Source organism: Novosphingobium sp. AAP1, from assembly GCF_001295765.1.
Lineage (GTDB): Bacteria > Pseudomonadota > Alphaproteobacteria > Sphingomonadales > Sphingomonadaceae > Novosphingobium > Novosphingobium capsulatum.
On the sequence record NZ_LJHO01000003.1, the window covers coordinates 57,672 to 173,014 of the forward strand.

A 115,343-nucleotide genomic window follows, 5' to 3' on the forward strand; every position below is an offset into this window, starting at 1 on the left:
AAGGGAAAAGGCGGTCAGTGCGCCGGCCATTCGGCGCGGGCAGCCGCAACCATCGGGGCAAGGCGGGGATCGGAAAGCAGGGCCTGCGCGGCGGCGGTCGCCATGCCGTGGGCGGCCTCCACGTCGGTGGCAAAGTGCACGCCGCAGATCTCGCGGCTCAGCGTATAATCCTGCGCCTTGGCCATCAGCGCGGCAGCGCGGTCGGGTGCGAGCTGCGCCAGCGTCCAGGCGACCGACCAGGCAAAGGCGGAATGCCCGCTGGGATAGGCCTTGAGCGCCTGCTCGCCCTTGCCGCAATGCGGCAGGGCGGGATCGACCATGAACGGTCGGGCGCGGCGGAAGTGATGCTTGGCAGCAGCGACCACGCGCTCCACTTCGTCCTGCACCAGATTGGCCAGCGCCAGGGTATGGGGCAATGTGGCAATGTCCTTGCCCAGCGCCTTGTCAAAGATCGCCGGCTCCTTGTGCTCGCCATCCCAATCGGCCTGGGTGATCCGCGCGGGCGAAGACGCCGCGATCAGCGCGCGCAGGCGATCGAGATCGAGCTTTTCCTCCAGCGAGCCGGGCGCGGGCGGCGGGGCAAAGGCATGGTCGGGCGCAAACGTCGTTGCCGAAAGCCAGCGCGGCGCCGGATCGGCATGATCGGCCGCGTGGGCCGCAGGCACAACCATGCAGGCAGCCGCCAGCGCGGCCGCAGACCGGAAGAATCGCATCGTGTGAAACCCCATGGGCGCCGGGCCATTCCCGTTGCGCCTGCCGACCCGCTAGGCACCGTCCATGACATTTGTGCGACAAGTTCCGCACCTGGCATGATTTGCCCGCAACATTGCAAATTGAGAATGTTTTGGGGGTGGGTGTCAGGGTTCCCACCACCCCCAACCCCCTCCTCTAAAGAGGATGGGGCTTTAGCGCTGTTCTCCCCATCCTCTTCAGATGAGGGGGTCGGGGGGTGGTGGAAACCTAACGCAAACGCGGCCAATCACGCCGGAAACATCATCCGCACTTCCAGCCCCGGGGCATTGTCGGCCAGGGCCAGCGTGCCGCCATGAAAGCGCACGATGGCTTGGGCGATGGACAGGCCTAGCCCGCTGCCGCGCCGGCCGGCGGTTTCTGGGCCGCGTTCGAACGGGCGCACCACGCGGCTGCGATCCGCAGGGGCTAGGCCGGGGCCATCGTCGGCCAGGATTACCATCGCGCCCTCGTCGCGCTGCTCCACCCGCAGCGTGGCCGTGGTGCCGGGCGGGGTGTGCGTCGCCACGTTTTCAAGCAGGTTGACCAGCAACTGGTTGACCAGCCCGGCATCGGCCCGCACCACCGATGAGTCCACCCGGCCCAGGCGCAGCGCGCCGCCGTGGTCGGCCAGCACCGGCTCCATCGTCTCGGCCACATCGGCCACCAAGGCACCCAGGTCGAGCGGGGCGACGGCAGTGGGATGGCGACCCGATTCCAGCTCGGCCAGGCGCAGCAGCGCATCGAAAATGGCGATGACCGAGGCGCACTCGCGCTCTGCCCGCTCGACCAGCGCATCGGTATCGGCGGTGGCATTGGCCGCAGCCAGCAGGCCGCGCAGCCGGGTCAGCGGGGTGCGCAGGTCATGCGCCAGGGCGCTGGAAAACTGTCGCTGCGCGTTGACCAGTTCTTCCATGCGATCGAGCATGCGGTTAAGACTGGCCGCCTGCTGGGCAAACATGCCATCAAGCCGATCGGTGGCGATGCGGCACGACAAGTCACCGCGCGCGATGGCATCGGCTGCGGCCTGGGTTTCCGCCAGGCGCAGCGCCGTCTGCCGCGCAAACAGCATGGTTGCGGCCAGCCCCGCCAATAGGGCGCTGGCAAAGATCGCCACGATCACGCCAGGCAGGATCGCCTGTAGGCTTTCGGCCGCCTCGCTGTGCTGCACCACCACGAACAGCGCACCATCGGGCAGGCGTGTGGCCAGCGCCCGCCCCTTGTGCACCACATGCGCGCGGCTGACATAGCGCACCGGTGAAAAGCCCGGCGGCGGCGGCGGAATGCGCAGCCGCCCGGCCAGCAGGCGGCCATCTGCGGCAAACAGGATATAGGTGCGCTCGCTCAGCGCCTTCTGCTGCTGCCACGCCTCGATCCGCGCGGCGACGATCGCGGCGTTCACCGACTGGCCGTTCTCCGGCGCCAGATACTTGCTGCTATGGTATTCCAGCGCGTCATCGATCCGCCGGGCAATGCGTTGCTGCGCCACGGCAAAGACCACCAGCCCCATCGCCAGCATGGCCAGCGCAAACAGCGCGCCGAACTGGATCGCCAGGCGGCCCATGCCCAGCGGGAACGCCGCCTCGCGCCCGCCGCGCGCGGAAGCGATGCTGCCGGCGATCACGCGCACAGCCCGCTGCGCAGCACATAGCCATGCCCGCGCTGGGTTTCGATCGGATCGATGCCCAGGTCGAGCAGGCGGGTACGCAGCCGGCTCATGTTGCTTTCGACGATGTTGGTAGTGGGCGCAAAGGCATAGCCCCAGACATGTTCGAGCAGCATGTCGCGCGTCACCACCTTGTCGGCATGGCGCATCATGTGGGCCAGCAGCGAATAGAGCTTGCGGTTGAGCAGCGCCTGTTGCCCGGCAAAGGCCGCGCTATGGCGCGAGGGATCGAGCACCAGCCGCCCGACTGCGAGGCGCGCCGCCTCGGCCGGGCCGAGCCGCCGCCGCGTGATCGCGTTGAGGCGCGCGAGCAGTTCTTCCATGGCAAAGGGCTTGGCCAGGTAATCGTCCCCGCCCGCTTCAAGCCCCTCGATCCGGTCGGCCAGCGAGCCCAGCGCGCTCAGCACCAGCACCGGCGGCCGCGCATCGCCCGCCGCGCGCATCGCGCTCAACACCTCCAGCCCGCCCAGATCGGGCAGCATGCGATCGAGCACCACGGCGTCATAGCGGCCGCGTGACAAGCGCTCGAGCGCAGCCCGCCCGGTGGCGGCGTGATCGGCCGATCGCCCGGCGGCGCGCAAGCCGTCGAGCACGTGCGCGGCGATCACCGGATCGTCTTCCACCACCAGGCAATGCATCGCCACCCCCCCATGGAAAAGGCGGCGATTAGGCGGCAAATGTTGCCGTGGTATGACGGCCATCGCACGATTGCGCGCGCTGTCGGCGGGGCAGCGCGATCGCCCGGCACCGAACATGTTTTGCAGCGTTATCTGGCGCATGACCTCCCCCACCCCGTCTTTTCGCCCCGCCTCCGTCGCCATCGTGACCGGAGGGGAATCCGGTATTGGCCGGGCCACCGCGCTCAAGCTGGGCAAGACCGGCGTGCCGGTGGTGCTGACCTATTTCAAGGATGCCGATGCCGCCGATGCGGTGGTGGGCGCCATTGCCGAGGGCGGCGGGCAGGCGGCCGCGATCGCTGCCGACGTTGGGCAGGAAGACGCGGTGGAACGCCTGTTCGATCTGGCCGAGCGCCGCTTTGGCCCGGTCAACCTGCTGGTCAATTCCGCCGGCCTCAACATGACCGGGGTGATGATCGAGGATATGGCGCTGGCCCAGTTCGATCGCTTGATCCGCGCCGATCTCTATGGCCCGTTCCTGACCTGCCGGCGCCTGGTGCGCGGCCTGGCATCGGCAGCCACGCTACATGGCGGCCGCATCGTCAACATCTCGTCGATCCATGAAAACGCGCCGCGTCCCGGCGGGGTGGATTATGACGCGGCCAAAGGCGGGTTGGCGCAACTGACCAGAACTCTCGCGCTCGAACTCGCGCCCAAGGCCATCGCGGTCAACGGCGTGGCGCCGGGCATGATACTCACGCCGATGAACCAGTCCGCGTTGGATCACCCGGATGAATTGCGGCGCAAGCAGGCGGCCATTCCCTGGGGCCGCGCCGGCACGCCAGAGGAAGTGGCCGATCTTGTGCTGTTCCTGCTCTCGCCGCAGGCCGATTACATCACCGGCACCACCGTCACCATCGACGGCGCGCTGTCGCTCACCGTTGCGCAAGGAGCCTGAGCCATGGTTGCCTATGTGGTGGAAGAACTTCAGGAGGTGACGCTCGATATCGCCGGGCCGGAAGGCCGCCTCGCGCATGACGACCTGATGAGCCCATTCGTCTGGACCGAGGGCGACAGTTACCTTCTTCTGGTAAGAGTGCTACCCAACCCCTTGCTTGCAAACGATCCAACGGGTGTGATCTGGGCGGGCGATTCATCCGATGGCCGTTGTTTCACCATGCGCCATGCCCCGGCCATCACGCCCGGCCCGCATCCCGATGATGCCGGCGGCTGCGAAGATCCCACCGTCGTCCATGGCGAAGACGGCCACTATACCATCTTCTACACCGGCGTGGACGCCAAGCGCGCGCAAGGATCACTGCTGGTGGCGCAAGGGCCCTCGTTGACCGACCTGCGCGAGCATCGCGTGCTGCTCAAGGCGCCCGAGGGCGAAGGCAATATCAAGGAAGCCACCGTGGCGCGGGCGCCCGACGGCACGTTTCGCTTGTTTTACGAATATGCCAGGGACAACGCCTCGCGCATCGGCCTGGCTGCCGGGCCATCGCTGGAAGGGCCGTGGACAGTGATCGACGATCCATTCACCGTGCGGGAAGATAGCTGGGACAATTGGCACCTTTCGACCGGGCCGATCGTTCAGCGCGATGGCCAGGATCCGGTGATGTTCTACAACGGCGCCACCGCCGATGCGCGCTGGCGGATTGGCTGGATCAGCTTCTCGCCCGATTTTTCGCGCGTTACCGGGCGCGGCATCGAGCCGATCCTGTTGCCGCCACCCGCACGCAGCCGAGACGCCACCGACATTGCCTTTGCGGCATCGTGCCTTGTCATGCCCGATGCGATCTGGCTCTATTATTCATTGGAAGACAAGATTTTGCGCCGCGCCCGCATCGCCTGCTACGGCTGATCGCGGTCAGTCTATGGCGATGCCCTGCGCGGCAAAGAACGCCGCCACCTCGCCCAGCGCATCCTCGTGCCGTTTCCACCGCGCCAGGGCATCGCGATAGATCGGGCGGCGCACTTGCGCGGCGCTGGGCGTGGAAACCGGGGCCTGGTTGCGGTGAAAATCAAGGCAGGCCGCTTCCCAGGGCAAGCCGGCATGATCGAGCATGCGGCGCGTCACGCCTTCCTGGTCTGCCACCAGATCCTCGTAGGATACCTCCAGGATGCGGCCCGGCATGGCCTCTTGCCAGAAGCGCATCAGCCGGTGGAAGCGCACGTAATAGCGGGCGATGTCCATCAGGTCATAGCTGTAGTCGTAATAGCGCGAGGTGATCGCAAACAGGTTGCGGAAGTTGCTCAGCACCGTGTCCATCGGATGGCGGCGCAGGCATATGATGCGCGCGTTGGGCAACGCGCGGGCCACTATTCCGGCATAATGAAAATTTCCGGGAAATTTGTCGACAAAGCGCCGCGTCGTGTCGCGTCGGTGATGGCGCGCGCGGACAAGATAATCATGGCCGATGGCGCCCAGATCGGCCCCGCGCAGCGCGGCGATGGTTTCGGGATCGAGCACGGTGCGCGTGCGCGTGCCGGCGGCGTGCTTCACCGCCAGCGGCATGGCCTGCAGTTCGCCGGCGCTTTCCACCGCAGGATGCGAAGACAGGATGCGGTCGACCAGCGTGGTGCCGGTGCGCGGCATGCCGATGACAAAGATCGGCGCCTCTGTCGGCGCATCAGCCACCGGGGTGCGGGACAATGCCGGCCAGGCCGCCTCGATCGCGTCGAAATTGGCGGCATCGCTGGCAAAACGATAGGGCAGCCGGGCACGATGCTCCGCATTGGCAGCAGCCAGCGCGGTGAACGCGGCGTCGTGCTCGCCAAGATCGTCAAGCTCCTTGGCCAGGGCATAGCCCAGCAGCAGGCGATCGCGCGGATCGTGCGCCGCGTCCAGTTGCGCGCGCAGGCGTGGCACATGGTGGCTGTCTGCCGTGTGCCGCTTGAGGCTGGCGAGCAGATGGTGCGCGCGGCCATGGCCCGGCGCGCGCGCGATCAGCGCTTCGAGCGCGGCCTCCGCCTCGCTCACCTGCCCGACGAAATTGAGCGCCGCAGCGCGGTTGTAGCGGTATTCGAGAATGTCTGGCGCCTGTGCCACGGCATGGGCAAAATGGGGCAGCGAGGCGGCATGGTCGCCCAGGCGGGCATAGACGCAGCCAATGGTATCGCGGCTCAGCGCATCATCGGGCAGTGCGTGTTCGGCCTCGGCCAGGGCCTGCGCGGCGGCGCTGTCCTGCCGGGTCATGATCAACAGGCGGGCAAGCTGCGCGCGGTATTCGCCCTGGGGATCGCGCGCCACGGCCTGGCGCAGCAGGGCGGTCGCGGCGCTGATCCGTCCCTGCCCGGCTTCGGCCAGGCCCAGCAGGAACAGCGCCTCCGCCCGCTGCGGGGCCGCATCGCCAACCATCTGCGCCGCGCGCACGACGGCCGGCCAATCACCCCGCACTAAGGCGGCACGCGCGGCGGCAATCTGCGGATCGGTCTTGGTCATCCCGCCCTGTGCCATGCGCGCGGCGGGGCTGGCAAGCGGCGCCACCCGATCGGCCAATGCGTTCAGCGCTGCACCGCTTCCTCATTGCCCGCGCGGCGCGCCTTGACCGCATCGATCACCGGCACGAACGGGAACATGAACTGTTCGCGGATGGTCAGGCGGCGTCGCTCGTCCTGGCCGACCAGGATGCCTTCGCCCTCGCGATAGGTGCCCAGCACGCGATCGATCAGGATCATCGAGTTGGCATAGTTGCAGCGGGTTTCTTCATAGCCGACCGAATGGTGCAGGCTGTGATGGCGGATCGTGGTGAAGAAGAACGAATAGAACCACGGCGGGTCAGACTTGACGTTGGCATGGGCAAAGCCGGCCACCACGTTGCCCACGCTCGCCGCACACAGGATCGCCACCGGGCTGAAATCGAGCAGCGCGATCACGCCCAGACTGATCAGGAAAAGCTCCAGCGGATTGCCGACATAGCCTTTCAGCGCGTTCAACTGGGTAATGTGGTGATGCGGCGCATGGGTCAGCCACAGCGGCGTCCAGTTGTGCATCGCGCGATGCATCCAGTATTGGCCGAATTCAAAAAGGAAGAAGATCAGCCCGACCTGTGCCAGGAACGGCAGGTGTTCCAACCAGGGCGTGGCCAGCCCGGCGCTGGCCTTGGCCGCCTTCATCGGCGCATCGGCAAAGAAATCGGTGGCACGGGAAATCACAGTGGAACTGAGCACGACATAGAAGGTGTCGGTAAAGAACTCGCGCCAGTTCATCCGCCAATCGGCGTGGCGTTCGAACAGCCATTCCAGCAGCAGCAGCCAGGCCGAAATGGCCGTGGCCATGATAGTGAGCGTCCAGGGATAATCGATCACGCTCTTGGGCGCATAGGCCCAGAACAGGATCACTGCCAAAAGCGTGGCGGGCGGAATCAGCCCGATCAGCCGCTGTTTCATGTCTGTCCCATCCATGGCGAAGCTCTGTTGCGAAATTCTGGGAAATAGCGGGACCCCGGACTTGATCCGGGGTCCCGCTTCCTGTCGTCACGATCCATTCACGCAGCAACAGGAAGCGGGCTTTTCACGTCACTTGTAGTGGAAGGTCATTTCCAGCCCCACGCGGCGCGGCGTCAGGACACCATAGGCATAGAACCGTTCCACCACGCCGCTGCGGGCGCGGTTATAGGAACTGGTGTCGTTCTCCACCGCCGTCACGGCATACTTGTCAAAGATGTTGTCGGCGTAGACGCCCACATCGAACATCGGGCTGTGATAGGTGACCGAGGCGCGGTGCGTGGTATAGGCCGGGATCACTTCGCCATTGCCGCGCAGGCCGACGCGGGAATAGATGTCGCCGGTATAGGTCATCGCCCAGGTCGCTTCGATATCGCGGCCCTCGGTCAGCGGGTAGGTATAGGTGGCGCCCACGCTGCCCGAATGCTTGGTCGAACCCGGCAGACGATCGCCGGCAAAGGCATCATAGTTGACCCCACTGCTCACCACGATGCCCGGGGCATCGGCGGTAAGGTGCGCGTCGTTGTAGGAATAGGTGCCATCGATCGTCAGTTGCGGCGTGATCTTGAGGTGGCCCGAGAAATCGATGCCCTTCGACACGGCGGTGCTGCCGTTGACAGTGATGCCCACTGCGCCGTTGACCGTCTGGCTCGGCACCTGCACGCCCGCCCAGGTGACGATAAAGCCGCTCAGCGTAAACTGGAACTTGCGGTCGAACAGCGAGCCACGCAGGCCCAGTTCACGGTTGCGCGTCTTGTCCGGGCCATAGGCCAGCTCGTTGGGCAGCGCGCAGACGTTCTGCACCTTGGGATCAAGCGGCAGGACGCATGGCGCCACGCGGTTCACGTTGCCGGTGCGATAACCCGTGCTGTAGGTGAAATAGGCCATGAGATCGGGGCTGAACTTGTACGACGTGTTGGCCTTCCAGACAAAGCCGTCCTTGCCCGTGCTGCCCGACTTGATGCGCTGCGGGGCAAACACCACCAGCGGATAGGGCGTGTACTTGCTGAACAGCGGCGTATCCGTGCCGCCCTCGGCAAAGGCGTCATACTTGAAGTAGCGCAAGCCGCCGGTAACCTGCCAGTCCTTGGTGATGTGGAACGTGCCTTCGCCATAGGCCGCCTTTTCCTTGGTGCGGGTGTTGACGAACGACATGTATTCCAGGTTGTCAGGCCGATAGATGCCGGCCCAGTCGGGATAACCGGGCACATATTCGCGATACTGCGAACCATAGCGCATATTGTTGTAGAACCCGCCAAGCACCCAGCTGAACGGGCCGCCATGGGTCGAAACCAGGCGCACTTCCTCGTTGAACTGGTGATACTTCGAGGTTGCCTGATTGTAGGAGGAAAACTCTGGAAAGGCTTCATAGCCATAGTCCAGGTCCAGCAGCAGGTCGGTGTTGTCGCGCTGGGTATAGATCTTCTGGTTGGTAAAGGCGGTGGTCGCCACCAGCTGGGCCACGTCGAACACGTTGACGTTGAACTCGGCCGAATAGAGGTCCGACGTGCGGTTGGTCGGTTCCAGATAGCGCCACGGCGCTTCATACTTGCCAGTGCCCAGCACGCCAGCGCCGTTGGCCTGGCGGCCCTGCGTCTTGGTGATCTGGTGGGCGTAGGTCAGATAGACCTTGAAGTCCGGGCTGGCTTCCAGCAGCAGCTGGTTGCGCGTGGTGAAGGTGTGTTCATAGTTCACATCCTTCTTGGAATAGAAGTTCGCCGCCTGCTGGGCCGGTGTGCCAAACGAGCCATCGGCCGCCGTCGTGCCGCGCACCGGCTGCGGGTTGGACACCCCAGGTTGGCGCAGCAGGTAGTTGTAATCCATGAAGCCGGGGTTGTCGTAATACCCCACCGTGCTGCGCAGCGCGATGTGGTCTTTCACGATCGGAATGTTGATCGTGCCATCGGCATTCACGCCGGCTTCGCTGCTGTGGCTTTCGCCGAACCAGCGGCCGTGCAGATCGACGCTGTAGTGGTCGGTATCGGGCCGGTTGGGCATGTAGCGCACCGCGCCGGCCAGCGTGCCTAGGCCATAGAGCGTGCCTTGCGGGCCCTGCAGCACTTCAACGTGGTCGATATCGAGCAGCTTGAAGTCCAGATAAAGCGGTACTTCGCCCAGGTAGACACCCACTGCGCTGTTGGCGCTGGCGCCTTCCACGCTGGAATCGCCCGAATTGATGCCGCGCAGCACGATCTTGCCGGTGGAGCCTGGCCCGGTATCGGCCACGGTCATGCCCGGTGTGAACGCGGCGAGCGACTTGACGTCGTCGATACGCTGGCGGGCAAGTTCCTGCGGGCTGACCGCGCTGATGTTGATCGGCGCATCCTGCAAGGTGGTGGCGCGCCGCGTGGCCGTCACCACGATGTAGTTGGCGTCGCCGCCAGACGTGGCCGCGGCATCGGCCGCCGGCTCGCCTTGCGGTTGCGGGGCTGCCTGCGCATAGGCCGAATTCGGCGCCAAGGCCGGGATGAGCAGCATCGTGGCGCCCAGCAGGTTCGTTCGGAAAGATCGCTTGGTCACTTCAGCCCCTCGCTTTGTTCTCAAAAAGCCTGTGCTGTGACATCCCCTCCCAGGGATCAGCCCGCTTGCCGGGCAAGTGCCGACCGCTAACCGGCCTGGCACCAAGATTTGCGTGGCAAGCGAACCCATCCGGCTCGCTTGCGCCTGCCTTGCCAAAAGTGGTCGGGATCAAAACGCGGCGCCAGGCCCTGGCAGGGTGGGAGCGCTTGCTGTCGCTCCGGCAGTCAACAACCGGCCTGAAATCCGCACTATTACCCATCGCCCGCACCGCAACGCGGCGTGGCTCTGGTGACCCGCTCTTGGTATATTTATTGTGTCGCCCTGAACTATCGACACCTGCCACGGTACCGATATTACATAATCGGTCAAGCGTAATAATTTTCGTGGCATTCAGTATGATTCACTCACAGGAAATACGAGGAAACCTGCCATTTTTCCTCGCACTTGCGGCATGGCGGGGTGCCGCCCCCACACACGCGCGGCCCACAGCGATGCCGTTGCTGACGCAAATTGCCGCTTGATTCGCGACTCAACCTGGCGTCAAAGTGTGATCGCTGCACAGCATGCAGTTCACGCGATATCGCGATGAACGCTGGACAGGCAGCGTATGCGTTGCTTCCAGCATGGCGATGCCAGAACGCGTGGCTGCATTTCTCACCCATAGCGCGCGTTATTACAAAAATGACGATGGGTAATATTTTTGCCATGGACAAGGGTGGGCTTTGCAACCATGGTGCAGTGCGAAAGGGGCGCGAATCATGATGAAGATGATCGGCACGGCGGGTAAGATCGCACTTCTGGCCAGCACACTGATGATGGCGTCATGCTCCTCGGCACCCGATGCCGGAGCCGAGAAGAAAACCGAATTCAATATCGGCTGGTCGATCTATGCTGGCTGGATGCCATGGCCCTATGCGCAGCAGGCAGGTATCGTCAAGAAATGGGCCGATAAGTACGGCATCAAGATCAATATTGTTCAGGTGAACGACTATGTCGAATCCGTGAATCAATATAACGCCGGCAAGTTTGACGGTGTTACCGTCACCAACATGGATGCGCTGACCATCCCTGCCGCCGGGGGCAAGGATACCAGCGCGATCATCGTCGGTGACTATTCCAACGGCAACGATGGCGTCCTGCTCAAAGGTGCCAATTCGGTTTCCGCCCTCAAGGGCAAGCAGATCTACCTGGTCGAGCTCTCGGTGTCGCACTACCTGCTCGCCCGTGCCCTGGGATCGGCCGGCCTGTCGCTCAGCGATATAAAGACAGTCAATACGTCAGACGCTGATATCGTGGGCGCCTTTTCCAGCCCCGATGCCCAGGCCGCAGTGGCCTGGAACCCGCAGCTGTCGGTCATGCGCGGGCAGCCTAGCGCCAACGAGGTGTTTTCCTCGGCACAGATTCCGGGCGAAATCCTCGATCTGATGGCGGTGGATACCGCCACGCTCAAGGCCAATCCCGCGCTGGGCAAGGCACTGGCCGGCATCTGGTATGAAACCATGGCGCTGATGAAACGCCAGGACGCCCAGGGCAAGGAAGCGCGCGCCGCCATGGCCAAGTTGGCCGGGACCACGCCCGATGTGTTCGACAAGCAGCTGACCACCACGTTCCTCTATGACCAGCCCGCCGCGGCAGTGGCTGCGGCAGACAGCCCGGCGCTGGTCACCACGATGACGCGGGTGCGCGATTTCAGCTTTTCCAAGGGCCTGTTCAAGGGCGCCAGCTCGGCCGACGCGGTCGGCATGGCCTTTCCCGGCGGCAAGACGCTGGGCGATCCGGCCCATGTCACGCTGCGTTTCGATGACAGCTTCATGAAGCTGGCCGCCGCCGGCAAGCTCTGATCCGGCAACCTCGGCGCGCTGCCGGGGCCTGCCGTCCGTTCTCCAAGGGGTTCACGCCATGCGCTGGGTCAACCGCAAGATGCGCCGCAATGACAGGATGATCGCCGGCGCGGTCCCGATCCTGGCCCTGCTGGTGCTCTATCTCGTCATGGCGGCGCAGCGCCACGCGCTCAATCCCAGTGACAAGATCCTGCCGCTGCCCGATGCCATGGCGCGCGGCCTGTCGGCCCTGCTGTTCCAGGCCGATCCGCTTTCGGGCCACTTCCTGTTCTGGACCGACACGTTCGCCAGCCTTGAGCGGCTGGGCCTCGGCCTGGGCATTGCCACGCTGGGTGCGCTGGTCGCCGGGCTGGTGCTGGGCGTGTTGCCGCCGGTGCGCGCCACGCTGGGGCCACTGGTCACCGCGATTGCGGTGATCCCGCCGATCGCGCTGCTGCCGGTCTTGTTCATCGCGCTGGGCCTGGGGGAAACGGCCAAGGTGGCGCTGATCGTGGTGGGCATTGCCCCGCCGATGATCCGCGACATCACCGATCATATCGCCAGCCTGCCGCGCGAGCAGATCATCAAGGCGCAGACCCTGGGGGCCAGCAGCTGGCAGATCATGATCCGCGTCGCCCTGCCCCAGGCCATGCCGCGCCTGATCCAGGCGGTGCGCCTGGCGCTCGGGCCGGCCTGGGTGTTCCTCATCTCGGCCGAGGCGATCGCCGCTGACACCGGGCTGGGCTATCGCATCTTCCTGGTGCGGCGCTACCTCGCGATGGACGTGATCATCCCCTACGTGGCGTGGATCGCGCTTCTGGCGATTACCCTGGACTTTGCCCTGTCCCTGGCCAGCCGCCGCCTGTTTCCCTGGGCTCATGGAGCAAGCCATTGACCGCGCTCCTTTCCCTTCGCGATATCTGGGTTGAATTCGGGGACAAGATCGTCCTGGAAAAGATCAATCTCGATGTGGCGGCCGGCAGTTTCGTCTCGATCGTCGGGCCATCGGGCGCGGGCAAGAGCAGCCTGCTGCGCCTGGTCTTGGGGCAAGAGGCGCCAAGCCGGGGCACGATCAGCCTGGATGGCGCGGTGCTGCCCCCCGAATGCGGCCCCGATCGCGGCGTGGTGTTCCAACGCTATTCGGTCTTTCCCCATCTCACCGCGCTGCAGAACACGATGTTCGGCCTGGAATGCGCGCAGGCGCCCTTGCTGGCCCGACTGTTTGGTAGCGCCCGCCGCGCCGCGCGGGACGAGGCTGTCGCCATGCTCGAAGCCGTGGGCCTGGGCGATGCACTGCAGCTCTATCCGGCGCAGATGTCGGGCGGGATGCAGCAGCGCCTGGCGATTGCCCAGGCCTTGCTCAAGCGGCCGCGCATCCTCTTGCTGGACGAGCCGTTCGGCGCGCTCGATCCGGGTATCCGGGCCGACATGCACGTGCTGATCCGCCGCCTGTGGCGCGAACACGCGCTGACGGTGATCATGGTGACGCACGACATCCGCGAGGCGTTCTCGCTCGGCACGCGTGTGCTGGCGCTCGACAAGCGCCGCCACGATCCCCACGCCCCGCACCGCTATGGCGCCACCGTGGTCTATGACCTGCCGCTGCGCCCGCGCGAAGACGAAGCGCCGGCCGAAACCGCCGAGCCGGAAGACAAGACGCCACCGCAAAAGGTGGCCGTATGACAAGAGAGGAACTCGCATGAGCAGCGAACCCGCCAGCCTGGCGCGGCTCAGCATGAGCTTGCCGGCCGATCTGTTCCGCAAGCTCGACATGATGGTGGAAGAGCGCCAGTTGCCCTCGCGCTCGCAACTGATTGCCGAGCTGATCCGCCACGCCCTGGCCGACCACGAAGCCCTGACCCGCCCGGACGAGATGCTCGCCGGCACGATCACCATGGTCTATCGCGGTGACCGTGGCCGCGTGCGCCACCAGCTGGCGCAGACCCAGGCCGATTACCTCAAAGAGGTGATTTCCGCCCAGCACGTGTTCCTGGAAGACGACCAGAGCCTGGAAGTCCTGCTGGTGCAGGGCCCGGCCGTGCGGCTGAAAGAACTTTCCGACGCGCTGCGCCGCGTGCGCGGCGTGCAACAGCTCGAACTTGTCACCACCACTGCCCTGCTGCCGCCGATCTATGTTCAGGACGACGGCAAGAGCACCAGCAATGGAGCGGCCGCATGACCGATACGCTCACCCCTTCCCCGGCCCCAACCCCGGCAGCCGCCGGAGGCAACCTCGCCAACCCGCTCGCCGCGCGCGATCATGCACGCAGCATGGGCGGCACGGTGGTGGAAACCATGCCGGTGCTGCCGCCCAAGGCTGATGATCTGCCCGAGGGGGTCGATCCGGCAGACCTGGTGTGGGAAGAAACCATTGCCGCCGGCGGCTATGCCACGCGGGTTCTGGCACGCGGCACGCGGCTGCGCCTGATCGATACGCGCGGCGATGCCTGCGCCGGGCTGCAGGTGTTCAACGCCGCCATGCCGACCGAGCGGCTCAATGTGGCCGATACAGTCAAGGTGCAATGGAACGCCTATCTCGGCGCGGGCAAGCTCCTGCTGTCGGACATGGGCCGCGTGCTGCTCAGCATCGTGGAGGATGATGCCGGCACGCACGATTGCTTTGCCGGCACATCGAACGCGGCCAGCAATGCGGCAAAATACGGCGAAGGCCGCAACAGCGGCGCCTGCCCCAACGGGCGCGACCGGTTCCTGCTCGGCGCGGCCAAGCATGGCCTGACGCGGCGCGACGTGCATCCCTGCATCAATCTGTTCAAGGGCACGCGGATCGAGGAAGACGGCACAATCACGCCGCTGGTCGGCCCGTTCGCGCCCGGCCGGCAGGTGCTGCTGCGCGCCGAAATGGACGTGATCGTGGTCATTGCCAATGTGCCCCACGTGCTTGATCCGCGCGCGGAATACAGCGTCACCCCGCTGCGCGCCACGGCCTGGCGCGGGCCGGCAACGCTGGGCAACGATCCCATCCGCAACGCGACACCCGAAGGCCTGCGCGCCTTCCTCAATGTCGAAGACTATTTCCGCCGCTAAACGCGAAGGACGGATTGCGATGTCAACCGATACCCATCTTGCCGGCCTGTCCGGCACTATCGTTCACGACGAGATCGTGCCCGCCCGCGCCCCCTGGCTCTATCACGTCGCCAAGGGGCAGACGCTGCGCATCGTCGATCTGGAGGGCAACCAGGCGGTCGATTTCCTGCTCTACAGCGCGAGCGACGATGCCGAACGCTATTCCGCGCAGGATACCGTGGCGGCGCAGGGCAACCTGTTCCTGCGCGCCGGCACCACGCTGTTGTCCAACGAAGGGCGCCCGATGATGACCATCGCGGCCAGCGCGGTGGACTATCACGATACGATTGGCGGGGCCTGTTCGTGCGAATCCAATACCTTGCGCTATGGTCATCACACCAAGTGGCAACATGCCTGCGTCGAAAACTTTCTGGAGGCCAACCTGTGGGAAGGGCGCGGCAAGCGGGACATCGTCTCGAACATCAACTTCTTCATGAACGTGCCGGTGGAGGCCGATGGCGCGCTGGGCATCGTCGACGGGATTTCCGCGCCGGGCCTGACGGTGGACCTCAAGGCCGAGATGGACGTGGTGGTCGTCGTGTCCAATTGCCCGCAGATCAACAACCCGTGCAACGCGTTCAATCCCACCCCCGTGCGCATGATCGTGGCGGCATGATGTTCGATACCGTCCTCATCGCCAATCGTGGCGCGATCGCCACCCGGATCATCCGCACCCTACGCCAGATGGGCCTGCGCTCTGTCGCTGTCTATTCCGAGGCGGACGAGGGATCGGCCCATGTCGCCCTGGCGGACGAGGCCGTGTGCATCGGCCCGGCACGCGCCAGCGAAAGCTATCTCAACATTCCCGCGATCATCGCTGCGGCCAAGCAGACCGGCGCCGGCGCGATCCACCCCGGCTATGGCTTCCTGGCCGAAAACGTCGAATTTGCCGATGCCTGCGCGGCAGAAGGCATTGTCTTCATCGGCCCCACGCCTGACAATATCCGCACCTTCGGCCTCAAGCACAGCGCGCGCGAACTGGCCAAGGCCCATGGCGTACCGCTGGCGCCGGGCAGCGACCTGCTGACCAGCGAGGACGAAGCGGTGGAGGCGGCGGCGGCCATCGGCTATCCCATCATGCTCAAGGCCACGGCCGGCGGTGGCGGCATCGGCATGCGCGTGTGCGAGAGCGAGGCCGACGTGCGCGAGGGCTTTGCCACCGTGGCGCGCCTGGGGCAGAGCAATTTTGGTGACGCCGGCGTGTTCCTGGAACGCTATGTGCGCCGCGCCCGCCATGTCGAAGTGCAGATCTTTGGCGATGGCGCGGGGCGCATCGTCGCCCTGGGTGAGCGCGATTGCTCGCTGCAACGCCGCAACCAGAAGGTGGTGGAAGAAGCCCCTGCCCCGCTGCTGCCCGAAAGCGTGCGCGCCGATCTCTATGCCGCCGCCATCCGCCTGGGCGAGGCGGCGCGCTACCGCTCGGCCGGGACGGTAGAATTTCTCTACGATGCCGATCGTAAGGAGTTCTTTTTCCTGGAAATGAACACCCGGCTTCAGGTCGAACACGGCGTGACCGAAGAGGTTATGGGCATCGACCTGGTCGCATGGATGGTGCGCGGCGGCGCGGGTGACTTCACGTTTCTGGACAGCGCACCCACCACGCCGTCGGGCCATTCGGTGCAAGTGCGCCTCTATGCCGAGGATCCCGCGCTGGACTACCGACCAACCTCCGGCACGCTGACGGCGGTGGAATTTCCCGCCGATATCCGCACCGAAACCTGGGTGGTCGCGGGCACCGAAGTGAGCGCATGGTACGATCCCATGCTGGCCAAGCTGATCGTGCATGCCCCCACGCGCGAAGCGGCCGTGGCGGCGATGCAGCAGGCACTGGCCGCCACGCGCATCGACGGCATCGAAACCAACCTGCGCTGGCTGCGCCAGGTGGTGGCGAGCCCCGCGTTTACCAGCGGCGAGGTTTCCACTCGCGTGCTCGACACGATCAGCTTCGTGCCCGCCAGCCTGCGCGTGATCGCCGGTGGCACGGCCACCACGGTGCAGGACTGGCCCGGCCGCCAGCATCTGTGGGCTGTGGGCGTGCCGCCCTCGGGGCCGATGGACGATCAATCGTTCCGCCTGGGCAACCGCTTGCTCGGCAATCCCGAAGGCATGGCTGGCCTCGAAATGACGCACACCGGGCCAACCCTGGCGTTCACCGCGCCCGCGCGCATCTGCCTGACCGGGGCTGATTTCGGCGCGACGCTGGATGGTGTGGCGGTGCCGCTGGGCCAGGTCATTGCCGTGGCGGCGGGGCAGACGCTGGCCACGGGCCGCACGCGCGGCGGCGGCATGCGCGGCTATCTGCTGATCGGCGGTGGCCTCGATATCGCGCCTTACCTGGGCAGCCGCGCCACGTTCGAACTGGGCCAGTTCGGCGGCCATGCCGCGCGGCGCCTGGTGGCGGGCGATGTGCTGCACCTGGGCGGCGAGGAAACCGCTGCGCCGCTGCCGGCGGTGGAACTGCCCGCCATGGGCAGCGAATGGACGCTGCGCGTGCTCTATGGCCCGCACGGCGCGCCCGATTTCTTCACCGATGAAGACATCGCCATGGTGGTGGGCGCCGATTGGCAGGTGCACTACAACTCCAACCGCACCGGTGTGCGGCTGATCGGCCCCAAGCCGCAATGGGCGCGCGCCGATGGTGGAGAAGCCGGGCTGCATCCCTCGAACATTCACGACAATCCCTATGCCATTGGCGCGGTGGATTTCACCGGCGACATGCCGATCATTCTTGGCCCTGATGGCCCGTCGCTGGGCGGCTTCGTCTGCCCCTTCGTGGTGATCGCGGCCGATCGCTGGAAGATCGGGCAACTGGTGCCGGGCGATCGCCTGCGCTTCGTGCCCGTGTCCATCGCCGATGCGCAAGCGGCCGATGCGGCGCAGCGCGCGCTGGTGGCGGACGGCACGCCGCCGGCGCCGCGCCCCGCGCGCGAGATCGAGACGCTCTCGCCCATCCTGGCGGAGATCGCCGGCCACGGCACGCGCCCGCGCACGGTCTATCGCCAGCAGGGTGATCGCAATATCCTGGTCGAATACGGCCCGATCACGCTCGATATCGAGTTGCGCATCCGCGTGCACGCCTTGATGACCGAGCTGGAACGCATGGCGCTGCCCGGCGTGATCGACGTTGTGCCGGGCATCCGCTCGCTGCAGGTCCATTTCGACGGGCAAAGCCTCGATCAGCAAGCCGTGCTCGCCGCGCTGATGGAGGCGGAGGAGCGCCTGGGCGATCTGGAAGATTTCACCATCCCCTCGCGCATCGTCCACTTGCCGTTGAGCTGGCGCGATCCGGCCACGCTCGAAACCATCCAGAAGTACATGGGCGCGGTGCGCGACGATGCGCCGTGGTGCCCCGACAACATCGAGTTCATCCGCCGCGTCAACGGCCTGCCCGATGCCGCCAGGGTGGAGAACCTGATCTTCGAGGCCAACTACCTCGTCATGGGCCTGGGTGACGTGTACCTGGGCGCGCCGGTTGCCACCCCGGTCGATCCGCGCCACCGCCTGGTTACCACGAAGTACAACCCGGCCCGCACCTGGACCCCGCCCAACGTGGTTGGCATCGGCGGGGCCTATATGTGCATCTATGGCATGGAGGGGCCGGGCGGATACCAGCTGTTTGGCCGCACCATCCAGGTGTGGAACACCCACCGCCAGACCGACGCCTTTATCGAGGGCAAGCCCTGGCTGCTGCGCTTCTTCGACCAGATCCGCTTCTATCCAGTAAGCGCCGAGGAACTGGTGGAATGGCGCCGCGACTTTCCCACCGGGCGCCGGTCGATCAAAATCGAGCCATCGGAGTTTCGCCTGGCCGATTATCGCCAGTTCCTGGCCGACAACGCCGCTGAAATCGCCGCGTTCGAAGCCCAGCGCGTGGCCGCTTTCGACGCGGAACGCGCCGAGTGGCAACGCCGTGGCGAGTTCGACCGCGTGACGGACCTGGCCGATGCCGATGCCCCCGTGGCCGGCACGGTGGATGTGCCCGATGGCGCCGACCTGGTGGAAGCGCCCTTTGGCGGCAGCGTGTGGAAGCTGCTCGTCGCCGAAGGAGACGAGGTCAAGGCTGGCGATACCATCGCCGTGCTGGAGGCGATGAAGATGGAATGCGCGGTGGAAAGCCCCGGCAGCGGCGTGGTCGCCGCGCTCTACATGCAGGAAAAGCAGGCCCTGCAACCCGGCGCGCCGATGCTCGCCCTACGCCGGCACGCGGCATGAGCGGGCCGGCACCGCGCCTATCGGCAGCCGCCCTCGCCCAGGCGGTTGGCGGCGGGCAAACCACAGCGCTCGCTGCGATGGAGCTGGCACTGGCGCGCATCGCGGCCTATGATGCCGTGCAGCCACAGATCTGGATCAGCCGCCCGGCCGATGCAGCCCTGCTGGACGCTGCCCGCGCCGTCGATGCGCGCGTGGTGGCGGGCGAACACCTGCCGCTGGCCGGCGTGCCCTTTGCGGTGAAAGACAATATCGACGTGGCGGGGCTCGATACCACCGCCGCCTGCGCCGCCTTTGTCTATAGCCCATCAGGATCGGCGACAGTCGTGGCCCGGCTTGAGGCGGCCGGCGCGATTTGCGTGGGCAAGACCAACCTCGATCAGTTTGCCACCGGCCTGGTCGGCACGCGCAGCCCCTATGGCATTCCGCGCAATGCCAGCAACCTCGCCTATGTCTCGGGCGGGTCCAGTTCTGGCTCGTCGATCGCGGTGGCCGCTGGACTGGTGCCGTTCGCGCTCGGTACCGATACCGCCGGATCGGGCCGCGTGCCCGCCGCGTTCAACCATTTGATCGGCATGAAGCCCAGCAAGGGGCGCTGGTCCACCTCTGGCCTGGTGCCAGCCTGCCGCTCGCTCGATTGCATCTCGGTGTTCACCGGCGATACCGCCGATGCGCGGCTGATCGATCATGTCGTCGCCGGCTATGACGCCGCCGATCCATGGTCTAAATCGCTGGCCGACAAGCCGATCGCCGGCCGCGTGATCGGCGTGCCCAGGCGCGCTCAGCGCCAGTGGTTTGGTGACGCGGAATCCGAATATTTCTATGACCGCGCGCTGGCCCAGCTCGCCGAAATCGGCACCTTGATGGAAATCGACTATGCCCCGCTGCAAGAAGCAGCGCTGCTGCTCTATGGCGGGCCGTGGGTGGCAGAGCGCACCGCCGCGCTGGCGCCGCTGCTCGCCAGCAACCCCGGCGCGATCGATCCCACCGTGCGCTCCGTGGTCGAACCCGGCCTGGAAAAAAGCGCGGTCGAGCTGTTCAACGGCATCTATCGTCTGGCCGAATTGAAGCGCCATGCCGACCAGCTGTGGGACGAGATCGACGCACTGGCGTTCCCCACCACCGGCACGGCCTATCGCGTCGCCGAATTGCAGGCCGCGCCCATCGCGCTCAACAGCAACCTTGGCGCCTATACCAACTTCGTCAATCTGCTCGACATGGCGGCGCTCGCCGTGCCGGCCGGGGTGCGCCACAACGCCACCGGCTTTGGCATCACGCTGATCGGCCCGGCCGACAGCGACCGCGCCTTGCTCGATTTGGCCGATGCCTATCTTTCGGTGGCGCAGCTGCCACCCCCACCCCCGCTCGATCTGGAGGGCAAGATGCAGACCGTGAAACTCGCCGTGGTTGGCGCCCATTTGAAGGACATGCCGCTGCACTGGCAGCTGACCAGCCGCAACGCCACTTTCGTGGAAGCGACCACCACCGCGCCCAGCTATCGCCTCTATGCCATGGCCGACAGCGTGCCGCCCAAGCCGGCGCTGATCCATGCCGGAGACGAAGGCGCGGCGATTGCGGTGGAAGTCTACGAACTGGGCGTGGCCGAGTTCGGCAGCTTCACCGTCGAAGTGCCCGCGCCGCTGGCGATCGGCACGGTCACCCTGGCCGATGGCAGCAGCGTCAAAGGCTTCGTTGCCGAACCACGCGCGATTGTGGGCGCGCAGGACATTACCGACCTGGGTGGTTGGCGCGCGTTCATCGCGCAGAAGGCCTGACCACCATCATATTTCGTCACCCCGGACTTGATCCGGGGTCCCGCTTCCTTTGAGCGGCGGGAAAGGAAGCAAGCTGGACCCCGGATCAAGTCCGGGGTGACGAAGAGGAGGAAAGCCGATGAAGCGCTTTGTTGCCGCCACGCTCTTGGCGCTCGCCCCATTTGCGGCCCCAATTGCCGCCCACGCCGCTCCCAAGCCCAAGGTTATCGCCGTGCCCGGCTTTGCCGATTTTCTTGCGGTTGACGGCGACACCGTCTGGGCCACCAATCGCGGCCGGGTGGAGCAATGGTCACTCACCGGCATGAAAGCGACAGTGCCGCTGGCCCATCCGTGCGGCGGGATGGCTGTTGCCGATGGCGCACTGTGGGTGGCCAATTGCGCCGATCGCACCGTCAACCGCATCGACACCGCCACCGGCAAGCTTGTCGCCACGATTGCCAGCGGCATCGCCAACGACAAGGAAGGCGAACTCAATGTCGTGGCGGGCGCGGGCTCGATCTGGGTGGCGAGCGATGCCAAGGGCGTGGTCTCGCGCATCGATCCGGCGACCAACACGGTGGTTGCAACCGTCACGGTCGATCCCGGCAGCTGGTACATGGCCGCTGGCGAAGGCGCGATCTGGGTGGTCAGCGCCGCACAGCAAAGCCTGCAGCGCATCGATCCGGCCACCAACACCGTCACCGCGCGCACCCCGCTGGGCAAGGCGCCGGGTTTCCTGGCGGCCGGCGAAGGCAGCGTCTGGGTGCAGGAACAGGGCGATGGCACCCTGGCGCGTATCGACCCGAAGACCGGCGCGCTGCTCGGCCGGGTAAAGGTGGGCGAAAATCTCAAGTGGGGGGATATCGATACCGGCGCCGGCAAGGTGTGGCTGCGCACCACCGATGATCAGGTCTTTGCCGTGATCGACGCGCAAACCATGGCGATCGACGCCCGCGTGGGCAAGCCTGCCGGCAGCGGTGGCCTGCGGTTCAGCCCAGCCGGCATCTGGACCTCGGCGCATGATGCCCACACGCTAACATGGTGGCCAGAGCCGGGTAGTTATGGGAAGTAGGCGCTAGGGTTCCACCACCCCCCGCCCCCCTCCTCTGAAGAGGAGGGGGAGTTAACATCCTGTTTTTAAGCCCCATCCTCTTTAGAGGAGGGGGTAGGGGGGTGGTGGAAGCCACACACCAACATCACCCATCACTCCGTCACCCACCCCCCAGCCGTCGCCACATAAAGCCGCGCGACATTGAGGAACTGCTGCGCGCGCGCCTGCACCAGCGCGGTGCTGGCGCGCTGCCAGGTGCGCTGGCTGTCGATCACCTGCAACACGCCGCTGTTGCCCACGTCAAAGCTCTTGCGCGACAGCGTGCGCGCACGGTCTGCCACGTTCAGCGCGTCCTGCTGCATCGCCACGCCTTGCGCATCGTTGTCGAGCGCGTGGAGCAGTTCGGCCACTTGGGCAAAGGCGGTGAGGACGGTCTGGCGATAGGTGTGGTCGGCCGCCCGCGCCCGCGCCACGGCCGCCTCGCGCTGCGCCTTGAGCGTGCCGCCGTGAAAGATCGGCGCAGTCAGCCCGGCAAAGAGATCATAGCCGCGAAAAGCATTGGCAGTAAGATCGCCCAGCCCCGGCGCCCCTTGTTCCAGCGTCGCGCCCAGGGTGATGTTGGGATAGAGCCGCGCCGTGGCCACCCCAATCTCGGCCGTCGCGGCATGCAACTGCGCCTCGGCCGCGAGGATATCGGGCCGCTTGTGCACCAGCGCCGATGGCAGCGAGACCGGCACTTGCGCGGGCAGGGCAAACTGCTCCAGCGTGAAATCGGTGGCGCCCAGCGCATCGGGTGTGATGCCCAGCAAAGTTGCCAGCATTGCCCGCGCTTGGGCCAGTTGCTGCTGCAAGGCAGGCAAGGCAGGCCGGTCTGCGGCAAGCTGCGCCTGCGCGCTCAGGACTTCTACCGCCGTGCCCTCGCCGCCCTGCTGCCGCTTTTGCATCAGGTCGAGATTGCGCGCGTCATCGCTGAGCAGCGCCTGCTGCGCGGCCATCTGGCTGCGGATCGCGGCAATCGTCAGCACCTGGTTCACCACCTGGCCGGCCAGCGCCAGATGCGCGGCCTCGGTCTGGCGCTGCTGCGCCAGGGCCAGCGAGCCGCTTTGTTCGGCCTGGCGCTTGAGGCCGCCGAACAGATCGAGATCATAGCTGATCCCGCCGCCCACCGAATAGAGATGGAAATCGGGATTGCCATCCAGCCCCAGCGCGGGCGACGCGCCAAAACCGAAGGCCGCCAGGTTCACCTGCTGCTGTTCCGCGCGGGCATTGGCATCGATTTGCGGCGCGCGGCGGCCCAGCACGGCGCGCCATTGCGCCTGCGCCGCCGCCAATGTGGCATCGCTGGCGGCAAGGCTCTCGTTATGGGCCAGCGCCTGATCGACCAGTTGGTCGAGCGCATCCGAACCAAACGCGCGCCACCATTGCGCCTGCGGCCCTTCGCCCAGGCTGGCCTGCGGCGCGGCGCCCGCAGCAGGCGCGACATCGTCGGCCGCGCGGTAGGTCGGGGCCACAGGGGCGGCCGGGCGATGGAAATCGGGGCCGACCGTGCATCCGGCAACCAGTGCAGCCGGGAAGAAAGCCAACGGAACAAGGCATCGTCTGGCGCGCATCGGTCAATCCATGTGCAGATGAAGATCGTCACCATCCCGGCTGCGGCGTGGCCCACGCAGGAACAGCAGCAGCGGAATGGCCAGCAGCGTGACCAGGAACAGTGCCCAGAACGCATCGATATAGCCGACCATGGCCGCCTGGTTGGTGATTGCCGCGTTGATCCGCGCCACCTGGTCTGCGGCATGGAAATCCAGCCCCGGCGCTGTCCAGGCCAGCACGGGATTGTCGGGCCGCACGCCTTCGATCAGGCGGGCATGCACCGTGGCGGTGTTGCGCACGGTCATCGCCTGCAGCACCGAAATGCCGATGGCCGAGCCGATGTTGCGGATCAGCGTGAACATCGCCGCGCCTTCGTTGCGGAACCGGGGATCGAGCGTGGCAAACGTGATGGTGGACAGCGGCACAAAGATCATGCCGGTCCCCAGACCCTGGATGAAGCCCGACCAGATCATCAGGCTTTCATCCATGCCCAGCGAAAACGCGCTCATCCGATACATCGACCAGGCGCTCAGGATAAACCCGATCAGGATCAGCAGCCGCGCATCGACACGCTTGATCAGCCGGCCGGCCAGCATCATCGCGATCAGCGAACCCACCCCGCGCGGCGCGGTGACGAGGCCGGTCAGCACCACCGGATAGTGCATCAGCCCTTCCAGCATGGGCGGCAGCAGGGCGAGCACCGAAAAGATCAGCACGCCCAGGAAAAAACCGAAGATCGAACCCAGCGTGAAATTGCGGTTGGCAAACAAGGCCAGATCGATGAACGGGCGCCGCGCTGTCAGGATGTGCACCACGAACAGATAGGCAAAGAGCAGCGCGAGCATGGCCTCGACCACGATCTCGGTGGCGCTGAACCAGTCCTTGGTCTGTCCGCGATCGAGCATCAGTTGCAGCGAACCTACCGCCAAGCCCAGCATGGCAAAGCCGAACAGGTCGAGCCGGGTCTGCGTACGTTGCGGGCTTTCCTTGAGGAACAGCGACAAGCCGGCAAAGGCCAGCGCGCCGATCGGCAGGTTGATGAAAAACACCCATCGCCACGTCAGGTTATCGGTCAGCCAGCCACCCAGCGCCGGGCCCACGATCGGCCCCAGCACCGCGCCCATCGACCACACCGACATAGCCGGGCCATGGCGCTCGGGCGGGTTGATATCGAGCAGGATGGCCTGGCTCATCGGCACCAGCGCCGCGCCGAACACGCCCTGCAACAGGCGGAATCCCACGATTTCGGTAAGATTGGTGGCCATGCCACACAGGCCCGAGGCGATGGTGAACCCCACGATCGACCACAGCATCAGCCGCCGTCGGCCAAACCGTCCGGCCAGCCACCCGGTCAGCGGCGTGCAGATCGCGGCGGCGACGATGTACGAGGTCAGGACCCAGGTGATCTCGTCGGCCGAGGCCGAAACGCTGCCCTGGATATGCGGCAGGGCGACGTTGGCGATCGTGCTGTCGAGCGAGTTCATCACCGTGGCGGCCATGACCGAGGCGGTGACCATGCGCCGCACCCCGGCCGGCGGATAGCCCGCGGTCATCGCCGTGGTCATGGGCGCGCGGCCTGCCCGCTGGCGGCACCCCTGGTATCGACCGTCACTTCCGCGCTCAAACCGGCATGGAGCGGCACCCCGGCAGGCGGGTTCTCGATCTCGAACTCCACCGGCAGGCGCTGCACCACTTTTACCCAGTTGCCCGTGGCGTTTTCGGCCGGCAGCAGGGCAAAACTGTTGCCCGTGCCGGGGCTGAAACTGGCCAGGCGGGCGCGCAGGTGGAGCGAGGGAAAAGCATCGAGCCGCACCGTGGCGGGTTGTCCGATGCGCATCTGATCAAGCTGGTTTTCCTTGAAATTCGCCTCGATCCACAGATGCGTGCCGGCCAGGGTAAACACCGGCTTGGCCGTCGTGACATAGCTGCCCACCTGCAATTGCGGCACCTTGGTCACCACGCCATCCTGCGCGGCGCGCACCACCGTATAAGACAGGTTGAGCCGCGCTTGATCGAGGGCCGCCTGCGCGCGGCGGACGGCAGGTTGGTCGGCGATCGGCGCATCGACCTTGCCCGAAAGCGCGGCCGCCAGGCTGGCATTGTGCTGTTGCGCGGCGGCCACGGCGGCGCGCGCGGTGCGCTCGGCCAGCACGGCCTGATCGGCCTGGTTCTGCGAGGAAATGCTCTGCGCCAGCAAGGCCTTCTGCCGCGCCGCCTCGCGCATGGCATAGTCCAGCTGGGCGCGCGCCGTCGTCAGTTCCGATTGGCCTTGGGCATAAGTGGCGCGCTGCGCCTCTACCTGGGTGCGGGCATTGGCCAGGTCTGCCTCGGCCGCCGCCACGGCCACCTGGAACGGCGCGGGATCGATGCGGAACAGCACGTCGCCTTTCTTGACGCGGCTGTTTTCGTGCACCTCCACCGCGATCACCGGCCCGCTGACATTGGCGCTGACGGCGACAAGGCCGGCCTGGATATAGGCGTTGTCGGTGGTTTCGTGCCCCTGGCTGCCCAGATAGAGCCAGGTTCCCACCGCCGCTGCGATTACCACCCCGCCGATCAACAGGGGCAGGCGCCACCGCTGCCGCCGTGCCGGCGGTGCCGGATCTGCCACCACGTTGGCGTTCGGGCCACTGCCCGCCACATCATCTCGTGCCATTCTTTTGCCCACATCGCGCCCCGGCGCGCAAAGACGCCGTTTCGGGGCTCTCGTATCGCTGCATGCCCATAAGTCGAATGATTATTTGGCGATTTAGATATAAACAGTGTGCATGATGGCTCTGGATCTCAACCTGCTGCGCGTGTTCGATGCGCTGATGGAAACCCGCAGCGTCACCCGCGCGGCGCGCCAACTCGGGCTGACCCAGCCCGCGGTCAGCCATGCCCTGGCGCGCCTGCGCCGCGTGATGGACGATCCGCTGTTCCTGCGTCAGCAAAGCGGCTTGCAACCCACTGCGCGCGCAGAGGAAATCGCCGGCGGCGTGCGGCGCGGCCTGGCGCAGTTCCAGGCCGCCCTGGCCCCCACTGCGTTCGAACCGGCGCGCGCCGACCGCACGTTCACCTTGGCGGCCAGCCCCTATTTCTGCCACCTGATGGTGCCGGCCCTGGTGGCGCATGTGCGGCAGGTAGCGCCCGGCGTCAGCCTGCGGGTCGTCCCTTCCGGAGAGGCGGTGGTCACCCTGCTGGACCATGGCACGGCCGATCTGGCCCTGGGCGCGGCGATGAGCCTGCCCGAACGGATCGTGGTCGAACCGTTTTACGAAGAACAGATGGTGTGGATCGCCGCGCCGGATAATCCCGTGGTGGCCCAGCGCCTGCCGCTGGCCGCAATCGATCCGGCGGCGCGGATCACCATTACGCCCGGCGGCCCGGCGCCGCTGCCGGGCTTTCCCGCCGGGATCGGCGCCACGGCGCAGGCGGATCTGGGCGATTGGCGCACCACCCCCACCGTACCCAGCCGCATCACCGTCTATGAATCGCAGACCGCCGTGGCCCTGGTGGCACGCACCGATCTGGTCGCCCGCGTTTCCGCGCGCATCGCCGCGCCGGCGGTGGCGCGCGGCGATGTCGTCGTGCTCGATGGGGTGGATGAGGAAGTGCGCATTCCCATCGCGCTGATCTGGCACGCCCGCCAGCGCGCAGACCAGGGCCTCGCCTGGCTGCGCGCGACGATCCGCGCCTTATAGCTTAGACCAGGCGCTCCACGATGGTGACGTTTGCCACCCCGCCCCCTTCGCACATGGTCTGAAGGCCATAGCGGCCACCCGTGGCCGACAGGGCGTGCAGCAGCGTGGTCATCAGCTTGGTGCCCGACGCCCCCAGCGGATGGCCCAGGGCAATCGCGCCGCCGCGCACGTTGAGGCGCGCCGGATCGGCCCCGAGCGCGGCCAGCCAGGCCATCGGGATGGAGGCAAACGCCTCGTTCACCTCGAACAGGTCGATATCGCCCAGCGCCATGCCGGCGCGTTGCAGGGCGCGGCGCGTGGCCGGGATCGGTTCTTCCAGCATGATCACCGGATCGCCGGCGGTCACCGTCAGGTTGACGATCCGCGCGATAGGCGAAAGGTTGTAGCGCTTGAGCGCCGCCTCGCTTGCCACCAGCACGCCCGATGCGCCATCGGTCATCTGGCTGGCATTGCCCGCCGTGAGCGAGCCGCCTTCGGTCAAGGGCTTGAGGCCGGCCAGCGCATCCAGCGAGGCATCGGCGCGGACGCCTTCATCGCGTGCAAACGGACCCTCTGCCGTCATCACCGGCACGATTTCAGCGTCGAAATGCCCTGCCGCGATCGCTGCAGCGGCCTTCTCGTGGCTGGCCAGGGCATAGGCGTCCATCGCCTCGCGGCTGAAGCCATACTTGTCGGCAATCGCCTGGGCGCCATGGAACTGGTTGAAGGCCGGCACGCCAAAGCGGGTCTGCACCGATTCCGGCCAGGGGCCCTGGCCCAGCCCCGCCGCTGTGTGCAGCGCCACGTTCGACCCCATCGGCACGCGCGTCATGCTTTCCACGCCGGCGGCGATGACCACGTCCTGGGTTCCGCTCATCACCGCCTGCGCGGCAAAGTGCAGTGCCTGTTGCGACGATCCGCACTGGCGATCGATCGTCACGCCCGGCACCGATTGCGGCAGGTTGGATGCCAGCACCACGTTGCGGCCCAGGGCCGAACCCTGCTCGCCCGCCTGGGTAACGCAGCCCAGGATCACGTCATCCACGCCGGCCGGGTCCATCCCCGCGCGCGCGATCAGGGCATTGAGCACCACGGCGCCAAGATCAGCCGGATGCACGCCAGACAGCGCGCCCTTGCGCCGGCCGCCGGCAGTGCGCGCGGCGGCCACGATATAGGCTTCAGGCATAAGTCATCTGTCCTTGTTGCTCGGGAAAAGGCACGCCGCCACTCAGCGCGGCGCCATGCGGATGCCGCCATCGAGGCGCACATCCTCACCATTGAAATAGCTGTTTTCGATCAGCCCGATCGCCGCCGCGGCGTATTCGGCCGGCATGCCAAAGCGCTTGGGAAACGGCACCGATGCCGCCAGCGTTTCCTTCACCGCGTCGGGCGCGGCATTCATCAGCGGGGTATCGAAAATGCCCGGCAGGATAGTGTTGATCCGCACGCCATCGCCCATAAGATCGCGTGCAATGGGTAGGGTCATGCCGACGATGCCACCCTTGGAAGCCGAATAGGCGGCCTGGCCCACCTGGCCATCCTCGGCCGCGACCGAGGCGGTCATCACGATTGCGCCGCGCTCGCCATCCTCGCCAGGTTCCAGCGTAAGCATGCCGGCTGCCGCCTTGGCAACGCAGCGGAACGTGCCGACCAGGTTTACCTGAATAACCGAATTGAACGCATCGAGCGGGAAATGCCCGATCGTGCAATCCTTGCGCGATCGTGCGGCGGTCTTGGCGGGAAAGCCGATGCCGGCGCAGCACACCAGCACGTTTTCCTGGCCATGGGCGGCGCGTGCGGCGGCAAACCCGGCATCGACCGATGCTTCGTTGGTCACGTCAACCTGCGCGAAATGGCCGTCGATTTCCGCCGCCAGGCTGCTGCCCAGGGTTGCATTGAGATCGAACAGCGTCACCTTGGCGCCGCGTGCTGCCAAGGCGCGCGCAGTCGCGGCGCCCAGGCCCGATGCGCCGCCGGTGACCACGGCAACAGTGGATGGTCCAATTTTCATCTGATCGGCTTCCTCTCGATTAGGCGTAAGCGGTAATGCGCTCGATGATGATCGCCGGGGCCATGCCGCCGGCCGCGCACATCGTGGCGAGGCCCAGGCGCTGGCCGGTGCGCTCCAGCTCGTCCAGCAACGTGCCCACCAGGATAGCGCCGGTCGCGCCGATTGGGTGGCCCAGCGCGATCGCCCCGCCGTTGACGTTGACCTTGTCGCGATCGAGCCCCAGGTCGCGGATGACCTTTTCCGGCACCACGGCAAACGCCTCGTTGATTTCCCACAGATCGATGTCTGCAATGGTGAGCCCGGCACGGGCCAGGGCCTTGCGGGCGGCGGGCACCGGCGCGTTGAGCATCAGCGTGGGATCATCGCCCGCGTTCACCGCCGCCGCCACCCGGGCGCGGGGCACCAGGCCATGGCGCTCGCCAAATGCGCGGGAGCCGACCAGTACGGCTGCGGCGCCATCGACCACGCCCGAACTGCTACCGGCGTGATGCACCGGCACGATCTCAAGATCGGGATAGCGCCGCGCGATCTGCCGGCGAAAGGTATCGCCGGCCGCATTGTAGGGCATGTCCATCAAGTCGGCGAAGGCAGGCTTGAGCTGTGCCAGGCTTTCGGCCGTGGTCTGCGGGCGGGGAAACTCCTCGTGGTCGAGCACCACCGCCCCGGCGTCGTCGAGCACAGGCACGACCGAGCGGGCAAAGCGCTTTTCGGCGATGGCAATCGCCGCGCGACGCTGGCTTTCAGCGGCAAAGGCATCGAGCGCCTCGCGCGTGATCCCCTCCATGCTGGCGACCGCATCGGCACACACGCCCTGGTGTGATTGCGGATGCCGCTGGTCGAGCCGGTCATTACCCGCCCCCATCATCGTCGGGCCAAGCCCGGCCGCCACTTCGGCCCTTTCGCGATCGGCGGTGAAGCTCATCATTTCGGTGCCGCCGGCGATCACCGCGTCTTCCAGACCGGCCATCACCTGCCCGGCGGCGAGCGCTATGGCGGTGATCCCCCCACCGCAGAACCGATCGAGCGTCATGCCCGAGGTCTGCACGTCCATCCCGGCGTCGAGCAGGGCCATGCGGGCAAGGTCGCCGCCCTGCTTGCCGCGCTGCGAGGAGGTGGACCAGATCACATCGTCGATCACGGCGCCCGCGAGACCGTTGCGGGCGACGAGAGCCTCAAGCACTGTTGCCGCGAGGTGCTGTGGGTGAAGATGGGCGAGTGCGCCCTTGCCCGACTTGCCGATGCCGCGCGGCGTCCGCACCGCGTCAAAGATATACGCATTGCCCATGGCGAGTCGGCCTCCTCTGGCTGCATCGATCTTTATTAATCGATTGATTGGTTTTGTAGAGCGCCTTTTACGCAAACCGCGTCGCTTGTAAACCGCCTTGACGCGCGCATTCGCTCCCGACGCGCGCAGTCGAGGAAAAAAGATCAATTTCTCAGCGGTTCAGTCCTTGCCCGGGCGCAATCCGCGCAGGAACAGGTCGCGCAGCAGCGTGGCGTAGGCCTGCTTGATTCCCACGTCGACCTTGGCCACACCCAGCGTGGTGGGCACCGAATAGGCGGCGAAGAAGATATGATCGGCCGCGCCGACCAGCGCGTAATAGAGCAAGGCCGGATCGACATCGACCATTGTGCCTTCGCGCACGCCCTGGGCCACGATCTGGCGATAGGCGGCCATCATCGGCGTGATGAACATGTCCGACACGCGCGCGCTGGCTTCCGGTCCGCCGGCTTCGACCATGTAATGCACCAGCCGGTTGAGATAGGGCGAACGGTAATAGGCGTTAACGATCCCCTCGACGTGGATCGTCATCTTGCGCTCGGCCGAGACATCCATCGCCACCAGCGCGTCGAGGCCGCTCATTTCCCGTTCGGCCTCGCGCTCCAGCAAGGCCATCAGCAGTCCCTGCTTGTCACCGAAATAATACTTGATCATCGCGGAGTTGACGCCGGATCGCCGCGAGATTTCGCTCAGCGATGCTTCGATCTGGGTGGCTTCGGACAGGATTTCTGCCGTGGCATTGAGCAGCGCGGTGCGTGCCGTCTCGCGCCGGGCGGCACGCAGGGTTCCTTCGCGGGCGATTTCGGATGCCGTCGTCATCCCAGCAGTCATAAACCGATCAATTAACATCGCAAGGGGGGATGCAGACGGGCGCGGCGGAGAATTCTCCGAAGCAGGCGTATTGACACCGCCGCGCGACCGCCGATAGAAGTTAGCCAATCGATCGATTAACTTTGACGAATGGGCGCGCCGGACTTCCTGCCGATCAGACGCCCGCCATACCGAGAGAGGATACCCCATGAGGCTTCAGGTGGTTACCGCGCGACTCGCATTCCTGCTAGGATGTGCATGGTCCCCCGCTTTGGTTCACGCGCAAGCTATGCCTGAGGCGTCGGCCGAAGCCACGCCCGCAGCCGCGCCCGACGACATTATCGTCACCGCGCAGCGGCGCTCGCAGTCGATCCAGACCGTGCCGATCGCGATCACCGCGCTCAGCGGCGACCAGTTGGGCAACAAGGGCGTGACCAATGCCAATCAGCTTGGCCAGATCGTGCCCAACCTGCAGATCAACAGCGCCATGGGCGATACCCAGCCCAACTTTGCGCTGCGCGGGGTCAGCGTGGCCAACGAATATAACCCGAACCAGGTCTCGCCGATTGGCGTCTACATCGACGACGTCAACATGGTGAACCGCGTGGGCCAGGGCGGCGGGCTCTATGATCTTCAGCGCGTGGAAGTGCTGCGCGGGCCACAGGGCACCCTGTTTGGCCGCAATACCACAGGTGGTGCGATCAACTTCATCACCAACACCCCGACGCTGTCGGGCAATCGCGGCTATGCCGAAGCCGGATATGGCAATTTCAACACGTTCAAGGCGCAAGGCGCGCTCGAAACCACGATGGTGGAAGACGAACTCGGCTTCCGCGTGGCCGCCACTTATGAAAAAGGCGACGGCAAGTTCCGCAATATCTATCCCGGCCAGCTCGACGCCGGCTCGGTCGATAGCCTCCAGGTGCGCGGCACGCTGCATATCCGCCCTGGCGCAGGCCCGCTGGATATCGTGATCAAGGCCTATGCCAGCCGCGCCAACGGCACGCAGCAGCCGATCAAGGGTCTTGCCGCCACCGCCGCGCCCGGTTTCTTTGAAATCAACGAAAATCGCATCGGTCAAAACCGCACGCGGCAATACGGGACCTCGGCCAAGATTTCCTACGAACTGTCGCCGCGCCTCTCGTTCACGTCGATCACCGCCATCGGCAATGGCCTGCTCGACGCCGCATTCGATGCCGACGGTTCGCCACTCGATATCCTCGATCTTCAACAGAAGGCCAAGTTCGACCAGTTCAGCGAGGAAGCCCGCTTCAATTACGAAGGCAAGGCGGTCAAGGCCGTGGCCGGCGTGTTCTATGGCTGGGACAAGACCGTCTCTGACAACGGCTTCGATATCGGCAGCGCCATCGCGCCCGGCGTGGACGGTGGGTTCTTCCAGCATTTCCGCCAGGTGCGGCGTACTTATGCGGTGTTCGGGCAGACCGACGTGAACCTGACGCCCAAGCTCGTGGCCACGGTCGGCCTGCGCTACAGCGCCGATCGCTCGGCCTATGACGATGGCTATGCCTATCTCTTCATGGGCGCTTTCGGCGGCACGCGCACGCCGCTGTTCACCACGGTGCCCTGCACCACGGGTGTCGGCACCTGCCCTTATGACGCCAACGCGCGCTATGCCATCAAGGGGCGCAACAATGCGCTCACCGGCCGCGCCGCGCTGACCTATACGTTCGACAGCGGTACGCTGCTCTATGCCAGCTATAACCGCGGCTATCGTTCCGGCGCGTTCAACGGCGGTGGCTACACCAATTCGGCCGGGATTACCTATATCAAGCCGGAATACGTCAACGCCTATGAAATCGGCGCCAAGGGGCGTTTCCTCGATCGCCGGCTGTCCCTCGCCCTCGCCGCCTTCTATTACGATTACCAGAACCAGCAGTTGCAGGATACGCGGCCCGGTCCGGTCTCGTTCCTGCTCAACGCGCCCAAGTCGGAAAGCTATGGCTTCGAAGGCGAGGCGACCTATCGCGCCTCTTCGCGCTTCTCGGTCAATGCGTCGGTCGGCTATCTCCACGCCACCTACAAGGAACTCACGCTTTCCGGCACGAACCTTGCCGGCAACGACCTGCCTTTCGCGCCGCGCTGGACGGCGCAGGGCGGGTTTGACTGGGCACCGCTCGACATTGCCGGCGGGCCGCTGACCTTCTCTCCCAACCTCAACTACGTCAGCCGCCAGTTCTTCTCGCCGTTCAACGCCGTCAACGCCGCTGGCGGTGCCCAGGTCAATTCCGAATTGCAGCAGGGTGCCTACGTCAAGGTCAACGGCGCGATCACCTGGACGCGCGGCAATGTCACGCTGCGGGCCTGGGTGCAGAACCTGTTGCAGGAAAAAACCCTGGCTTACGGCCTCGATCTGCGCGGCGCCGGCTTCCCGTTCAACTATCTCGTCCCGGCCCAGCCCCGTACCTATGGCGGGTCGGTTCGTTTCACGTTCTGATCCCGGCACCAGGAGCCTTCATGATCCCTATCGAGACCCGGCCCGCCGCCAGCGACGAACTCGCGCTGTTCCGTGATGCCGTGCGCAAGTTCTTCGTCGCCCACTTGCTCCCCAACCTTGACCGTTGGGAGGAGCAGGGCATTGTCGACCGCGCCTTCTGGCACGCCGCCGGGGAAGCGAGCCTGCTCTGCCCCACCGCGCCCGAGGTCCATGGCGGGCTGGGTCTCGATTACCGCTACAACGCCGTCATCGGCGAGGAACTGGCCTATACGGGCAGTTCGGCGGGCCTGGTCCTGCAATCAGACATCGTGCTGGACTACATCGTCCACTATGCGTCCGAGGAGCTCAAGGCACGCTGGCTGCCGCGCATGATCACCGGAGAAGCGATCGTCGCCATCGCCATGACCGAGCCGGGCACGGGCAGCGATCTTCAGGGCATCCGCACCACGGCGGTGCGGGATGGCGACGCCTATGTGATCAACGGCAACAAGACCTACATCACCAACGGTCAGCTCGCCGATCTGGTGATCGTGGTGGCCAAGACCGATCCGGCGGCCGGGGGCAAAGGCATTTCCCTGATCCTGGTGGAAGCCGATCGGCCCGGTTTTGCCCGTGGTCGCAATCTCGACAAGATCGGCCAGCACTCGGCCGATACCTCGGAACTGTTCTTCAGCGATGTGCGTGTGCCGGTCGACAACCGGCTGGGCGAGGAAGGCGCCGGCTTTGCCTATCTCATGGCACAATTGCCGCAGGAACGCCTGTCGATCGCCATCAGCGCGCAGGCCCTGGCGCAGCGCGCGTTTGACGAGGCCGTGGCGTTCACCAAGGATCGCAAGGCTTTCGGCAAGACGGTGTTCGATTTCCAGAACACCCGGTTTCAGTTGGCCGCGCTCCAGGCAGAACTGCAAGTGGGCTGGAGCCATATCGACTGGGCGCTGGAACGCCACGTGGCGGGGAAGCTGACCACTGCCGAGGCTTCTGCGGCCAAGCTCTATCACACCGAGTTGCTCGGACGCGTGGCGGACGCGGCGCTGCAATTGCATGGCGGCGCGGGCTACATGAACGAGTATCCGATCGCCCGGATCTGGCGCGATGCGCGCGTGATGCGGATCTATGGCGGCACGTCGGAAATCATGAAGGAAGTGATTGCCCGCAGTCTCTGACGGCTGTTCGGCAATCCGGGAAAAAGGCGCCGCCCGATCGTTGGATCGGGCGACGCCTTCTTGCGTTCAGAGGAAAGTTTCGCCTGCCGCTGCCTTGGTGCGCAGCAGGTTGGACACCGTGATCGGCGCACCTTGGGCAATCTGCTCGTCCAGCGCGGCCACGATCCGCACCAGGCCGCAGTGGTCGCCCCAGAGCATCGGCCCACCGGTATAGACCGGCCAGGCATAGCCCGCCACAAGCGCCATATCGATGTCTGACGCACGCAGCGCGATGCCTTCTTCCAGCAGCTTGGCCCCTTCGTTGACCACCGGGAAGAGCAGGTGCTCGATGATATCCTGCGCCGACAGCGTGGGGGCAGGCTGGCCCGAGCGTGCGGCAAAATCGCGGATCGTGGCTTCGGCGAAAGCCGAGGGCGTGCCGCGCCGCTGCGCGTCATAGTCGTAATAGCCGCTGCCCGATTTCTGGCCCAGGCGCCCGGCTTCGCACAGCACTTCCTGCACCGTGCGCCCGGCGGTGTTTTCCTTATCCCAGCCAATCACATCCAGGCCAACAAGGTCCATCATCTGGAACGGCCCCATCGGAAAGCCATAGCCGACCATGGCCGCGTCCACGTCCCACGGCATCACGCCCTGCTCCAGCAGGCGATCGGCCGCTTCGCTGCGCCGCGCCATCGCCCGGTTGGCAATGAAGCCATCACACACGCCCGACAGCACCGCCACCTTGCCCAGCTTGCGGCCCAGGGTCATGGCGGTCTGGATCACGCGGTCGCTGGTCCTGGCCCCGCGCACCACCTCGAGCAGGCGCATGATGTTGGCCGGGGCAAAGAAGTGCAGCCCGACCACGTCCGCCGGGCGGGCGGTGACGGCGGCAATCGCGTCAAGATCGAGGAACGAGGTGTTGGACGCCAGCACCGCGCCCGGCTTGGCCAGCGCATCGATCTGGCGGAACACCTGCTGCTTCAAGTCAAGCCGTTCGAACACGGCTTCCACCACCAGATCGGCATGCGACACGGCATCGAGCGCCGCGGCCGAGGCAAAGGCGGCCAGGCGCGCGTCGCGCACGCCTGGCGTGATCCGGCCCTTGCTGGCCAGCGCCTCCAGCGTGGCGCGCACATGCGCGGCGCCACGCTCCAGCGCTGCCGGGTTCACGTCGATCATCGTCACCGGAAAGCCGGCGTTGAGGAAGGCCAGGGTGATGCCGCTGCCCATCGTGCCCGCGCCCACCACCGCGACCGAGGCAATCGCCACTTCGCCGCAATCGCGCGCCACCGGCACTTTGGCGGCGGCGCGTTCGGCGAAGAAGATGTGGCGCTGTGCGGCCGATTCCGGGCTAGCCATCAGTTCCTCGAACAGTTCCCATTCGCGGGTCAGCCCGGCCTCGAACGGGCGGTCGGTGGCCGCCTCGATCGCGCGCACGATGTTGCCCGGCGCCTTGAAGCCGACGAAGCTTTTCGCATGTCGGGCGCGATAGTCGGCGATCGTGGCGACGGCTTCCTGCGGGGTAAGGTCGGCCGGCAAGTCGCGCGTGCGGCGCAGTGGGGCGCCGCTTGCCACCAGTTCGCGGGCATAGGCCACAGCCTCGGCGCGCATGTCCTGGCCTTCCAGCACGCGATCGATCAGGCCGATGCGCAGGGCCTGCGCCGCACCGACCGGTTTGCCGCCGACGATCAGGTCCAGCGCCTGGGCCACGCCGATCAGGCGCGGGGCGCGCTGCGTGCCGCCGGCGCCAGGCAACAGGCCCAGCGCCACTTCGGGCAGCCCGAGCTTGGCGGTGGGCACGGCGACGCGATAATGGCAGGCCAGCGCCAGTTCCAGCCCGCCACCCAGCGCCGTGCCATGGATCGCGGCAACGATCGGCTTGCTCGCGCCGTCAAACCGATCGAACATGTCATGCAGGCCAGGCGCGGCAAAGGGCTTGCCGAACTCGGTGATATCGGCCCCGGCAAAGAACGTGCGCCCCGCACACAGGATCACCACGGCGGTCACTGCCGGATCGGCCAGAGCCTTGCCCATGGTTTCGTGGATCGCCTGGCGCACCGCCTGGCCCAGCGCATTGACCGGGGGCGAATCGATGGCGAGCACGGCCACGCCGTCCTCGTGCGTCAGGGTGCAAAGCGGATTGGTCATCGATCGGAAAGCCTCTCACCATGGCGCCCGGAAACAGCCCCGGACTGCCTTGATGGCTGGCTTAAAAACTCCACATGACGAAGTCAATTGATCGATCAGTTAAGTTCAGTATTGCGCCCCTGGCCCGGTCATGGCTATGCTGCTGGCCAGACGATCGCCGGCCACGGCGCGCGTCCGCAACGGCGCTCCTGCAAGAAACCGCGCCGCCCGAAACGAGAGGTTGTCGATGCACCCCAGCGAGTTTGCCCGCGCCACGCCGGACAAGGCAGCCATCATCATGGCCGGCTCGGGCCAGACCATCACCTTCGCGCAGCTGGAAGCCCGTTCCAACCAGGGCGCGCATCTGTTGCGTGGCGCCGGGCTGCAACCGGGCGCGGTGGTGGCGATCATGCTGGAAAACGACGCGCGCTATCTCCAGATCACCTGTGCGGCCCATCGCGCCGGGCTTTATTTCGTGTGCCTGTCCACCCGCCTCGCCCCTGCCGAGATTGCCTATATCCTGCAGGACAGCGGTGCCCAGATGCTGATCGCCTCAGGCACGCTGGCACCGCTGCTGCAAACGCTGGGTGATGCCGCGCCGGCCTTGCGCTATACGCTTGGGCCGGCTGTTCCGGGCTGGCAGACTTGGGAAGACGCTACCGCCTCGCTGCCGATCACGCCGATTGCAGACGAGCGCGCCGGGATCGACATGCTCTATTCCTCGGGCACCACCGGCCGTCCCAAGGGCATCAAGCCGCCCCTGCCGAGCGATCCCGCGATCACCACGCCCTCTCCGCTGGGCACCATCTGCGCGCGGCTGGGGTTCGGGGTCGAGACGGTCTATCTCAATCCCGCGCCGCTCTATCATGCCGCGCCGCTGCGCTGGTGCCGCGAAGTACTGGCGCTGGGCGGCACGGTGGTAATCATGGAAAAGTTCGATCCCGAAGCGGCCCTGGCGCTGATCGCGCGCTATCGCGTCACGCACAGCCAGTGGGTGCCCACCCATTTTGTGCGCATGCTCAAGCTGCCGGACGAAGCACGCGCGCGCCACGATTGCTCGTCGCTGCGCCTCGCGATCCATGCCGCTGCGCCCTGCCCGGTGCCGGTCAAGCAGGCCATGATCGACTGGTGGGGCCCGATCCTGTTGGAATACTATTCCGGCACCGAAGCGATCGGCATGACACTGATCACCGCGCCCGAATGGCTGGCCCATCCCGGTTCGGTGGGACGCGCGATGATCGGCACGCTGCACATCTGCGATGAGGACGACAACCCCCTGCCCCCGCGCCAGGAAGGGCTGGTGTGCTTTGCCGATGGCCCGGCCTTTTCCTATCACAACGACCCCGAAAAGACCGCCGCAGCCCACAATCGCCATGGCTGGGCCACGTTTGGCGACGTGGGCTGGCTTGACGAGCACGGCTATCTCTATCTCACCGATCGCAAGAGCTTCATGATCATCTCTGGCGGGGTCAACATCTATCCGCAGGAAATCGAGAACGCCCTGGTGGTCCACCCGCGCATCGCCGATGCTGCCGTGGTTGGCGCGCCCGATGCGGAAATGGGCGAATGCGTGGTCGCGGTGATCCAGCCCATGGACATGGCCGATGCCACCCCGGCTTTTGCCCGCGCGCTGATCGACTGGCTGCGGCCACAGCTTTCCGGGGTCAAGATCCCGCGCCGCGTGGAATTCATGGCCGAACTGCCGCGCCATCCCACCGGCAAGCTCTACAAGCGCCTGCTACACGATCGCTATCGCCAGCCTGACGCCGCACTGCCGGCGCTGCTGGCATAGCGCCTGCCAATTTGACCAGACACAAGACCGGAGAGTGCCAAGATGAGCGGGTTTGTCGTCAACCAGATCGCCGATCCCACGCTGTATGGAGACCCACAGCGGCTTCACCAGTTCTATGACTGGCTGCGCCGCGAACATCCGGTCGCCTGGGCCGATCCTGAGGGCTTCCGCCCGTTCTGGGTGGTCTCGCGCCACGCCGATATCCGCGAACTGGAACGCCAGCCCGAAATCTTCAACGCCGGCCCGCGCATGACTCTGCTGCCGATCCCGGTGGAGCAGGCCAACGTGGCGATCTTCGGCGTCGAGTCCGGGGTTTTCCCACTCACCGCGATGGACGGCGCCCACCACCAGGCGATGCGCGCGCTGACCCAGGATTTCTTCCTGCCCAAGAACATCCGCAAGCTGGAAAGCGCCATCGCGCAGCATGCTGCCGCGTTTGTGGCGCGCATGGCGCAGGATGAAGGGCAATGCGACCTCGCCACCGATATCGCCTTCTGGTATCCGCTGCGCGTCGCCATGGCGATCCTGGGCATCGACGAACAAGACGAAGCGCGCATGCTGCGCCTCACCCACGAGTTGTTCGGCGCGTCCGATCCGGCAGTGCGCCGTCCCGGCCTTACCGAGGCCGAACATATCGTGGCGGTCAAGCAGGACTACATCGCCTTCTTCGACGCGATCACGCGCGATCGCCAGGCCAACCCGCGCGATGACGTGGCCACGCTGATCGCCACCGGCATGCCCGGCGGCGCCGAGATGAGCGCGGAAGAGCGCCTGGGCTATTACGTGATCGTTGCCACGGCCGGGCACGATACCACCGCTGCCTCGATCGTGGGCGGCATGCAGGCGCTGCTCGACAATCCCGAGCAGATGTCGCTGCTCAAGGCCCATCCCGAACTGATGAAGACTTTCGTCAACGAGGCGATCCGCTGGACCGCGCCGGTCAAGCATTTCATGCGCAATGTGACGCAGGACTATACGCTGCACGGCCAGACCTTGCGCGCGGGCGATCATGTCTTGCTCTCGTTCGGCGCGGCGACGCGCGATCCCGAGGCCTTTGGCGATGCCGACCAGTTCCGCATCGATCGCGCACTCAACAACCACCTCGCTTTCGGACACGGCCCGCACACCTGCCTTGGCCAATATCTCGCCAAGCTGGAGATCGAGGCGTTCTTCACGGCCTTCTTCGCGCAGATCGCCACGATCGAGCCGGCCGGCCCGCCGATCTATACCGAAGGCTCTTTCGTCAGCGGCATCCGCGCCATGCCGGTGCGCTATTCCCGCCTGCCGCAGCCAGTGGAACCGGCATGACCGCCGCCGCATTCGAACAGATCACGCTCGAGGTTGACCAGGGCGTCGCCACGCTCACGCTGCACCGGCCGGACAAGCTCAACGCCTTCACCACGCAGATGATGCGCGAAATGGTGGCGGCGTTCGACGCGATCGATGCCGATGACGCGATCCGCGCGGTGATCATTACCGGCAGCGGCCGGGCGTTCTGCGCCGGGGCAGACATTTCCGGCGGTGCCGCCAACTTCCGGGTCGACGCCAGCGCGACCAGCGCGCCCGACTACAGCGATCCGGCCACGCGCGATGGCGGCGGCATCCTGGCCTTGCGCATCTTCCAGCTGAAGAAGCCGATCATTGCCGCGATAAACGGCCCGGCGATCGGCATTGGCGCCACCATGCTGCTGCCGATGGACCTGCGCATTGCCAGCGACACCGCGCGTTTCGGCTTCGTCTTTGCGCGGCGTGGCATCGTACCCGAAGCAGCATCGAGCTATTTCCTCCCCCGCCTGGTCGGCATCAGCCGCGCGCTGCGCTGGTGCTACACCGGCGCGGTGTTCGGCGCCGGTGAGGCGCTGGCCGGAGGCCTGGTGGAACAGGTCGTCCCGCCCTCAGACCTCTTGCCCACGGCCCAGGCCCTGGCGCGCGAGATCGCCGACAACGCCGCGCCGGTTTCCGTCGCGCTCACCCGCCAGATGCTATGGCGTGGCCTCGGCATGAACGATCCGATGGAAGCCCATCGCATCGAAAGCCGTGGCATTCTCACCCGTAGCCAGAGCGCCGACGCCCAGGAAGGTGTCGCCGCCTTCCTCGAAAAGCGCCCGGCCCGCTTCCCCGATCGCGTCTCGGCCGACATGCCGGACTATTTCCCGTGGTGGGAAGAAATGCCCTATGGCTGAGGCGCGATAAGCGCGAGCGCTTGGGCTGCGCTCACCACCTCGGCATATTTGGCCTGAAGGTCGAACAGGTTCGCTTCGTGCGGCGCGGGGTGCCGGTCGCCGCAGGCATCGGCCACCACGAATGGCACAAAGCCATGCTGGCAGGCATCGAGCGCCGTGGCGCGGATGCAGCCGGAGGTGGAGGTGCCGCAGATCAGCACCGTGTCCACGCCCATCGCCGTCAGCGTGGCGGCAAGATGCGTGGCGAAAAACGCCGAGGCATAGCGCTTGGTGATCACCACATCGCCCGCCTGGGGTGACAGCACGGCCGGAAATGCGCCCAGCGGGGAGCCCTTTTCGAACACCTTGAGCGCGGGCACCTTGCGATAGAAGACCCCGCCATCGGCCCCGCCGGGCTGATATTCCACATTGGTGAAAATCACCGGCAGCCCGGCAGCGCGCGCGGCGGCGGTGATCCGCACGGCGCTGGCCAGTGCTGCCTCGATCCCGGCATAGAGCGGTGATCCAGGCTGGAGATAGGCCTCCACCAGATCGACGAGCAGCAGCCCCGGGCGCTGCCCGAACGGCAGGCGCCCATCAAACGCGCCGGCATAGTTGGCATCGAGATCGCCGGCGTCCTTGGCCATCGCCTCAGATCACCCCGCGCGCGGCCAGGTCGTCCAGGTCATCGGCACCCAGGCCCAGCAATTCGCCATAGATTTCCGCATTATGCTGCCCCACCACCGATGGTGCCGGGCGGCGCACGCCGCCGGGCGTGGCGGAAAACTTGGGGAACGTCGATTGCATCTTGAGCGGGCCGAACCGCTCGGTCTCCACCTCGATGATCGCCTCGCGCGCCTGGAAATGCGGATCGTCCAGCATGTCGGGGGCGCGATAGACGCGGCCGGCGGGGATCGAATGCGCGATCATCAGCGCGTCGACCTCGTCCATGGTCAGCGTGCTGGTCCAGGCATTGATCAGCGCGTCCAGCTCGGTCTGGTTTTCGCCCCGCGCCAGATGCGTGGCATAGCGCGGATCATCGCCCAGTTCCGCCCGGCCCATCGCCGTGGCCAGGCGCTTCCACAGCGAATCCTTGTTGGCGCCGATCATGAACTCGCCATCCTTGCAGGAATAGACGTTGGACGGCGCGATACCCTTGAGGATGGAGCCAGACCGCTCGCGGATCAGGCCCATGCGATCGTATTCCGGCACCAGGCCTTCCATCACCTGCAGCACGCTTTCATAGAGCGCGGTGTCGATCACCTGGCCTTGCCCGGTCTTGTCCTTCACGTGCAGCGCGGCCAGCACGCCCATGCAGCCATACGTGGCGGTCAGCGTATCGCCGATCGACACGCCCATGCGGCTGGGCGGGCGATCGGGTTCACCCACGATATAGCGCCACCCGCCCATCGCCTCGCCAATCCCGCCAAAGCCGGCGCGATCGGAATAGGGGCCGGTCTGGCCATAGCCCGACATGCGCGCGATGATCAGATGCGGAAATTCGGCCAGCAGCACGTCAGGTCCCATGCCCCACTTTTCCAGCGTGCCGGGCTTGAAGTTCTCGATCACGACATCGGCGTGGGCGATCAGCCGCCTGACCAGCGCCTGGCCTTCGGGCACGCGCAAGTTGGCACTGACCGAGCGCTTGTTGCGCGCGATCACTTCCCACTGCACCTTTTCGTTGCCCTGGCCCCACTCGCGCATGGGATCGCCGGTGAGCGGCGGTTCCACCTTGATCACGTCGGCGCCCATGTCGCCCAGCAACTGGCCGCAGAACGGCCCGGCCAGGAGCTGGCCCAGTTCGACGACGCGGATATCCTGCAAAGCACCTTTGGTCATGGTCACTCCGCCGCTTCTGCTTGCGGCCACACCGGCGGGATGGGCGCCGGCAACCCGGTTTCCGCCTGGCAGGCCGCGCGCAGGGCATCAAGCCCCGGCCCGGTGTTGAACACCGGCAAGGCGCCGCCCCGGTCGGCCATCATCGCGTCGCGCAGGGCCTGCGTCGCGGCCGCGTCAACCACGCCGGCGTCATCGGCCACCACGCCATAGGCGCGCGCGCCCTGCGGCGTGACCAGCCCCTGGACGATCTCCTTGCCCACCAGCGCCGGATCGCGCGCCAGCGGATCGCCCCAGCCACCGCCGCCCCAGGTGATGAAGTGCAGCTGGTCGCCTTCCTCCACCGCCAGGTCTTCCACCTTGTTGCCCACGATCACCTGGCTGCCATCGGCCTTTTCCAGGATCTTGCGCGCGCGCTTGCCCGGATCGCCACCGTTCACGCCCCATGGCGGCACGAACCAGCGATCGTCATGGATCGCGATCGTGCCCGCACTCAGGAAACGATAGGTCATGTGAATGCCGTTGCCGCCGCGATGCAGCCCCGCCCCGCCCGAATCCGGCTCGGTGGAATAGCGCTCGATCATCATCGGGAAATAGCGTTCGAGAAACTCGTTGGGCACGTTGGTAAAGCCCGGCCACAGCGAATGGCCATCCGGCCCATCGCCAAGCGGCCGGCCGGGAATGCCGCCAAAGCCGATCTGGAACAGCTGGAACCAGGCGTGCCCCTTGCCCGGCCGCGTATCGTTGCCGGCATAGAACAGGTGCGGCGACGACGAGAACCCGGCGGCGTTGAGAAACTCTGGCGTCTTCTGCCCCAACAGACCCCCCAGGATATCGAAAATCCGGCCCAGCGCATGGGTGCGGCCCGATAGCGCGGCCGGAAAGCGCGGCTTGAGCAGGCTGCCTTCGGGAATGCGCACATCGATCAGGTCATAGAACCCGTCGTTGAACAGGATCTGCGGATCGAACACCATGATCATGTAGATGCCGAAGAACATCTTGAACATGTTTTCATTGAGATAGAAATTGATCGAGGCCACGCTCTGCGGATCGGTACCATCGAAATCGAGCACGACGGTCTCGCCATCGCGCCACATCGTGCACTTGATGCGATAGGGGCCAAAGCCCATGCCATCGTCGCAGATATAGTCTTCAAAGCTGACCGGCTCTTCGCTCACCGCCTGGCCCAGCAAGGTCTTCATGGCGCGGTGGTTGCGGGCCAAGAGTTCCTGCGTCGCCGAAACATATACATCGTCGCCAAACCGCTCGGCCATTTCCACCACGCGGCGCGCGGCCACCCGGCAGCTGGCGATCAAGGCATTGAGATCTGCCGCGCACCAATCGGGCTTGCGCGTCTGGTGCATCACCAGCTTCATCAAGTCGGCGTTGTATTCGCCCTTTTTCCAGATCTTGACCGGCGGAATGCGCACCCCTTCTTCATAGATGGAGCGGGCGTTGATCGGCATCGATCCCACCACTTTGCCGCCAATGTCGCTCTGGTGCCCGAACATCGAGGTATAGGCGATCAGCCGCCCGTCCTTGAACACTGGCAGCAGCACCAGCCAATCGTTGGAATGGCTGATCGCGCCATCCACCGAATAGGGATCGGACAGGAAGATCATGTCGCCATCTTCCAGCGTCCCGTCATAGTTGGACAGGAACCCGCCGATGAAGCTGCCGAACTGGCCAACGATCATCTTGCCGGTGTGATCGGCAATCAGCGGAAAGGCATCGCCCTGTTCGCGAATGCCCGGTGACATCGCGGTGCGCACCAGGGTGGCATCCATTTCCACGCGGGCATTGCGCAGCGCGTTCTCGATGATGTCGAGCGTGACCGGATCGATCGCCACCTTGGCAAACGGGGTGTGGTTGGTCTGGACGATTGTTGCAGGCATCGGGCTTCCCTTTCGTCAGGCCAGGGTGATGAGGATGTTGCCGACGGTATCGACCGTGGCGATGCAGCCGGTCTCGATCAGCGTGGTCGAATCCATTTCGCACACGATCGCCGGGCCAGGGATCACGTCACCGGCCTTGAGCCGCGCGCGATCATAGATCACCGCGGCCTGCTCGGCCCCGTCCATCCACAGCACATGATCGCGGATCTTGGCAGCGGAAGGATCGCCATTGCCCTGCTCGAGCGGCGCTGCCGGCAGATCGAGCGCGCGGCCCAGCGCCACGGCGCGCAGGTTCACGATCTCGTGCGGAGTGTCCATGTTGAACGTGAACAGTCGCTTGTGCTCTTCGTCAAAGCGGGCGAGCACGCCGGCAATGCCATCGTCGGCCAGGGTCTGCGCGGTGATCGATAGCGGCACTTCAAAGGCCTGGCCGGCATAGCGCACGTCGATTTCAAAGCTGGTGGTGATTTCCGCCTCGGGCACGCCATCGGCCAGCAGTTCGCCGCGCACGTGGGTGGCCATTTCTTCCAGCACAGCGACCAGATCGGCCGGCGCGGTATCGCGCGCCAGGCGCGACCACGATCGCGCGGTTTCGGTGCGCATGCGCGTGGTGGCATCGCCCAGCGCACAGAGCACGCCGGGGCTGACCGGCGACACCGCCGGCCATGATCCCATCAGCCGCGCTACGGCATTGACATGCAGCGGCCCCGCTCCACCAAAACCCATCAGCGCAAAATCACGCGGGTCATAGCCCTGCTGCACCGAAATCATGCGCAGCGCGCCGAACATATTCTCGTTGACGATATCGATGATGCCGCGCGCCGCTTCCATCAGGCCGATACCCAGCGCATCGGCAATGGTCTGCACCGCTGCCCTGGCGCCTTCGCGATCGAGCTGGAACGTGCCGCCCAACAGGTTTTCCGGCAGATAGCCCAGCACGACGTTGGCATCGGTTACGGTGGGGGCCGTGCCGCCTTTTCCATAGGCGACCGGCCCCGGCACCGCTCCTGCGCTCTGTGGCCCGACCCGAAGGGCTCTGGTCAGCGCGGGAACATAAGCGATCGAGCCACCCCCGGCGCCCACCGTCTTGACGTCCAGCGCCGAGGCGCGGACGGACAGGTGGCCCACTTCGGTGGTGCGCTGGCGGCGCGGCTCGAGGTTTTCGATCAGGGCAACGTCGGTGCTGGTGCCGCCCACATCGAGCGTGAGGATATTGCGGATGCCGGCATTGCGCCCCACCCAGATCGCCCCGGTCACGCCGCCCGCCGGGCCAGACATGAGGATGTTGACCGGGTGCTCCTCGGCCTTCTGCGCGCTCATCAGCCCGCCGTCCGAGCGCAGCAGCGAGAGCTTGCCGGTCATTCCCTCGGCCGCCAGGCGATTGCGCAGGTTGGAAACATACTTGCCCACCACCGGGCGCACGCTGGCATTGGCCACCGTGGTCAGCGTGCGTTCGTATTCCTGCATTTCGGGCAGCACTTCGTGGCTGAGCGAGACCGGCACGCCGGGCAGCACCTGCGCGGCCAGTTCGCCGATCCGCGCCTCGTGCGCGCCGTTGGCATAGGCGTTGATCAGGCTGACCGTCACCGCCTCCACGCCTTGCGCCTTGAGCCTGGCCAGCTGCGTGCGCACGTCCGCCTCGTCCAGCGGGCGCACTTCCTGGCCCTTAGCGTTCATGCGGCCCTTGACCGTCACGGTATCTTCCAGCGCGGCGAGCGGCTGTGGCTTGGGCCAGATGATCCAGCCCGCCAGGCCGCCGGGCACATAGCTGCGCGCGATCTGCATGATATCGCGATAGCCTTCGGTGGTGACCAGGCCCACGCGCGCACCCTTTCCTTCCAGCACGGCATTGGTGGCAACAGTGGTGCCGTGCAGGAAATAGTCGATCGCGCCTGCAGTGATCCCCGCCTTGGCGCAAACCGCCGTCACACCGTTGAGAATGCCTTCGGAACTGTCGTGCGGGGTCGATGGCGTCTTGTGCCGCCAGAACGCGCCGCTGTCGGTGTCGAACAGCAAGAGGTCGGTAAACGTGCCGCCAACGTCGACGCCAAGCCGGTAACCCATCGATCAACCACCCTTTCCAAAAAGCGTTCGTGCGTGCCGGTGCATCCTGCGGTTCAGGCTTGCGCCGGCCGGGGGAAAGGCGGCGCCTTGGCCACCATGCCCGGAAGCGTGCGATCCATCACCGAGCCCAGCCAATGATTGGCCTCGACCAGCGCGGCCAGGTCCAGCCCCGTACCCACCCCGGCGCGTTCGAGCATGTAGACCACGTCCTCGGTCGAAACGTTGCCGGCCGCGCCGGGCGCAAACGGGCAACCGCCCAGGCCACCGATCGCGGCATCGACCGTCACGGCGCCCGCGCCGATCGCCGCCCAGACATTGGCCAGGCCGGTGCCGCGCGTGTTGTGGAAATGCACCCGCACCGGAATGGCCGGCACCGCCGCGCGCACTTTGCCCACCAGCGTGGCGACATGCGCCGGGTTGGCCACGCCGATCGTATCGGCCAAGCCGATTTCAACGGGATTGGCCTGGGCCAGTGCCACGGCCATGGCCACCACGCGGTCCTCGCTCACTTCGCCTTCGAACGGGCAGCCGAATGCCGCGGCAATGGTCACCTGGCCGGTCTTGCCGGCCTGGCGGGCCATGGCGATGATCTCGCTGGCCGCCGCCACCGAACCGTCGCTGGTCTGGCCTTGGTTGGCCTTGGCAAAGGTGTCGGTCGCCACCGAGACCGCGCCCAGCTGGTCGATCCGCCCGGTCTCGATCGCGCGGGCCGCGCCGCGCGCGTTCATCACCAGGCCGATGTAGGTCACGTCGTCGCGGCGCGGCAGGCCGGCGCAGACCGCCTCGGCATCGGCCATCTGCGGCACCGCCTTGGGATTGACGAAGCTCGTCACCTCGATCCGCCGCGCGCCGGCCGCGATGGCCCGCTCCACCAGCGCGATCTTGTCGGCGGTGGAAATCATGGTCTTCTCGTTCTGCAACCCGTCTCTCGGGGCAACCTCGACCATCTCGATGGATTCTGTATACATTACTCGGCAGCCTCCCGCTGGCTCTGCTCGGCCAGTCCGCGGTGTGCATCGGCATAGGCGTGATAGGCGCGCAGGATGTGGCCGGTCATGATCGCTTCGGCCCAGGCGCCGTCCCGCCGGGCAAAGGCGGCGATCAGTTCTTCGTGCTCGCCATAAGAGCGGTGCAGCGCCTCGCGCCCGTAATGATGCGCGGTGCGCCACACCACCGGCTGCTCGATCAGTGTGGCGAGCAGCGCGGCCAGGCGGCGCGATCCCGCCACGTCCAGGATCGCAGCGTGGAAATCGCGATTGCCTTCAAGGAACCCGGCGACATCGGGCACGGGCTTGCGAATCGCCTCGCCCAGCCGGCGATTCGCCGCGCGGATGCGCTCCAGCGCTTCATCGCTCATCCGCTCGGCGGCGCGGCGCGCGGCCTTGCCTTCCAGCATCGCGCGCAGCTCGAACGCATCGGCCACATCATCGATCGACCAATCCGCCACAAAGCTGCGCTGGGTATCGGTGCGCGTCACCAAAAGGTCGGATTCCAGCCGGCGCAGCGCCTCGCGCACCGGGGTGCGCGATACGCCGCAGCGCTCGGCCAGCGCCTCTTCCGCCAATTGCGCACCGGCAGGCAGTTCGCCCGACAGGATCATGCTGCGGATCGCCTCATAGGCGCGGTCAGAAGCGCGTGACACATCCTTCTCCAAAGACCTTGACCTGAGATTTGTATACAATACTATTTGTATCCATCAAGCCGCGTCAGCCATGGGGGCACGAAAAAGACCGGCGGGTGATATCGGCGCCAGGCCCTGGGTGGGGCCGCGCCAGCGAACAGGGAGAATGCAATGCGACTTTCCCACTCGAGCTTCCTTGCCACCGTTTCGGTGCTGGCCGCCATGGCCACCACAACGCCCGCTTTTGCGCAAGAGGCGCCACAGTCTGGCGCCGCATCTGGCGACGATAGCGGCATCATCGTCACCGCGCGCCGCCAGAACGAGCGGTTGCAGGATGTGCCGGCATCGGTCGCCGTGCTCACCGCCGATGCCCTGCAGCGCACCGGCGCGGTCAAGGCAGAGGATTTCGTCAAGCTGACGCCCGGCGTCACCATCGTCACCGGCACGGCCGAGGCTGGCGATACCCAGATCAACATCCGCGGCATGAACGGCGCGCGCGACGCGGAAAGCTCGGTCGCGCTGGTGGTCGATGGCATTCTCAAGACCAACACCGCCCAGCTCAACCAGCCGCAGGGCACGCTGCAGCAGGTGGAACTGCTCAAGGGCCCGCAAGGCGCGCTCTATGGCCGCAATGCCGCCGCCGGCGCCATCGTGATCCAGTCGCTCAAGCCCACCGACACGATGACCGGTGCGGCCAAGCTGTCCTATGCCGATTACAACACCTGGGAAGCGAGCGCGCACATCGCCGGCCCAGTGGCCGACAATGTCGGCTTCGTCCTGGCGGGCTATTACTACAAGACCGACGGGTTCTACAAAAACACTTTCACCAATTCCAAGACGGTGGACGACAAGGAAAACTGGGCGGTCGATGGCCGCGTGATGGTGGGCCAGGGCGGCCCCACCCAGCTGGATATCAAGGCGCGCTACAGCGAGTTTCACGGGGCCTCCTTGCCCTTCAACGCCGCGTTCCACCTGCCCAATTTCGGTGGGGCGTTCTATGAGAACGTCAACACCCACCCGTTCCATTTCTACAACAACATCCGCCCCACCAACGACCAGACCAGCTTTGACGCCTCGATCAAGCTGGACCATCAGCTGACCGACAAGATCAAGCTGGTGGGCTGGGCGCTCTATTCCAACGTCAACCAGGATCTGGTCGCCGATGGCACCTCGGCCGATTTTGGCCGCTTCCTCAGCGCCGCCAATCCCCAGGCGCAGGCCGCAGTCAATTCCTGCTTTTCCAGCACGGCGGCGCTTACCGGTTATCCGGTCAATCCGCCGGGCTTCATCGGCCAGGCCCCGGTGCCGTTCATCTTTGCGCCGACCACGGGTTCAACCTTTGGCCCCTACAGCCCGACCACCTGCGACGGCACACAGTATCAGGTGCGCAAGCAGCAGGATTTCAGCACCGAATGGCGCCTGATCGGCGATGCCGGGGCGATCAACTGGCAACTGGGCGGCTATTACCTGCACATCAAGCGCACGGTCGGCGTGAGCCTGGGCGCCGATACCGGCAACGGCGTGATCAAGCAGCTCTACAACGCGCCCGATTCCACCAACCCCACCACGCTGCTGCTGGCTGACCGCTTCAAGACCAACGTCTATGCCGCATTCGGCTCGGTGGAATGGAAGCCGAATGACAAGTTCGATGCCGGCCTCGCGCTGCGCTACGATATCGAGGATCGCAAGTCGTCCTCGCTGGTGCCCACCGCCACCGATCCCTTCACCGGCGGCCCGATCAACCCCGGCCAGGCGTTTGGCCCGTTGACCGACAAGCACGCCCGCTTCGAACAGTTCGAGCCCAAGGTCACGCTCAGCTACAAGCCCACCCGCGAATTCAACCTCTATGCCAACTGGGGCATCGGCTTCAAATCCGGCGGGTTCAACAACCAGGGTTCGGCGCAGATCATCAAGGACAACTTCGTCAACGCCTTTGGCGCCAATGTCACGGTCAACGACCAGTATCGCAAGGAATGGTCGAGCGCATGGGAAGCGGGCCTCAAGGGCAATCTGCTCAATGGCGCGCTCACCTTCGACCTCGCCGGGTATTACACCCAGGTCCACGACATGCAGTTCTTCGAATTCTTCGTCGGCAGCTTCGGCCTGTTGCGCGTGGTCTCGAATATCGATCGGGTGGACCTCAAGGGCATCGAGGCAAGCGTCACGGTCAAGCCGGTCAAGGGCATCAAGCTGTTCGGATCGTTCAACTATACCGACAGCGAGATCAAGAAGAACTCGTCGCGTCCCTATACCGTGGGCAACAAGTCTCCCTATACCGCCGATTACACGCTCAACGTGGGGGGAGAGTTCGAGCAGGCAATCAGCGGTGACCTGCGCTTCTTCACCCGCGCCGATTATCGCCTGACCGGGCCCACCTGGTTCCACACCGTGCAGAACCAGTCGGTGCCCACGGTGTTTTCGGGCCTGCTGCCGATTTCGGCGCTGCAGCTGCCGGCCTTTGTCGGCGATGGCAAGTATGACGTGGCGCGGCGCGATGCCTTTGGCATCGTCAACCTGCGCGCCGGCATCCAGACCGATCGCTTCAGCCTGGCGGTCTTCGCCAACAACCTGCTCGACAAGCAATATCTCAATGAAGTGATCACGGCGGTGGAATTTGGCGGGTCGTTCATCACGCCCGGCACCCGCCGCCTTATCGGCGTGGAAGGCAGCGTGAAGTTCTAAGGTTTCCCCACCTCTTCATGCCTGCCAACCATGAACCCGGCCGCATCTGGATCGGTGCGGCCGGGTTTTTCCTGAATGATCAGCCTTGGCGCGCGATGGCAACCGGCGCGACATCGCTTTGGCCCGGCGCGATCGGCACGGCCTGCCCAGCAATCACCGCCGTGCCGCGCTCGCGGCGCTTGGCGGCATAGAGCGCGGCATCGGCATTGCGCAGCAGGTCACTGCGGCTCGCGGTTTGCGCATCGAGCCAGGCAGCACCGATCGTTGCGGAAACACGGAACGTCTGCTTGTCGGCGCGGATCGAATAGCGCAGGTCGAGCAACAGCCGGCGCAACAGACCGCGCAGATCGCGCAGCAGGGCCTGGTCGGTGATCAGCAGCACGAATTCATCGCCGCCCAGCCGCGCGGCAAAGCTGCCGGCCAGATAGGGCGCCTGCAGGCGCGAGGCGATCACCCGCAGCACATCGTCACCCGCCTGGTGGCCCAGGCGATCGTTCACCGCCTTGAAGTGATCGAGATCGATCAGCAGCAGCGCACAGCGTTGCCCGGCGGCCGCAGTCGTCTTGATGCTGTCATCGATCACCTGGTTGCACCGCCCACGGCTGGCGATCCGGGTCAGATCGTCGGTATGGGCGGCGTGGCGCAGCGCCTCTTCCATCTTGTGGCGCTCGGTAATGTCCTGGAAAACGCCAATCAGCGCAACCGGCTTGCCGTTTTCCAGTTCCAATTCACCCATGCTGCGCACGCGGCGATAGTTGCCACGTGCGGTGGTGAAATCGGCTTCGACATCGAATGGCTCGCCCGTCACCAGCGTCTGCTCGATCGTGCTCACCAGGATTTCACGCGACTTTTCGGCATAAAAATCGAGTGCGGCTTTCAGCGATATCTCCGCGCCACACTCCATCTCATGAATGGCATAGGTCTGGTCGGACCATTCCAGCTGGTTGTCCCCCAGCGTCAGCCGCCACGAGCCGATGTTGGCAATGCGCTCGGCCTGGCGCAGTTGCCGGTGCTTGCGGCTCAGATCGCGCAAGTTGTGCCCGCGCTCTTCGGCCATCTGTACGGCCAGCGCGGCCGTGCGCCGCGCCGAAATGAGCGTTTCCACCAAGGTGGCCAAATGCCCAAGCATCTTGAGTCCGGCCGGATCGATCGTGCGCGGCTGGTCATCGATCACGCACAACGTGCCCAGCGGCAGGCGCGGCGATGTGTCATCGCTTGCGTCCTCGGCGGCATGGATCGGCACGCCCGCGTAGAACCGGATATCGGGCGCACCGGTGACCAGCGGATTGTCCGCAAAGCGGTCATCCTGCCGCGCATCGGGAACGACGAGCACATCATCGGCAGCCACGGCGTGGGCGCAAAAGGCGATGTCGCGCGGGGTTTCGTTCACGTCCAAGCCGGCCTTGGCCTTGAACCACTGGCGGTGTGCATCGACCAGCGAAACCAGCGCGATCTTGCAGCCCGTCAGCTGCTGCGCCAGTTGCACCACCGCGTCGAATTCCTGCTCTGGCGCGCTGTCGAGCAGTTCCAGGCGTTCCAGCAGCGCAAGCCGTGCCTCTTCCGATGTGTCTACCACATCCCGTCCCTTTCCTGTCCCGACCCTTTGCCAAGAAATTAACGAACCAGGGTAAACTTTTCCCTAATCCCTGCACTTCGGGTGGCAGCATAGGGCCGGTCGTATTACTATTTATTGTTATAGGTCAAAGCGTTGCAACAAAGAAGAAAATCTGTCCGCCTGGCCGGGTAAAACCCGATATCTTAAGGTGCGCGCCTAACCCAAACCGGTTCGGCTCATTCGGAATGTCCGCTGATTTCCGCCCCGGCATCGGGCGCGAAGCGGCGGTTCCAGATCGTGGCGCACAGCGATATGGCGGTCACCGTCCAGAACGCCGCGGCAAAATCGTCGAGCAGCGGCCGCGCATGGCCGTGCAGCAGCATCGCCACGTGCAGCGCTGCCGCCGCCAGGCAGATGCCCAAGGACAGCATCAGCTGCTGGAACGTGGCATAGAACGCGGTGGCGCTGCTCATCTGCTGCGGGGCGATGCCGTCATAGGCGATGGTGTTATAGGCGGTGAACTGCAACGACATGAAAAAGCCCGAGAGCACCAGCACGCCAAACATCGCCCATACCGGCCAGCCCGGCCCGAACAGCCCACAGATGGCATAACCCGCCGTGCCGATCACGCCATTCCACACCAGGGTGCGGCGAAAGCCCAGCGCCCGCAGCACGCGCGGCGCAGCGGCCTTCATCGCCAGCGAGCCGATCGCCGTCGCCACCGTGATCATCCCGCTGCGCGCTGCGGAAAAGCCGAAACCCACCTGCATCATCAAGGGCAACAGAAATGGCTGCGCCCCTTGCGTGATCCGCGTGACCGAGCCGGCAATCACCGACAGGCGGAATGTGCGATCCTGCAACAGCGCGAGGTTGAGGATCGCCCCTTCCCGGCCGCGCGCATGGCGGACATAGAACACGCCGGCGACGGCGCCGACCGCGAGCAGGCTGCCGGCCAGTGTCCCCTGGCCGGCACGGCTGGCCATTTCAAAGCCGAACAGCAGGCAACCCAGCGATACGCCGCTGAGCACGAAGCCGGCCCAATCGATCGTGGCCGGCACGTCTTCGCGGAAGTTGGCAATATAGCGGCCAACCAGCCAGAGGCCGAGCACGCCGACCGGCAGGTTGAGGTAGAAAATCCAGCGCCAATCGAGATAGGTCACGATGAAACCGCCCAGCGGCGGCCCGATCACCGGCCCGATCAACGCGGGCACCAGCAGCCACGACATGGCATTGACCATATCCTGCTTGGCCACGCTGCGCAGCAGCACGAGCCGGCCAACCGGGATCATCATCGCCCCGCCCATGCCTTGGAGGAAGCGCGCCGCGACCATCAAGGAAAGGCTGGGCGCCTGGCCACAGGCAAAGCTGCCCGCCATGAACAAGGCAATCGCGGCGCGGAACACGGTGCGCGATCCGAACCGGTCTGCCAGCAGGCCCGAGGCGGGGATGAACACCGCCAGCGCCAGCAGATAAGAGGTCAGCGCAATGCTCATTTCCGCTGGTCGCACACCGAAATCGCGCGCCATCGTCGGCAGCGCGGTGGCGAGCACGGTGGCGTCGACGAATTCCATGAACAATGCCGAGGCGACGATCAGCGCCACCAGGCGATAGTTCGCGCCCGAAGCCTCCGGCCCGCCGGGATCGCGCGCCGGGGTGAGCGCGTGGGCGGCAGGCACGATGCCATCGCGGATTTCCGCGTTGACCGTGGCAATCCCCCGGCGGCGCGGCGCTAGCATGAGCGGCGCCACGGGCCGGTCGGGGCGCAAACGGAAATGGTCATGGGCAAACAGGTCACTTCTAGTCTGGCTAGGCAACGCACCACCATCGCCGGGAAGCGGGGCGCGCAGCAACGGGAAAGGCCACGGGCAACCCCGCCAGCCTTATGCTTGCCCGCGATATAGGCACCATGGCCGGATTTGGAACCCCGCCCCTTTGGCTGGCTTTGGGCTTGCCGATCAACGCTTGCCCGGGGGATCGGCAACGAACGCGGGCGGTGTTGCCTCGTCGGCAAAACGCCAGGCGGAAAGATAGGCCAGCTTGAGGATGCGCGTCATCTTGCCGTAGTTGATCTTGTCGGCCGTGTCGGTGGTGTGGTGATAATCGGGATGGAAACCGGTGAAGAACCAGAACGCGGGAATGTTGTTGAGCACGAAGGGAAACTGGTCGCTGCGGAAAAACACGTTGAGCGCGTTTTCGTGGTCGAACCGGTCATCCAGCACCAGCCCGACGCTGCGGTTGGCCTCGGCCACGGTGCGCGCATAATCCGGGCTATAGGCCGCGCCGATCAGGTTGAGGCGATTGGTGGTGTCAGCGGGAATGTCGATCAGCCCGGTGGTCTGATCGCTGGGCGCCTCGTTGCGGCCGATCATGTCGAAATTGATCATCGCGCGCGTCGTCGCCAGCGGGCGCAGGGGATGGGCGGCCATGTAATAGGCACCCAGCAGCCCGCGCTCTTCGGCGGCAAACACCGTGAACAGGATCGATCGGCGCGGCCGCGCGCCATTGGTCATGAACGCGCGCGCCAGTTCGACCACGCCCACCGTGCCCGAGCCATTGTCATCCGCGCCGTGCCAGATTTCCGGGCCGCTGGACCCGTCGTGATCGTGATGTGCGCTGATGATCACGGTTTCGGGCGCCAGGGTGGGGTCCGATCCCTTGAGCAGCCCGGCGACGTTCCAGGTGGTCCCGCGCGATCGCACGGTGTTTTCCAGGTGCAGCGTTACCTCGGCCCCGGGCACGGCGCGTGATTGTGGCACCAGCGCGCGGTCGATCGCCGCTTGCAGCGCACTGGCGCTCTGCCCCGTGCCGGCCAGCAGCGCCGCCCCGGCCTCATCATCCACGGTAATCACCGGAATATGCAGCGCGTCGTCCACCAGGGCCTGCGCCGGGATCGGCGGCGTGCGCTTGGCGCTGCCGCCAATGCGCATCATGCGGTCAAAATTCGAGGGATGCTTGCGGTTGGGCTCGGCCATCACGACCAGCGCCAGCGCGCCATGGGCCTGCGCGTTCAGGGCCTTGACCCGGTTGGTGGCATAGCGGGTGTTGCCCGTGCCGCCAAAGCGCGAGGCCGGATCGTTTTCCTGCGGCTCGTGCTCGAACACCACCACGATCCGCCCCTTGGCGTCAATCCCGCGATAATCGTCATAGCCCACGCCAGGGGCGGTGATGCCATAGCCGGCAAAGACCAGCGGCGCGGTGATATCCACGTCATCGCGATAGCCGCCCACCAGGTGCGGCGCCTGCCAGCGGCGCGTGGCATTGCCGCTGCGCAGGGCCACGAAATTGGCCGCCGCATTGGGCCGGTATTCCACCAGCGGCACGCTTTGCAGGAAGCTCGGCGCGCCAGCGGCGTCCTGCGCCGCCGGTTCCAGCCCGGCCTTGGCAAATTCGGCCGCAACCCACTGCACCGTGGCATCGTCACCGGGCTGCAACGACATGCGCCCTTGCAATGCATCCGACGCCACCAGGCCCAGATCGGCGCGCAGATCGCTCTCGCGAATGCGGTCAAACCCGGCGGCCTGGTTGGCCGGAACCGGCACGCCGGCGCCATCCTGGGCCAGGGCAGCAGCAGGCAGAGCCACTGACAGCAAAAGGGTGAGTGCGGCCTGTTTCATGGGGGGCATGCTCCACGACGATTGGGGGGTATGGCCCAGCTATACCCCCCTCATCATCGCTGGCAATCATGCCCGCCAACGCAGCGGTTCAAAACCGGTAGCTGATCCAGCCGGCAATGAAATCCGAACTGCGATAGCCCGCATCGGTCAATGCCGCGCGCGCCATCAGGTGTTCGTAGCGCCCGGTCAGCGTCAGGCGCGGCGTGGCGTTCCACACCATCTGCGCGCGCACCACATCGGCAATCTTGCGCCCGCGCCCGTTCTGCGTGCCGGCAAAGGGCTGGCCATTGGCGCGATAGACCGCGTCGTGCACATCATCGCGCCAGGCCAGTTCGTATTCCGCGCTGATCCGCGCATTGCGAAACGGGGTAAAGCTGGCGTTCGGCGTCACCGCAACCAGGTTCGACGGGGTGAGATAGAGCTGATAGCTGAAATAGATGTTGTTGCCGAACGGAGCATAGGCATTGCGCAGCTTGCCCTGGCCATAGCCGCCACCGCCGCTGGCATAGTCGACATGCACGCCAATGCGCGGCGCGGTCTTGGCCGGGCCGTTGCCGATCCGCCAGGTCTGCGCCAGGAACGCCTGCCAGGCATCGATGCCCTGGTTCATGAACGTGCCCCACTGGTGGTTGACCGACCAGTCCAGCCCCAGCCGCCCGACATCGCCGCGCAGCTGCGCCCCGGCGTAATAGCGCGTGGCCGGGCCGATCCGCCCGCCCCAGGTGCCCACCAGGTTGCGCCGCCGCCAGGCAAACAGATCGAGATAGAGCTGCGAGCCGCCCAGCGTGGTCTTGGGCAGGACAAACCCCGCCGTCACCCCGGAGAAACGCCGCGCGGGATCGATCACGTCATCATCGGTGCCCAGGTCGCCATAGGCCGTGGGCTTGAGATCGAACACCGTCAGCCGCGCCTTGGCCCCGCGGACCCAGCCGCGAAAGCCATTGAGGGTATAGCGGATGGTATTGTTGTCCCGCTGCGACACCAGAATGTTGGGGCCGTCGGTAAATTCCTGCCGGCCATAGCGCGCCCCCACTTCGGCCTCGCCCACCATCGCGTTGGCTTCGGCAAAATACTGCAGGAGCACCATGTCGTTGCGCAGCGTGGCCGCCGGAACGCCCAGGTTACGCCCACCGATGCCGCCATGCGAAATCTCGCCATAGAAGCGCAGGTGTGGCCCGATATGCAGATCGGCGCCCAGCGTTTCGCGGTTGATATCCTGCCGCTGCGCCTGGGCATCGCGCAAGTTGGGGTTCGTCGTCAGGTTCATGCGCAGGCGCAATTCGCCCGAGACCGTGAGATAGACATCGCCATCGTCATCGAGCGGGATGAACTTGAGCCGGTCGAGCGGATCGTCGCGCTTGGCTGGGTTCTGCATCACCCGCCAATCCTCTGCCCAGCGTGACAGGGCATAGCCGCCCGGTGCCGCCGCCGCATCGCCATTATAGGCGGCCGCGTAGCTCTTGCGCTGGGCTTCGCCAGCCGGTTCGGCGGTGGTTTCGGCCAGGGCCGGGGTGCCGGAAAGCAGGCAAAGCGGGGCCGTGGCGGCCCGCAGCCGCGAAAAACGCAGGTCCATGATGGTTTCTCTCCCTAGATGCGCCGCTGCTTAGGCAGCGTGCGCCTGTTCCACCGGGGCCGGCAGCGACCGGCCGTGCAGCGCCGCGTCGAGGCGTTCATGATCGAGCGCGTTTTCCCAGCGCGAGACGACCACGGTGGCCACAGCATTGCCGATGAAGTTCGTCAGGCTGCGGCATTCCGACATGAAGCGGTCGATGCCCAGGATCAGCGCCATGCCCGCCACCGGCACGCTCGGCACGATCGACAGCGTGGCGGCCAGCGTGATGAAGCCCGCGCCGGTAACCCCGGCCGCGCCCTTGGACGAGAGCATCGCCACGCCCAGCAGCAGCAGTTGCTGCCCCAGCGTCAATTCCACGTTGCACGCCTGCGCGATGAACAGCGCGGCTAGCGTCATGTAGATATTGGTGCCATCGAGATTGAAGCTGTAGCCGGTCGGCACGACCAGGCCGACGACGGTCTTGGAACAGCCGGCCCGCTCCATCTTCTCGATCAGCGCGGGCAGCGCGCTTTCCGAAGACGAGGTGCCCAGCACCAGCAGCAGCTCTTCGCGCAGATAGGCAATCAGGCGCAGGATCGAAAAGCCCGCCAGCCTCGCGACCACGCCCAGCACCACGAGCACGAACAGCGCGGAAGTGACGTAGAACGCCGCCACCAGCTGCGCGAGATTGGCCAGGCTGCCCACGCCATACTTGCCAATGGTGAATGCCATGGCGCCAAAGGCACCGATCGGCGCCGCCTTCATCACGATCGACACCAGCTTGAACACCACGCCCGAAACGTCTTCGAGCAGATCGAGCACGCGCTGTCCGCGATCGCCGACCGAGGCCAGGGCAATGCCGAACAGTACCGCCACCACCAGCACTTGCAGGATGTTGCCCTGGGTCAGCGCCGAAAGGAACGTGTCCGGGATCATCGCGCCCAAAAAGCCCACGATCGTGCTTTCATGCGCCTTGGCGGCATAATCGGCCACCTTGCCGGCATCGAGCGTGGCGGGGTTGATATTCAGCCCCGCCCCCGGCCGCAGCACATTGGCCACGATCAGGCCCACGATCAGCGCCAGCGTCGAAAAAAACAGGAAATAGGCAAAGGCCTTGGCCGCCACGCGGCCCACTGCCGCCAGATCGCGCATGCCGGCAATCCCGGTGACGATGGTAAGGAAGATCACCGGGGCGATCACCATCTTGACCAGCTTGATGAACATATCGCCCAGCGGCTTGAGCGCTTCACCTGTTGCCGGATAGAAATGCCCCAGCAGCACACCCGCGGCAATCGCGGTCAAGACCTGGACATAGAGGTGGCGATACCACTTGCGAGGCCGCTGTGGCCCCTGCCCGGCCACGGGCGCAGACGGAGTGGTGACAGCGAAATTCATCGTGGGAAAGCCTTTCGTCCTCTCGGCAGGGCGCGTTGCTCGGTCCTGCTCGGCCATTACCATAGGCGGCGGCCCTGCCCACCGAAAGCTTTTGCTACGTCCCGAATAAGTGACGCTTTTTCAGAATCTTGCCAAATCGCGATGGCATTCTTTGTCCAGAAATCGGCACACTCGAAAATCCCGATGTGCAGATTTTGACACATTATGCTATGCGTCTGGCGTGGGTAGTTTGAACCGATTCCGCGCCGTGACGATGGTGCTGGTGGCCGCCGTGCTGGTGGCCATGGCGGCGGCCGGGGTGGCCGGTGCGATCACGCGCCATGTCATGCTGGCCCGACTGCAAACACGCGCCGGGCAAGACCTGCGGCTGCGCCAGGCCCTGCTCACCAGCGAAATCGCGCGGTTCCGCCTGCTGCCTCGCGCGCTGGCTGATGACCGGGACCTGGTGGCAGCCACGCCTGTCCCTGGCCATACGCCCGCCCCGGCAGCGCAAGCCGCGCTCAACCGCAAGCTGGAGGCACTGGCCCAGGAATTCGGCGCGGCGGCGATCTATGTGATCGATCGCCAGGGCATGGCCTTTGGCGCCAGCAACTGGCGCCAGCCGCACAGCTTCATCGGGCGCGACTACACCTTCCGCCCCTATTTCCAGCAGGCCCTGCAAACCGGGCAGGCACAGCAGTTTGCCCTGGGCACTGCCAGCCACCGGCCTGGGCTCTACCTCGCCACCCGCGCCGCCGGCGGGGCGGCGGTGGTGGTGGTCAAGCTGGAGTTCGACGGCATCGAAAGCGCGTGGCGCCGCGCGGGCGGGATCACCTATGTCACCGATCGCGCCGGCGTGATCCTGGTGGCGAGCCGCCCGGCCTGGCGCTTTGCCGCAACAACCCCGCTCGATCCTGGCCTGGCGCGGGTCGAACGGCTGTCGCTGGGTGTGGCAGCCCTGCCCACGGCGCCCTTTGCCCTGGCCCGCGACGGCATGGTGGTGCCCGCCGGCACCGATACGCCGCACCTTGCGGTCGCGACGGCGCCAGATGCAGCGGGCTGGCGGGTCAACCTGGCGCTGCCCTTGGCCGGCGCGGTCTATCCCGCCGTGCGCGTGGCCCAGGCGATCACCGCGCTGATCGTGCTGCTGATCGGCGCCGTGGCCGCCGCGCTGGTGGAACGCGCCCGGCAACGGCGCCGCCGCACTGCCCAGTTGGAAAGCGCGGTGGCCCAGGCGACAGCTGAACTGCGCAGCGAAATACACGAGCGCGCCGCGGCCGAAGCCCGCGCCGCTACGCTGCGCGAAGGGCTGCGCCAAGCCAACCGCCTGGCCACGCTGGGCCAGGTTACCGCCAGTGTCGCCCACGAAACCGCGCAACCTGTCGCCGCGATCCGCAACTATGCCGCCAGCGCCACGCTGCTGCTCAGCCGCGGCGAGAGCGCCGAAGTTGCACAGAACCTGGCGGCGATCACCCGCCTGGCCGATCGCATCGGCGCCGTGACCGAGCATCTGCGCGGCTTTGCCCGCAAGGGCAGCCGGGGCGATGGCGCGGTGCCCCTGGCCGAGGCGATCGATGGCGCGCGGCTGATCCTGAAAGAACAGCTGGGCCGCGTGGCGCTGTCCCTTCCCGCGCCCGACCCGGCCTGGCAGGTGCGGGCAGAAAAGACCCGGCTGGAACAGGTGCTGGTGATCGTGCTGCAAAACGCGATCGAGGCGCTGGCCGGCACCGCCGATCCGGCGATCCGTCTGGACATCCGCCGCGATGGCGCGATGGTCGACGTGGACATCGCCGACAATGGCCCCGGCCTTGCTCCCGATATCGCCGCGCGGCTGTTCACCCCCTTTGCCACCAGCCGGCCGATGGGCCTTGGCCTGGGGCTGGTGATCGCCAAGGACATCATGGAAGAATTCGCCGGTAGCCTGGTCCACGTGCCCAGCCCTGCAGGCGCCTGTTTCCGCATCAGCCTGGCCGTGGCGGAATAGCCGGTGGCAGAACCTGCCCGCCTGATCGCCCTGGTCGAAGATGACGAGGATCTGCGCGCCTCCACTGCGCAACTGCTGCGCCTGGCCGACTTTACCGTGGAAGCCTTTGCCGACGCGCCCGCAGCGCTGGCGGCGGTGGGTGCTGCCTGGCCCGGGCTGGTGATCAGCGACGTGCGCATGCCCGGCCTTTCGGGCATAGACCTGTTCCGCGCGCTGCATGCCCGCGACGCCGAACTGCCGGTGATCCTCATCACCGGGCATGGTGACGTTGGCATGGCGGTCGATGCGCTAAAGGCAGGCGTTTGGGATTTCCTGACCAAGCCCTTTGCCGCAGAGGCCCTGATCGCGGCGGCAGAGCGCGCCGCCCATGCCCGTGCGCTGGCCTTGGAAAACCGCCGGCTTCAGGCCCTGGCGCAAGACAGCGGCGGCAGCGCGCTGATCGGCGCCTCCCCGGCCATCCGCCGCCTGCGCGACATGATCCCGACGCTCGCCGATGCCGATCTCGACCTGCTGATCGAGGGTGAAACCGGCACCGGCAAGGAATTGCTCGCGCGGCTGATCCACCAGGGCGGCAAGCGGCGGCGCCATCGCCTGGCCACGATCAACTGCGCCGGTCTGGCGCCGGCGCTGGAAGACGAGATATTCTCGCTGTCGGGCGGGGCCAGCCTGGTCCACGCCAGCTATGGCACCGTGCTGCTCGACGATATCGACGGCGCCAGCAGCCGCTTTCACAACCTGCTCGTGCCCGTGCTGGAAGAGCGTGCCCTGGCCGTGCCGGGCAAGGCGCCCGTGCCGCTCGACCTGCGCGTGATTGCCACGGCCGGCGCGGGCGGCCAAGGCAGCGAGGCTGCCGCCCCCCTGCCCCCAGCCCTGTTGCACCGCATTGCCGGCATGCGCATCGCCATCCCGCCGCTGCGCGCCCGGCGCGAGGATATTCCCCTGCTTTTCGCCCACTTCGCGCAAGAGGCCGCTGCCCGCGCCCGGCTGCCAGTGCCACGCCTGGTGCCCGCCGTGCAGGATCGGCTCGATCATCACGCATGGCCCGGCAACGCCCACGAACTGGCCCGCTTTGCCCAGCAGTTCGTGCTGGGCCTGGTCACGCCCGACAGCAGCGACAATGCTGCGCCTGCCCCGCAACCCTTGGCAGACCGCGTCGACGCCTTCGAGCGCGAGGCGATCATCGCCGCCGTGCGCGCCGCGCAAGGGCGCATTGCCACGGCGATCGCCACGCTGGGGCTGCCGCGCAAGACCTTTTACTACAAGATCAACAAGCTGGGCATCGATCTTCAGGCTCTGCGGCAAGAATGACAGCCCCACGCGAAAACGGAACGATGCCGTTCAATTGAGCAGGGCGGCTTCTCCCCACACCACCGGATCAGGCGCCACGCTGGCATTTTCCGGGCGAGCGATCAGTTCGATCAGATGCACGTCGTGCACATCGGCCGCAAGCGGCACCAGCGCATGGCCCGCGTGCAGCGGTGCGGACTGCGCCAGCAAGCGTCCATCGCCGTAGACCAGGAACGTCACCGCGCCGCTGTTGCCCCAGGCCGCATCATCCACCCCGACGCGCGCGGTAAAGCGGGCATGGCCGGCGTTGCGCACTTCCATACGCGATCCAGCCAGGATGCCGATCCCGGTATCGAGCTTTTCGTGGTCGGCCTGCAACTGCTGGCCATAGGGGCCGGTATCGACCGCCGCCCCGCCCCAGCCGCCATAGCGCGGATGCTCGCCAGTCCCGCGCGTATCGTTCCACGGCAGCAAGCCGCGATGCACCAGCGGATCGGGCTGGGGCTGCACCACGCCATCGATCGCCGGATTCACACTGCCGGGCATTTCCGAAAGATAGAGACCATTGGCCAGGCGATGGCGGCCCACCAGCTTGAGCAGCACGGTTTCATGGGGGCCAAGCGGCACGGTGGTTTCGCCGGTGAAGCTGCCGGTCTTGCCGGTCCACAGGTCGGTCGTGGCGATCGTTCCGGTCAGCTTGGCATGCTCGGCCGTCAATGTGGCGTGGGTCGGCGCGGCGCTGCGGTTGAGCAGGGCCACCGCCTTGGTGCCATCGGCCAGCGTCTTGACGTAGATCTGCACTTCGGCGCTGTCATAGGCGAGCACGGCCTGGTTGCCGGCGCGATCCTGGTTGAGCGCAATCGCCTGGGCCCAGCCGAGCAGCGCGATCTGGTCGGACGTGGCCTGCCGCAGGTCCATCCCGATCAGCAGCGGGGCGTTGAGCATGGCCCACAGCGCCAGGTGCGAGCGCGCCTCCACCATATGCGCGGCATCGAATTCGCCCTTGCCGATGAACAGCATGTCGGGATCGTTCCAACTGCCGGGATGGGCATAGAGCGCGCGCCGCGCCGTGGTATCGAGGTTGTGCAGCAGGCGCGCCCAGGTGGGGGAGATGTCCTCGCTGGTGCGGCTCATGTTGCCGATGTCCTTGCCCCAGCTGCGCACGTCGGCCGAACCCCAAAGGCACAGCGACAGCACATAGTCGCCCGCCGGGCGGGTGCGCGCCAAGGCATCGGCCACCGCGCCATAAAGCCGGCGCACTTCGGCAATGTCGGTGCGTGGCAGGTCATCGAAATCGATCACCGGCCCGAGCGGGCGATAGAGCCCGGCCTTGACCCGCGGATTGTCTGGCCCAAGCCCGCGGATGCCGCAGCCATCCACCTTGATCAGGTCGAAATTCCACTCGCGGAAATAGAGTGCGATATCCTGCTCGACATGGCCATAAAGGCCGGTTTCGCGCTCAGCCTGGGTGCCTTCGGGCAGATTGGGCGCATCCGCGCCGCCGAACACCTGGCTGCAGGTGTTGCGGCCAATGTCGGAATAGATTCCGGCCTTCAGGCCCATGGCATGCAGCCGATCGGTCAACGGGCGCAAGGAGGTGCCGCCATCGGCCGTTGTGGCAGACGGGAAGTTGGCCGTGCGCACCAGCATGCGGCCATCGGGCATGCGCCGCTTGAGCCACCAGCCATCGTCGATATCGACATAGCGATAGCCCTTGGCCGCCAGGCCACTGTCGACCAGCAAGCGGGCCGAGGCCATCAGCTTGGTTTCATCGACCGCCGCGCCAAAGGCATTCCAGCTGTTCCACCCCATCGGCGGCGTGGCGGCTTGCCCGCGCGTGTTGGCGCTCCACCGGCCAGTGGGCGCCAGCGGATCGGGCGCCGCTGCGGCGTGGCAGCCCGGCGTCAGGCAGGCAAGCACGGCAAGAAACGACGCAAGAGGCAGCTTGGTCATGGGGCGGTCCGTTCGGCAGGGGCAATCGCGCTGATATCGCTACCATGCAACGCAGCGCCCTTGGGCGCAACCATCCGCTACGCCCCCGCCCTAAATCGAACCGCAGGTCAGCCGAACGCGGCGTCATCCTCGTCCATGCCGCCAGCCGACAGATCAAGTGCAAAGCCCTGGAGCCGGGCCTGCTGATCGCCCAGCGATCCCGCCGCGGCGGTCAGCCGTGGCATGCGCGCCGGGGGCGCTGGCCGCGCGCGCGGGGCGGACGGGTTGCCGATGGGCGGCTTAGCCCGTGCCTTGCCGCCGCGCGCGCCGCCGGCCGGGCGTGCCGCGCGCGGGATGGCATCAAGCGTGAAATACCCAAGGCTGGCCTGCAATTCGTCCGCCTGCTCGGCCAGCTGTTCCGAGGTGGCCGAAACCTGTTCCGAAGCGCCGGCATTCTGCTGGGTCACCTGGTCAAGCTGCTGTATCGCCTGGTTGATCTGCGCCGCGCCAATATCCTGTTCGCGGCAGGCGGCGCTGATCTCGCTGATCAGTTCGGCGGTGCGGCGGATATCGGGCACCAGGCGGCCGAGCATGTCGCCCGCCTCGGTCGCGGCCTTGACGGTATCGGCCGAAACGGCGCCGATTTCCGAAGCGGCAGTCTGGCTGCGCTCCGCCAGCTTGCGCACTTCGCTGGCCACCACGGCAAAGCCCTTGCCATGCTCGCCGGCCCGTGCGGCCTCGACCGCGGCATTCAACGCCAAGAGGTCGGTCTGCCGGGCGATTTCCTGGACGATGCCGATCTTGTCGGCAATGGTGCGCATGGCTTCGACCGCGCGGCTGACCACCACGCCCGAGCTTTCGGCATCCTTGGATGATTGCCGAGCGATCTTTTCGGTCTGGGCGGCGTTGTCGGCGTTCTGCTTGATGTTGGCGGCCATCTCTTCCATCGCGGAAGAAGCCTGCTCGCTCGCGGCCGCCTGCTCTGCCGCGCCTTGGGAAACCTGTTGCGAACTCGCGGCCAGTTCCTGGCTGCTCGACGAGACGGTTTCGCTGGCGTCGCTGATCTGGCCGGCAAAGGTGCGCAGATTGTCCACCAGGGCGTTGATGGCGTTCTTCATGCGCTGGTGATCGCCTTCGCAGGCGATGTCCACCTTTTCGCGCAGATCACCCTCGCTCACATTGGCGAGCACGCGGTTGCCTTCGGCGATGGGCAGCAGGATCGCGTCGAGCATGCTGTTGATGCCCTGGATCAGCCCTGCAAAATCGCCGGAAAAGCGCTGCGCCTCGCCACGCCGGGTCAGCTCGCCCACGGTGGAGGCCTTGATCAACTGCCCGATCTCGCCGGTGATCGCGCGCAGGTTGCGGCGCAGCCCTTCGATATTGTCGTTGATGAAGGCCTTCTTGCCGGGGAACTGCTCGATCGGCGCATCGAAATCGCCTTCGCCAAACGCCTTGATACAGGCCATGGCCTTTCTCTTGACGGCAATATGTTCGCCCACCATCGTATTGATGCCCTGCGCCATCGTGGCGAAATCGCCGTGATACCGCTCCATCGGCAGGACCACATCGATATCGCCCTGGTCGTGCGCTGCGCTCATCGCGTTCATGTCGCGGATCAGACCAATAAGGTTGCCGCGCAGGGTTTCGATCACCTCGTTGATGAAGGCTTTCTTGCCGGGGAAGGCTTCGAGCGGCGCGTTGAAATCGCCCACGCCGATCGCCTGGACGCAGGCCATGGCCTTTTTCTTCACGGCGATATGTTCGCCCACCATGGCGTTGATCGCGCCGGCAACCTGGTGCAATTCGCCCTTGAAGCGATCGGCAGCGATGGTCGCGTCGATATCGCCGCGTGCATGCTCGCTGGCCATGGCCTGTACCGCCGCGCCCAGATCGCGCGCAGGGGCAGTGGCGCTGTCGAGCAGCTGGTTGATCGCCTCGGCCAGGGCGGCGGAGCGGCGATTGCCGAACGGAACCGCCAACCGGGCACCGAGATCACCGCTGGCGAGCGCAGCCTCGACCCGGGCGATGTCGCGATAGGTGGGGTCGAGCGACCCGATGAAGAATGTTGAGCCGGCCATAAATCCTCGCCTTTACCATGCCTGGGCAGGCCCGCTGATCTAGCCGGGCGCGCTGAAGGCGGCGTAAAGCGGCGATGCGCCGGACTACGCAGCCAGGCGGCACGCCGTTATTAGGCATCGCCCAGGCCCATGATTCTGGCGGCAAATTGGTATCGTTTCCACACCGGCACGGCGCGCGGGCGAGAGCTGCGGAAAGCCAAGCGGAACGGCGCCTCAGACTCCGCTGGCCGCCATGACAGGCAAATTGCATGTGATACCATTGCAGGGCCGATTGCACGACTGGGTCGGCGCACGATGGCTCCTTTGGTCCCGCAGAACCGCGCTGGCGATCCGCTGACCGTATGCGGGACGACGCCAGCCCCCATGCTCATTTGTCATGGTATTTATATAAATCAGCTATATAAGGTCGCGCGCCTTACCACAAAATGCCGCTTGTGCCGCTGCGCTTTGCAGAGTTTCGACAACGCATGCGAAAGCGGCTTGGCCCCACCCCTTTGCAGCGAAACCAAGGCTTTCGCCATATAGTGCGGGAGACGGCACAAGGACAAAAAAATACCTATTTGCTACCATTGCACTCATTTGCCTGGCATGTATAACAAACCTGTCTTGCACGGCGCTGCCGGTAGGGCACGCGACAGACCACGATCCCATCGTTCAACCAACCCGAAAGGTTATTGCGTGGAGGCCAAGTTGATCACGCCCACAAGTTCCCCTGAACCGGGCGCAGGCGCCACGGCCACCTGGATGCACCGCGAAGCGGCCGAGGCCGGCGCGGCGGTTGCCCGCTTCATGGCCCACAATGCCCAGGCCCTGGAAGACCTTGGCGCGCGGCTGCGCCAGGCGCCGCCGTCTTTGGTGCTGACCTGTGCGCGCGGATCGTCGGACCATGCCGCAACCTATGCCAAGTACATGATCGAAACGCTGCTCGGCGTGCCGACTGCCTCGGCGGCGTTCTCCACCGTCTCGCTCTATGATGCACCGATGCGCGCCGCGACAGGCAACGCGCCGCTGTGCATCGCCATTTCGCAGTCGGGCCACAGCCCCGACATGCTCGCCACGGTAGAGCGCTATCAGGCCGCTGGCGCCCTGGTGGTGGCCTTGGTCAACAACGATCAATCACCGCTGGCGCAGATGGCCGATGTGGCCCTGCCGCTGTGCGCCGGGCCGGAAATCTCGGTGGCGGCGACCAAGTCGTTCATCACCTCGCTGGCCGGCATTGCCGCGCTGGTTGCCGCGTGGAGCCAGGACGAAGCGCTGAATGCGGCCCTGGCCACCCTGCCCGCCGCGCTCGATGAAAGCTTTGCCCTGGATTGGGACGCCGCCCGCGCCGGCCTGCAGGATGCCACCAACCTGTTCCTGATCAGCCGCGGCTATGGCCTGTCGATCGCGCAGGAAGCCGCGCTCAAGCTCAAGGAAACCAGCGGCCTACATGGCGAAGCGTTCAGCTCTGCCGAAGTGCGCCATGGCCCGATGGCGATCGTGCGCGATGGTTTCCCGGTGCTGGGTTTCGACATCGGCGGCCAGGCCGGGGCCGACGTGCGCCAGGTCTGCGCCGATTTCGCCGAACGCGGTGCGCAGGTATTCCTGGCCACGCCCGAGCCTGAAGCCGTTCCCGCCGGGCCGAACCTGACCGTGCTGCCCGCCGTGGCCGCCGACGAGGCGATCGCGCCGCTGCTGCGCATTGCGAGCTTTTATCGCATGGTCAATGCGCTATCTATCAGCCGGGGTTTCAATCCCGACGAGCCTCCGTTCCTGGCGAAAGTGACCCGCACGCGATGACCGTTCTGGCGTTTACCAACGGCCATATCCTGCTGGGTGATCGCATCGTTCCTGCGGCTACGGTGCAGATCGAGGCCGGGCGCATCGCGGATATTGCGACCGATGTGCCGGTTGATGGCACCGTGGTTGATCTCGACGGCGGCTGGTTGCTGCCTGGCTTTGTCGATAGCCAGGTCAATGGCGGTGGCGGGGCCCTGCTCAACAACGATATCACCGTCGAAGGGCTGGCCACGATTGCCCAGGCGCACGCGCGCTTTGGCACCACGGCCCTGATGCCCACGCTGATCACCGATACGCCGGCGGCGATTTCCGCAGCGCTCGACGTGGTCGATGCCGCCATTGCCCAGGGCCTGCCGGGCATCGTCGGCCTGCATATCGAAGGGCCGTTCATCAATGCCGTGCGCAAGGGCGTGCACGATCCGGCGCTGATCCGCCATCTGGATGAAGACCTGCTGGCCGAACTGTGCCGCCCGCGGCGCGGCAAGGTCATGCTGACCATCGCGCCCGAACAGGTGGAACCGCAGGCGCTGGAACGTCTGCGCGCGGCCGGCGTGATCATCAGCGCGGGCCATACCAACGCCACGTTTGTCGAGGCGCAGGCCGGCTTTGCCGCCGGGCTGACCGGGGTGACGCACCTCTACAACGCGATGTCGCCGCTGCAGCACCGGGCGCCGGGCATGGTGGGCGCCGCGCTGCTCAACGATGCGGTGTGGTGCGGCATCATTGCCGATGGCGTGCACGTGGCCGGGCCGGCGCTGGAAATCGCGCTGCGCATGAAAGGCACCGAGCGACTGATGCTGGTGACCGACGCCATGCCCAGCGTGGGGATGAGCGCCGGTTCGTTCGAGTTGAACGGCCGTACCATCACCGTGACCGATGGCGTGTGCCAGGACGAGAACGGCACGCTGGCCGGCTCCAGCCTCGACATGGCGGGCGCGGTGCGCACGATGGTGGCGCTGACCAGCGCTGACGTGCCGATGGCCAGCCGCATGGCCAGCGCCACGCCGGCCGCGTTCCTGGGCCTGGCCGACGAGATCGGCACCCTGGCCACCGGGCAGCGCGCCGATATGGTGTGGCTGGACGCCGCCCTGCAGCCGGTGCAGTGCTGGATCGGCGGCGGCGCCGTGATCTGATCTGCGTGGCAGGTGGCGCGCCAGCGATGCTGCCCCCCTGCCACGGCCTGCCTGAACAAAGCCCCAGAAGAAAGCTGATGCAGCCCATGTCCAGCCTGATCCTTGCCGCGCCGTTCGATGGCTGGCTCTCTCCGCTCGACGATGTGCCCGATCCGGTCTTTGCGCAAAGGCTGCTGGGCGATGGCATGGCGATCGATCCACTCGATGGCACGCTGCATGCCCCCGCCGATGGCACGGTGGTGTCGGTTCATGCCGCCCGCCACGCCATCACGCTGCGCCTGGCCGGTGGGGTGGAAGTGCTGATGCATATCGGGCTGGAAACCGTGCGCCTTAATGGCGAGGGCTTTGTCGCCCATGTGCAGGCGGGCGATACCGTGGCTGCCGGTGACCGCCTGATCAGCGTGGACCTGGGCACCGTGGCGCCGCGCGTCAAAGGCATGATCACCCCGATCGTGATCACCGAAACCGCCGGCCATGCCGTGATCGAGCGCGCCGTGCCCGGCCGCATCGCCCGTGGCGCGCCGCTGCTGGTGCTGGGTTCCGCGCAAGCTGAAAGCGCCGTGCCCGCTGCTGCCTTCGCCGCCACCGCACAGGCCACGCTGCGCCTGCCGCTGGCGCATGGCCTGCACGCCCGCCCTGCCGCGCGGCTGGCGGAACTGGCCAAAAGCTATGACGCCGATGTGCGCATCGTGCCGGCCGCCACGCCCCAAGCCACACCGTGCCGGTTGCGCAGCCCCAGCGCGGTGATGGCCCTAGGCCTGCGCCATGGCGACGAATTGACGCTGCTGGCCAGCGGCCCGGCCGCAGCGGCCGTAATCGAGGCTCTGGCCGACCTGATCGCCACCGGCATGGGCGAATTGCGCCCGCTCGACCAACAGGCCGCGCCCATGTCGGCCCCGATGCACAAGCCGGCTGAGAGCGTCGATACCAGCCCGATCGCGCCGGGCGAGCGGCTGATGGCAGTAACTGCTGCGGCTGGCTATGCCATCGGCCAGGCGGCGTGGCTGGAACGCCCCGAACCGCCGCGCACCGCGCATGCCAGCGGCGATGCCGGCGCCGAAATCGCCCACTTCACCCAGGCCCTCGCCGCCTTTCGCGCGGCCCTGGAACAGCGCGCGCAGGACCAGGCCGGCAGCGAGCAGGCCGCGATCCTGATCGCCCATCGCCAGTTGCTGGACGATGAAGACATCCTGGAAAGCGTGGGCGATGCCATGACGCGCGGTGACAGCGCCAGCCTGGCCTGGCAGCGCACGATGCAGGCCCGCGCCGCCACGCTGCGCGCCGCGCCCGATCCGCACATTGCCCAGCGCGCCGACGATTTCATCGATCTGGAATGGCAACTGCAATGGCACTTGGCCGGCCAGGAACCGCCCGCCGTATCGCTGCCCGAGGCGGCGATAGTGATCGCGCGCGATCTCGTGCCTTCGCAAGTCGCGGCGCTTTCGCCCGCGCAAGTGGCCGGCCTGGTTACTGCGCAGGGCGGGCCAACCTCGCACGTGGCGATCATCGCCGCCAGCAAGGGCATCCCCGCGCTGGTCGCGGCCGGGCCGCGCGTGCTGTCGATCGCGCCGGGCACGCCGCTGCTGCTCGATGCCACCGGCGCCACGCTGACAGTCAAACCCGATGCCGCCACATGGGCCACGGCGCAGGCCGAAGCGGCGCGGCGCCAGGCACGCAAGGCCGCCGCGCAGGCCGCATCGGGCATCGAGGGTCGCACCAGCGATGGCCTGCGGATCGAAGTCTGCGCCAACCTGGGCAAGCGCAGCGAGGCCGCCCCGGCGGTGGTCAATGGCGCCGAAGGCTGCGGCTTGCTGCGCACCGAATTCCTGTTTCTCGATCGCGCCAGCGCGCCCGATGAAGACGAGCAGACCGCCGATTACACCGCCATTGCCCAGGCACTGGACGGGCGGCCGCTGATCATCCGCCTGCTCGATATCGGCGGAGACAAGCCGGCGCCCTATCTGCCAATGGCTGCAGAGGAAAATCCGGCGCTGGGCCTGCGCGGCATTCGCGTGGGGCTGGCCCAGCGCGAGATGCTGGTGCCCCAGCTGCGCGCCGTGCTGCGCGCGGGCGCCGGGGCAGCGGCAGGCGCGGTCAAGGTCATGGCGCCGATGATCGCGCGGGTCGAGGAACTGCGCGCCGTGCGCGCTGCCCTCGATGCCGAGGCCGCCAAGCTGGGCTTGGCCGCAGTGCCGCTGGGCGTGATGGTGGAAACACCCGCCGCTGCCGTGATGGCCGATGCCCTGGCCGCCGAATGCGATTTCCTGTCGATCGGCACCAACGATCTGACGCAATATGCGCTGGCCATGGACCGTGGCAACCCGGCCGTGGCAGGCAGCATCGACGGACTTGATCCCGCCGTGCTGCGCCTGATCGGCCTGTGCTGCGAAGGCGCGCAAAGCCACGGTAAGTGGGTGGGCGTGTGCGGCGGCCTGGCATCCGATCCACTCGCCGTGCCGATCCTGATCGGGTTGGGTGTGACCGAACTTTCCGCCGCGCCGGCGATGGTGCCGGAAATCAAGGCACTGGTGCGCGCGCTTTCTGCCCAGGATTGCCGGGGCCTGGCCAGTGCCGTGCTCCAGGCGTCGAGCGCCGCGCAAGTGCGCGTGCTGGCCACACAGATGATCGAAGGGGTTACCCAATGAGCCAAGCCGTGAACAACGCGCTGCAACATCTGCAAAGCCTGGGCCGCGCCTTGATGCTGCCGATCGCCGTGCTGCCGGTGGCGGCACTGCTGCTGAGGCTGGGCCAGCCCGATCTGCTGGGCCTGGATTTCGTCAGCGCGGCGGGCAATGCCATGTTCGCCAATCTCGGGCTGCTGTTTGCCATTGGCGTGGCCACCGGCTTTGCCAAGGATGGCAACGGCGCCGCGCCGCTTGCCGGCGTGGTGTGCTTCCTGGTGGCGAGCGAAGGCGCCAAGGCGCTGCTGGCGGTGCCGGCCGATGTGGTGGCGGGCGTTGCCAAGGCGGCGCTCCCGGCAGTGACCGCCGCCTGGCGCAGCGCGCAGGTCGATCATGTTGCCGTGCCGCTGGGCATTGTTTCAGGCATCATCGGCGGGATCGGCTACAACCGCTTTTCCACGGTCAAGCCGCCCGAATACCTCGCCTTCTTCGGCGGCCGGCGGTTCGTGCCGATCATCAGCGGGGTGGCCGGCGTGGCGCTGGCCGGGCTGCTGGGCGCCAGCCTTGCCAGCATCAATGCCGGCGCCAATGCCGCGAGCGAGGCAGCGCTGGCCAGCGGCGGCATCGGCCTGTTCATCTTCGGCACGCTCAACCGCCTGCTGCTGGTGACGGGCTTGCACCACATTCTCAACAACATCGCCTGGTTCGTGCTGGGCGATTACCACGGCACCACCGGCGATCTGCGCCGCTTCTTTGCCGGCGATCCGACTGCTGGCGCGTTCATGAGCGGGTTCTTCCCGGTGATGATGTTTGGCCTGCCTGCCGCGTGCCTGGCGATGTATCACACCGCGCGGCCCGAGCGGCGCAAGGCCACTGGCGGCATGCTGCTGAGCCTTGCCGCCACCTCGTTCCTGACCGGGGTGACCGAGCCGATCGAGTTCAGCTTCATGTTTCTGGCGCCGGTGCTCTATGCGTTCCACGCGGTGCTGACCGGCATTGCGATGGCGCTGATGGCGGCGCTGGGCGTGCACATGGGCTTTGGCTTTTCCGCCGGGCTGCTTGATTACGTGCTCAATTTCTCCAAGGCGCAGAAGCCCTTGCTGCTGATCCCGGTGGGGCTGGTCTATGCCAGCGTCTATTACGGGGTGTTCCGCTGGGCGATCCTGCGCTTTGACCTCAAGACGCCGGGCCGCGATGACGTGCCCATGGGCACCAGCGTCGCGCCGGTGCTGGCGGGCGAACGCGGCCAGGCCTTTGTCGCGGCGCTGGGCGGTGCGGCCAATCTGGTGGAAGTGGGCGCCTGCACCACGCGGCTGCGCCTGGTGGTGGCCGATCAGGCCGGCGTTGACGAAGCCGCGCTGCGTGGGCTTGGCGCCAAAGGCCTGATCCGCCCCTCTCCGCGCGCCTTGCAGGTCGTGCTCGGCCCGCAGGCCGATCAGGTGGCGGTGGAAATCCGCGCCGCCATGGGCGCGCCTGCACCCAGCGCGGCACCGGCCAAGGCCCCGATTACCGAGGCCGGCAGCTTTGCCAGCGCGATCGATCCCGCCAGCGTTCCGGCCGAGTTGGCGCAGGCGCTGGGCGGTACGGCGGCCCTGGCCCAGGCTCGCAGCGTGCATGGGCGCCTGCTGCTGCCGGCCGGCACGGTGGTGGATGAAAGCGCCCTTGCCGCGCTGGGCGCGCGCGGCGTGGTGGCCACGCCCACCGGCCCGCAGGTGCTCTTTGCCGAGGCCGCGATCGCTCCCTGGCGCGCCTGAGCTACGTCAGGGACGATGCGGCAGCGCCATCAGGGGATGGCGCAGGCACAGCAGCGTTCCGCCCAGCACCACGAAGGCGGTCAACGCCAGCGGCAGCGCCAGCCCGGTGTGCAGCACCAGCACGGCGCCGGCCGCCGCGCCAATAAAGATCATGGTGATCGCCAAAAGGCGCGTGCGCAGGTTGGGCCCGCCCGCGTCAGAGGCAATGCCGGTGATCGTCAGGGTCAACACGGTGGTGGTCAGATCGGGCACTTTGAGCTGGCGCACCGTGGCATTGCGAAAACCCATGGCCCCTGCCGTCAGCCCGATCATCACCAGCACGGCCCAGGCGGGATGCGCCACGATGCCGTCGGTGCCGGGCACTAGCGCCACGGCCGCCGCCGCCAGGAACAGCACGGCTTCGAGCAAGGCCGCGCGCAGCAGCCAATAGCGCAGCGGATGGCTCGACGCGTGGCGCCACAGCCGCCCCGCCACGCTGGCGCCCACCATGAACAGGCCCAGCGCCACCAAGTAGGGCAATGGTGTGAAACCCGGCGCGCGGGCCAGCGCAAAGGCCAGGAACACCACGTTGCCGGTCATGTTCGCAGTAAACACCTTGCCCAGGCCAAGGACGCTGACCGCGTCGACAAAGCCGGTCGTGGCTGACAGCAACAGCAGCAGGCGTGGCAGCGGCGATGGCGTGCGCACCGCCACAGGCGCGCCGGCGACGGGGGGCGATGGGGGCGGATGAGAGTCCATGGCACTTTCCCTTTCAGAACCGGAACGAAGCTTCACCGGCAAACAGATCGATCGGCCGGCCGGCGCCGGCCTGGACCAGAAAGCCGCCGGGCACGAAATGGCTGGCAGAGGCAGTCAGCGCCAGTTCGCGCGTGGCCTGCCAGGTTACCACCGCCTCTGCCTGCTTGCCGAGAAAGCGCGCCTGGCCGGCCGTGGCGGGGTGCAGCTGGCGGCCGGGCACATCATAGACGCCGTCGCCCCGGCTTTGCCGCCAATAGGCCATGCCCGTAACACCCAGTTGCACCGCGCCGCCGTTCAGCTTACCCAGCGCGAGCGTGAGCGCGGGGTGCACATCGATCAGGTTGCGCGGGCCCAGCGGCGAAAGCTCGCCAAAATACTTGCCTTTGGGAAACAGCGGGTTGAAGCCGTTGACCCGGCCATCGGCGGGCGCCTTGTCGCCACTCGCGAGATCGACATGGAGCGACAGATCGGGCGTGGCCGGCAAGGCCGGAAAGCGGCGCCCGGCGCGCAGCGCCACCGACCAGGCATGGATCGGCGCGCCGGCCAGGCGCCCGCCCTGGGCCATCGCCTCGATATCCCAATAGGCAGACCCGGCACGCCCGGCGCTGCGCAGGCCCAGGGTAATGCGCCGTTCGTCACCCAGGCCGCCGGCAAATCCGGCCTGTTGCAGGCTGGCGGCGCGATCGTGATAGACCATGGCATAGGCATCGATCCGCGCGGCATGCCCGCTGCCCAGCCAGCGCGTGGCATAGATCCCCCACAGCGCCTTTTGCCGTGAACGGCGATCGTCCATGCTGTGCGGCCCGGCCGCGACCGGCACCAGGTAGAACAGGCTGGCAGTATAAGAGCCGGAATCGAGCAGCGCCCGCGTGCCATCGAACGGCAGCGGCGTATTGGGGCCATAGCGCGTGCCGACCAGCCGCTCGCTGCCCAGGCTGACCAGCTGGCGCCCGCCTTCCAGGCGCAGCGTGGTGCCCGGCGCGATCGGCACGGTCACATCGGCAAAGGCCTGCAACAGATCAACGCCGGTGCGATCGACCGGCGACGGTCCGCCGACCACGCCCTGCGCCGCATTGGCCAGGCCCTGAACAAACACGCGAAAGCGGCCGACGTGCAGATCGGCATGGGGCATCGCCCGCCAATAGCGCGCGGTCTGACCCTGGGTTGCCTCAACCCGCGCGCGCAGTTCCAGGCCGGTCGACAGCCACACCTGCGGCGCCGCCAATGGAATGTATTTCAGCGGCGCGGTCCACCGCGCGCGGCGGGCGGCGGGGTCGGCCAGGCTCGACCAGTTTTCGGTATAGCGCGTGATGGTCAGGGTGGGCGGGCGCCAGGCCTCGATCACGCTGCGTGGCAGGGCATCCTGATCGGCAGACTGCTGCGCGCGCGCAGCCCCATGCGGCACCAGCGCCGCCAGCATGGCCGTGACGACGGCCCGGCCGGCGCGGCGCCGGCTCACATGCGGCCCTCGCGCCGGGCATGTTCGGCCACCAATGCCGCCAGGACAAAGCCGCCGGCTAGGCCAAGATGCTCGAAAAACGCGTTGGTGGCGGCAAAGCGCGCCGGCCCCTGCAGCGCCCAGAACGGATTGGCGAGGCAGGCCGCCAGCACGGTGAACACGCCCAGCATCCCCGCACCCAGCCACACCAGCCGGCCGACCAGGATCAGCGCAGGGCCGATCAATTCCACCGCAATGGTCGCGGCGGCCCACAGCGCCGGCGGCGCCATGCCGAAATGCGCCTGTTCGGCAACGGCGCCGGGCCAGTCACCCAGCTTGGCCAGCGCCCCCACCAGATAGGCGCCAACCAGCAGCAGCCGGGCAACAAACCAGGTGGGCGGCCAATCGAGAATGGCATCGACAAAGCGCGGATCGGCCGGGGCAGCGAGACGACCAGGCGTGGGTTTTACCATGATGCTTAACGCATCGCGTTCTGGTGGATTTCGGCGATGTAGCCGCCCGGGAAGCGCACCAGCGCGGCACGGCGGCCGCCCACTTCGCGCGCCGGCACCAGGGTTTCCACGCCAGCGGCGGTCGCCTTGGCCAGAGTGGCGGCCAGATCGGGCACGGCATAACCGGTCATGTCGCGGCCCCAGGGCCAGGGCAACTGGCCATTGGACACCAGCACCGTCAATTTGCCATAGCCGCTGTCGATCATCACGCGGCGGATCGGGGCCGGCAGCCCCGCCTCGGCGCCCGGCGCGGTCTTGTCGTCAGACACCACGTGGCCATGGGCAAAGCGGGTCCATGCCGCGATGAACGCGTCGGCGGCATCGGCGGTCAGGTACACGCGGTTTTCCGGCACCGTGGCCAGCGGCGCATAGTGCGGCGTGGCTGTGTGCCAATAGAGCTGCATGTTCACGCCGCCCGGCCACTGCACCACCACGTCGCGGCCGATCGGATCGGGAAAGGTTTCAATCAGGCGCGTGGCACCGGCGGCGCGTGCGGCCTGCACCGCCGCGTCCATGTCCGTGACCAGATAGCCAGTGCGTTCGGCGCCAAACGGATAGGGGATCGGCGTCTTGAACCCGAACACCGAGACCGTGCCTGCCGGCGTGAGCACAAGCTGCGACTTGGTCAGGCTGGGCGTGGGGGTAACCTGAAATTCGCCCTGCTTGCTGGTGGTACCGCCAAACGTGGCCTGGAACGCGGTGACGAAGGCGTCAAACTGCTCCTGCGGCACATAGACGTGGGTGGTATCGTACTGCGGGCCAACGGCATAATCGGCCATCGGCACCGGCTTGGCCGCCAGTGGGGCCGAGGCCGTCAACAGCGCGGCCGCAAGGGCGAGGGAAAGGCGCAGCTTCATCATCGTTTCTCCTGTCAAACCGCCCAGCAGCCGCAGCCCAGTGCGCCCCAGAACGTTTGCACATCGGCAACCGGCGCGGCCTGACCCAGCGCAGCGGCATGATCGTGGCCATGGACACCGCAGGCGGTGGCGCAGCCGCAGGCATTGGCCAGCATGTTCCGTGCCTGGTCGGTCTGGTAATAGCCGCCGAACGTGTTGACCGGCGACCAATCCGGCATGGCCGGCGGCAGATCCGGGGCCAGCGGGGCAAAGTCCCCCTGCCCGTGCACCACTTCGCCGCCCAGCAGCGTCAGCACGCTGCGGATATGGGCGATATCGTGCTCGGGCACGGCGAAGTAATCGGCGCTCAAGAGCGCGCAATCGGCCAGCTGGCCGGCCATGATCTGGCCCTTCTTGCCCACCTCGTTGGAAAACCAGGTGTTCTCGTGCGTCCACATGGCCAATGCCTTTTCGCGGCTGACGCGATTGGCGCCGGGATAGAGCGCCATGCCGCCCACCGTCCGGCCCGTTACCAGCCACGAGAGCGACACCCACGGGTTGTAGCTCGCCACGCGGGTGGCGTCGGTGCCGGCGCCCACCGGAATGCCCGCCGCGATCATCCGCGCGATCGGCGGCGTGCGCTCTGCCGCACGATGGCCATAGCGTTCGACGAAGTATTCGCCCTGATAGGCCATGCGGTGCTGCACGGCGATGCCGCCGCCCAGCGCTGCGATGCGATCGATGTTGCGGTCGCTGATCGTCTCGGCATGGTCGAAGAACCAGTTGATACCCGTCAGCGGGATATCGCGGTTGACCTTTTCATATACATCGAGCGCGCGCGAAATCGTCTGGTCATAGGTGGCGTGCAGCCGCCAGGGCCAGCGATGCTCGGCCAAGAGGCGGATGACCGGCTCCAGATCGCCTTCCATGCTTGGCGGCATGTCGGGGCGCTCCACCCGGAAGTCCTCGAAATCGGCAGCCGAATAGACCAACATCTCGCCCGCGCCGTTGTGGCGATAGGTGTCATCGCCCTGTCCGGGCGAAACCTGTTTCACCCAGCCGGCGAAATCGGCTAGCTCTTCCTTGGGCTTTTGCGTGAACAGGTTGTAGCTGATGCGCACGGTAAGCTGGTTGTCGGCGTGCAGCTTTTCGATGATGGCGTAATCGTCGGGATAGTTCTGGAAACCGCCCCCGGCATCGATCACCCCGGTCACGCCCAGGCTGTTGACCTCCCGCATGAAATGGCGGGTGGAATTGACCTGGTAATCCTCGGGCAGCTTGGGCCCCTTGGCCAGCGTGGAATAGAGGATCGTGGCATTGGGCTGGGCCAGCAGCAGCCCGGTGGGATTGCCGGCGGCATCGCGCACGATCTCGCCGCCGGGCGGATTGGGCGTGTCCTTGCCATAGCCCACCACCCGCAGCGCGGCGGCATTGAGCAGCGCGCGATCATAGAGATGCAGGATGAACACCGGCGTATCGGGCGCCACGGCGTTGAGTTCGGCCAGCGTCGGCAGGCGCTTTTCGGCAAACTGGTGCTCGGTAAAGCCGCCGACCACGCGCACCCATTGCGGCGCGGGGGTGCGGGCAACCTGGGCTTTGAGCATGGCCATGGCATCGGCCAGGCTGGGCACGCCGTCCCAGCGCAGCTCCATGTTGTAATTGAGGCCGCCCCGGATGATGTGCATGTGGCTGTCGATCAGGCCGGGGATCAGGCGACGCCCGCCGGCATCGATCACGCGCGCCTGGGGCGCGGCAGCGGCGCGCACTTCGGCTTCGCTGCCCACCGCCAGGAAGCGCCCGTCGCGAATGGCCACGGCCTGCGCCTGGGGATTGGCGCGATCCAGCGTGGTGACCTTGGCGTTGACGATCAGGGTATCGGCCATGGCCTTACGCGTCCTTTTCCGGTGCGGAGCCATCGGGCAGGCGGCCGAACACGTGGCTGCGGCAATCGGTGCGGACAAAGGCAGTAATCGAATGGCCGGCAGCGGCATGGCGCAACAGCGGCACCACCTGTTCGCCCACCAGGATGCCCAGCAGCCCGACCAGCGCGATGACCGGCGGCGCGGGGGAACGCACCCCGATCAGCGAATAGACAATGCCGACCAGCAGGCCGGCCGCCAGCGACGCAAGATATGCCTTCATGGCGCAGTTTCCTTGGGGAAACGGCCCGCCCCGCAAGAGGGATGGGACGGGCCGCCGGGGGGATTGGTAACAAAGTCTGCAATTTCGCCTGATCGTCACCCCGGGCTTAGCCCAGGGTCCCGCTTCCTCGTCAGCGCACGGCCAGAAGCCAGCGGGATCCCGGATCAAGTCCGGGATGACGGAGACAGGATCAATGCTCGGCGCCGCCCACCACTTCGTGCGCGAACTGGCCGCGCTGCGGCGCGCCGTGCAGCATGGTATAGGCATAATCGACGCCCATGCCGTAGGCACCGAAATGCTCGCGCGCGATGGCCATGACGCCGTCATAGGTTCCGCGCCGCGCCCAGTCGCGCTGCAGTTCCAGCACGGCGTTGATCGTGGTCAGCGAATGGGCGCCGGCCTGCTCCATGCGGCGGATCGCCACATCGTGCGCTTCGGGCGAGGTGCCGCCCGAGGCGTCGGTGATGATATAGACCTCGAACCCTTCCTCGATCGCGCTGAGCGTGGGGAAGAGCAGGCAGGCTTCGGTCCACAGCGCGGCGATTACCAGCTTCTTGCGGCCGGTGGCCTTGACGGTGGCGACCAGTTCATCGCTGTCCCAGCTGTTCATCGAGGTCCGCTCGATCGGGGTCTGCTGCACCACGTCGAGCAGTTCGGGCCAGATATAGCCCGAGAACGACTTGGTCTCCACCGCCGTCAGGATGATCGGCGCGCCGAACAGCTTGGCCGCCTTGGCCAGGGCGACGGTGTTGTTCTTGAGCTGCTGGCGATCGATGCTGGTGACGCCAAAGGCCATCTGCGGCTGGTGATCGACGAAGATGAACACGGTGTCGTCAGGATTGATCAGCGACTTGGCATGAAAGGTCATGGGATCTGTCCTTGAATGAGAAAGGGTGTGGGTCAGTCGGCCAGCAGATGGGCTTCGAGCAGCCACAGCTGCTTGTCGCTCTCGCGCGAGATCTGGGTGAACAGGTCGGCGGTGGTGGCATCGCCCTCGCCCGCCGCGCTGTCGATCGCGGCGCGCACGGCCTTGCCGAACAGCGCCAGGCTGGCCGCCAGCGTGCGGATATGCGCGTCACCGCCATGGGCGGCGAGCGGATATTCGTAGAGCGTGGTGGCGCCGGCGGTGGTCTGCACCCGGCCATCGGCGACATGGCCCAGCGTGGTGATCCGCTCGGCCAGGAGATCGACGAATTCCTCTACCTGGCCATGCACGGCATCGAACAGGCCGTGCAATTGCAGGAAGTGGCGGCCGCGCACGTTCCAGTGCGCCTGCTTGGCCTGCGCTTCCAGGTCGAGCGCATCGGACAGCCGGGCCTGGAGCAGCGCCACCGACGCCTTGCGGACGTGGGCGGAAAGATCGATGCTGGTTTCGTAGGTCATCGGCTCAGGCCTTGAAGAAGCTGAGCAGATCGGCGTTGATCACCTCGGGATGGGTCGAGGCCATGCCGTGGGGGAAGCCGGCATAGGTCTTGAGCGTGCCGTGCTTGACCAGCTTGATCGCCAGGTGGGCCGAATCCGCGATCGGCACGATCTGATCGTCTTCGCCGTGCATGATCAGCACGGGCACATCGATCGCCTTGAGATCGTCGGTGAAATCGGTTTCGGAAAAGGCCTTGATGCAATCATAGTGGGCCTTGGCGCCGCCCATCATGCCCTGGCGCCACCAGTTGTCGATCAGGCCTTGCGAAACCTTGGCATCGGGGCGGTTGAAGCCGAAGAACGGGCCTTCGGGCACATCGCGGAAGAACTGCGCGCGGTTGGCCAGCAGCGCCGAACGGAACCCGTCGAAAACGTCCATCGGAAGGCCGCCGGGGTTGGCCGGGGTTTGCAGCATGATCGGCGGCACCGCGCCGATCAGCACGGCCTTGGCCACGCGGCCGGGCTTGGCCCGCGCCACATAGTGCGCCACTTCGCCGCCGCCGGTGGAATGGCCAACGTGGATCGCATCCTTGAGGTCGAGATGATCGGCCAGCGCCGCGACATCGGCGGCATAGGTGTCCATCTCGTTGCCGTCGTCGGTCTGGGTGGAGCGGCCGTGGCCGCGGCGATCGTGCGCGATCACGCGATAACCCTGCCCCAAGAAGAACATCATCTGGGCATCCCAATCGTCGGCAGAAAGCGGCCAGCCGTGGTGGAAAACCACCGGCTGCGCGGTCTTGCTGCCCCAGTCCTTGTAGAAGATTTCGGTGCCATCGGCGGTGGTGATCGTGGGCATGACGTGAAGGCTCCCCTTCCGGCCGCGACACCAGGGGCAACCTTTGCCCGGTGCGGCCAGCTTTGTGTTCCAGCCCAAGTGTGCGCCCTCGCGCCTGCCCTGCCAGCCCCAGCATGGGGGCTGGGCGCACCCCCATTTCGGGTGGCTACCCAGGCCGCGACACGCGTGGTATCGCCTTCGTCCATGCCCGCGCGCACCGATACCACGATAGGCATCCTGATTGCCGACGATCACCCGATGCTGCGCGAAGGGGTGGCCGCCGTTATCGCGATGCAGCCCGACATGGCCGTGGTGGGCGAGGCAGCGACCGGCGATGAAGCCGTGGCGATGTACGATGCCCTGCGCCCGGCGGTGGTGCTGATGGACCTGCGCATGCCGGGGATGACAGGGCTGCAGGCGATCGAGGCGATCCGCGCCCGCCATCCCCAGGCGCGCATCCTGGTCTTGACTACCTATTCCGGCGATGCGCAGGCGCTGCAGGCGCTGCGCGCGGGGGCGGCGGGTTTCCTGCTCAAAAGCAGCCTGCGCCGCGAACTTCTCGGCGCGATCCGCACCGTCCACGAAGGCCAGCGTCACCTGGCGCCCGATGTGGCGCAGGAAATCGCGCTGCACGCGATCGACGAGCCGCTGACCCCGCGCGAAACCCAGATTCTGCAACTGATCGCCTCGGGCCATGCCAACAAGCAGATCGCCTGGACGCTCAACCTGGCCGAGGAAACGGTCAAGTCCGGCATCAAGAACATCTTCGGCAAGCTGCATGTCAACGATCGGACCCACGCCGTGACCAAGGCCGCGCGGCGGGGCATCATTGAACTGTAGGCGCGGCATTGCCGTGCTGGCGGCCGGCGGGCTGGCGCTCATGGCCAGTGCGCCGATGGCCCAGCGGCAGGGCCAGGCCCAAGCGCCAGTTCAGGCGCCGGTTCAGGCGCAAGCGGGTGTGCTGGCGGGATACAAGCACGAACACTGGACCCTGGAAGAAGGCGCGCCGGGCCGGATCAACGCGCTGACGCAATCGCGCGACGGGTTCCTGTGGATCGGCAGCGTGGAAGGACTGTTCCGCTTTGACGGGTTGACGTTCGAACCCGTGCCCCAGCCCGGCGGCCAGGGCGCGCGGCTGGTGGTGTCGCAACTGGCCAGCGCGCAGGACGGCACCGTGTGGGTGGGGCTGGGCCGTGGGCGCGGGGTGATGGCCTGGCGCGATGGGCGGCTGGTCGACATGGCAATGCCGCATCCCTCGCGCCAGGTCACCGACATGGCCCAGGCGCCCGACGGCGCGATGTGGGTGGTGCGGGGCGGCCGCAGTGATGGCACCCTGGCCCGCTATGCCGATGGGCGCTGGCAGGAATTCGGCCAGGACGCCGGCTTGCCCGCCGAACAGGCGTGGAGCACGGCGTTTTCCGCCGATGGCACGCAATGGCTGGTAACCGAACGCCAGGTGCTGATCCGCCCGCGCGGCAGCCAGCGCTTTGCCGCAACCGGCATCGCGGTTACCCCGCGCGCCAGCCTTGCCGCCGGGCCCAAGGGGGCGATGTGGCTGTCAGACGCGGCCGGCACCCGCCGGCTGACCCTGGCGCAAGGCCGCGTCACGGCCGGGGCGCGGCTGGCGATCAACCCCGATCCGGTGGGCGGCACGCGCATGCTGTTCACTGCCGACGGCGCGCTGTGGGAAACCACCTGGAACAGCGGCGTGCAGCGCCTGACTACGCCCGATAAAGCCACCGGCAGTGCGCAGGCCGCGCCTGCGGCGATGCGCCGTTTCAGCTTCGATGCCACGCAAGGGCTGACCTCTGACCAGACCCATGCCCTGTTGCAGGATCGCGAGGGGAACCTGTGGATCGGCACGGAAATGGGGCTGGACAAGCTGCGCCGCGTGCCGATCGTGGTGGAAACCGCGATCCCTGCCAATTCGCCCACCAGCTATCGCCTGGCCGGCGGCGATGATGGCGTGGTCTATGTTGGCGATGCCCGCGCCGCCTATGCCATTGCCCCTGGCCAGGCGGCGCGCACGATCCTGCGCTTGGCCAGCCCCGCTGCCGCATTGTGCACGGCGCGCGGGGGCGGCGCATGGCTGGTGACGGGTGAACGCCTAGTGCGGCTGAACCCGCGCGGCGCGGCCGGGCCGGCCATTGCCCTGCCGCGCGGCCTGATGCCGCTGGCCTGCGGGCAGGATGGCGCGGGCCGCATCTGGCTGGCGGCGCTGGACCAGGGGCTGTGGTGGCACGAAGGCGGCGGCTGGCACACCCTGGCGACACCCCGCGCGCTGCCCGCCAACATCGCGATTGGCGGCGATGACCGGGCGATCGTGGCATTTCGCGGGCCGGCGCCGCGCGGGGCAGATCTGCCGTTCGTGGCGATTTCGCCCACGCAGTTGCAGGTCGACGGGATCGAAGGCCTGCTGCCCAGCCCCCTCGGCGATGGTCCGCTGATCAGCGGCGCGCGTGGTCTCCAGGCGCCATTCGCGCGGGGCAGCACACCCGTGCTGGCAAGCGCAAACCCCTGGGCAGCCTCGCTCAATGGCCTGGTGTGGACGCGCAGCGGCGATGGCTGGGGCATTGGCGATAGCGGCATCGTGCAGATCCACCGCACCGATCTGGTGCAGGCGTTGACGCACCCCGGCCAGGCGGTGCCCTGGCGCCGGTTCGATTTTCGCGATGGCCTCAACAGCTTTGCCCAGAAGGCCGCCGGCGCCCAGGTGGCGCAGGGCGGCGACGGGCGTATCTGGTTCCTCACGCGCCGCAACTTGGTGTGGATCGATCCGGCCGCGCTGCGCCGCAATCTGCTGCCGCCCGCAGTCATGGTGCGCAGCCTGGTGGCTGGCGGCACGGCGCGGGCGCCGAGCGCCGGGCTGCGCCTGCCGCCGGGCACGCGATCGGTGCGGATCGATTTCACCGCCACGAGCCTGACCGTGCCGCAACGCGTGCAGTTCCGCACCCGCCTGTCTGGCCCGGGCCTGCCAGGGCAATGGACCGCACCATCGACCGAGCGCAGCGTGACGTTCAGCGATCTGGGGCCGGGCCGCTATACGTTCCAGGTCATCGCTGCCAACGAGGACGGCGTGTGGAACGCGGGCGGCCAGACCATGCAGTTTGCCATCGCCCAGCGGTTCTACCAGACCTGGTGGTTCCCCCTCGCCGCGATCGTGGCGCTCTCGGCCATGCTCTATCTGCTCTACATCGCGCGGGTGCAGTACCTGGGCCGGTTGATCCGCGATCGCATGGCCGAACGCACCAGCGAGCGCGAACGCATTGCCCGCGAACTGCACGACACCTTGATCCAGGGCGTGCAGGGCCTGATCATGCGCTTTCAGTCGGTGGCCGATCACCTTTCGCACGATCCCGCCGCGCAAGCCGTGCTGACCCCGGCGCTGGACCGGGCCGAGGAAATGCTGATCGAGGGGCGCGACCGGGTGAAAGGCCTGCGCCGCCTGGAAGACCGCCACTTGCGCCGCGAACTGCAACGCCTGCTCGACAACCTGGTCACCGGCGCCAGCCTGACGCTGAACGTCAAAGGCGAAGTGCGGCCGCTGCACCCCGATATCGTCGATGAAATCCTCGCCATCGTGGGCGAGGCGCTGTGCAACGCGGCGCGCCATGCCCAGGCCGATGCGATCGATGTGAACGTGGAGTATGGCGCGCGGGCGCTGGCGGTGTTTGTCAGCGACGATGGCATCGGCATTGCCAGCATCGATGGCGAGGACGGCGCGAACGGCAGGGCGGTAAGCGCGGCGCTGATGAAGGGCCATTATGGCCTGATCGGCATGCGCGAGCGGGCGCGGCGCATCGGCGCATCGTTTTCCATCGAAAGCGGGCATCGCCTCGGCACGCTGGTGCGCCTGTCGGTGCCGGCGCGCCTGGCCTACGCCGCCTGAATAGCGTCAAGGCGCGGTGGGCAAGGCAGGTTCGGGCGTGGCGCTCTTGTGCGGATGGCGCAGGTTCTCGATCTCGGCAGCGCGGCGCTTGAGATAGAAGTCGCGCGTGGCGTTGTAGGGATCGGCCGATTCCGCGCGGAACTTCTTGAGCTGGCCATCGATCGCCACGCGGTCGTCCAACCCGCCGATCACCGTGACGGCCAGGCCATACGGCACGGTATCGAGTGGCTCGCCCACGGCCAGCGGGAACCAGGATCGGTCGACCGTGGTGCCGATAAGGTCGCGCAGCGTGGTCGGCCCGATCAACGGCAGGAACAGGTATGGCCCCGATTTCACGCCGTAAAAGCCCAGCACATCGGCCAGGCCATTGGGCCGATAGGGTATCTTGAGCGGCTTGGCCTTGGCCACGTCGATCAGCCCGGCGAGGCCAATGGTGGAATTGACGGTAAAGCGCACCAGCACCTGCCCAGCCTTGCCAAACTTGTGTTCGAGCAGGAACGCCACGAAGTTCGACGGCTCACGCAAGTTGTAGAGCGCATTGTGCAGCCCGTGGCGCAGCGGCGATGGCAGGCCGTGGACATAGAGCCGCGCCACCGGCGCCACCACCAGCTTGTCGCCCTTCTGGATCGCCTCGTAAGACTTTTCGTTGACGGCGTGGACCGGGTCCTGCCGCGAATAGGCATCGCCCTGCACCACGATGCCGGGTTCTTCCTGCACATCTGCAGGTTCGGACGGGGGCATGGCGGCCGGCGGCGCCGTAGGCGCAGGCGTGGTGGGCCCAGGCGTGGCGGGCGCGACCGCGGGCGGGGAAACAGGCGCGACGACAGATGGGGCAGGCGTTGCGACGGGCGCTGCCTGCGCCACGGGGGGCTGGCTGGGCGGCATGGCGCTGGATGGCGCCTGGGCATGCGCGGTTCCTGCCAGCAGCAAGCCGGGCGCCGCGACCATGGCCGCCGCCCACTTGCAGCCGGCCGACTTTGCTTTTCCCATCGTCGTCATATCCTGCCACTTGGCCGGATTTCCTGTACGCCAGATGAACTGAAAGCCGCATTTCCGTAAATTACGGGCAGTCCCCGCAGGTGTAACAATGCTGCGTCAATACGCGACAAGTTGAGTGCTGAAAGCCGGTCCAAATCGCGGCAAAATGGGACAAGATCCCCCAGGTGTGCGCCCGGCCAGTGGCCCGCGCCATGCGGAAAACCCGTAGATTTCCATATAACAGAACCTTAAGCATGCGGCCGGCATGATCCATGGCTGCTGCAAAGGGCTGGCCTTGACGCGATGCGCGATTTTCAAAGCACCATTCTGGAAATGATCGCCCGCGGCGCGCCGCTGGCCGCCACCATCGACCGGCTGTGCCGCGAGGTGGAGCGCCGCGCGCCCGGCGTGGTCTGCTCGGTGGTGACAGTCGATGCCATGCGCCGCCTGCGCCCACTGGCTGCGCCCAGCCTGCCGCCTGCCATGCGCGCGGCGTTCGACGGCATTGACATCGGCCCTGGTGTCGGCGCCTGCGGCACCGCGACGGCGCTGGGCATCGAGGTTGTCTCTGCCGATATTGCCACCGATCCCGCCTGGGCGCCCTATCGCGATCTGGTGCTGCCCCTGGGCATCAAGGCGTGCTGGTCGCGGCCGATCATGGCAGGCAATGACCAGCCGGTGGGTGCCTTTGCCTTTTACTATCACGAAGCGCGCGGGCCTTCGGCGCTGGAGCGCGTGCTGGTGGACCGCTCCATCGCGCTGTGTGCCATCGCGCTCGATCGGCAACGGCGGGTGGAAGAGCGGGATCGCCGCGCCAATACCGATGGGCTGACCGGCCTGCCCAACCGCTCCGCGTTCAACACCGCGATGGCCACCGTCGATTGCAGCCAGCCCGGCAACTGGGCGCTGTTCCTGATCGACCTGGATGGCTTCAAGGCGGTGAACGATACCTATGGCCACCACGCCGGTGACCGCTTGCTGGTGCAGGTAGGGCAGCGGCTGGCACAAATGGCCGCGCCAGACACGGTGTTCCGCATCGGCGGCGACGAATTTGCCGTGCTGGTGCAGGATGACGAGCACCTGCGCACGCTCGATGCCCTGGCAGAGCGGCTGCTCGACGGCTTGAAAGTGCCCATCACCATACCAGGCCACGTGCTGCGCCCGGCCGGCACCATGGGCATCGCCATCTTCAACGCCGGCGATGTGACGCCCGAACGCGTGCAGCAGAACGCCGACTTTGCGCTCTATCACGCCAAGGACGTGGCGCGCGGTGGCTCTATCCGCTTTTGGCCGGGCATCGGCACGCGGATGACACGGCGCATTACCGCGGTGCGCGAGTTGGACGCCGCGCTGCGCGAGGGCCGCCTGGTGGCGCATTACCAGCCGGTGGTAGACCTTGCCACCGGCACGGTGAGCGGGCTGGAGGCGCTGTGCCGCATCCGCATGGGGCAGCGCCTGCTATCGGCAATGGCATTTCACGATGCCACCAGCGATCCGCAGACCGCCAATACCCTGACGCGCGAGATGATCCGCCAGGTAGCGCGCGATGCCCGCACCTGGCTCGATCTAAATGTGCCCTTTGCCCGCGTGGGCATCAATGTCAGTTCAACCGACCTGCACAGCGCCGGCTTTTTCGACGCCACCGCCACCGCGTTCGAGGAACACGGCGTGCCGCTGGACATGATCATCCTGGAAGTGACCGAGGCGGTCTATATGGATGATGATGGCGGCGTCATTCGCCGCTCGGTCGCGGCGCTGCGCGAACGTGGGCTGAAAGTCGCGCTCGATGATTTCGGCACCGGATTTGCCTCGCTCACCCATCTGATGACCGTGCCGGTCGATTACATCAAGATCGACAAGTCGTTCGTGGATCGCATCGCCACGCACCGGCCCAGCCAGATCATCGTCGAAGGCGTGATCGACATCGCCACCAAGCTGGGCATCCAGGTGGTGGCCGAAGGCATCGAGGCGGCTGACCAGGCGCAGATCCTGCAAAGCCTCGGCTGCGTCCTGGGCCAAGGCTATCTCTATTCGCACGCGGTCGATTGCGATGCGATGACCGCGCTGCTGCGCGGCGGGCCGCTGCGGACCCTGCCAGCCCCGCGCGTGCAGCAGCAGGCCTGATCACCCGTCAATCGCGCGGGCGGGTGGCGCGCGGTGGCTCTGCCCCGGTTGTCCCGAACAGCGCCATGTCGGCCCAATGGGGCCAGGCAATCACTGCCGGCTGCTCTCCCAGCCAGACCAGGCGCGGGCGGCGCGGATCGAGCGCGGGCCAGGTGCCGATCGGCGCGCTGGCCGGAATGCCGCGGCGGGCAAAGGCCAGGAGCGCGCCTGCCATGGTGTCTTCCAGCGCCTGGTCCACCCCTTGCCAATCGCGCGTCACGCGAAACAGGTTGAGCGCGTCGCGCGTGCGCAGCCAATAGGGCACGTCACCGGTGTGATAGGCACCGACGGTGGCCGGATCATGATCGGAAAAGACCACCCCCGGGGCATAGGGCTGCCGCCGGGCAAAGAGATAGGCATAGACCGGCTGCGCGCCAAAGCGGCGCTGCGCCGCCGCCCAGTCGGCCATCTGCCGCCCGACAGTGGCATCGCGGGCGATATCGGCCGCCGCGCGCGCCGGAACGACACCAGAATAGGCCGCCAGAATGGCATCGGCCTGCGTGCCAAAGCGCGCCTTGACTGCGGCGGCCAGATCCTGCGCGGTGGTCACCGGCCCGAGCGGGCGAAAGCTTTCGTCGCGGGTATAGCCGATCAGCACGGGCACATCGTTTTGCCCACGGGCGGCAAACACCGCTTCCGCGCTGCCGGTGATCACCTGTCCATCGCGCACGATCGGGCTGCGCGGGCTGGCAGCGGCAATGATGCGGTCGCCGGGCAAGGTGCGCAGCTGCGCCAGCGAGGTCGCGCCCAGTTCCTTTTGCAGGGCCAGCCCTTGCGCCTCTCCCTCCGCCAGGGGTGCGGGGCCGAGCATGCCGCCAAATGGGCTGCCGCTCATCGCCACGGCACGGGCAAACAGACCGCGCGCCATCGGGCTGATCTGCAACAGCGCCACCGACATGGCCCCGGCCGATTGGCCCACGATCGTGACGTTATCGGGATCGCCGCCAAAGCGGGCGATGTTGCGCTTCACCCATTGCAGCGCGGCGATCTGGTCCATCAGGCCATAGTTGCCCGAGCCATGCCCGCTTTCGGCCGACAGCGCGGGATGCGCCAGGAAGCCGAGAGCCCCGACGCGGTAGGCGATATTGACGCGCACCACGCCCTCGCGCGCCATCGGCTCTCCCGAATAGTTGGCCATAGAGGCGGAACCGATGTTGAACCCGCCGCCATAGATCCACACCACCACTGGCGCCTTGCCCGCCGCCTTGGCCTGTGGCGCCGGCGCCCAGATGTTGAGGTAGAGGCAGTCCTCGCTCGTCGCCTCGTTGCCGAAATAGTGGTTCTGCAGCGATCCGCGCAGCGGTTGCAGGCATTCGGGGGCATAGCGATCGGTGTGCAACGTGCCGGCCCACGGGACAACCGGCTGCGGCGCGCGCCAGCGCAATTCGCGCAAGGGCGGCGCGGCAAACGGCACGCCCAGCCATGCCTGAATGCCCGAGGGCAGCGTGGTGCCCTCGATCATCCCGCCATCGACGGCGATGGGCGCGGCCTGCGCCGGGGCCGCGAGGCCGAGCGCCAGCGCCGCCAACAGGCGTCGGATCACTTGCCCGTCCCGGCCGGGCCCGGAACCTTGAGCACGCGGTGGAAGAAATCGAACGTGGCATTGAGCGCCTGCATCGATGCGGCGTGGGTTTCGGCCGGCGTGCGGCCGATGAAGCTGTGATCGACATGGGGGATGTAGATCGCCGTGACCGGCACGCCCGCTGCCTTCAACGCCGCCTCGCCCAGGTGCGATTGCGCCACGGGCACGGTCTTGTCTTCCTCGCCATGGATCAGCAGGAACGGCGGGTCTTTCGCGTCGATATAGGCGACCGGGCTGACACTGCGGAGCTTGTCGGCACTGCACGGGCCATCGCATCCCAGCAGGCGGGCACCGGCCGAATTGCCATCGGGCGTGGCATTCATGCCGGCAAAGTCATAGACGCCGTACCAGGTCACCGCGCCCTGCACGCAAGCATCGGCACCGGCGGCAGGATCGAGCGCGGTGTTCTGGCAGGTCAGCGCGGTCAACGCGGTCAGATGCCCGCCGGCAGAGCCACCCCACAGCGCCACGCGCGCCGGGTCGATGGCATATTGCGCGGCGTGCCCGCGCAGGAAGCGCAGCGCGGCATTGGCGTCCTGCAGCTGTGCGGGAAACTTCGCCTCGCCCGACAGGCGGTATTCCAGGCTGGCGACGGTGAAGCCTTCGGCCGCGAGCGCAGCAAGCACCTTGGGCCAATCGGCAAAGGCACCGGAATGGCGGGTGTGCCCGGCCATCCAGCCACCGCCGTGGATATAGAGCACCAGCGGATGCGGTCCCTTGGTGGACGGCACATAGATATCCAGCGCTTGCGGGCGATAGCCGGGCAATTGCTGATAGGTCACATCGCGCCAGGCCTTGACCCCGCCGGGAAAGACCACCGGCACCTGGGGAAAGCGATCGGCCAGAACCGGCGCGGCTGCGGTGGGGAAATCGCGCGCGGGTGCCACGGCCGGCGTGGCGAGCAGGGCCAGCAGCCCCAGCGCAGCGGGAAGGCGTGCAAACATCAGGTCTCTCTCCATGGTCTTTGTTATCGTTGTGTCGTGCGGGGCGTGCCCGGTCGGTCAGTCGGGAAAATCGGGCTTGTGGCGGGCCTGGGCGGCCAGGCGGATCGGCGCGTTGACCGCGCCATAACCGGCATAGCCGCGCCGCTCGACCACCTCGAAAAACACCCGGCGGGCAAAGGCACGACTGTAGAATTGCAGATATTCGGCCTCGCCATCGCGGTCGTAGAGAATGTCGCGCGCGGCCATGGCCTCGATCAGGTCGGGCTCCAGCCCCCAGCGCGCCTCCAGATCGTCGTAATAGTTGCGCGGGATCTCCAGGCGCGGCAGGCCCTGGGCATGGGCGGCATCGGCCACGGCGACGATATCGTCGGTGGCAAAGGCGATGTGCTGCACGCCGGCGCCGAAATAGTTCTGGATGAAGCGCGAGGTGAGCGATTGCGCCGCCAGCGAGCCATTGAGCGTGAAGCGCACCGAGCGATCGGGGTTTTCCACCGCCTGGCTCTGGATCAGACCCATCGGATCGGCAATGTCGAGCTGCGGCGTCTTGCCCACGTCGAACAGCGCGACGTAGAACAGCAGCCAGCTGAGAAATTCCTCGTACAGCATGGTCTGCGCAATGTGATCGATGGCCAGGCGCGGGCCGGGCACGGGATCTTCGAGCCGGTGGGGAAATTCGTGGGCCCACATCGCCGCGCGGGTGGCGGCATCGACGAAATAGATCAGGCTGCCACCCACGCCGCGCACGCTGGGGATCGGCCATTCATCGGGCGCCAGCGCCTGGGTGAACTGCGGCACGCGCAGGAAATCGGCCCGCGCCAGCGCGCCGGGCACATCGTCCACCGCCAGGCCGAGCGCGCAGACCGAGGCGCCGTGGACCACGTCGAAACTGTGGGCGAGGCCTTCGGGTTCGCAGTTGATCACGATGTTGACCGGGTTTTCCAGCCCCTGCGTCCAGCGCGTCACGTCCTTGCTGCGGTGGCGCGCGGTCGGGCGAAAGCCCAGCGGGCGCAGCATCGCCGCCAGATTTTCCGCCTCTTCATGGCTGGCGGCAAATTCGATGAATTCGACCCCGCTGGTCTTCACGCGCGGTGGCAGGCTGGTGGCGCTGGCCGAAGGGCGGGTGATCCCGCCTTCCAGCAGGCGCAGCGCGCGATAGCCATCGACCGCCACCCCGCTCGCCGATCCGGCACGGAACCGGTCGTTGAAGATTTCCAGGCTCCAATAGCCCTGATAGCCGATCTTGCGGATCGCGGCGGCCCAGTCATCGAGCGGGAAATCGCCTTGCCCGGGCATGGAGCGGAAATGGCGGCTCCACCCCAAGTGATCCATGTCGAGCATCGGGGCGTCGGCCACCTGGACGATGAACAGCTTGTCGGCGCGGATATCGCCGATGCTGGACGAGGGAATCTTGCGCGACAGCGAGTGGAACGAATCCAGCACCAGGCCCAGCGCGGGATGATCGGCATCGCGCACGATGCCCCATGCCTCGCGGTGATCGTGGACGTGCCGGCCCCAGGCGAGCGCTTCATAGCCCAAGCGCAGGCCGCGGGCGGCGGCGCGCTCGGCCGCCTCGGTCAGGTCGGCAATGGTCCGCTCGCGGTTGCCATCGGCGATCGGCGAACAGCTGGAGCAGACCAGCAGCAAGTCGGTGCCGAGTTCCTGCATCACGTCGAACTTGCGCTCCAGCCGGTCGAACGCGCGGGCGCGCTGCGGCTCGGGCAGGCCATCGAGATCGCGGAATGGCTGGAACATCGTGCAGACGAGGCCCAGGTCACCCATCAGCGCGGCAATCTCGCGCGCGGAGAGATTCGTCGAGAGCAGGTCGTTCTCGAAGATTTCGGCGCCGTCATAGCCGGCCGCGGCGATCGCCTGCAGCTTGGCCTCGAGCGTGCCCGAAATCGATACGGTGGCGATGGATGTCTTGAATGCGGGATTCGTCATGGCCGCCTGCCGTTCGTTGCCTTTGGTTTCCTGCCCCGGCCACGGGCCTATCACGGGCCGCTGCTTGACAAAAGCAAAAATGTTAGGGACTAGTTCGTTACATAAATTGATCTGGCCCAGGGAGCGGAAACGAACCTGCCGGGCCTTGCAACGAGGGACAGGTGCGGCAAGGAAGGGCATACGGCGCAACCAGGATGGTGCCCGCAGCGATGCGGGGCCAGGCCGATGCGCGCGCGATTGCCCAGGAGAGTTCCTTGCCGGAAGACGACGCCCCCGCCCCGCTTGCCGAGGCTTCTGCCGCCACCGCCGCAAAGCCGCCCCGCCGCTCCCGCGCCGAAACGCGCGAGGCCGCGATCAACCAGATCGTGGACATCGCCACGCAGGAATTCGTGGAAAAGGGCCTGGCCGGCGCGCGGATTGACGAGATCGCCGGCAAGGCCACCAAGCGCAAGATCTACTATTATTTCGACGGCAAGGAAGAGCTTTACCGCGCCGTGCTGGAGCGCGCCTATCGCCGCGTGCGCGACAGCGAGGCGCAGGTGGATATCACCACCGGCACCGCCGAGCAGGCACTGCGCCGCCTGATCGAGCATGACGTGCACTATCACGCGCGCCACCCGGAACTGGTGCGCCTGGTGATGAACGAGAACATCCACCACGCCCAGCATCTCAAGCAGATCACCGAACTGCCCAGCCGCAACCACAGCGTGATCGATATCCTGCGGCAACTGATCAGCCGGGGCGAGGCTGAGGGCAGCTTTCGCGTCGGGATCGAGCCGGTCGATCTGCATTTCAACATGACGGCGCTGGCGTTCTACAACGTTTCCAACCAGTTCACTTTTGCCCACAATTTCGGCGTGGACATGACCAGCGACAGCGCGCTGGCCCACCGGGCACGCCAGGTGGCAGACATCATAATCGCCTGGGTGACGCGCAAGGATTGAGCGCCTGGCCGTGGCCTGCAAAGGCTGCGGCCGCGCCGGCCTGCACCGTCATCCGCGCATGCGGGAGAGAGACAGGCATGGCCACACCCATCACAGCAAGCGCCGGCACGTGCCCGGCGCAATGGACCCGCACGGGCCTGGCCATCGTGGCCCTGTGCTTTGCCATCAACATGGCCGACGGCATCGACGTGACGATCCTGTCGTTCATTGCGCCGCGCATCCAGGCCGATTGGGCGATCGGCGCCGATACCATGGGCCTGCTGTTTGGCGCGGGACTGGTCGGCATGGCGATCGGCGGCATGGGCATTGCCCCTCTGGCCGACCGGCTGGGCCGCCGCCGCATCATCCTGGCAGCACTGGGGCTGATGTCGGCCGGGATGGTCGCCAGCGGTTTTGCCGGCTCTGTGCCCATGCTCTATGGCTTGCGCGTGGTGGTGGGCATGGGCATCGGCACGGTGCTCGCAGCGATGGCCGCGCTGGCCGCTGAATCCGCGCCAGCCGCGCAGCGCAACCTGGCGGTGGGCATCGTCCAGGCGGGCTATCCGTTCGCCGCGGTGTTTACCGCGCTGCTGACGGCGCATCTCCTGCCGCTGTGGGGGTGGCACAACCTGCTGCTGATGGCGGGCGGGTTGACGGTAGTGCTGTTTCCCGCCGCGCTGCTGATCCTGCCGCGCGCCGGTGCAGCGCGGACGGCCGATGGCCCGGCGCGCGAACCGGCAGGGCGAATCGGTGACCTGCTTTCTCCCGCCTTCCGTGCTCGCACGCTCACGCTGTGGGCGGCGGTGTTCTGCGGGCTGATGGTGCTCTATTTCATCGTCAGCTGGATCACCAAGCTGTCGATCGCGGCCGGCCTTTCCGAAACCGACGGCATCTATGCCGGGGCGCTCTACAATTTCGGGGCATTTGTCGGCACGGCGGGGATGAGCATGCTGGCCGTGCGCGTCCCGCTGGGGCGCCTGGTGCCCGGCATGCTGGTCAGCGCGGGGGTCGCCATGCTGGTATTCGGATCGCTCGCCATGCCGGTGGCGGCCACGCTCGCCCTAGCTTTCCTCATCGGGGTCACGCTGCAGGGTGGCTACAACGGCGTGTGGCCGCTCGCCGCCTCGGTCTATCCGGCGCGGATGCGCGCCACGGGCGTGGGCTGGGCGATCGGCCTGGGCCGCGCAGGCGCGGTGATCGGCCCGATGATGGGCGGTTGGCTGATGGCGGCCAAGGCGCCGCTGCCGCTACTGTTTGCCGCCTATTGCCTGCCGCTGCTGGCCTGCGCCGCCGCCGCATTTGCCGTTGACCGCATGTCTCGGCGTGTTGCGGAATAATTTGACAGGAACTAGTTCGTAACATAAATGAGTCGTCGGAAGGCGAAACGGCAAACGTTCGCCAGGGAGGATGACCATGCGTTTGGAAGGCACTCGTCTCGTGCTGTCCGCGTCTGCGCTGAGCGTGGCCGTGGCCCTTACAACCCCGGCTCTGGCGCAGGCTGCGCCGCAAGCCAATGCCGCGCCCGATACGGCGCCGGCGGCCGAAGCGGCCCAGCCCGATGTCAAGGAAATCGTGGTGACCGGCTCGCTGATCCAGCGGCCCAACAACACCGCGGTCAGCCCGATCGTGTCGGTCAGCAACGAAGCGATCAAGGCCAGCGGCAACGTCAACCTGCAGGATGCGCTCAACCAGTTTCCGGGCTTCACCCCCGCCGGCAATTCCGGCACCGGCGGCCAGGGCACCGGCGGGCGCGCCTCGGTCAACCTGCATGGCCTTGGCCCCAACCGCAACCTCGTGCTGCTCGATGGCAAGCGCCTGCCGCTCTCGGATATCTCGGGCACGGTCGATACCAACATCATCCCGGAATCGATCATCGGCGGGGTTGACGTGATCACCGGCGGCGCATCGGCCGTCTATGGTTCGGATGCCATGTCGGGCGTGGTCAATTTCAAGACCCTGCGCAGCTTTGACGGGGTCAAGGCCGACGTCCAGAACAGCCTGAGCGAAAAGGGCGACGCCTACAAGTTCTCGGGCTCGATCGCGTTCGGCAGCAGCTTTGCCCAGGATCGCGGCCACGTCATCGCCGCGTTCAGCTATACCGACCAGGATCCGATCAACGGCAAGGCGCGCAGCTTCTTTTCCGACAAGACGCCCTCGTCCTATATCGGCACCGGCACGTTCGTTCCCAACGCCACCAACGCGCCCAATGCTGCCGTCGTGCAATCGGTGTTCGCCGGCTATGGCGTGACCAAGACGATCAACCCGCTGCTCAACCTGGGCTTCAACAACGACGGCTCGCTGTTCGTGCAGACCGGCGCGGTCAACTACAAGGGCCAGACCAACAGCGGCGGCTATGCCCTGGTCGGCGGCAACGTGCGCATGCCGGTGGGCCAGCAGGTCGATTTCATGAACGGGCTCAAGCGCAAGACCGCTTTCGTCAAGGCGGACTATGACCTGACGCCCAACCTGACCCTTTATGGCCAGTTCCTGTTCGTCGATCTCAACGTCCACACCGCCAGCGGCAACACGCTGACGCAGTTTGGCCAGCTGACCACCATTCCGGTCACCAACCCGTTCATTCCGCAAGACCTGCGCACGGTGCTCGCCTCGCGCCCCAATCCCACCGCCAATTTCCTGTGGAACGGGCGCTATGTCGGCCTGCCGTACAAGAGCTGGGATGAAGACTATACCGTCCAGCAATACATGGCGGGGCTGAAGGGCAATATTGCCCCGGGCTGGACCTTCGATGTCTATGCCTCGTACGATCAGTCGGTCCACAACCAGACGATGCGCAATGCCGTGGTCAAGAGCCGGGTGCAGAGCCTGCTGAGCGCGGCCGATGGCGGCAACTCGCTGTGCCAGGGCGGCTTCAATCCGTTTGGCGATGCCAACATGCGCTCCGTCTCGGCCGCCTGTGCCGCCTATATGACCAAGGACGCATTCAGCGCCGAGCGCCTGGGGCAAACCCAGTTCCAGGGCCAGATCAACGGCAAGCTGTTCGATCTGGGCGCAGGCCCGGCGCAGATCGCGCTGGTCGCCGGCTATCGCAAGAACACCTACAACTATCGCCCCGACAGCGACCTGCAGGCGCAGAACCTGGAAGCGGTGACCGCCTCGCAGCCGGCCTCGGGCCGTATCTCGGTCAAGGAACTGGCCGGGCAGATCGACATTCCGCTGGTGGCCGACAAGCCGTTCATCCGCGAATTGGGCATCGGCGCGGCCGCGCGCGTATCGAACTATTCGGTCAGCGGCACGGTCACCAGCTACGAAGCCGATATGCGCTGGCGCCCGACCGACACGATCATGCTGCGCGGCGGCTATCAGCGCGCGGTGCGTGCGCCCAATATCGGCGAGCTGTTCTCGCCGCAGCAGGGCACGCAGCTGGTGATTGGCACCCCGCCCGGCTCGCTCGGCGATCCGTGCGACTATCGCTCCACGGCGCGCACCGGTGCCAATGGGGCGCAAGTGGCCGCGCTCTGCGTGGCGCAGGGTGTGCCGCAGGCGGCGATCGGCAGCTATTCGTTCCCCACCACCGCCACCGGGCAGCTGGTTTCGGGCAACATCGGCCTGCGCCCCGAACATGCCGATACGTTCAACGCCGGGATGGTGTTCAACGCCCCGCGCGGCGGCGGTCTGTTCGGCGATTTCTCGTTCTCGGTCGATTACTACAACATCTCGATCAAGAACGTGATTTCCACCGTGCCTGGCCTCACCGTGCTGTCCAAGTGCTATAATCTCGATGGCAGCAATCCGGGCTATGCCGCCAGCAACCCCTATTGCGCGCTGATCCAGCGTGACAGCAACGGGCAGCTGGTGAACGTCGCCACGCCCTATCTCAACCTCGGTTCGCTCAAGACCGACGGCGTGGAAGCGCAGGTCAACTGGGCAACCCCGGCGCCGTTCCTGGGCCGCACCGGCAAGATCTATGCCACCACCACGGTGGGCTGGCTCCATGCCTACAAGGTGCAGCTGCTGCCCGGCGCTGCGGAAATGAACTATACCAACATCAGCAATGGCGCAGCCAACCCCAGCTCCGTCCCGCCGCGCGCCACGCCGCGGTGGAAGGCGCTGACCACGCTGGGCTATCGCTCCGACAACATGGGCATTGGCCTGCGCTGGCGCTTCCAGAGCGCGATGCAGGATGTCAGTTCGGTGCTCACGCCCAACAACACGCAGGTGGGCATTGCCGCCTACAACCTCTACGACCTGTTCGGGAATGTGAAAGTCGGCAAGATGTTCGAGCTGCGCGCCGGCATCAACAACCTGCTCAACGCCAAGCTGCCCTACGTCGCCAGTTCGCAGAACGGCACCGACGTGGCGCTCTATGATCCCATCGGCCGCTCGTTCTATATCGGCGCGCGGGTTAGCTTCTGATCCACCCTGCCCCGGCGCTGCATCCCTGGTGGTGCAGCGCCGGAGCCTTTTTGCAAAGACACAGGTTTTGATGATCCGCTCCGGGCTTCTTGGTCGCGCCATCCTGGCATCCAGCTCTCCACGCCTGCACGAGGAAGAGGCCCGCGCCCTGGGGCTGGAGCTGACATATGAACTGTTCGATTTCACCCAGCGTGGCCTTGCCGATGCCGACCTTGCCGGCGTGGTCGACAGCCTCAAGCGCCAGGGCTTTGCCGGCTTCAACGTGACCTATCCGTTCAAGCAGGCGATCATGCCGCTGATGGATGAACTCGCGCCCAGTGCCCAGGCGGCCGGCGCGGTCAACACCGTGGCGATCCGCGATGGCCGCCTCATCGGCCACAACACCGATATGCCCGGCTTTCGCGACAGCCTGCTGGCCGGCCTGCCCGGCGCGGCGCTCGGCCATGTCATCCAGCTGGGCGCAGGCGGCGCGGGTTCGGCGGTGGCCAATGCGCTGCTTTCGCTTGGTGTGGCGCGACTGGAACTGGTCGATCCCGATGCCGCGCGGGCCGGCGCTCTCGCCACTGACTTGGCGGCACGCTATCCCCATGCCCGCGTACTGGTCACGCCGCTGGCCGATCTCGATACCGCGCCGGCCGATGGCATAGTCAACGCCACGCCGATCGGCATGGCCGCCAAGCCCGGCACGCCGATCCCCGCCGAGGCCATCGCCGCGTACCACTGGCTGGCCGACATCATCTATTTCCCGCTGGAAACCGAGCTGCTTCGGGTCGCACGAAGCAAGGGCTGCCGGGCCATCAACGGCATCGGCATGGTCGTGGGCCAGGCCGCGCTGGCGCTTGGCATCATCACCGGCCACACGCCCGATGCGGAACGGATGAAGCAAAGCCTGGCCTGATCGGCCGGCTCAGCCGGCAGCGCGCGCCACGGCGTTGATCAGCTGTTCGGTGGCAAAGGGCTTGCGCAGCACTTGCACATCCGGGCCGGCGACGGCCTCGATCGCGGCTAGATCGGCAAAGCCGCTCATGAACACCACGCGCAGGGCGGGGTGGTGGCGGGCGAGCTTGGCCGCCAGTTCCGCCCCGGTCATCCCCGGCATGGCGAAATCGATCGCGGCCACTTCGGGCAGCGCCTCTCCGGCCTGTTGCGCGCGTTCCAGCAGGGCCAGCGCCGCAGGACCATCGGCCGCCACTTCAACCACATGGCCGTGATCGGCCAGCGCCGCCGCCAGCGCACGGCGCAGATCGGGATCATCGTCCACCAGCAAGACGCGCGCCAGGCTGGTGCCGGCGCCGGCGGGCGCGGCCGGCGTATCGTCATCCTGTGCGGCGCTGGCGGTGCGCGGCAGGAACAGGCGCACGGTGGTACCCTGGCCCGGCGCGCTGTCGATCCGCACCGCGCCGCCAATCTGGCGCATGCTGCCATAGATCTGTGCCAGGCCCAGCCCGGTGCCCTTGCCCACCGGCTTGGTGGTAAAGAACGGCTCCATCGCGCGGCGCAGGGTTTCCTCGTCCATCCCCGCGCCGGTATCGGCTACTTCGACCATGACATAGCGGCCATCGGCAAGATCGGCCGCGCCCTGCGCCAGATAGGGATGCAGCGCGATGGTCAGCGCGCCGCCCGCCGGCATGGCATCGCGGCCGTTAACCGCCAGGTTGAGCACCGCCATTTCCAGCTGCGTGGGATCGGCCAGCACCGCCCAGCCCTCGCCAGCCGGATCGGCCAGAAGGCAATCCAGGGTGATCAGCGGGCCCAGCGTGCGCATCAGCATTGGGCGCAGGCGCTCGATCACTAGCGCCGGATCGAGCGCCTGGGTGGCCAGGCGCTGCGTGCGGGAAAAGGCCAGCAGCTGCGCAATCAGGTTGGCCGCACGCTGCGCTGCCTGGCGCCCTTCGCCGGCCAGACGCTCCACCCGCGCGGCATCGCCGCTGCGCCGGGCGATGAGATCGAACGAAGCCAGGATCGCCCCCAGCACGTTGTTGAAATCGTGCGATAGGCCGGCGACGAGCTGGCCCATCGCCTCCATCTTCTGGCTTTGCACCAGGGCTTCCTGCGCGGCGCGCAATTCGCTGGTGCGCGCTTCCACGCGGGCCTCCAGCGTGGCGTTCAACTCGCGCAGCTGTTCGGCGATCGCTGCCCGCTCGCTCACCAGGCGGGTGCGCTCGGCGATCTCCTCCATGAAGGCAACGTCATCGGGATGCCAATCGCGCGTCGTCCGGCTGTTGAGATAGACGATCGTGCGCAGCCGCCCTTCGCGCAGGAATGGCACGACCAGGATGGCGCGGGTATCGACCGTGCGCGCGGTTTCCAGGCTGCGCGCGTCGACCCGCGGATCGGCGGCGAACAGATCGCCCACCACCACCGTCTCTCCCCGGTTGAGCGCGGCCACGATGCGGGCGCCGAAATCGGCCGCCGGCATGCGCCCCAGCAGCGGCGGGGCCGTGCCATCGGTCCAGCAGATATCGTAATCGAACACGTCCTCTTCGGCCAGCAGTTGGCCAAAGCCGGTGCGGCTCACCCCGAAATGCTCGCCCATCAGCGCGGCAATCTCGTCCAGCGCGGCGGTGGTATCGTAATCGCGCAAGACATCGGCGATCTTGAGCCGCAGCGCAATGCGCGCCTCGCGCCGGGCGATCTTGTGAAACACCCGCTCCAGCCAGGCTGCGCCCAGCGCGATGGCCAAAATCAGCAGCGTGATCGTGGCGATCAGCACGGCCAGAAACGTCTGGCCGATGCCGCTGGTGACCATGTGCGCGTGCGCCGCGCTGTCCATGGTGATCACAGCAGCATGCATGCCGGCATAGTGCATTCCGGCAATCGCCAGGCCCATCAGCCCCGCCGCGCCCAGACGCATCCCCAGTGCCTGGTCACGCGCGGCAAACCACAGCGCCGCCGTGGCCGCACCGATCGCGATCAGCACCGAAATGCCAACCCACAGCCGGTCATAATGCATGGTGCCGGGCATGCGCATCGCCGCCATGCCCACGTAATGCATCGCCACCACGCCCAGACCCATCAACAGCCCGGCCGAGGCGATGCGCCGCGATGACAGGCCGGTGCGGCCCAGCGCGGCAAAGCCCGCGCCGGTAAAGCCGATGGCGATGGCCAGCGACAGCAGCGTCAGCCCCAGGTCATAGCCCATCGCCATGCCCGGCACGCGAAATGCCAGCATGGCCACGAAATGCATCGACCAGATGCCGCCACCCAGCGCGATCGAGGCCGCTGCCAGCCACACCCGGCGTGCCCAACCCTGGCCCACGCGCACCCGGCCGGCCAGGCTGAGCGCGGTGAACGAGGCGAACACCGCGATCAGAATCGAGAGAATGACCAGATTGGCCTCGTGCGTTCCGGTCGTGTTCATGGCCCCCTGCTCCCACAGAACCGCGACCCCGGCAATCCCATCATGGTGGCCATAAAGGAACATGCCGTAATGGCGGATCGCGGTGCGCAACGCACGCGCCGGGCTTTGGTGCCCGCCATCAATCCCAAGTGGCTGCGCGCGCCTTGAGCCGGGCATGGATTGCCTCGGCCTCGTTGCGGTCAGCCAGGGGCACAGGCCCCTGCGCCAAGGCATGGGGCGGCGGCAAGCGCAGGCCTTGCGCCGCGATGCCGCGTGCCAGCCCCAACCGCCGCGCCAGGGTGGCGCGCGGCGCGTCGTCGCCCTGCGCCAGGCGATCGTAATCGACAAAGCATTGGCACGCCGCCACCGTGGCCGGCTGTTCCAGCAGATGGCGATAGACCCCGCACCAAGTGCGCAGCCAGAATACCAGCGTATCGGGATCGCCCGCAACCGGCACGCCGTTGGGCAGACAGAACGGGCGCTGGTGCGCGCCGAATTCGTGATGGCCCAGCCAGCGCATGTAATCGGCCCGAAACCGGTCGTCCGCCGCCAGGGCGCAGGCCCGGCGGTGCTGCGCCAGCAGGCTGGCGGCCTGTTGCAGCGGATCACGAAACGGATGGATCAGCACCGCGCCGGGCAGCGTGGCCAGCGCGCCCACGCGCAGCACATTGGCGTTGTTCTTGGACAGATAGCGCCCCTGCCCGCGTGCCAGGCAGACCAGCGCCATCATCTGCCCGAATGCAGCGAGCGTGGCGGCATCGGGCTGGTGCGCGCACAGCCCGCGATCGGTGTGGTAATCGGGCCCGCAGTGCAGGCGCCAGAACACTTCCTCGATCGCCTCTGCCGTATCGAGATCGTGTTCCAGCCCATCGCCATGGCCGCGCGGCGTGCGCGCCAGCCGGCGCCGATGGCGTGCCACCAGCCCGGCCCAAGTGTTGGGCGCCAGGGGAAACGGCATGTCGGCATAGCGCAGGCTGGCAAAGTGATCGGCCGCCTCCAGCCGCTGCATCAGCACGGTGGTGCCCGCCCGCGCCAGGCCCGCGACGAAGACCGGCGGGCGCAGCGTCAAGGCCGCCGCCGCCCGCCCAAACCGCGCGCGTTCCAGGTCAAAGCTCAGGTCAAGCGCGGCGCGGCTGCCCAGGGCCAGCCGATGCAGCAGCCGGTCAAGCCGGCGATAGGCGGGCGCGCCGGCCGGCGCCGCTGCGGGCAAGGGCAAATCGGACGAAGGCAAGACAGATCCCCGCAACAAGAATGGCCAGGCGCACCCATGGATCAAGCAAGGCCGCAGTGGTCGGCAGGCCCAGCTGCGGCCCGAGGCCCAGCGCCAGTGCCAGCGGCAGGGCGGCCACGGCCAGTGCGCCCCCGGCTACGAGCGAACGGCCCATCAGGTGGATGGCCAGCAGCCGCGCGGCGCGTTCCTTCCAGCAGTCAGACGCCCGACGCCGCGCGACGACACGCAGCGCACGCCGGCCCGCAAGGCCCAGCGCGGCAAAGCGGCGCAGCACGCCCCAGCGCCGCACCAGGTGCAGCGTGGCCAGCAGCGCGCCGGCCAGAACCAGCGCGGCGGCGATCACCGCCGGCCAGCTCCACCACCGCGCGCGGCCTTGCGCGCCAGGCGGATCAGCCGCTTGACCGGATACCACACGAAGGCCAGCAGCCCGAGCAGGATCGCCCCGACCACGCCCAGCGCGGTAGAGGCCGCGCCCAGGCCCAGGCCAGGGCCGACATAGGCCTGCGCGGGAACGGCGGTGGCGGCCAGCAACAGGATCGCCGGCATCAGCAGGCGCGACGCGGGGGCGATCGGCAGAACGGTCATTCGCATCGGGCATTCTCCGCAGCTTGGATGCCGATCTTGTCGGCGACGGGATCGATGTAACGGGTCCAGCGCAGCTCGAACCGGTTGCGGTCAGCGTCGGCGCTGATGAAGTTCCAGCGCACGGTGCCATCGGCGGCCAGGCGCACGACGCGGCCCAGTTCGGTCTCTTCCACCATGGTATCGCCACCGGGCAGCGGCGTGGCACGGCCCTGCGCGCGGGTGTGGATGTTCAAATCGCGAAAGGCGCGGGCCAGCGGTTCGCTCACCTGGTCGGTGGCGAAATCATAGACCAGCATGCGGTTGGTGCCGTCGGGTTCGGCCTGTTCGGGCTGGTCCCAGGCAAAGCGCCAGTGGTTGTCGAACACCGAGATGCGGTGATCATCGAGCACGCTGACATCGTGCTGAAACCGCCAGGGCAGGCCGCGGCTCCACACCACCTTGCCGGTGGATGGGCGATAGAGCAGCAACAGCGACAGGTTGCGCAGGCTGATCAGCAGATCGCCCGATCGCCAATAGGGGCCATCGCCCGGCACCGGCTGAATATCGTTGAGGTGGATGGGATCATCCGAATAGGGACGGCCGCGCCAGAGCTGGCCCATATTGTTGGCATCGAGCAGGTCGATCACGGCGGTGCGGCCGAGCACCTTGCCCGCAGCGGTCAGGTGCATCAGCCCTTCGTCGGCAAATTGCGGGCCAAGGCCGGGGCGCTTGGTGCGCGGCAGGCGGTAGGACGCCCATAGCGTGCCATCGGGTGCGCGTTCCAGCGAGTGGTGGAAAATGCCATCGATCATCCATTCCGGCCGGCCGCAGGCATCGATCCGCACCAGGGGCGAGGTATCGTGCACGATCAGCCCGCCATCGGGCATCAGCATCGGATGCATCGCCATGAAGCGCTGGTTGGTCTTGTCCCGCGCCAGATCGATCAGCGCCGAGCGGAACGTGGAATGCGCCAGGATCGCGGCGATATCCGGGGCATAGGTGCGCACCACCTCGCCATCGCGCAGCCGCAACAGCTGCACCACCCAGCGCCGGCGCGCGGTATCGAACACGGTCAGCAGGATATAGCCGGGATCGACAAAGCCGGGCCGGCGCCACAGGCCGCCGGGCAGCGGCTCATAGGGTTGGCCGATCGTGGGGTGATAGGGCAGCAAGGCGCCCGCGGCGCGCCCCACGGTATCGGGAATGCTGGCCACCTGAACCGCCAGTTCGCCCAGCGCGCCATGGCGGCGCGGCGCCAGCAGCACGAACCCGAAGCCCAGCAGCACCAGTGCGCCCAGCGCCAGGGTCAGCCCCAATGCCCACAACGGCACCGGGCGGCTCATCAGGCGCTCCCACCGCGATGGCGCCGGGGCGCGCGGTGATGGGGCAACAGGATCAACAGGCAGTGCAGGTATTTGGGGCAACGCCGGGCGGTTCATGGCCACGGGGTCTAACGCGCAGTTGTATCACCGCAATTTCGCCGGGCTACAGGCCTGCAATCTTTACTGACACAGTGAAACATCAACAGCGACGGGCACATCCAATAGGAATGAAATAGTATTCTGTATCAAGGCGATGCTGCAGAAGAAAGGCCATGCTGCAGCCCGTGGGACTGTGGCATGGCCATACAACTTGTTACAAAATTGCCGTCCGGCGTCAGGCCGGCAGGCTGACCGCGTTGATGATGTGCGCCTGGGTATATTCGAGCAGGCCGGCCTCGCCCAGTTCACCGCCCAGCCCCGATTGCTTGACCCCGCGGAACGGGATGGCAGGGTCGATCGCCAAGTGCTGGTTGACCCATACCGTGCCGGTATCGATCCGCCGCGCCACGTCCATCGCGCGGGCCACGTCCTTGCCCCAGACGGTGCCGCCCAGGCCGTAATCGCTGTCGTTGGCGCGGGCGATCACATCGTCCACGTCAGAGAACTTGAGCACCGGCAGCACGGGGCCGAACTGTTCCTCGCGCACCAGCGGCGCATCGTCATCGAGATCGGCGACGATGGTCGGCGCGATGAAGTAGCCCGGCCGATCGAGCGGCGCGCCGCCGGCCAGCACGGTGCCGCGTTCGCGCGCATCAGCCAGCAGGGCGGAAACCTTGTCGAACTGCATCTTGTTCTGCACCGGGCCGATCGTGACGCCCTGGCGGGTGCCTTCGTCCACCACGGCGTCCTGCGCCAGGCGGGTGATCTCTTCCAAGAATTCGTCATAGACGGTTTCGTGCACATAGGCGCGCTTGATCGCCACGCAGACCTGGCCGGCATTGACCATGGCGCCCTGATAGACCTTTTCGGCGGCGAGCTTGGCCGGCATGTCATCCAGCACGATCGCGGCATCGTTGCCGCCCAGTTCCAGCGTCACGCGCTTCACGCCGCTCGCGGCCGAGGCCATGACCTTCTTGCCGGTCGCGGTCGATCCGGTGAAGGCAACCTTGGCCACGTCGGCATGGGTGGACAGCGCGCCGCCCAGATCGTTGACATCGGCAATCACGTTGACCACGCCCGGCGGCAGGATCTGGGCGATCACCTCGCCCAGCAGCAGCGTGGTGAGCGGGGTGGTCGGCGCGGGCTTGGCCACCATGGTATTGCCGGTGAGCAGGCACGGGCCCAGCTTGTTGGCCAGCAGCACCACCGGGAAATTCCACGGCGTGATCGCGGCACACACGCCCAGCGGGGTGCGGTGCTCGATCACCGTGTTGCCGCCCTCTTCGCGCAGCACCTTGTCGGTCACGCGCATGCCGGCAAAGGCCTTGAGCACGAAATAGGTGGCCATCATCTCGCCACGTGCCTGGTCCAGCGGCTTGCCCTGCTCGGCGGTCAAGAGCTGCGCGAAATCCTCCTGCCGGGCGTGCACCGCCTCGGCCAGCTGGTCGATCAGCGCGGCGCGATCATCCTGGCTGCGCGCCGCCCAGGCGGGAAACGCGCGCTTGGCGGCGGCGACCGCAGCATCGAGCTGGGCCATGTCAGCCCGTGGCGCCTGGGCCAGCACGGTTTCCGTCGCGGGGTTGATTACGTCAAACATGGCCGCGCCGGGCACCAGCTGGCCATCGATCAACAGGCTGAATTGCTTGTCCATAGGGGGATTTCCTTTGCCGTTGAGGCTATAGTGGGACGCGCTCAGGGAATGCGCAAGATGGGCTTGACCACATGGCCGGCCTCGCCCTGGGCGATGGCATCGGCAATGTCGGCAAACGCGAAGAAGCGCACCAGGCGATCGAACGGAAAGCGCCCGGCGCGATAATGGGCCAGCAGTTCGGGGATGAACGTCTGCGGATCGGCGCCGCCTTCCACCACCCCGCGGATCACACGCCCGCCGCTCATCAGGAACGTCGCATCGGCGGCGATGTCACCCGGGCCATAGGCGCCCACCAGCGCCATCTGCCCGCGCGGGGCCAGCGCTGCCATCGCGGCGTTGACCACGTCGGGCCGGCCGGTGGTGTCGATCACGCAGTCAAACCCCTGCGCCAGGCCGGCGCTGCGGGCATGATCGGCCAGGCTGCCGGCGCGCGCGTCAAAGCCATGGGTGGCGCCCAGTTCCTGCGCCAGGGCAATGCGCGCGGGGTTGATATCCACCGCCGCGACCACGCCCGCCCCGGCAATGCCGCAGGCCATGATCGCGGAAAGCCCGACCGCGCCGGTGCCGATCACCGCCACGCTGGCGCCGGGGCGCGGGCGCAATTCATTGAGCACGGCGCCAGCCCCGGTCTGGATGCCGCAGCCCAGCGGGCCAAGCAGATCGAGCGGCAGATCTGCATCGACCTTTACCGCATTGCGCGCATGCACGATGGCATGGGTGGCAAACGACGATTGCCCGAACACGTGGCTGTGGATCACCGCGCCTTCGGGCGTTGCCAGCGCCGTGGTGCCATCGCTGCGGCTGCCGCCAAAGTTATAGGCAAACCAGTCGTGGCAATAGGCCGGGGCATGATCATCGCACGAGGGGCAGTGGCCACACGAATCAAAGCTGAGCACGACATGATCGCCCGGTGCCAACCCGGTCACCGCCGTACCGACCTGCTCGACCACGCCAGACCCTTCGTGCCCCAGCACCACCGGAAACGGCAGCGGCAGGTGCCCATCGCGCAGCACCATGTCGGTGTGGCACACCCCCACGCCCACCAGGCGCACCACCACCTCGTCTTCGCGCGGATCATCGAGCACGACCGGCTCGATCACCGGCGGCGCGCCGGGCTGGCGGAAAACAGCGGCATGGGCAGCAGTGGGCATGGGGGCGTATCCTTGCAGTGAAACGGCAATCACGGGGTACAAAAAGAAGCGCCGGACCGGGGGATTTTCGTGGAGGAAGCGGCCCGGCGCCAGTGGGTGGATCGATCAGAACTTGAAGCCGGCGCGCAGATACCATTCGCGCGGACGGTTATAGCTGCCAAAGATCGCGCCGGCCGAAAGGTTGGTATTGCCGCTGACGAGATAGCGGGTGTCGGTCAGGTTGGTGCCACCCACGGTCAGCGACCAGCGATCGCCGGGCGTGTTGTAGGTGAGGCTGGCGTTGATCATGTCGTTCGTGGGCCGGCGCAGCAGCAGGGTGCGGGCAATGTCATTCCACACCGGCGTGGTGTGCGTCCAGTCGGCCAGCGCCACCACGTTGCCCCCGTTCGCCAGGTTGAATTGATAGCGCGGCGACAGGTTGATCTTCCAGTTGGCCGCCTTGGGCAGCGGCGCGCCCAGATAGATGCCCGCCTGGATGCCCGGGATCGTGCCGGCATTGACCAGCGCGGCGGGATCGATCTGGGTATAGTGCGCATCGATATAGCCGACCGAGCCATTGATGGTCAGGCCGGTAACCGGCGCCAGCACCATTTCGGCCTCAACCCCCTTGATCCGCGCGCGCCCGGCGTTGGCGATCGTGGGCGAGGTGCCGATCTGGATATTGAGCTGCACGCCTTCATAGTCGGTGGTGAAAGCGGCCAGGTTCAGCTGCAGCTTGCGATCGAGCAGGGTCGATTTCACCCCCACTTCCCAGGTCGTGGCCTTTTCCGGGCCAAAGCCGGGCGCCACATTGCCCTGCGGGTTGGTCAACCGCGTGGTCCAGCCGCCGGTCTTGTAGCCCTTGGACCACGAACCATAGACCATGACGCGCTCGGCGGGATAGAGCTGCACCCCGACCTTGGGCGAGAAGTTATTGAAGTTCTTGCGGTTTACCCCAGGAGCATAGACCTGCACGGGATTGGCCGGGTTGGGATAGCCGATGCCGTTCTGGCAAGAGACCGGCGCCAGCGGGAACGGCCCGTTCGGCGTGACATTGCCATTGGCATCGCTGCATCCGAACAGCTTGTAGTTGAAGCCGTTCAATTCCTGCTGGCCGCCTTCGAACTGCTTGGCTTCGTGCGTATAGCGGCCGCCCACGGTGATGCCCAGGATCTCTACCGGGCGATAATCGACCTGGCCAAAGAACGCATAGTTTTCGGTGTTGAAGCGGTTGGGGCCATCCACCTGCACCAGGCCTTCGTCAAACGTCACATAATCGTGCAGGCTGCCCTTTTCCTTGAAGTAATAGCCGCCCAGCACATAGTTCAGCTTCTTGTCGAGCGCCTTGCCCAGGATCTGCACTTCCTGGCTGAACTGCCACTGGTTCTGCTGGAACGACAGCTCGAGGAACGAGAGCGGCGATCCATCGGCATCCAGCCCGGCGCGCCAGTGCGTGTTGCGATAGGCGGTGATGGACTTGATCGTCAGGTCATCGCTCACCTGCGCCTGCACCGTTGCGCCCAGGCCCCAGGTCGTCAGCTTGTTGAAGCTGGGCCCGGTGGCATAGCTGGTGTCGGGGTCTGCGGTGACGAAGCGGGAATCCCAGGGCAGGCGATCGTTGGTGGGATCGCCATCCACGTTCACGCTGGCCAGCGGGGAAAGCCGGCGGCCGAACTGCGTGCCGCGCGCGCCGCACAGCGCCTGGGCATTGCGCGCGGCGATCTGCTGCGCGGTTGAGCCGATGCAGAAGTTGTAGAGACCGGAAAACAGGAAGCCGGTGTTGCCCGAGGCCGACAGCGCCGTGCCGGGCAGGTTGTCAGTGCCGGCAAATGGCCCAGGCAGGTTGAGCGCGGCCAGAAGCTTGCTCGCCTGCGAGGAACTGTCCTGCCGCGTCCAGTCGCCGGTGAGCGTGGCCGTGATCGCGCCGCCATTGTCCCACTTGAGCTTGCCGCGCAACGAGGCAGTATTGTCGCCGCCTTCGCGGCTGGAGCTGGCATAATCGGCGTGGTTGAAGTTCAGGAACGTGTCGGAATTGCTGGCGCGCTGATCGGGATAGGGAATGCGCTTCAGGAACCCCTCGCGGTTGGTGACGGCAAAGGTCACCGACGAAAACAGCGAGGGCGCCAGCGGCACGTCCACCGTGCCGCGCACCTTGACGAGGTTGTAGCTGCCGGTGGTGGCGTCGATCGAGCCCTTGAATTCCTTGCCCGGCTCGTGCGTGACGATCGAGATCGCGCCGCCGATGGTATTGCGCCCGAACAGCGTGCCCTGTGGGCCCTTGAGCACTTCCACGCGTTCCACGTCGGGCAGGTCCTGGTTGGCGCCCACGGTGCGCGCCAGATAGACGCCGTCGAGGTAGATGCCCACGCCCGGATCGATGTTGAACGCAAAGTCATCCGAACCGATGCCGCGGATCGTGGCCGACAGTACGGCCGAAGAACCCGAAAACGGCGTGCCGCCATCGAGGTTGACGTTTGGCGCCAGGGCAGACAGCGACGCCACGCTGGTAACCGCGCGCTCCTTGAGCGAAGAGGCGGTGAACGCGGAAATCGCGATCGGCACGTTCTGGACGTTCTGCGCGCGCTTTTGCGCGGTGACGACGATTTCCTGAATGCCCCCCTGCGGCGCGGCGGCCGCAGTATCAGCCGGCGGCGCGGCATCCTGGGCATGGGCCAGGCCGGGCACGGTGGTGGCCACGGCCAGGGCTACCAGGCTCGATCGAGTGAAAACCTGCGGCATCCTGCACTCCCTTGCGATGTGTTATCGCCATGGGAGCTACCGCCCTGTCCCGCCGCCATCTTGGACGATCGCGCGAAAAGCATGGACAAAAACGACGAGGCAACGACCGCTGTGTTGTACGGCGGCAGGCCGGATCAATGCATGGCGCGATAGCCGCGCGGGGTTTCGCCAAAGCGTTCCTGGAACCGCCGGCTGAAATAGGAACTATCGGAAAAGCCGCAGTCGAACGCGATCTGGGTAATGCTGCGCTGGGGTTCCAGCGTCAGCTTCTGCGCGGCCAGCGCCAGGCGGCGCTCGTTGATATAGCCACCCAGCGTCACGCCCTGGCCAGCGGCAGCGGCCTGCAAGCGGCGCAGCGACACGCCCATTTCCGCAGCGATCGTGGCCGGGGACAGGGTGTGATCAGCCAGCCGCGCCGCCACGATCGCCCGCGCGCGTTCCAGCAGGCCGTGGCGGCTGGGCTGCACCCTCGCCCCGCCCGGACGCAGGCTGGCGAGCAGCAGCGAGCAGAACACGCCGTCATAGCCGTCATCGGGCAGGCCCTGCGGGCTGGCCTCGCACTCACGCCACAGCGACAGCAGGAAATCGTGGAGCAGACGGGTCGACGGCGCCTCGCGCGGGATGCAGGTTGCCACGGCATCATCCACCCAGCCCGGCATATCGGCCAGCACCGCGCGGTCGAATTCGGCCACGATCAGTTCGTGATCGTTGCGCAGATCAAAGCGATAGACCTCTTCGCTGGCGCACAGCACCATGTCGCCGGCGCGCACGTCCATCTCGCGGCGGCGATGCACCACGCGCCCCTGCCCCGAACGGAACACGTGCAGCTTGAGCCGCGGGCCGCCGGCATGCCCAGCTTCCATCAGGCGCCGTTCCACCGAAACCGGCGTGGCGCGCGGGCGCGTCATGGTGATCCCGCCCATCTGCCAACGCGATACGGTCGCTTCGAAATGCGGGCTCAGCGGCTGGGTGGACAGGCCGGAATAGGTGCGCGCCATCAGGCTGCGCCAATAGCTCAGCTTGTCTGTCCCGGTCAGGCTGCGCGTCGAAAAATGCTCGATCATCTGCCTCGATCCACCACCCTCTGCCGCCATGTCACATGGCGCGTGCGGACTCGGTCTGGCGCCAAGTCTCTCCTGGTGAATTAGTCAGCAATACATACAAATGCAATGACACGTCCGATCGGGCAGCGTGATCGCCCGCGTATCAGGCGACCAGCACCGCGCGGATATCGTTGACGTTGGTGTGGCTGGGGCCGGTGATCAGCAGATCATCGATCGCGGCAAAGAAGCTGTAGCTGTCATGCCCGGCCAGGGCCTGGGCCGCGCTGGCGCCGGCCGCGCCAGCACGGGCCAGCGTATCGGGCGCGACGAAAGCGCCGGCGGCATCATCGCTGCCATCGATCCCGTCGCTGTCGGCAGCCAGTGCCCAGATCCCCGGCGCGCCATCCAGCGCGACACCCATGGCCAGGGCAAATTCGCAATTGCGCCCGCCCCGGCCATAGGCACCACCTGCCAGCGTGACCGTGGTTTCCCCGCCCGAGAGGATCACGCCCGGTGCGCGCAGGGGATCGCCCCAGGTCTGTGCCGAGCGGGCAATGCCGGCCATCGCCCTGCCCAGTTCGCGCGCCTCCCCCTCCAGCGCGTCGCCAAGGATCAACGGAGTGAGCCCGGCCTGACGCGCGCAGTCGGCCGCCGCGGTCAGCGCCTGGCGGGGCGAGGCGATGATGCGATGCTCGCCACGCGTGGGCGGCAGCGGTGGCGCGGCGCGCAAGGCGGCCAGTGCCGCTGCAGGCACGGGCAGGCGGTGGTGCGCGATGATCGCCAGGGCATCGGCGGCACGCGTTGCATCGGCCAGCGTCGGGCCCGAGGCGATCGCCGCCGGGTCATCGCCCGGCACATCGCTGATCAACAGGGTCAGCACGGGCGCAGGCGCGGCCAGCGCCGCCAGGCGCCCGCCCTTCACCCGCGAGAGATGGCGGCGCACCGTGTTGATCTCGGCAATGCTTGCGCCCGATTCCAGCATGGCGCGGGTCAAGGCCTGCAAGGCATCGAGATTCATGCCCGCGACTGGCCATTCCATGCAGGCCGAACCGCCGCCCGATATCAGCGCGATGACCAGGTCTTGCGGCGTAAGGCCATGCAACGCCGCCACGATCTGCTGCGCGGCCAGCAGGCTGTGCTGATCGGGCACGGGGTGCCCCGCTTCCACCACGGCGATGCGCGCGGGAGGAGGCAGGCCGGCGGCATGGCCGTAGCGCGTGGCAACCACGCCCGAAACCGGCACACGCGCGCCCCATTGCGCCAAGAGCGCGGCATCGAGCGCGCTGGCCATGGCCGCAGCGGCCTTGCCCGCGCCGATCACCACGCAGCGCCCGGCGGGCGGCGGTGGCACATGCCGGTGCATGATCGCGGCCGGCTGGCTGGCGGCGATGGCGGCATCGTGGATCAGGCGCAACAGACGGCGGGCGGCGGCATCGTCGATGGCAATCCGGTCTGACATTTTCCCTCCCGCGGGCGGCCCCTTGCATTGGCGCATATACGGCCAGGATATTCCTGCCTATCATGCGCTTGAGCGATCGCGAAGGAGACACCGCGTGGGGGCATGGGGCGCGCTGATCATGGGCTTTTTCGGCGCGGTCTTTGCCGCGCTGACGCTGGCCTGGCACTGGCATGTGACGGGCGCGGCGCTGGCCCTGCCGTTCGTGCCGTTCGTGGCGATTGCGCTGGCGGCATGGGCGGTCATCCGCCGGCCGGGCAAAGGGATCAGGCCTGTCCCTCACGTGGAAAGAGCCATCATGTGGAGCAGCATCGGCGAAGGCCTGGGCCTGTTCCTGGCGGGCAACATCGTGATGAACCTGCACCGTCCCGATCTCTTGCTGCCGGCGATGGCGCTGGTGGTGGGGCTGCATTTCCTGCCAATCGCCCAGGCTGCGCGCTTCCCCCCGTTCCATCTGCTGGGCGGCGCGCTGATCGTGGCAGCACTGGCTGGCTTTGCGCTGGCCGCACCCCTGGGCGGCAGCCTTGCCGGCTTTTCCGCCGCAGCGGCGCTGTGGCTGGCCGCGGCCATGGCGGTCCGCCGCGATCATCGCGCCAAGGCGCTGGGCGCCCACTGACGAACCCAGACATACCACGGGAGAGGACAACAGGATGATCGGGCGGACATGGGCAATGGCCCTGGCCATGACAGTGGCCACCACCATTTCAGGCGTCGCGCCAGCCGCGCGGGCGGCCTCGGCAGCGCCAGCGCCCACCCTGGAATATGCGTTCACCGCCAAGGTCACGCTGGCCCCGGCGGTGGAGCAGGGCGAGATCGGCGGCGGGCGCAGGCGATTCATCGCCATCACCGGCGGCAGCGTGGATGGGCCGCTGTTCCACGGCCGCGTCCTGCCCGGCGGCGGTGATTGGCAGACCATCCTGCCCGATGGATTGACCCAGGTGGATGCCCGCTATTTCCTGCAGGCAGCCGATGGCACGGTGGTGGATGTCAACAACCCCGGCGTGCGCGTGGCCAGCACCGCGGTGACCGAGCGCATCGCGCGCGGCGAAGATGTGCCGAGCGACGCCTATTACTTCCGCACCACGCCCCGCCTGGCCGCCCGGGCCGGCCCGTTCGCATGGATGAACCGCGCCGTGTTCGTCGCGCGGGGCATCCGCAAGCCCGACCATGTGGAGATCGATTTTTACGTGGTGCGCTAGGGTGTGTGGGGATTGCGCCCATGGTGGGCTGCGAACGGCCGCTTTTCGCGCTTCCGGTGCTCACGTACCAAAAGTACGCTGCGCGCCGGGTCGCGAAAATCAGCCATTCTCGCGCCACCCTGGCCTGAATCCCCACACACCCTAGGCGCGGCGCGATCAGCGCGGTGATGGCGCGGGCAGAAACGCCTTGGGATCAAGCGCCGCGTCGGTGAAGCGCGCCAAGGCGATGGCGCCGTGGAAGTGGTTCACCCCATTGCGGCGCATGCCCACGCTGCTGCTGCCCGGCCCCTGCGGCGCAAAGGCCACGCGCGCCTCGCCTTCCGGCACGCCGTTGACATAGCTGCGATAGGTGGTGCCATCATAGGTCTGCGCGACATGATACCAGCGCCCCAGCGGATGCAGCCGGGCCGGATCGACCAGGACCTGGCTATAGCCGGCGCCTTTGACAAAGGTGTCGAGATACCACGAGGTGCCCACCACGCGGATTTCGAACAGCATGCGGGTTTCGCCGGGCGGACGGCCGGGCACATCGTCGCTGGCAAGGTGCAGCCAGCGCTGCTCGAACGCGCCGCCATCGGGGCGAAACACGGCCTCAGCGGTAAAGCGCGCCGCGCCCGCCAGCGGGTGGCGCGGCAGGATCAGCGCATCGTTCTGCCCGTCGAACGCCACGGCCTTGCCCACCGGGCTGCGCTCCACGCGGGGATGGCCCAGCACCTGCGGCGCCAAGTGGCCGATGCGGGCCAGATTGTCGAACCGCCACACCACCTGGCGCGCCATGGCCAGGCCCGGCGCCAATGCCAGCGCGGCCAAGGCCAGCGCACCCAGCCGCCGCGCGATCACGCTCCACCGTCCAGCATGACCACATTGTTGCGCTGGGTCACTTCGGCTGCGCCCATATCCACGCGCACACGCAGGCCGGTGGCGGGAGCGCCAGGCGGGATCGCCAACGTGACGCTGGCCGTGCGCGGCGCCAGATCGGCGGGCGCGGCCAGGGCCGGCACCGGCGCGCTGGCCAGCACGCGGCCATCGGCGGTTTCCAGGCGCACCTGCCCGGCCGGCGCGGCAACACTGCCCAGGCTGTGCACGCGCACCGTCAGCTTGCGGCCCTGCCGCACCACGTCATCGGCCCCGATACCGAGATCAGGGCGGTGTTCGGGCTGGATGGCGGCACGCTGCGCTAGGCGGAAGGTCATCACCGTGGTCTGCCCCGGAGCCAGAC

Annotated in this window: 85 protein-coding genes (1 of these 85 only partly in view); 33 read left to right on the plus strand and 52 right to left on the minus strand. The window is 66.7% G+C overall.

Annotated features, from left to right (window positions below):
* Positions 1-14: 14 nt before the first annotated feature.
* From IP65_RS07630 to IP65_RS07640, 3 genes are all read right to left on the minus strand, one after another.
* Entirely contained in the window at positions 15-671 is a 657-nt protein-coding gene (locus IP65_RS07630) for a phosphatase PAP2 family protein (protein WP_169048573.1), read from the minus strand.
* Between the two features lie 308 nt (positions 672-979).
* The gene (locus IP65_RS07635) at positions 980-2,353 is read right to left on the minus strand and encodes a HAMP domain-containing sensor histidine kinase (protein ID WP_231627605.1); all 1,374 of its coding nucleotides are present in this window, start codon (positions 2,351-2,353) and stop codon (positions 980-982) included.
* Positions 2,350-3,033, minus strand: a complete 684-nt coding sequence (locus IP65_RS07640) for a response regulator transcription factor (protein ID WP_054131306.1) — start codon at positions 3,031-3,033, stop codon at positions 2,350-2,352. The genes IP65_RS07635 and IP65_RS07640 overlap by 4 nt, the downstream gene beginning before the upstream one ends.
* A gap of 139 nt (positions 3,034-3,172) precedes the next feature.
* On the opposite strand from IP65_RS07640, the gene IP65_RS07645 reads away from it, so the two are divergent.
* Positions 3,173-3,970, plus strand: coding sequence for an SDR family NAD(P)-dependent oxidoreductase (locus IP65_RS07645; RefSeq protein ID WP_043610543.1), 798 nt, complete (start codon positions 3,173-3,175; stop codon positions 3,968-3,970).
* A 3-nt stretch (positions 3,971-3,973) separates the two neighbouring features.
* A complete protein-coding gene (locus IP65_RS07650) occupies positions 3,974-4,876 on the plus strand; it encodes a glycosidase (RefSeq protein WP_022677801.1) in 903 nt (300 codons plus the stop codon).
* A gap of 6 nt (positions 4,877-4,882) precedes the next feature.
* Here IP65_RS07650 and IP65_RS07655 read toward each other — a convergent pair whose 3' ends face one another.
* From IP65_RS07655 to IP65_RS07665, 3 genes are all read right to left on the minus strand, one after another.
* The gene (locus IP65_RS07655) at positions 4,883-6,457 is read right to left on the minus strand and encodes a sulfotransferase (RefSeq protein WP_054131537.1); all 1,575 of its coding nucleotides are present in this window, start codon (positions 6,455-6,457) and stop codon (positions 4,883-4,885) included.
* A gap of 62 nt (positions 6,458-6,519) precedes the next feature.
* On the minus strand, positions 6,520-7,404 hold the full coding sequence (locus IP65_RS07660; protein ID WP_022677800.1) for a sterol desaturase family protein: 885 nt from the start codon (positions 7,402-7,404) through the stop codon (positions 6,520-6,522).
* A gap of 129 nt (positions 7,405-7,533) precedes the next feature.
* Positions 7,534-9,939: a TonB-dependent receptor gene (locus tag IP65_RS07665; RefSeq protein ID WP_051146453.1), complete on the minus strand. Its 2,406-nt coding sequence runs from the start codon at positions 9,937-9,939 to the stop codon at positions 7,534-7,536.
* An 800-nt stretch (positions 9,940-10,739) separates the two neighbouring features.
* Here IP65_RS07665 and IP65_RS07670 point away from each other — a divergent pair.
* The 9 genes from IP65_RS07670 (at position 10,740) to IP65_RS07710 (ending at position 21,920) form a co-directional block, all read left to right on the plus strand.
* Positions 10,740-11,822, plus strand: coding sequence for a putative urea ABC transporter substrate-binding protein (locus IP65_RS07670; RefSeq protein ID WP_022677798.1), 1,083 nt, complete (start codon positions 10,740-10,742; stop codon positions 11,820-11,822).
* A 58-nt stretch (positions 11,823-11,880) separates the two neighbouring features.
* A complete protein-coding gene (locus IP65_RS07675) occupies positions 11,881-12,696 on the plus strand; it encodes an ABC transporter permease (protein ID WP_022677797.1) in 816 nt (271 codons plus the stop codon).
* Positions 12,693-13,484 (plus strand): ABC transporter ATP-binding protein, encoded by a 792-nt coding sequence (locus IP65_RS07680; protein WP_022677796.1) that lies wholly within the window; start codon positions 12,693-12,695, stop codon positions 13,482-13,484. Before IP65_RS07675 ends, IP65_RS07680 begins: the two co-directional genes overlap by 4 nt.
* A gap of 16 nt (positions 13,485-13,500) precedes the next feature.
* Positions 13,501-13,980, plus strand: a complete 480-nt coding sequence (locus tag IP65_RS07685) for a CopG family ribbon-helix-helix protein (RefSeq protein ID WP_022677795.1) — start codon at positions 13,501-13,503, stop codon at positions 13,978-13,980.
* Positions 13,977-14,846: an urea amidolyase associated protein UAAP1 gene (locus tag IP65_RS07690; protein WP_022677794.1), complete on the plus strand. Its 870-nt coding sequence runs from the start codon at positions 13,977-13,979 to the stop codon at positions 14,844-14,846. Before IP65_RS07685 ends, IP65_RS07690 begins: the two co-directional genes overlap by 4 nt.
* Positions 14,847-14,865: 19 nt before the next feature.
* Complete coding sequence (locus IP65_RS07695) at positions 14,866-15,501, plus strand: urea amidolyase associated protein UAAP2 (protein ID WP_054131307.1); 636 nt, start codon at positions 14,866-14,868, stop codon at positions 15,499-15,501.
* Positions 15,498-19,097: an urea carboxylase gene (gene uca, locus IP65_RS07700; protein WP_054131308.1), complete on the plus strand. Its 3,600-nt coding sequence runs from the start codon at positions 15,498-15,500 to the stop codon at positions 19,095-19,097. Before IP65_RS07695 ends, uca begins: the two co-directional genes overlap by 4 nt.
* Entirely contained in the window at positions 19,094-20,869 is a 1,776-nt protein-coding gene (atzF, locus tag IP65_RS07705) for an allophanate hydrolase (protein ID WP_054131309.1), read from the plus strand. The genes uca and atzF overlap by 4 nt, the downstream gene beginning before the upstream one ends.
* A gap of 118 nt (positions 20,870-20,987) precedes the next feature.
* Entirely contained in the window at positions 20,988-21,920 is a 933-nt protein-coding gene (locus tag IP65_RS07710) for a hypothetical protein (protein ID WP_054131310.1), read from the plus strand.
* Between the two features lie 131 nt (positions 21,921-22,051).
* On the opposite strand, the gene IP65_RS07715 is transcribed toward IP65_RS07710, so the two are convergent.
* The 3 genes from IP65_RS07715 to IP65_RS07725 are packed head-to-tail and all read right to left on the minus strand — an operon-like array spanning position 22,052 to position 26,145.
* A complete protein-coding gene (locus IP65_RS07715) occupies positions 22,052-23,509 on the minus strand; it encodes an efflux transporter outer membrane subunit (protein ID WP_054131311.1) in 1,458 nt (485 codons plus the stop codon).
* 3 nt (positions 23,510-23,512) lie between these two features.
* On the minus strand, positions 23,513-25,054 hold the full coding sequence (locus tag IP65_RS07720; protein WP_231627606.1) for a DHA2 family efflux MFS transporter permease subunit: 1,542 nt from the start codon (positions 25,052-25,054) through the stop codon (positions 23,513-23,515).
* Positions 25,051-26,145 (minus strand): HlyD family secretion protein, encoded by a 1,095-nt coding sequence (locus IP65_RS07725; protein ID WP_054131312.1) that lies wholly within the window; start codon positions 26,143-26,145, stop codon positions 25,051-25,053. Before IP65_RS07725 ends, IP65_RS07720 begins: the two co-directional genes overlap by 4 nt.
* Before the next feature lie 112 nt (positions 26,146-26,257).
* Between IP65_RS07725 and IP65_RS07730 the strand changes: the two genes are divergently transcribed.
* A complete protein-coding gene (locus IP65_RS07730) occupies positions 26,258-27,172 on the plus strand; it encodes a LysR family transcriptional regulator (RefSeq protein ID WP_054131313.1) in 915 nt (304 codons plus the stop codon).
* Between the two features lies 1 nt (position 27,173).
* Here IP65_RS07730 and IP65_RS07735 read toward each other — a convergent pair whose 3' ends face one another.
* From IP65_RS07735 to IP65_RS07750, 4 genes are all read right to left on the minus strand, one after another.
* On the minus strand, positions 27,174-28,337 hold the full coding sequence (locus tag IP65_RS07735; protein ID WP_054131314.1) for an acetyl-CoA C-acetyltransferase: 1,164 nt from the start codon (positions 28,335-28,337) through the stop codon (positions 27,174-27,176).
* A 42-nt stretch (positions 28,338-28,379) separates the two neighbouring features.
* Positions 28,380-29,162, minus strand: a complete 783-nt coding sequence (locus IP65_RS07740; RefSeq protein ID WP_054131315.1) for an SDR family NAD(P)-dependent oxidoreductase — start codon at positions 29,160-29,162, stop codon at positions 28,380-28,382.
* Between the two features lie 19 nt (positions 29,163-29,181).
* Positions 29,182-30,447 carry an acetyl-CoA C-acetyltransferase gene (locus tag IP65_RS07745; RefSeq protein WP_054131316.1) on the minus strand — a complete coding sequence of 422 codons (1,266 nt, stop codon included), beginning with the start codon at positions 30,445-30,447 and terminating at the stop codon, positions 29,182-29,184.
* 159 nt (positions 30,448-30,606) lie between these two features.
* On the minus strand, positions 30,607-31,263 hold the full coding sequence (locus IP65_RS07750; RefSeq protein WP_022678574.1) for a TetR family transcriptional regulator: 657 nt from the start codon (positions 31,261-31,263) through the stop codon (positions 30,607-30,609).
* A 280-nt stretch (positions 31,264-31,543) separates the two neighbouring features.
* Here IP65_RS07750 and IP65_RS07755 point away from each other — a divergent pair, with 280 nt between their 5' ends.
* Together IP65_RS07755 and IP65_RS07760 are read left to right on the plus strand one after the other, a co-directional pair.
* Positions 31,544-33,709: a TonB-dependent receptor gene (locus IP65_RS07755; protein ID WP_054131317.1), complete on the plus strand. Its 2,166-nt coding sequence runs from the start codon at positions 31,544-31,546 to the stop codon at positions 33,707-33,709.
* A 20-nt stretch (positions 33,710-33,729) separates the two neighbouring features.
* On the plus strand, positions 33,730-34,872 hold the full coding sequence (locus IP65_RS07760) for an acyl-CoA dehydrogenase family protein (protein WP_054131318.1): 1,143 nt from the start codon (positions 33,730-33,732) through the stop codon (positions 34,870-34,872).
* A gap of 66 nt (positions 34,873-34,938) precedes the next feature.
* On the opposite strand, the gene IP65_RS07765 is transcribed toward IP65_RS07760, so the two are convergent.
* Entirely contained in the window at positions 34,939-36,999 is a 2,061-nt protein-coding gene (locus IP65_RS07765; protein WP_054131319.1) for a 3-hydroxyacyl-CoA dehydrogenase NAD-binding domain-containing protein, read from the minus strand.
* Positions 37,000-37,225: 226 nt separating this feature from the next.
* Here IP65_RS07765 and IP65_RS07770 point away from each other — a divergent pair, with 226 nt between their 5' ends.
* The 3 genes from IP65_RS07770 to IP65_RS07780 are packed head-to-tail and all read left to right on the plus strand — an operon-like array spanning position 37,226 to position 40,953.
* Entirely contained in the window at positions 37,226-38,770 is a 1,545-nt protein-coding gene (locus IP65_RS07770; protein ID WP_022678578.1) for an acyl-CoA synthetase, read from the plus strand.
* A gap of 42 nt (positions 38,771-38,812) precedes the next feature.
* Entirely contained in the window at positions 38,813-40,078 is a 1,266-nt protein-coding gene (locus IP65_RS07775) for a cytochrome P450 (RefSeq protein WP_054131320.1), read from the plus strand.
* Positions 40,075-40,953 (plus strand): crotonase/enoyl-CoA hydratase family protein, encoded by an 879-nt coding sequence (locus IP65_RS07780; RefSeq protein WP_022678579.1) that lies wholly within the window; start codon positions 40,075-40,077, stop codon positions 40,951-40,953. Before IP65_RS07775 ends, IP65_RS07780 begins: the two co-directional genes overlap by 4 nt.
* Here the strand turns inward: IP65_RS07780 and IP65_RS07785 are convergent.
* From IP65_RS07785 to IP65_RS07810, 6 genes are read right to left on the minus strand one after another with little or no spacing between them, the layout of a single operon-like run.
* Positions 40,944-41,579, minus strand: coding sequence for an N-carbamoylsarcosine amidohydrolase (locus IP65_RS07785; RefSeq protein ID WP_022678580.1), 636 nt, complete (start codon positions 41,577-41,579; stop codon positions 40,944-40,946). The genes IP65_RS07780 and IP65_RS07785 overlap by 10 nt on opposite strands.
* Positions 41,580-41,583: 4 nt before the next feature.
* Positions 41,584-42,771 (minus strand): CaiB/BaiF CoA-transferase family protein, encoded by a 1,188-nt coding sequence (locus tag IP65_RS07790; protein ID WP_043611360.1) that lies wholly within the window; start codon positions 42,769-42,771, stop codon positions 41,584-41,586.
* Positions 42,772-42,773: 2 nt separating this feature from the next.
* Complete coding sequence (locus tag IP65_RS07795; protein ID WP_022678582.1) at positions 42,774-44,663, minus strand: hydantoinase B/oxoprolinase family protein; 1,890 nt, start codon at positions 44,661-44,663, stop codon at positions 42,774-42,776.
* 15 nt (positions 44,664-44,678) lie between these two features.
* Positions 44,679-46,727 (minus strand): hydantoinase/oxoprolinase family protein, encoded by a 2,049-nt coding sequence (locus IP65_RS07800; RefSeq protein WP_054131321.1) that lies wholly within the window; start codon positions 46,725-46,727, stop codon positions 44,679-44,681.
* A 53-nt stretch (positions 46,728-46,780) separates the two neighbouring features.
* Positions 46,781-47,695 (minus strand): hydroxymethylglutaryl-CoA lyase, encoded by a 915-nt coding sequence (locus tag IP65_RS07805; RefSeq protein WP_054131322.1) that lies wholly within the window; start codon positions 47,693-47,695, stop codon positions 46,781-46,783.
* Positions 47,695-48,369 (minus strand): GntR family transcriptional regulator, encoded by a 675-nt coding sequence (locus IP65_RS07810; RefSeq protein ID WP_054131539.1) that lies wholly within the window; start codon positions 48,367-48,369, stop codon positions 47,695-47,697. Before IP65_RS07810 ends, IP65_RS07805 begins: the two co-directional genes overlap by 1 nt.
* Positions 48,370-48,519: 150 nt before the next feature.
* Between IP65_RS07810 and IP65_RS07815 the strand changes: the two genes are divergently transcribed.
* A complete protein-coding gene (locus IP65_RS07815) occupies positions 48,520-51,030 on the plus strand; it encodes a TonB-dependent receptor (protein ID WP_082349936.1) in 2,511 nt (836 codons plus the stop codon).
* 79 nt (positions 51,031-51,109) lie between these two features.
* Here IP65_RS07815 and IP65_RS07820 read toward each other — a convergent pair whose 3' ends face one another.
* From IP65_RS07820 to IP65_RS07840, 5 genes are all read right to left on the minus strand, one after another.
* Positions 51,110-52,606 (minus strand): diguanylate cyclase domain-containing protein, encoded by a 1,497-nt coding sequence (locus IP65_RS07820; RefSeq protein ID WP_231627607.1) that lies wholly within the window; start codon positions 52,604-52,606, stop codon positions 51,110-51,112.
* Positions 52,607-52,821: 215 nt separating this feature from the next.
* Entirely contained in the window at positions 52,822-54,321 is a 1,500-nt protein-coding gene (locus IP65_RS07825; RefSeq protein WP_054131323.1) for an MDR family MFS transporter, read from the minus strand.
* Positions 54,322-54,540: 219 nt separating this feature from the next.
* Positions 54,541-56,199: a M20/M25/M40 family metallo-hydrolase gene (locus tag IP65_RS07830; protein ID WP_054131324.1), complete on the minus strand. Its 1,659-nt coding sequence runs from the start codon at positions 56,197-56,199 to the stop codon at positions 54,541-54,543.
* A gap of 88 nt (positions 56,200-56,287) precedes the next feature.
* Positions 56,288-57,772, minus strand: coding sequence for an alginate export family protein (locus tag IP65_RS07835; protein ID WP_054131325.1), 1,485 nt, complete (start codon positions 57,770-57,772; stop codon positions 56,288-56,290).
* A gap of 30 nt (positions 57,773-57,802) precedes the next feature.
* A complete protein-coding gene (locus IP65_RS07840; RefSeq protein ID WP_054131326.1) occupies positions 57,803-59,146 on the minus strand; it encodes a dicarboxylate/amino acid:cation symporter in 1,344 nt (447 codons plus the stop codon).
* A gap of 220 nt (positions 59,147-59,366) precedes the next feature.
* On the opposite strand from IP65_RS07840, the gene IP65_RS07845 reads away from it, so the two are divergent.
* On the plus strand, positions 59,367-61,109 hold the full coding sequence (locus IP65_RS07845) for an ATP-binding protein (protein ID WP_369801245.1): 1,743 nt from the start codon (positions 59,367-59,369) through the stop codon (positions 61,107-61,109).
* A gap of 3 nt (positions 61,110-61,112) precedes the next feature.
* On the plus strand, positions 61,113-62,417 hold the full coding sequence (locus IP65_RS07850) for a sigma-54 dependent transcriptional regulator (protein WP_054131328.1): 1,305 nt from the start codon (positions 61,113-61,115) through the stop codon (positions 62,415-62,417).
* Positions 62,418-62,447: 30 nt separating this feature from the next.
* On the opposite strand, the gene IP65_RS07855 is transcribed toward IP65_RS07850, so the two are convergent.
* Both IP65_RS07855 and IP65_RS07860 read right to left on the minus strand, forming a co-directional pair.
* Positions 62,448-64,349, minus strand: a complete 1,902-nt coding sequence (locus IP65_RS07855) for an NPCBM/NEW2 domain-containing protein (protein ID WP_054131329.1) — start codon at positions 64,347-64,349, stop codon at positions 62,448-62,450.
* Positions 64,350-64,456: 107 nt separating this feature from the next.
* Complete coding sequence (locus IP65_RS07860) at positions 64,457-66,406, minus strand: methyl-accepting chemotaxis protein (RefSeq protein WP_054131330.1); 1,950 nt, start codon at positions 66,404-66,406, stop codon at positions 64,457-64,459.
* A 744-nt stretch (positions 66,407-67,150) separates the two neighbouring features.
* On the opposite strand from IP65_RS07860, the gene IP65_RS07865 reads away from it, so the two are divergent.
* From IP65_RS07865 to nagE, 4 genes are all read left to right on the plus strand, one after another.
* On the plus strand, positions 67,151-68,185 hold the full coding sequence (locus IP65_RS07865; RefSeq protein ID WP_051146320.1) for an SIS domain-containing protein: 1,035 nt from the start codon (positions 67,151-67,153) through the stop codon (positions 68,183-68,185).
* Positions 68,182-69,318, plus strand: coding sequence for an N-acetylglucosamine-6-phosphate deacetylase (nagA, locus tag IP65_RS07870; protein ID WP_054131331.1), 1,137 nt, complete (start codon positions 68,182-68,184; stop codon positions 69,316-69,318). Before IP65_RS07865 ends, nagA begins: the two co-directional genes overlap by 4 nt.
* 86 nt (positions 69,319-69,404) lie before the next feature.
* A complete protein-coding gene (gene ptsP / locus IP65_RS07875; protein WP_054131542.1) occupies positions 69,405-71,963 on the plus strand; it encodes a phosphoenolpyruvate--protein phosphotransferase in 2,559 nt (852 codons plus the stop codon).
* Positions 71,960-73,693 (plus strand): N-acetylglucosamine-specific PTS transporter subunit IIBC, encoded by a 1,734-nt coding sequence (gene nagE, locus IP65_RS07880; RefSeq protein WP_054131332.1) that lies wholly within the window; start codon positions 71,960-71,962, stop codon positions 73,691-73,693. Before ptsP ends, nagE begins: the two co-directional genes overlap by 4 nt.
* Before the next feature lie 6 nt (positions 73,694-73,699).
* Here nagE and IP65_RS07885 read toward each other — a convergent pair whose 3' ends face one another.
* From IP65_RS07885 to IP65_RS07925, 9 genes are all read right to left on the minus strand, one after another.
* A complete protein-coding gene (locus IP65_RS07885; protein WP_054131333.1) occupies positions 73,700-74,431 on the minus strand; it encodes a YoaK family protein in 732 nt (243 codons plus the stop codon).
* Positions 74,432-74,444: 13 nt separating this feature from the next.
* Entirely contained in the window at positions 74,445-75,890 is a 1,446-nt protein-coding gene (locus tag IP65_RS07890) for an alginate export family protein (protein ID WP_054131334.1), read from the minus strand.
* The gene (locus IP65_RS07895; protein ID WP_054131335.1) at positions 75,887-76,342 is read right to left on the minus strand and encodes a DoxX family protein; all 456 of its coding nucleotides are present in this window, start codon (positions 76,340-76,342) and stop codon (positions 75,887-75,889) included. Before IP65_RS07895 ends, IP65_RS07890 begins: the two co-directional genes overlap by 4 nt.
* A 5-nt stretch (positions 76,343-76,347) precedes the next feature.
* A complete protein-coding gene (locus IP65_RS07900; protein ID WP_054131336.1) occupies positions 76,348-77,238 on the minus strand; it encodes a hypothetical protein in 891 nt (296 codons plus the stop codon).
* 14 nt (positions 77,239-77,252) lie between these two features.
* Positions 77,253-79,100 (minus strand): amidohydrolase, encoded by a 1,848-nt coding sequence (locus tag IP65_RS07905; RefSeq protein ID WP_054131337.1) that lies wholly within the window; start codon positions 79,098-79,100, stop codon positions 77,253-77,255.
* Between the two features lie 4 nt (positions 79,101-79,104).
* Positions 79,105-79,359, minus strand: a complete 255-nt coding sequence (locus IP65_RS07910; RefSeq protein WP_054131338.1) for a XapX domain-containing protein — start codon at positions 79,357-79,359, stop codon at positions 79,105-79,107.
* A gap of 190 nt (positions 79,360-79,549) precedes the next feature.
* The gene (locus IP65_RS07915) at positions 79,550-80,227 is read right to left on the minus strand and encodes a hydrolase (RefSeq protein ID WP_022677547.1); all 678 of its coding nucleotides are present in this window, start codon (positions 80,225-80,227) and stop codon (positions 79,550-79,552) included.
* Between the two features lie 32 nt (positions 80,228-80,259).
* Complete coding sequence (gene dps / locus IP65_RS07920) at positions 80,260-80,742, minus strand: DNA starvation/stationary phase protection protein Dps (protein ID WP_054131339.1); 483 nt, start codon at positions 80,740-80,742, stop codon at positions 80,260-80,262.
* 4 nt (positions 80,743-80,746) lie between these two features.
* On the minus strand, positions 80,747-81,577 hold the full coding sequence (locus IP65_RS07925; RefSeq protein ID WP_054131340.1) for an alpha/beta fold hydrolase: 831 nt from the start codon (positions 81,575-81,577) through the stop codon (positions 80,747-80,749).
* A 183-nt stretch (positions 81,578-81,760) separates the two neighbouring features.
* Here IP65_RS07925 and IP65_RS07930 point away from each other — a divergent pair, with 183 nt between their 5' ends.
* Positions 81,761-82,396 (plus strand): response regulator transcription factor, encoded by a 636-nt coding sequence (locus IP65_RS07930; protein WP_054131341.1) that lies wholly within the window; start codon positions 81,761-81,763, stop codon positions 82,394-82,396.
* Complete coding sequence (locus IP65_RS07935; RefSeq protein ID WP_156306472.1) at positions 82,386-85,445, plus strand: sensor histidine kinase; 3,060 nt, start codon at positions 82,386-82,388, stop codon at positions 85,443-85,445. Before IP65_RS07930 ends, IP65_RS07935 begins: the two co-directional genes overlap by 11 nt.
* A gap of 6 nt (positions 85,446-85,451) precedes the next feature.
* On the opposite strand, the gene IP65_RS07940 is transcribed toward IP65_RS07935, so the two are convergent.
* Positions 85,452-86,435 carry a VacJ family lipoprotein gene (locus IP65_RS07940; RefSeq protein ID WP_156306474.1) on the minus strand — a complete coding sequence of 328 codons (984 nt, stop codon included), beginning with the start codon at positions 86,433-86,435 and terminating at the stop codon, positions 85,452-85,454.
* Positions 86,436-86,726: 291 nt separating this feature from the next.
* Between IP65_RS07940 and IP65_RS07945 the strand changes: the two genes are divergently transcribed.
* Positions 86,727-88,547 (plus strand): bifunctional diguanylate cyclase/phosphodiesterase, encoded by a 1,821-nt coding sequence (locus tag IP65_RS07945; RefSeq protein ID WP_054131343.1) that lies wholly within the window; start codon positions 86,727-86,729, stop codon positions 88,545-88,547.
* Positions 88,548-88,554: 7 nt separating this feature from the next.
* On the opposite strand, the gene IP65_RS07950 is transcribed toward IP65_RS07945, so the two are convergent.
* Genes IP65_RS07950 through IP65_RS07960 form a run of 3 tightly spaced genes read right to left on the minus strand, consistent with a single transcriptional unit; the run spans position 88,555 to position 93,053 of the window.
* Positions 88,555-90,129, minus strand: a complete 1,575-nt coding sequence (locus IP65_RS07950) for a carboxylesterase/lipase family protein (RefSeq protein ID WP_054131344.1) — start codon at positions 90,127-90,129, stop codon at positions 88,555-88,557.
* The gene (locus IP65_RS07955) at positions 90,126-91,112 is read right to left on the minus strand and encodes an alpha/beta hydrolase (RefSeq protein ID WP_054131345.1); all 987 of its coding nucleotides are present in this window, start codon (positions 91,110-91,112) and stop codon (positions 90,126-90,128) included. Before IP65_RS07955 ends, IP65_RS07950 begins: the two co-directional genes overlap by 4 nt.
* Before the next feature lie 57 nt (positions 91,113-91,169).
* The gene (locus tag IP65_RS07960; RefSeq protein ID WP_054131544.1) at positions 91,170-93,053 is read right to left on the minus strand and encodes a bifunctional sugar phosphate isomerase/epimerase/4-hydroxyphenylpyruvate dioxygenase family protein; all 1,884 of its coding nucleotides are present in this window, start codon (positions 93,051-93,053) and stop codon (positions 91,170-91,172) included.
* A gap of 194 nt (positions 93,054-93,247) precedes the next feature.
* Between IP65_RS07960 and IP65_RS07965 the strand changes: the two genes are divergently transcribed.
* The 4 genes from IP65_RS07965 (at position 93,248) to IP65_RS07980 (ending at position 99,248) form a co-directional block, all read left to right on the plus strand.
* A complete protein-coding gene (locus IP65_RS07965; protein WP_082349938.1) occupies positions 93,248-93,997 on the plus strand; it encodes a TetR/AcrR family transcriptional regulator in 750 nt (249 codons plus the stop codon).
* A gap of 77 nt (positions 93,998-94,074) precedes the next feature.
* Positions 94,075-95,313, plus strand: coding sequence for an MFS transporter (locus IP65_RS07970; protein ID WP_054131346.1), 1,239 nt, complete (start codon positions 94,075-94,077; stop codon positions 95,311-95,313).
* 76 nt (positions 95,314-95,389) lie between these two features.
* A complete protein-coding gene (locus tag IP65_RS07975) occupies positions 95,390-98,350 on the plus strand; it encodes a TonB-dependent receptor domain-containing protein (protein ID WP_231627609.1) in 2,961 nt (986 codons plus the stop codon).
* A 70-nt stretch (positions 98,351-98,420) separates the two neighbouring features.
* The gene (locus IP65_RS07980; RefSeq protein WP_054131348.1) at positions 98,421-99,248 is read left to right on the plus strand and encodes a shikimate dehydrogenase; all 828 of its coding nucleotides are present in this window, start codon (positions 98,421-98,423) and stop codon (positions 99,246-99,248) included.
* Between the two features lie 9 nt (positions 99,249-99,257).
* On the opposite strand, the gene IP65_RS07985 is transcribed toward IP65_RS07980, so the two are convergent.
* The 10 genes from IP65_RS07985 to IP65_RS08030 all read right to left on the minus strand — a co-directional run bounded on the left by IP65_RS07985 (position 99,258) and on the right by IP65_RS08030 (position 112,928).
* On the minus strand, positions 99,258-101,711 hold the full coding sequence (locus IP65_RS07985) for an MHYT domain-containing protein (protein WP_197279233.1): 2,454 nt from the start codon (positions 101,709-101,711) through the stop codon (positions 99,258-99,260).
* 118 nt (positions 101,712-101,829) lie between these two features.
* On the minus strand, positions 101,830-102,900 hold the full coding sequence (locus tag IP65_RS07990; RefSeq protein ID WP_054131350.1) for a sulfotransferase: 1,071 nt from the start codon (positions 102,898-102,900) through the stop codon (positions 101,830-101,832).
* Positions 102,854-103,264 carry a hypothetical protein gene (locus IP65_RS07995; protein WP_054131351.1) on the minus strand — a complete coding sequence of 137 codons (411 nt, stop codon included), beginning with the start codon at positions 103,262-103,264 and terminating at the stop codon, positions 102,854-102,856. Before IP65_RS07995 ends, IP65_RS07990 begins: the two co-directional genes overlap by 47 nt.
* Positions 103,261-103,506, minus strand: a complete 246-nt coding sequence (locus IP65_RS08000; RefSeq protein WP_197279234.1) for a hypothetical protein — start codon at positions 103,504-103,506, stop codon at positions 103,261-103,263. The genes IP65_RS07995 and IP65_RS08000 overlap by 4 nt, the downstream gene beginning before the upstream one ends.
* Positions 103,503-104,828, minus strand: a complete 1,326-nt coding sequence (locus IP65_RS08005; protein WP_171794826.1) for an arylsulfotransferase family protein — start codon at positions 104,826-104,828, stop codon at positions 103,503-103,505. The genes IP65_RS08000 and IP65_RS08005 overlap by 4 nt, the downstream gene beginning before the upstream one ends.
* 313 nt (positions 104,829-105,141) lie before the next feature.
* The gene (locus tag IP65_RS08010) at positions 105,142-106,557 is read right to left on the minus strand and encodes an aldehyde dehydrogenase family protein (protein WP_054131353.1); all 1,416 of its coding nucleotides are present in this window, start codon (positions 106,555-106,557) and stop codon (positions 105,142-105,144) included.
* A 41-nt stretch (positions 106,558-106,598) separates the two neighbouring features.
* Positions 106,599-107,708, minus strand: a complete 1,110-nt coding sequence (locus IP65_RS08015; protein ID WP_022675175.1) for an NAD(P)-dependent alcohol dehydrogenase — start codon at positions 107,706-107,708, stop codon at positions 106,599-106,601.
* A gap of 105 nt (positions 107,709-107,813) precedes the next feature.
* On the minus strand, positions 107,814-110,426 hold the full coding sequence (locus tag IP65_RS08020) for a TonB-dependent receptor (protein ID WP_082349940.1): 2,613 nt from the start codon (positions 110,424-110,426) through the stop codon (positions 107,814-107,816).
* A gap of 134 nt (positions 110,427-110,560) precedes the next feature.
* A complete protein-coding gene (locus IP65_RS08025) occupies positions 110,561-111,490 on the minus strand; it encodes a helix-turn-helix domain-containing protein (RefSeq protein WP_054131355.1) in 930 nt (309 codons plus the stop codon).
* Positions 111,491-111,632: 142 nt separating this feature from the next.
* The gene (locus IP65_RS08030; RefSeq protein ID WP_054131356.1) at positions 111,633-112,928 is read right to left on the minus strand and encodes a glycerate kinase; all 1,296 of its coding nucleotides are present in this window, start codon (positions 112,926-112,928) and stop codon (positions 111,633-111,635) included.
* Between the two features lie 94 nt (positions 112,929-113,022).
* Here IP65_RS08030 and IP65_RS08035 point away from each other — a divergent pair, with 94 nt between their 5' ends.
* Positions 113,023-113,541, plus strand: coding sequence for a hypothetical protein (locus IP65_RS08035; protein WP_054131357.1), 519 nt, complete (start codon positions 113,023-113,025; stop codon positions 113,539-113,541).
* A 67-nt stretch (positions 113,542-113,608) separates the two neighbouring features.
* Positions 113,609-114,124 (plus strand): DUF3237 domain-containing protein, encoded by a 516-nt coding sequence (locus IP65_RS08040; RefSeq protein WP_231627610.1) that lies wholly within the window; start codon positions 113,609-113,611, stop codon positions 114,122-114,124.
* A gap of 156 nt (positions 114,125-114,280) precedes the next feature.
* Here the strand turns inward: IP65_RS08040 and IP65_RS08045 are convergent, their stop codons facing one another.
* Complete coding sequence (locus IP65_RS08045) at positions 114,281-114,964, minus strand: LamG domain-containing protein (RefSeq protein ID WP_054131359.1); 684 nt, start codon at positions 114,962-114,964, stop codon at positions 114,281-114,283.
* Positions 114,961-115,343 carry the end of a LamG domain-containing protein gene (locus IP65_RS08050; protein WP_231627611.1) on the minus strand. Its footprint extends 3,448 nt past the window's final position, so only the last 383 of its 3,831 coding nucleotides appear in the window; its start codon lies beyond the right edge, outside the window; the stop codon is at positions 114,961-114,963. The genes IP65_RS08045 and IP65_RS08050 overlap by 4 nt, the downstream gene beginning before the upstream one ends.

What these genes read in the sequence shown, in the direction of transcription:
- IP65_RS07910 (WP_054131338.1), bottom strand. Translation starts at nt 79,359, where the DNA reads ATGAAGGCATATCTTGCGTCGCTGGCGGCCGGCCTGCTGGTCGGCATT.
- IP65_RS07975 (WP_231627609.1), top strand. Translation starts at nt 95,390, where the DNA reads ATGCGTTTGGAAGGCACTCGTCTCGTGCTGTCCGCGTCTGCGCTGAGC.
- IP65_RS07805 (WP_054131322.1), bottom strand. Translation starts at nt 47,695, where the DNA reads ATGTATACAGAATCCATCGAGATGGTCGAGGTTGCCCCGAGAGACGGG.
- IP65_RS07900 (WP_054131336.1), bottom strand. Translation starts at nt 77,238, where the DNA reads ATGAAGCTGCGCCTTTCCCTCGCCCTTGCGGCCGCGCTGTTGACGGCC.
- IP65_RS07750 (WP_022678574.1), bottom strand. Translation starts at nt 31,263, where the DNA reads ATGACGACGGCATCCGAAATCGCCCGCGAAGGAACCCTGCGTGCCGCC.
- IP65_RS07865 (WP_051146320.1), top strand. Translation starts at nt 67,151, where the DNA reads ATGCACCGCGAAGCGGCCGAGGCCGGCGCGGCGGTTGCCCGCTTCATG.
- IP65_RS07780 (WP_022678579.1), top strand. Translation starts at nt 40,075, where the DNA reads ATGACCGCCGCCGCATTCGAACAGATCACGCTCGAGGTTGACCAGGGC.
- IP65_RS07685 (WP_022677795.1), top strand. Translation starts at nt 13,501, where the DNA reads ATGAGCAGCGAACCCGCCAGCCTGGCGCGGCTCAGCATGAGCTTGCCG.
- IP65_RS07690 (WP_022677794.1), top strand. Translation starts at nt 13,977, where the DNA reads ATGACCGATACGCTCACCCCTTCCCCGGCCCCAACCCCGGCAGCCGCC.
- IP65_RS07790 (WP_043611360.1), bottom strand. Translation starts at nt 42,771, where the DNA reads ATGACCAAAGGTGCTTTGCAGGATATCCGCGTCGTCGAACTGGGCCAG.
- IP65_RS07775 (WP_054131320.1), top strand. Translation starts at nt 38,813, where the DNA reads ATGAGCGGGTTTGTCGTCAACCAGATCGCCGATCCCACGCTGTATGGA.
- IP65_RS07985 (WP_197279233.1), bottom strand. Translation starts at nt 101,711, where the DNA reads ATGAACACGACCGGAACGCACGAGGCCAATCTGGTCATTCTCTCGATT.
- IP65_RS07905 (WP_054131337.1), bottom strand. Translation starts at nt 79,100, where the DNA reads ATGGCCGATACCCTGATCGTCAACGCCAAGGTCACCACGCTGGATCGC.
- IP65_RS07740 (WP_054131315.1), bottom strand. Translation starts at nt 29,162, where the DNA reads ATGAAAATTGGACCATCCACTGTTGCCGTGGTCACCGGCGGCGCATCG.
- IP65_RS07970 (WP_054131346.1), top strand. Translation starts at nt 94,075, where the DNA reads ATGGCCACACCCATCACAGCAAGCGCCGGCACGTGCCCGGCGCAATGG.
- IP65_RS08025 (WP_054131355.1), bottom strand. Translation starts at nt 111,490, where the DNA reads ATGATCGAGCATTTTTCGACGCGCAGCCTGACCGGGACAGACAAGCTG.
- IP65_RS07930 (WP_054131341.1), top strand. Translation starts at nt 81,761, where the DNA reads ATGCCCGCGCGCACCGATACCACGATAGGCATCCTGATTGCCGACGAT.
- IP65_RS07765 (WP_054131319.1), bottom strand. Translation starts at nt 36,999, where the DNA reads ATGACCAATCCGCTTTGCACCCTGACGCACGAGGACGGCGTGGCCGTG.
- IP65_RS07830 (WP_054131324.1), bottom strand. Translation starts at nt 56,199, where the DNA reads ATGAAACAGGCCGCACTCACCCTTTTGCTGTCAGTGGCTCTGCCTGCT.
- IP65_RS07645 (WP_043610543.1), top strand. Translation starts at nt 3,173, where the DNA reads ATGACCTCCCCCACCCCGTCTTTTCGCCCCGCCTCCGTCGCCATCGTG.
- atzF (WP_054131309.1), top strand. Translation starts at nt 19,094, where the DNA reads ATGAGCGGGCCGGCACCGCGCCTATCGGCAGCCGCCCTCGCCCAGGCG.
- IP65_RS07665 (WP_051146453.1), bottom strand. Translation starts at nt 9,939, where the DNA reads ATGCTGCTCATCCCGGCCTTGGCGCCGAATTCGGCCTATGCGCAGGCA.
- nagE (WP_054131332.1), top strand. Translation starts at nt 71,960, where the DNA reads ATGAGCCAAGCCGTGAACAACGCGCTGCAACATCTGCAAAGCCTGGGC.
- IP65_RS07695 (WP_054131307.1), top strand. Translation starts at nt 14,866, where the DNA reads ATGTCAACCGATACCCATCTTGCCGGCCTGTCCGGCACTATCGTTCAC.
- IP65_RS07965 (WP_082349938.1), top strand. Translation starts at nt 93,248, where the DNA reads ATGGTGCCCGCAGCGATGCGGGGCCAGGCCGATGCGCGCGCGATTGCC.
- IP65_RS07735 (WP_054131314.1), bottom strand. Translation starts at nt 28,337, where the DNA reads ATGCCTGAAGCCTATATCGTGGCCGCCGCGCGCACTGCCGGCGGCCGG.
- IP65_RS07915 (WP_022677547.1), bottom strand. Translation starts at nt 80,227, where the DNA reads ATGACCTTTCATGCCAAGTCGCTGATCAATCCTGACGACACCGTGTTC.
- IP65_RS07730 (WP_054131313.1), top strand. Translation starts at nt 26,258, where the DNA reads ATGATGGCTCTGGATCTCAACCTGCTGCGCGTGTTCGATGCGCTGATG.
- IP65_RS07760 (WP_054131318.1), top strand. Translation starts at nt 33,730, where the DNA reads ATGATCCCTATCGAGACCCGGCCCGCCGCCAGCGACGAACTCGCGCTG.
- IP65_RS07715 (WP_054131311.1), bottom strand. Translation starts at nt 23,509, where the DNA reads ATGCGCGCCAGACGATGCCTTGTTCCGTTGGCTTTCTTCCCGGCTGCA.
- IP65_RS07885 (WP_054131333.1), bottom strand. Translation starts at nt 74,431, where the DNA reads ATGGACTCTCATCCGCCCCCATCGCCCCCCGTCGCCGGCGCGCCTGTG.
- IP65_RS08000 (WP_197279234.1), bottom strand. Translation starts at nt 103,506, where the DNA reads ATGACCGTTCTGCCGATCGCCCCCGCGTCGCGCCTGCTGATGCCGGCG.
- IP65_RS08010 (WP_054131353.1), bottom strand. Translation starts at nt 106,557, where the DNA reads ATGGACAAGCAATTCAGCCTGTTGATCGATGGCCAGCTGGTGCCCGGC.
- IP65_RS07670 (WP_022677798.1), top strand. Translation starts at nt 10,740, where the DNA reads ATGATGAAGATGATCGGCACGGCGGGTAAGATCGCACTTCTGGCCAGC.
- IP65_RS07895 (WP_054131335.1), bottom strand. Translation starts at nt 76,342, where the DNA reads ATGGTAAAACCCACGCCTGGTCGTCTCGCTGCCCCGGCCGATCCGCGC.
- dps (WP_054131339.1), bottom strand. Translation starts at nt 80,742, where the DNA reads ATGACCTACGAAACCAGCATCGATCTTTCCGCCCACGTCCGCAAGGCG.
- IP65_RS07770 (WP_022678578.1), top strand. Translation starts at nt 37,226, where the DNA reads ATGCACCCCAGCGAGTTTGCCCGCGCCACGCCGGACAAGGCAGCCATC.
- IP65_RS08020 (WP_082349940.1), bottom strand. Translation starts at nt 110,426, where the DNA reads ATGCCGCAGGTTTTCACTCGATCGAGCCTGGTAGCCCTGGCCGTGGCC.
- IP65_RS08030 (WP_054131356.1), bottom strand. Translation starts at nt 112,928, where the DNA reads ATGTCAGACCGGATTGCCATCGACGATGCCGCCGCCCGCCGTCTGTTG.
- IP65_RS07825 (WP_054131323.1), bottom strand. Translation starts at nt 54,321, where the DNA reads ATGCTAGCGCCGCGCCGCCGGGGGATTGCCACGGTCAACGCGGAAATC.
- IP65_RS07630 (WP_169048573.1), bottom strand. Translation starts at nt 671, where the DNA reads ATGGTTGTGCCTGCGGCCCACGCGGCCGATCATGCCGATCCGGCGCCG.
- IP65_RS08005 (WP_171794826.1), bottom strand. Translation starts at nt 104,828, where the DNA reads ATGAGCCGCCCGGTGCCGTTGTGGGCATTGGGGCTGACCCTGGCGCTG.
- IP65_RS07940 (WP_156306474.1), bottom strand. Translation starts at nt 86,435, where the DNA reads ATGGGAAAAGCAAAGTCGGCCGGCTGCAAGTGGGCGGCGGCCATGGTC.
- IP65_RS07675 (WP_022677797.1), top strand. Translation starts at nt 11,881, where the DNA reads ATGCGCTGGGTCAACCGCAAGATGCGCCGCAATGACAGGATGATCGCC.
- IP65_RS07955 (WP_054131345.1), bottom strand. Translation starts at nt 91,112, where the DNA reads ATGTTTGCACGCCTTCCCGCTGCGCTGGGGCTGCTGGCCCTGCTCGCC.
- IP65_RS07860 (WP_054131330.1), bottom strand. Translation starts at nt 66,406, where the DNA reads ATGGCCGGCTCAACATTCTTCATCGGGTCGCTCGACCCCACCTATCGC.
- IP65_RS07725 (WP_054131312.1), bottom strand. Translation starts at nt 26,145, where the DNA reads ATGGCACGAGATGATGTGGCGGGCAGTGGCCCGAACGCCAACGTGGTG.
- IP65_RS07650 (WP_022677801.1), top strand. Translation starts at nt 3,974, where the DNA reads ATGGTTGCCTATGTGGTGGAAGAACTTCAGGAGGTGACGCTCGATATC.
- IP65_RS07755 (WP_054131317.1), top strand. Translation starts at nt 31,544, where the DNA reads ATGCCTGAGGCGTCGGCCGAAGCCACGCCCGCAGCCGCGCCCGACGAC.
- IP65_RS07855 (WP_054131329.1), bottom strand. Translation starts at nt 64,349, where the DNA reads ATGACCAAGCTGCCTCTTGCGTCGTTTCTTGCCGTGCTTGCCTGCCTG.
- IP65_RS07925 (WP_054131340.1), bottom strand. Translation starts at nt 81,577, where the DNA reads ATGCCCACGATCACCACCGCCGATGGCACCGAAATCTTCTACAAGGAC.
- IP65_RS07720 (WP_231627606.1), bottom strand. Translation starts at nt 25,054, where the DNA reads ATGACCACGGCGATGACCGCGGGCTATCCGCCGGCCGGGGTGCGGCGC.
- IP65_RS07655 (WP_054131537.1), bottom strand. Translation starts at nt 6,457, where the DNA reads ATGACCAAGACCGATCCGCAGATTGCCGCCGCGCGTGCCGCCTTAGTG.
- IP65_RS07835 (WP_054131325.1), bottom strand. Translation starts at nt 57,772, where the DNA reads ATGGACCTGCGTTTTTCGCGGCTGCGGGCCGCCACGGCCCCGCTTTGC.
- ptsP (WP_054131542.1), top strand. Translation starts at nt 69,405, where the DNA reads ATGTCCAGCCTGATCCTTGCCGCGCCGTTCGATGGCTGGCTCTCTCCG.
- nagA (WP_054131331.1), top strand. Translation starts at nt 68,182, where the DNA reads ATGACCGTTCTGGCGTTTACCAACGGCCATATCCTGCTGGGTGATCGC.
- IP65_RS07815 (WP_082349936.1), top strand. Translation starts at nt 48,520, where the DNA reads ATGCGACTTTCCCACTCGAGCTTCCTTGCCACCGTTTCGGTGCTGGCC.
- IP65_RS07745 (WP_054131316.1), bottom strand. Translation starts at nt 30,447, where the DNA reads ATGGGCAATGCGTATATCTTTGACGCGGTGCGGACGCCGCGCGGCATC.
- IP65_RS07660 (WP_022677800.1), bottom strand. Translation starts at nt 7,404, where the DNA reads ATGAAACAGCGGCTGATCGGGCTGATTCCGCCCGCCACGCTTTTGGCA.
- IP65_RS08040 (WP_231627610.1), top strand. Translation starts at nt 113,609, where the DNA reads ATGACAGTGGCCACCACCATTTCAGGCGTCGCGCCAGCCGCGCGGGCG.
- IP65_RS07710 (WP_054131310.1), top strand. Translation starts at nt 20,988, where the DNA reads ATGAAGCGCTTTGTTGCCGCCACGCTCTTGGCGCTCGCCCCATTTGCG.
- IP65_RS07960 (WP_054131544.1), bottom strand. Translation starts at nt 93,053, where the DNA reads ATGACGAATCCCGCATTCAAGACATCCATCGCCACCGTATCGATTTCG.
- IP65_RS08015 (WP_022675175.1), bottom strand. Translation starts at nt 107,708, where the DNA reads ATGCCCACTGCTGCCCATGCCGCTGTTTTCCGCCAGCCCGGCGCGCCG.
- IP65_RS07945 (WP_054131343.1), top strand. Translation starts at nt 86,727, where the DNA reads ATGCGCGATTTTCAAAGCACCATTCTGGAAATGATCGCCCGCGGCGCG.
- IP65_RS07785 (WP_022678580.1), bottom strand. Translation starts at nt 41,579, where the DNA reads ATGGCCAAGGACGCCGGCGATCTCGATGCCAACTATGCCGGCGCGTTT.
- IP65_RS07795 (WP_022678582.1), bottom strand. Translation starts at nt 44,663, where the DNA reads ATGCCTGCAACAATCGTCCAGACCAACCACACCCCGTTTGCCAAGGTG.
- IP65_RS07640 (WP_054131306.1), bottom strand. Translation starts at nt 3,033, where the DNA reads ATGCATTGCCTGGTGGTGGAAGACGATCCGGTGATCGCCGCGCACGTG.
- IP65_RS07980 (WP_054131348.1), top strand. Translation starts at nt 98,421, where the DNA reads ATGATCCGCTCCGGGCTTCTTGGTCGCGCCATCCTGGCATCCAGCTCT.
- IP65_RS07840 (WP_054131326.1), bottom strand. Translation starts at nt 59,146, where the DNA reads ATGAATTTCGCTGTCACCACTCCGTCTGCGCCCGTGGCCGGGCAGGGG.
- uca (WP_054131308.1), top strand. Translation starts at nt 15,498, where the DNA reads ATGATGTTCGATACCGTCCTCATCGCCAATCGTGGCGCGATCGCCACC.
- IP65_RS07800 (WP_054131321.1), bottom strand. Translation starts at nt 46,727, where the DNA reads ATGGGTTACCGGCTTGGCGTCGACGTTGGCGGCACGTTTACCGACCTC.